Consider the following 115,343-nt stretch of genomic DNA (forward strand, 5'->3'; position numbering starts at 1 on the left):
AAAAGGCCGTGATCGTGCATTTTTTTGTCGATGTACAAGTACGTCGCGGGCGGAGCGTCGAAACCAGTGAGCAACTTGTCCACCACGATCAGCAACTTCATCTGGCCAGGTTCGTCGATGAACCGCTTCTTCACTTCCTGCTCGAACGTCTCGACCTTGTGCATCGCCGCATCTTCCGGCTCGTTAAAATGAGCGGCAAGCATCTTCCGGTAGATGTCGTATTGCCTGAGCCTCTCTGTAAGTCCTTCGCCCGTCTCTTCGCCTTTAATGTCAGCCGGCGAAGGCTTGTAGGACGTGACAATTGCGCACTTTCCGCCGAGGCCCTTGTTTTGAAACATCTCGAAAAATCGGCAGGCGGAATAGATGCTTCCTGAAACCAAGAGTGCGTTTCCGTATCCGCTCTTGAGCCGGTCGCGCGTCTCCATGTCGAGCAAGATGTCCGCGACAATTTTTTCCAGACGGTCCTGCGAGCTGAGCACTTTCTGCATCGTGCCCCAGCGCTGTTTGAGCTGCGCCTTGGCCAAGTCGGAGAGCCCCCTGGTCTTGATCTCAAACCACTGATCGATCTTTGCCTGCGAGGTGATGTTCTGATCGATGTCGCGAGCTTCATACCTTAGATCGAGCACCACGCCGTCGCGAACCGCTTCGTGGTATTTGTAAGTATGGATATACGGGCCAAAGACCTCGATGCTCTTTTGCTTGTCCTTCTTCAAGAGTGGCGTGCCCGTGAAGCCGATCAGCATCGCCCCCGGCAACAGTGTCTTCATCGCCTCATGAAGTTTGCCAGATTGCGTGCGATGGCATTCGTCCACGAAGACGAAGACATCTCCCTTGGCGTGAAACCCTTTGGGCAGACTTTTCTTGATGTCTTCGACATAGGCCTCAATGTCCTTGTCACTGAGTTCCTCGCCGGCGCCGAACTTGTGGATAAGCGAGCAGATCAGCCATTCCTCGCTGGCGTTCAGTACACGTACTAGATCGCTTCCGCTTTTGGTCCGGTAGATGCTCTCACTGACACCCTTAAAGACCTTCTCGATCTGCTCGTCGAGTTCTGTCCGATCGGTAATCAGCAAGACTCGTGCATCCGCGACGTGTTCACGAATCCACTTCGCGAGCCAGACCATCGTCAGGCTTTTGCCGCTACCTTGCGTATGCCAGATAATTCCGCCTTCGCGCCGCCTAACATGATCCTGAGCTTCGCGGATGCCAAAGTATTGATTGTGCCGGCAGGTCTTTTTCGTCCCGGCGTCGAAAACAATGAAGTCGTGGACGATCTCCAGCAGGCGGTCCTTGCTGCAAACTTGTCCTAGCTCGCGTAATAGAGGATTGTCGCCGGCGCCCGGGTGGGCCACGTCCTCTCGCCAACGAAGATAATATTTTTCCGGCGTCTCAGTGACCCCATAACGAAGACCCTCGGTTTCGTTGCCGGCCAACACGAGCTGCACAGTCGCATAAAACGGCCGGATGAACTCTCTTTTCTGACTATCAAGGTTCTGCCGGATGCCTTCCGTGACTGACACGATGGAACGCTTCAGCTCCAGCACGCCCAGCGCAATGCCATTGACGTACAGCACGACGTCGGGCCGCTTGCTATGTTCGCCGGCGATGGTGACCTCTTCCGCCACGCCGAAGTCGTTGTTGCGGGTTGTCTTCCAGTCGACCAGCCAAACGGTGACGTTCTGCTCGCCGACATCCGGTTTCACCTTCACGCCGTAACGTAGCAGGCTGTGCATTTCGCGGTTGGCGTCGTAAAGCGTTTTGCTGCCCGCGAGCGTTTTTGCCTTGCTGATTTCATGCAGCACCTTGGCGATGACCTTTTCCGTGTGGCCCTGACGCTTCAGCCAATCGGAAAGTCGGCCTTCCTCTACATTGCAATTGCCATCGCGGTCCTTCCAGTAGCCCAAGTAGTCATATTTCAAGGCTTCGAGGAAGAAGTTAACCACTCGCTTGTGGGTCTTGGCTTCGCGCTCGCCGACGGTGCTCATAGTGCTCGCTCCGCATTAGCCGAACAGCTTCCGGCAGGTTTCGATCGCCGTGGCAATATTGGAATCTGCAAAGACGGTCCGGTCTAGCTTCGCCCGCCACTCGGCATTGCCCTGGATCACCTGTTTGACTCCGCTGACATCAATGGGCTTGCCGGCGACGCGCAGTTCTTCCGCGGCCATGTCCACTGTGGCCAGCAATTCCAGGTCATCGTTCTTCTTGTAGCGAAAGTTAGTCAACAACCACTGGAGCGCCGCCGAGCCGTACCACTTTTCAAAATACGCTTCTGCCTGGGTAATGTTCTCGCCAGCGACGAAACCGCCATGGACGCCTGATTGGTGCTCTCGCACGTAGCTGTTTTTCAGAGCAATCTTTTCCGCACCGCCGTATTTGGTCTGTGGGTTGTACGGACCGGCAGCCATTTTCAGATACCCCTCTACCTGCTGCTCGGAGTGGCGATGCAGCAAGTACGAGAGCTTCGTGTATCGCTTCCGCCCGAGCGGAAACTGCTCGCTGCCGAAGTGCTTAGCCAATACGGAGATGACGACGGCCTCGTTGATCTGCTTGTTGTGCCCCTTCGCGGTCTTGGCGTTGGTTGCCTGCTCTTTCCGCTTCATCAGGCGAATGCGGCCGGTTAGTAGCTGCTGCATCATGCCCTGCCTAATTCGCTTCGCCTTGTCGCTACGGCGCTCCAATGATTCGATCTCGGCTTCCATGTCGGATAGGACCACCGCGATGGCATCCTGCTCGTTAGTCGGAGGAAGTAGGACTTCTACTTGCGCTAAGTTTCGGGCACTGATATGCACCACTGCGTCGCCCTGCGCGAGTCGCGCCTTCTGTCGCGCAACCGACGGGTGATTCATCAGGTGGCCGAGATACAGTGAGTTGTGCCCCTGGGGCGATAGCACCACAATGTCGCCGCCGGCATAGGCCGTCTGTTCTCCGAGATAAGCTGCACAGCGTCCGATCTCTTCTGCCGTCTCGCCGGAGCCCGCAAACAGCAGATCTCCGGTTTTGATGGGCAGAGATTGTTGTGCGACTTGATTCGGGATTCTGGACGACGGCACAATCACATAGTCGCGGTAACGGGTGTAGAGTTCGCCATAGCGAACGCATGGAACGCCTTCATCGGTCACATCGTCTCGCTTAATTCCGCGCCCCTTCGAGAACTCACCTATCTCTCCAAGCTGCATCACTTCCCACTTGCCGATGAAGCCCGGCAGGCGGATTTTGCCGGTGAGGAGTTGCTGCATCGCGGCCAGCTTCATGTCGCGCTTCTTCCGAGTTAGCGCCTCCAACGCCCCGATCAACCGGTCGACATCCGCCAAAGCCTCCGCGATGGCGGGTTGCTCGTCGCTGCATGTCGGAATTGGCAGTTGCTGATTGAGAACGTCTGAGCGAGACAATCCAGGAATCAGCCCTGTCGCGGCGGCCTTGAACTGCGTAGCATTCTGCAATAACGAGTAGAACAAGAACACTGCATTCCAAGTCAACGGCCGAATGGCCATTAGCTGCCTGCTGATGCAATACTCCCTATCAGCGACAATAAGTGTACCTGCCCCCGAACCCTTTACCGTTACCAATATGTCGCCCGCCCGACATATCGTCGTTGGCTTCGTCGTGAACTTCGTCTGCTGAATCCGCCCGTCCGGAAAATCTGCCGGCCCCGTCAAATACGGAGTACCTACTCCATGCGTATTGCAATGGCGCGCCAAGACATGATGGCCCGAAAATAGCTCGATGTCGTCCCCGACTGGCCTAGACTCCCATTTGTCGAGACTTGTATTCGGTTTCATACCCACACCAATCCCATATTCGTTAGGTGGGTCTGAACTTTCCGACCGAAGTCTTTGGCCTCCATTTCTAAATCGGGCAGCCGTTTGGTATAGCGCGATTCCAGGTCCCGAACCCGACCAGTAAGCCTCTGCGTTAGCCGTTGAACCTCGTCGTTGATGGCCGCTTCGATGCTGACGAGCCATTTATCTTCGACGACCAACGCCTTGATCTCGGCTTCCGAGAGCTTTGCGTATTTCGCCAGCACCTGCTTGTCGAGTTTGTCCTGTGCTTCCTTGACCGCCTTTTTGATGAGCGACTCCGTATCGAGCAGCTTGCCGCACATTTCCAACGCCTTGTGTTCCTCAGCGAACTCCGGATCGTCGCCGATCGCCTTGAGCCGAGCGTTCACGTTCGTCTTGGTCGCCTTGCCCTTGTCGTTAACGGCGTCTTCAAGCAGGCCTTCCTCACCGGTGTGCTCTTCGACGAACTCTTCCAACATGCGGGTGGCTTCTTCGAGCTTCGATTGAGCGTCGTCGATCGCCGCCTGCTCCGCCGCAAAGTAGCGGGCGACGATGACCGCGGGCGGAATTAGATCCATCTTGTACTTCTTGCGTTTCTTCTGCGGACCGATGACCAAGTCAGGCGTCTCCGTGATCTTCCGTTCTTTGTCGTCAATGGCTGCCCGCGGCTGCGCGGCTTCCACCCAGCCGTCCGCGGCAATGAGGTAAACGTCGTCCTGCATCACTTCGGCCCAGTAATCCGTGAGCCGCTGATAGACGTCGTACCGACTCAGCAGCGGCACATCGGCGAAGCGTGCGAGCAAATCTTCCGACAGCGTATGAATCACCTGCTTGGGAAGATCGTCGATCTTGATGCTCTTGAGCAACGGCTGATGGGCTTTCCGCCACTTGCGAACAATCTCGGTGATCGTGCCGGAATACTCTTGGAACTCTTCGTGAGCGAGTATTGCCGCCTTCACTTGCTGCGTTTCGACGCGAGGCTCGCTGTAGCCTTTGCGACCGTTGGTCTTAAACAACGCCTTGCGGAGCGAGGGGAAGTTTTTCCAGTAGGCCTCCAGGCCGTCGATATCGCGGTTGGGGATTCCGCCATTGAGGTGGGCATCGAGGTCGTGCAGGTCTTCCTGTTCGGTCGAGTCGATGTAGCGGGGAATGTTGAGGTTGTACTCGTTGGCAGGATTGGCGATCTCGCTCACCGGCACCATGCGAGCGTAGTTCGGCAGTTCGCGCTGGTGGTTGAACACGTCCACGATCTTATGGATGTCCTGGGCGCGGAGGCGGTTCTTGTTGCCCTCTTTGATGTAGCCCTTGGACGCATCGATCATGAAAATGCCGGTGCGGGCGTTAGCGTGCTCCTTGTCGATTACGATGATGCAGGCCGGGATGCCGGTGCCGTAAAACAGGTTCGGCGGCATGCCGATGACGCCCTTGATCAAACCGCGCTGGATGAGGTTGCGGCGAATGTCGGCTTCCTTGTTGCCGCGGAACAGCACGCCGTGCGGCAGAATGATCGCACCTTTGCCCTTGCTCTTGAGCGACTTGATCAGGTGCAGCAGAAAGGCGTAGTCGCCGTTCTTGATTGGCGGCATGCCGTACTCGAAGCGTTCGAACTCATCGTTTGCCGGGTTGAGTCCGTTGGACCAAGCCTTGGATGAGAAAGGTGGATTGCTTACGGCAAAATCGAATGACTTCAGACTGCCGTCTTTGTTCTTGAAGTGTGGATCAGCAAGTGTGTTGCCGCGCCACAAATCGGCCGTAGGATGGCCATGCAAGTGCATGTTCATCCTGGCGAGCGACCATGTGGCGTTATCCATTTCCTGGCCATAGATCGCCAAGTTGCTCGCGCCCGACTCGTCTGCGGCTTTGATAAGCAGGGACCCCGATCCGCAGGTCGGGTCGTATGCTGTTGGGTCCCTAAGCTTCGAAGCATGTTCGATGCCGATGACCTTCGCCATAATTCGAGAGACTTCGGCAGGGGTATAGAACTGCCCCTTGCTTTTGCCCGATTCGGTAGCGAAGTGACGCATCAGGTATTCATAGGCATCGCCGAGTAGATCATCGCCCTCGGCACGGTTGGCGCGAAAGTCGAGCCCGTCGAAAATTGCGACCAGCTTCGACAGCTTATCTTGCATGTCCTTGCCGCGGCCGAGCTTATCTTCGTCGTTGAAGTCGGGGGCCCGGCCGGGCATCAGGAAGTCCAGATCGTTCGCCTTGGCAAGGGCGCCAATGACCTTGTTGATCTTGTCGCCAATCTCTTTATCGCCCTTGAGCTTCACCATGTCGGCGAAGCTGCCGCCGCGTGGCACCTCGATCACGGCGTCCTTCTTGCCGGCGTATTTGTCCGACACGTATTTCATGAACAGCAGCGTGAGGACGTAGTCTTTGTACTGCGAGGCATCCATGCCACCGCGGAGTTCATCGCAGCTTTGCCAGAGCGAGCTATAGAGTTGCGTCTTCTTTAGAGCCATTGAACCGCTTACCTGCTCGACCTGGGTTTTACCGCCCGCCGATGCCGCCGTCGGATGCGCTGCAAACAAAAGTTCGGCATTCTAGCGAATGTCAGCCGGTTAAAACAGCTTGCCGATCATGACCGGCGGTTGCGGATCAGATTAATCAGACTTCGCGCCGCATCGAGCGTCTCGCCGATCTCGCCACAGACACGATCCCGCTCAGATGGCCAACAAGGCGATTAACGCCGACGTTGAACAGCTCCCTGGGAGCGGCACCAGCTGGAGGTTCCATGTACGTTTTCCGATGCCATTGAAGAGAGCGTGCCCAGCCTTTGATGGGCTCTTCATCGAAGGACGCAATCAGATCATGGGCGAATCGGTTTCTGATCTTGCCCACCAGCCGCAAATCGTCGCGCACCATTTTGCCGATGAGGCCAAGGCAGTAAAGCGTTCGGATCCGATTCCCATACGACCCCAGGGGTTGGTCGTACTGGAGCAGCGCGTCAACCTCTTTCTCATCGTCAACCAGGAAGTTACGGACGATGTGCTCGAGCTGCGTATCCAAAAACGAGGCACCGACGATGACCATCGCGCGATCATTCGATTCTTGTGCGAACAGTCTCGAAAATTCGACCAGTGCCATTTCGAGGTTGAAGTGACGATCAAGATCTTTCCCGACGATTAGCGGAAAAATTGAATTGTCCTGGTCTCGATCGAACTCGCTTGGAAGTGACATCGCGGATTTCTGACTGGGTTAGTTGGGCGTACGAATAACGATCGACCAGCGAGCCGCCAATGACTTCTCAAGATCGTCAAAGTAGCTGGTCAGCCTCGCGGCCAGAATGATTGGTCGAGGAGTGCTTTGGTAGACCGACAAGTTTTACCTGATGAAGATCGTGAGCGGCGGGCACTTGCCGCTCAGGTTGGAACAACGATTCGGCCACGGTTTAGACCGCTGACTTCCAAAGAGGAGAGGATTTTAACCTCGCACAGCGCGCTAACAAGCGCATTGCCGCCGACAATTTCGTCATCGGCATGTTTACTCATCTGTGACGAAAGGTGTCACTTCGCACCGCAGTCGCCGTGCGTTTGCGAGCAAGGCAAGGCCGGACTAGAATCCGGACCTAGGCAGCGCAACTGCCTGTAACTAACAGTTTGCCAGGAGATCGAAACAAACCACGCCGAACAATCGGCGAAATGACTACATCGAACGATGCGTGAGCATCGAGATCTGCTTCCCACAAATACCGCCAACTGAGCCTTCGGGCTCAGCATTAGACGAAGCAGCGCTTGTGCCACGCCCCGCGAGGGGCGCTGGCCTAGTGCTGTTCGTCTGGCCCCTTGGCGGGGGTCGTGGGAGCAGGCTGGGTTCAGCGTCCTTTTTCGTTGACTGGACGCGAACTCTACCTCCGCTTTCCCATTCCGCCCAAGGAGGCACTTCGCATGAAGAAATCGTATTATCGCCTGTTTGCAACCCTGTTCTTTTGCATTTCCGCTATGCACTCAGGGTGCAGTTGCACGTCAACCAATTCCCCATCCCCAAGCCAACCTTCCGCGTTGAGCAAGGAGGAATTAAAGAACCAAGCTCTCGTTGTGGGCACTCTGGAGCAATTCCGATCGCGGACCGCCGGCGTTCTCTTGACTGCTGTCGACGCCGTTCTAACATCACCGCCCAAGACTGATTGGAAGGAGCTCGTCGGTTCGATCGATGGTGCCAAGAAGCTCACCGAGTTGCCCAAACACGACATGGTAACTGTGACTTTCGTGTTACTCGCCGAAATCCGAGACATCAGAGCTGAGAGCAACGACCGTTACTCTAGCTCACAACTTGAAAAGCTATTTGATGATCTCTTGGTGCTGCGAACATTCCAAATCGGTAACGATGTTGCTGCGGATGAAAAGGATGCCAAACGCGAGGTTGAGCGGTTGCTTTACCGGGAGTTTCGCGACGTAGACTTCGAGATTCGGGAAGAATACGCTTGGTCATCATCAGTCCGAAAGATCGAGTTGAAACTTAGAATGATCTGTTACTTGGCCGAGGTCTCCGGCGCGAGCAAGGAGTTGCTCAAGACCCTAGTTACGGATGGCTACCGTGACTGCCAGAGCAAAGGGCTTTCCCCTGAGTTCGGGCTCGACGCAACAATCAGTGCCTTGATCTTCCGCGCGACAAAATGAGATCACCCGTGCTGGTAATGTCGCTTTTCCTGACGCTGGAACAGATTAACCTGCTTCCGCGTCCCCGCCTTACCCTTCGAGAGCAATCTCACTATTCATTACTTACAGGAGGATTCTTCACAAGGAACATGAAATGTCAGACAGTTTGTTGACGCTGCCCGAGCAGCTGCGGTTCATCCACGAGCAGATCACGGCGGGGAGGCTCGCAGCTGATTCACTCATCCCGGCGATCAACTCCGAGTTGAGCCGGATGCACGAGGCCGGCATCGTGGCGCCGGCAATTTTTGTCGGCAACGTTGTTCTCCGCCGCAGCTATTATCCGAACCAGGGACCGGACGATTCCGGCCAACTCGTCGTCGCCGTTCTCAATATCCCCGGTGGCCTGGGTGCCTGCTATTTCGACTGCGACGAGTTTCTGCACGTCGAATCGGACATTCGTGAGCTCTCGAATGTCGCCAGCGCCAAGGTGATTTCCTACGCTGATCTGGATTCCCATGCGAAGGCATGCCTGCTGAACCAAGTCGGTCCGCTAATTTCAGCGTTCATCGCCACCATCGACATTGCCCTGAGATGAGCAAACTCAAGTCGAAGGGCAAAATTAAGGCAGAGTCGGTTGCGTCTGACGTGGCCGGCTCCGCTCCTTCCCATCCAGATTCCGCAAATGTTACTCCTGTAGAGCAGCAAGCAATTGACGGTTTTCTGGATCTTCTTGCGCGGCTGATCGCCAAAGCGCACTTCACTCGCGAGCTAAATCTAGCGAACAGCCCGGAAGTGGGCACTACTGGTAAGGAAATTAAGGAGATAAAGGGAAATGAAGGAATTGCGCAGTGACGCCGCCATCGAACGGCTTGATAGCTTGGTGCGGCGGCTCCGGGGCCATGTTTGCGAGTCATTCGTGATCCTCGAAGAACTCGAGCACTTTCGTGAAACGCAGGCAGCATTGCCATCGGAACACCAGCAGGTTCACGGGCGTACCTTCCCAGGGGAGGCGTCGAATGGGTGGATTGCCGCTGGCTTCTGAGTGACGCCGTGCTCGGCGTCCACAACTAGCGGGCAGGATGCGAACCCTGCCCGGTTCGTCGCACGCCCGGTTTCCCGTGCGTGTGACGATGTACATTACCATTCTCCACACAAGCAAGAGATCTGAAAATGGCCACGGATTACTACAACCTGCTGATCATCAACGAGCGCACGCAGGCAGATTTGCGAAAACTACGCTATTGCATTGAGCACCGTCTGGTTCCGGAGACAATCGAGTCGCGTGTAGTCGATGATGCACGGGGTCAGCCCCGTGAGTTCGACCTGCTGACGTCCACGCTTCTGGTCGCCGTCGTGCGATTGATCGAGGCGGGAGTCAAACGGGATCATGTTGCTTGGATCATGAACCACATTCGGTCGAACCCCGGCCCGCGGAAAAGTAAGTTGCATACCTCGCTTGCAGCGGACGCAACGATTCACGGCAAGGGCGGTAAGGTACTGACGGGCGACGGCAGCCACATGAGGTGGATTATCGGCGATTACGACTCAGGATGGATGAAGTTCAAAAGCAAAGCCGTCCCTGCATCCGAGTTTCAGCCGCTGATCGAGATTTCGATCGATCTCGGTCGTATCTGCAAGCAGATATTGGGGCAGTAACCCCGGGTAGCATCGCAAGGTTTGTTCCTACTTGTAGGAAAAAACCACTGGATCCGTTACTACTTGTAGGTATAATGCTCGTGTGAGAGCTGTTATTCCGGAAGCAGTGGAGATCGAAATGAAGCGAAAGCGGAACCGCAAGCCGATGCCGAAGTTGACTCAGGACGAAATCAATTCGACATTTGGTTCAGCTCGTGGAATACTCCAGACGCATGAACTGGCCGAATTGCTCGGCCTGAAAGTGCGTACCATCTACGAGTGGGTAGCGCGTGATTATCTCGAAGGCACCTACCAAACTCGCGGCAAGTACCATTTTTTCTGGCGCGATCGCGTCATCAAGAAGCTCTTCAACGGTACGGAATGGCAGACGCCATCCTAGAGCTTGTTTACTCGCAGCTGCGCAGCGGCTCCCTTAATTACTGCAAAGGTGAGAACGATGAACGCAAATGTCCAACAAAGGAGACCGGCTGCTAGTCGGTGAACGGGTCAAGATCTACAAGCGGGGCCGCAAGCAAACATGGACGGCCTGCTTCTACTGGGGCGGAAAACACCACCGGGTGTCGCTCAGGACAAGGAACGAGAAAGCTGCTCGCAGACAAGCAGTCGCCCTCGAAGCCGAACTCATCGAAGGTGAATACAGGCCTTCTCGCCAGGTTACGAAAGAGGCTTTGCCGCTCGTAACGGTTGCGCAAGCCAAGGATGAATATCTTGCATTCAAGCGGAGCGGGAAGTTCCGGAAGAAGTCACAGGACAAGTACACCTCCGCCATCCGCGAGTTTCAGATGTTCTGCGACGGAATCGGGACGAAGCACATCGCGGATGTCACCCTTCGGATCTTTGATCGCTATCGGGCTAAACGATCGGCGGAGCGAGCTGAAAAGACGGTTCATACCGAGCTCGTAATCCTCAAGGGCTTTTTCAAATGGTGCGCCGAGCGCAAGTTGGTCACCGAGGATCCGCTTGCCAACGAAACATTTGTAAAGCCGAGGTCTAAGCCAAAGGGCTCGCCTGACTTGATGCAAGTGAATCAAGTCCTTAGCCAGTTCACCGGTCCGCGACTCGTCGCGTTGAGCATCTTGGCATTCACAGGAATGCGGGCCGGCGAGTGCCAGCGTCTCCGATATGACCTCGGCGACGTTGATCTCGATGGCAACTGGATACACATTGTTTCTCGCGAGGGCGAGGACAAGACGAAGTCCGGCGATTCGTGGAAAGTGCCGATCCATCCGCGACTCAAAAAGTTGCTTGAAATAATTCCGAAGAGCAAACGGACTTGGTTTCTAAACGCGCCGCCGAGTCGGCAGTACCCAAATGGCGATCACCGCCACAACATGAAGCACCTGACCGAAGCGTTTGAGGAAGCACTCGGGAAACTCGATATCCCGGCGGGCCGCAAGAACAACGGGTTTGTGCTGCACAGTCTTCGTGCGTTTTTCAAGACGCACTGTGTGAACGAAGGAATCCCAAGAGAAGTCGTTGACGCGTGGCAGAACCACAAGGACGGACGCCGGGAAACGGCGAGCGACCGCTACTACCGCTTAAGCGATGAAGAATCTCAGAAGCAAATGAAGAAAGTCCCCTTCGGGGACGGCTAAGCCGGCGGCCAAAGTGCCGGCATTTTTCGTTTGGAGAAGTTAGATGGTAATTCGTTTCTGGGCGAGCGGCCTAATTGCCGCCGCCCTTGTTGTCGGCATAGTATCGCCGACTCGCAGCGCAAGTAACCGTGGCGCTAATCATCCCGAGGTCAGCGACCGGGACAAAACCGGGACAAGTCAGTGGTCCCAAAACAGCCGAAGCTCGCAAGGCGTTGCTTCACAACACGTTGCGAGCTTCAACAAGTCGCTAGCGGAGAGGACAGGATTCGAACCTGCGGTACGGTTTGACCCGTACACCGGTTTAGCAAACCGGCGCTTTCGACCACTCAGCCACCTCTCCAGGTGGGTATCTGTCTATAACGCCCGACAAACGAACTCAGACGGTTAGACTCTACTCTATCGGCATCGCAACTCGGCTTCCCAAATCGTTTTGGGAATTGAACCCACTCTAATCAGTGCTGCACCCGGTTGCGTTTGCCTGCTGGGTAATTTTTACTGAACTTGCCGTCGACTGCAAGCCGTGCGGGTTACTCCAGCGGTGCGGAATTTGTCATTCTCTGCTCACGGCGGTTCCGAAAATTCGACGAGCAACGGTTGTTCCGCACCACATTCCGCTTGTTGGCCCGGCTCAACCTCCGTTCCCCCACGGCAAAGGCCCCGCGATGAAGTTCCTCACTAGCTCGAAGACACTCCGTGGCTGGCAAAGGTTCGCCGTGGGCGCTCTCGCATGCAGCGCGCTCGGATTTGTGCCGTCGCTCGCCTCCAAAGCCGAAGAAGTCACCGCCAAGGCCGCGGCTCTGGCAGCGGCCGACACCATCACCAAGGATGAGCTCAAGGGCTTTGTCGATGTCCTCGCCGACGACACCTTTGAAGGCCGCGAAGCCGGCAGCCGTGGCGGCCAGGCAGCGGGAAATTATCTCGCCAAAGAATTGAGCGAGTTGAAACTGTCGCCGGCCGGCGATCGGGGGAGCTTCTTTCAAGGCTTTCAAGGAAGCTCACGCAACATTCTGGGAATGATGGAAGGGAGCGACGAAAAGCTGAAGAATGAAGTCATCATCTTCGGCGCTCACTACGACCATGTCGGTTACGGCCGGCCCGGCAATAGCTACGGTCCGTTTGGATACATCCACAACGGCGCCGATGACAACGCCAGCGGCGTGTCGGGGTTGCTCGAAGTCGCCGAAGGAGTGAATCATCTGCCTGTGCGGCCGCGGCGCAGCATTCTGTTTGCGCTGTGGGACGGCGAAGAAGCTGGGCTGATTGGATCGCGGTTTTGGCTCTCCACGCCGACCATCGATCTGCAGCGCGTAAAGCTCAAGATCAATGCCGACATGATCGGCCGGCTGCGAAACAACACGGTCGAGATCTACGGCTCGCGCACTTCGCCTGGCTTGCGGCGGATCATCAGCGAGCAGAATCAGCACGTCGGGCTGAACGTCGATTTCACCTGGAAAATGAAGGAAGACAGCGACCACTGGCCCTTCTTTGCCCGCAGCATTCCGGCCCTCATGTTCCACACCGGTTTGCACGACAACTATCACCGCCCCAGCGACGACGCCCATCTGATCAACGTCGAAGGGATCCGCGAAGTCAGCCGGCTGATGACCCTCACGCTCATCGAGCTCGCCAATGCCGATACCATCGCGCCGTTTCGTGAAGCTTCGAAGCGTGAATCGCCCGAAGTGCAAACGCAGCGAGAACGCCCCGTGCAGCCAAGCCCGCCGCGGTTCGGCGTGAGCTGGCGAATCGTCGAAGGAAGCGCGCCGGTCGTGACCTCGATCACCGCCGGTTCGCAAGCCGATCGGGCTGGTCTGAAAATGGGCGACAAGCTTCATTCGTTCCAAGGCCAGCCGATTCCCGAAGAAAAGCTCTTCCGTCAGCAAATGCTGGCTGCCGAAGGGGAATGCACGTTCGAAATCACTCGCGCCGGAACAGCCGAGCCGCTGACGATCAAAGTCACGCCCATCGGCAACCCGATTCGCGTCGGCATGACCTGGCGTGAAGACGACGGCGAACCCGGCGTGATGCTGGTGACGCAAATCATCCCCGGCTCGGCCGCGGATGTCGGCGGCTTGAAACTCCGCGACCGCGTCTACTCACTGAACGATCACACGTTCGAAACCGGCAAGGATTTTTCCGGACTGCTGTCGACCGCCGAAGCGCCGCTGACGTTCCTCATCGAACGCGCCGGCAAGTTGCAAACGCTCAAGGTGCAGCCCCTCGCCAGCAATCCTCCACCGGCACAGTAGGCTTTCACAACAGTTGTTGCGCCGCCGAAAACAACCGCAACCTGTTTCGGCGAAACGCCTTGCGCCAAACACGTCCAAAAAGCTCACAACAGTCGTCTGTGCTTCGGGTGATCCGGATTTCGTGGCAAAGCCTTGCCAGCCAACAACTTCCGCGCAACATCCGGGAAATTGCACAACAACAACTAACAATAGACTTACAACAACACCCATAAATCATCCACAACTAATCGGTAACTAGTCTCTAAAATCCGAAAATTTCTGGATTATCTCGGAAGCATTCTCACGCCGGGCAAGCGCTAACTGACTTCCGCCTCAAACGGCAGGACCGCCTGAATTTTAGGAACAATCCGGACAACTCCGGTCATCGCCTCAAACTAGCTGCTGACCGGAAATCGTTGCCGCCCAATCCTTTCCATTGACCTGCGCCGATGGGCCGCTGATAATGGGGCCATTGTTGCGGGCTCCGCCAGATCACCGCGGTCTTCGTTCGCGCACTAGGAGATGGTTCTCATGGGATTGTCGCGTGTTTCTCGCCGACAGGTGCTGGCTGGTGCATCGGGGTTGGCGGGTCTGTCGTTGCTGAGTGGTCATCGGTTGTTGAGCCAGGAACAGGCCAAGCCGGAAGAGAAGCCGGCCGAAGAGGTCAAGTCGTTCAACGAGTTCACTCCGCAGAGCGAAAAAGCCGTTCGCCGCGGTGAAGAGTTTCTGATGAAGACCATGCACCGCGATGGCGGTTGCGGTGTCGATGTTGGCCAACCGCAAGACATCGGCTGCTCGGCGATGGTCGGCCTGGCACTCATGGCCCAAGGCAACACGCCAGTCGAAGGCCCGCGCAGTCGCGAAGTGCAACGGCTGGTCTCGTACATTCTCCGCGCCGCCGAGGTGATGCCGAACGACGACATCACTTCGCAAAACGGCACGCAGTTGCAAAATAAAATCGGCCGTCACGCGCACAGCTTTTTCGCCGCTCTCTTCCTGGCCGAAGTCATCGGTGAAGGTTGGGACACCGAACCCGTGCGCGATGGCTTGAAGAAGATCATCACGGCCATCATCGGCACGCAAACTCCGGAAGGTCACTGGGGCAATCAATCGTGGGCGCCAACGCTCGGCACGGTGATGGGCTGGGTCGCGCTGCGGGCCTCGCACTACGCGGGCATGAAGGTCGGCAGTTCGCCCGAGCTCACGGCCAAGCACTTGGTTCAACAGATGAGCACCTCGCTCAATCAGAACCAAGGCAGCTGGATGCACACGCTCTATAAAAATGCGACCGGCATTCGCGTGTTGTACGCCCTCGGCATGGAAAACGAAGACGTTGCCAAGAAAGCGTTCAAGGACGTTGAACAGCTAGTGAACAAAGACAACACGGCGTTCTCGCAAGCCGGCGGCGAAGAGTACCTCGCCTTTCATCTCATCACCGAGACGATGCTGCAAAAGGGCGGCAAAGACTGGGCGACCTGGTTCCCCACCATTCGCGAAAAGATCCTGGCCGTGCAAAACGCCGACGGAAGCTGGACGGGCCATCACTGCATCACCAGTCGCACCTTCTGCACGGCAGCGGCGATCTTGGTGCTGACGTCGCCCAATCGATACCTGCCAATCTCGCAGGCCTAATTAGCCGATAGATGTAGGCCGGAACAAGTGTACTCACGCAGTTCCGGCAGAACTGCAGACCAATGTCGCGCGGCAAATCATGCCGGAATAGCGCGGAGTACCGCCTGTTACGGCCTACTTGAAGCTACCAAAGAAAACGCTCTTGAACCAAATTTCCGCCGATCGAACTGCCGCCATCGACCGCGGTCTGGCCTGGCTGCTCAAGCAACAAGCAGCCGATGGCGGCTGGCACTCGCAAGCCTACGGCCAGCTCAAAGGTGGCGCTGCGGTTACGTCACTCGTGCTCGAGTTGCTTAGTCAGTTTCCCGTTGCCACGGCCAAGATGCACGAGCCGGTCATCGAGCGCGCGTTCCGCTTCTTGGGAACCGGCCTAGAGAAAAAGAAGACCATCGCCGCACCCGATGGCTCACTCGATTTTCCGACCTACGGCTGCGCGCTAATCCTAACTGCCTCGGCGCAATTGGCCGAGAAGATCGGCTTCAAGTTCAAATCGCCGCAACTTCTGCGCGACTATCTATTCGGCGCGCAGCTGCTCGAGCCCCGCGGTTTCACGCCCGATCAAGCCAGCTACGGCGGCTGGGATTTTCTCGGCGCGGGCGATGCGATGGGCATCACTACCGGCACGAACGTATCCGTGGTCGCGCACATTCTGGAAGCGCTGAGCCTCGACAGATCGGCCGCCGCCGACAAGGCTCGCGCCGCGGCCAAAGGTTGGGTTGCTCGTTGCCAACAACCCGACGGCGGCTTTGCTTTCACGCCCGAGCCGATGTCGCTCAACAACAAAGCCGAGTTCGCCGACGAAGCCCGCGCGCGGCCGCGCTCCTACGGCAGTGCGACCGTCGACGGAGTGCGCTGCTTACTGGCATTGGGACAAACTGCCGAAAACGACGACGTCAAACAGGCCGTCGCCTGGCTCAGCAAACGGCCCGTTCTCGATGTGGTCCCCGGCTTTGAAGACCTGCCTGCCGAAACCGATTGGCGTCGCGGTCTGCGGTTTTACTACTACTCCGGCCTGTCTGCGATTTTGCCGCAACTGCCCCAAGCCGATCGTCCCGGCCGGCAGCAAGGGATCGAAAAAATACTCCTGAAAGAACAGCAAGCCGACGGCCGCTGGCAAAACGAATCCGACCGGATGCGCGAAAACGATCCGCTGATCGCCACGGCATTTGCTTTGAGCGCTTTGCTCCGCAACGTCTAGCACTCGATTAATCCCTCTCCTCGGTACGCCAGGGAAAGGGCCGGGGGGCTAACTTGCAACCTCGCCCAATTCTGCGTCAATCCCGCTTCACCCCTCACCCTAACCCTCTCCCCGGAGTACCGAGGAGAGGGAACAGGCATCATTTGGCGGGACGGCCTTACGAAAGGGGGGCTGCAACGTCATATTAAATGCGTACTTCCCTCTCGATCGCTAACTCAAAGATTTGCCGCGTGACTGACGAGCCCATTCCAGATACCAGCGCCCCTGCCGAACCCGCGCCGAAGACGCCGCCGTTCGATCCCTATCCCAACGACACGCTGCCGGCTGCGCTCGCTCGTCACAAAATCGAGCTCCCCGCCGATCGGGTCGAAGTGCTCGATCGCTACTGCAAGTTGCTCTGGGATTGGAATGAGAAGATCAATCTGACGCGGCACACGACGTACGAAAAGTTCGTCACGCGCGACCTGGTCGACACGCTGCAGCTCGCCAGCCTCGTTCATCCCCAGGAAGAAATTCTCGACGTCGGCAGCGGTGGCGGTGTGCCGGGCCTGACGCTCGCAATCATTCGCCCCGACCTGGAAGTGACGCTGAGCGATACTGTCGGCAAGAAGGCGCGCGTACTCGAAGACCTGGTGAAGAAACTGAAGCTTCACGTGCCGGTTTTCAATGCTCGCACCGAAACACTGCTCGACGATACGCGTTGGGACGCGCTCACGATTCGCGCCGTCGGCCCGCTCGCCGAGCTGCTCACTTGGTTCCGGCCGCACTGGGCTTCGATCAATCGGCTGCTGGTGATCAAAGGGCCGAAGTGGAAAGAAGAACAAGCCGAAGCCAGCCGTCGCGCGCTCTTGCGCGAATTGGAATTGAAAGTCGGCGCCGAGTATCCGCTGGCCGGCACGGAATCGAACAGCGTGATTCTGAAGATCTGGCATCAAGGCAATCGCGAACGCTAGTCGTAGGCGAGTCACTCCGTGACTCGCAACACACGTTTGGCAAGTGCAGGCAGCACTGCGCAATCACCTTCGCAAAATTAATGTTCCGAGTCACAGCGAGGCGTGCCTCCTCAGATTGTTGCGCGCTGCTGCAAGTCCTAGACTGAACTAATCGCGCACGGATTAGCGCCTCTCCATCCCGGGCAGCAACGGAGCTACCTCTCATGGCCGGTTCATTCTCGCGTCGTAACTTCTTGCAATCGGCCTCCGCCGCTGGCTCCTTCGGTTTGCTCGGCAGCAGTTGGCTCGCTCAACTTCCGGCGGTTTCCGCAGAAGAAACCAAGCCCAATCCCCATTCGGTGCAGTTCACTTCCGACATCGAACCGATCGTGCAGCTGCTCGAGAACACTTCGCAGGACAAGGTTCTGGAAGAAGTTGCCAGCCGCATCAAAAAGGGTACGGTCAACTATCAACAGGTGGTGACCGCGCTGCAGCTCGCCGGCATTCGCAATGTGCAGCCACGACCCGCGGTTGGTTTCAAGTTTCATGCAGTGCTCGTCGTCAACAGCGCGCACCTGGCCAGCCTGGCATCGCCCGATGAGCATCGCTGGCTGCCGATTTTCTGGGCCATCGATTCCTTCAAGTCGTCGCAAGCCAAGGACGTGACCGAAGGGAACTGGACCATGCCGCCAGTGAAGGACGGCAAGCTTCCGGCGCCGCACGAAGCTCGCGAACAGCTGGTGCAGTCGCTCGACAAATGGGACGAAGAACCCGCCGATATCGCCGCCGCCGTCTTTGCCCGCACGGCGAGTGCTGGTGAGATTTTTGAAGTGCTGAGCCGATATGCTTCGCGCGATTTTCGGGCGATCGGCCACAAGATTATTTATGTCGCGAACGCCTTTCGCGCGCTCGAAGTAATGGGCTGGCAACACGCCGAGCCGGTGGTTCGCTCGCTGGTCTACGCGATGCTGAATTTCGAAGGAGATAAGAATCCTGCCGAGAACGACTACGATGCCGATCGGCCTTATCGCGAGAATCAAAAACGGATCGGAGCGATTCGGATGGATTGGCAGGATGGCAAAGTCGACGAAGGCGCAACCAAGGAACTGCTCGCGACGTTCCGCAAAGCGAAGCCGGGCGAATGTTGCGAAGTGGTCGTACAGATGCTCAATCAAGGCGTCAGCCCACAATCGATTTGGGACGGCATGTTTGTGTGCGGCGGCGAACTGCTGATGCGGCAGCCCGGCATCGTCGGATTGCACACACTCACGACCAGCAACGCCATGCATTACGCCTACCAGCGGGCTCAGCTCGACGAAACGCGTCGGCTGCTCCTGCTGCAGAACGCCGCTTTTCTGCCGATGTTTCGCGATGCGATGGTTCGCCGCGGCAAGCTTTCGGATGCCGAGCTTCTCAAGCTCGAGCCAGCCGAAAAAAGCTCGGCCAATCTGGATGACATTTTCGCCAAGGTCAGCAGCGATCGCGACGCCGCGGCGCGAGCGACACTCGCCTACGCACAAGACTCCAGCAACGCTGACGAGTTCATTCGCCGGGCTCGGCTGCTCGTTTTCCTCAAGGGGCGCGACGCGCACGATTACAAATTCAGCTCGGCCGTCATCGAAGACTATCGTCACATCTCACCTGCCTGGCGGGATCACTTCCTGGCCGCGAGCGTCTACAATCTGCGCGGCAGCAGCGATCGCGACAGTGGCGTGCTGAAGCGAACACAACAAGCGCTGTCGTGATGTTTCGATCGTAGTAGGGTGGGTCGAACGGTACTCCGTAAGGCCCACCACATTCACGGTGGGCCTCGCGAGTACGCTCGACCCATCCTACCTTTCACAGGAATTTTCCATGCATCCCGAAATCATCAACTTCCTCCCCAAGCTCGACTTCACCCGCCGCGGCTTTGTGGTGACATCGCTCGCAACCGGTTTCGCACTCGCCGTGCAACCGGTTTCGGCAGAAACCATCACCACGAACACCGATGGCCTCGAAGCGGGCGAAGTGAAAATCACAACCGCCGATGGCGAAATGCCCGCCTATCGCGCGATGCCAGCGAAGGGTGAAAACTTTCCGGTCGTCCTCGTCGTGCAAGAAATCTTCGGCGTGCATGAGCACATCAAGGACATTTGCCGCCGCTTCGCCAAGCTCGGCTATCTGGCCATCGCGCCGGAACTTTACGCGCGGCAAGGCGATGTTTCGAAGCTGACCGATTTTCAGGAGATCTTGAAGATCGTTCGCACCGTGCCCGATTCGCAAGTGATGAGCGATCTCGATGCGACCGTTGCCTGGGCAAAAAAGTCGGGCAAGGGAAACACCGACAAGCTCGCCGTCACCGGCTTTTGCTGGGGCGGCCGCATCGTGTGGCTGTATTCGGCGCACAACAAAAACCTGAAGGCCGGCGTGGCCTGGTACGGTCGCATCGTCGGCGACAAGAGCGACCTGCAGCCGAAGTACCCGCTCGACATCGTGGCCGATCTGAACGCGCCGGTCCTCGGCCTGTACGGCGGCGATGACATGGGCATTCCGAACGACACCGTCGAAAAGATGCAAGCCGCGCTGAAGGAAGCCAAGAAGCCGTCGGAAATTCATCTCTATCCGAAGACGCCGCACGGCTTCCACGCTGACTATCGCCCCAGCTATCGCAAGGAAGAAGCCGAAGACGGCTGGAAGCGGCTGCAGGCTTGGTTCAAGCAGCACGGGGTAGCCCCCGCAACAAACTAGTCGCTCCGTAGCACTCATGTCGGATACGTTTGCCATCATTGGCGCCGGGCCTGCGGGCCTGGCGACCGCGAAACAGTTTCGCGCTGCCGGCTTCGGCGTGGAAATCTTCGAGCGCGAAGACGACGTCGGCGGCAACTGGTACTTCGGCAGACCGTCGAGCAGCGTCTGCCATTCGACGCACATGATTTCGTCGAAGCGAATGAGTCAGTTCGCGGACTTTCCCATGCCGAAGGAATATCCGCCGTACCCGCGTCACGACCAGGTGCTGACTTACCTGCGAAATTATGCGCGACACTTTGGTTTGTACGACGTCACGCGGTTCGGCACGACCGTTGAACGTGTGGAACTCGCAGCAGGCGAAACCGAGCAATGGAAAATACGTTTTGCCGGTGGTGACGAAAAACTCTTCGCCGGTGTGGTGATCGCCAGCGGCCATCATCACGATCCGCTCTGGCCGGAGTTCAGCGGCGAATTCAGTGGCGAGATCATTCATGCCAAGGACTACAAAACACCCGAGCAGATTCGTGGCAAGCGCGTGCTCGTCATCGGCGGCGGCAACAGCGGCTGCGACTTGGCCGTCGAAGCAGCCGCGCACGGCAGCGCGGCGTTTCTGAGTTTGCGTCGCGGCTACCATTTCCTGCCGAAGTTTCTCTTCGGCGGGCCGCTCGATGCCGGTGGTGAGTTGTTTCAGAAATGGCGAATCCCGGTTTGGCTGCAGCAGCGAATCACCGCGTGGCTTGTCAGCATCGCCGTCGGTCGGCCGGAGCGCTACGGCCTGCCGAAGCCGATGCACCGGTTGTTCGAAACACATCCAATCGTCAATTCACAGCTGCTCTACGCAGTCGGCCACGGCCATGTGCAAGTTCGTCCGGCGGTGAAGTCGCTAGCGGGTGACAAAGTTGTCTTCGCCGATGGTCGCGAGGAAAAGATAGACATCATCGTTTCTGCGACGGGTTACAAGACGACGCTCCCCTTTGCCGATCCTGCGCTGCTAAGCAACGACAACGGCTCGTCGCGGCTGTTCCTCAACGCGTTCCATCCGCAGCATCATCGTCTATTCGTCGCCGGCTGGATTCAACCGAACGGCGCCATTTGGCCGCTCGTCGATTGTCAGGCGAAGTTGATGACGGCGTTTCTGAACGCGGAGAAAACTGACTCGGCCAAGGCAAAATGGTTCCGCCAACTGAAGTCGCGCGGCCACGACGATCTTGGCGGCGGGTTGCACTACGACCGCTCGCCGCGGCATCGGCTGGAGGTGGAGTTTTTTGCTTATCGCGAGCGATTAAAAAAACTCATCGCGCGTTTTTGACGAACTCAATCCATTCCTTGGTCGGCAAACCATACGGCCGGAATTTTTCGGCAAAGCCTTGCTCTTCGCTGTGATAGAGCGCGAGATGCGGACCAAGCTTGCTCGCGGCGGGGCTGTCCATGAGCTGACTCGAGTCACTCGCCGACATTTGAAACAGCACGCGGTATTCCAGATCGCGAAGCGTTTGGCGATCGAGCCATCGGGTGACGTTGGTGCAGTTGTCGCTCCAAATGATCGTGTGAATGCCGACGGCGGGACCTTCGCGGAGAAGCGTGACGAATTGCTTGTCGATGCTGCCGCCGCCATCGTCATCCGAGAAGCTGTAGTCGTCCGATTTTTTCAAACGGCGGAAGCGGGCGAGGTCATAGACGAAAATAAACTTCGGCGGCGCCGATTGCTCGCCGGCATTCATGCGACGATCGACTTCGGCGGCTAGATCCTGCACGACTTTGTCGCTCTCGCGAATGCCGGCAACGACGCCGGGAACTTTTAACTCTGCGACGAGCTTCGGCCAAAAGCCCGCTTCGGGAGCATCGCCTCGCATGCCGTCGAGCACGTAGAAACTCGGGCCATCGTCAGACTTCGGCACGGCGGCGGCGAGCGCGATGAAGCTGTTCGCGACCACACCGAGCGAAAGTTCTTCCTGCTGACCGACGATCAGCATGTTCGCGCCGGCCTGACGGCGGAAAACGACTTCGGTCGGATCTTTGATAGCTACTGCAGCACCCAGCCAGGCGCGCGGCGCGGTCGGCATCGCAGTCGGTGGCGTTTGTACGAGCTGGACTAGTTGCCGGTTTTCGCGTGGATCAGCCGCTTCGTTCCCTTCGAAGACCGTGAGCGTTCCTGCCGATTTTCCCTGCTCTTCGGCAAGTTGGTGCAGCTGTTTTAGATAGCCTTCGCGCTCGTGGTCCGAGAGCCAGACGACTTGGAACGGATGATTTCCTTCGAGTAAACCATTCGCATCGTTGTAAATGGCTTCGCCGGGCCGATTGAGCAAGCGGGCCGCGGAGTTGTCTTCGCTGAGGATGAGATGCGCGTCGGATTCACTGCACTGCAGCGCGATGCGGACGGCCATCTGACCAATCGTGCTGCGGGCGAGCGAGTAAGCACCGGCGAGGGTTTGCGAACCGAGCAACACGTGAATGCCGAACGCGCGGCCTTGGCGAACAAGACGATCGAGCAACAATCCTGCGTTGTGCGAGATCTTGTCGTCGGTGGTAAAGAACTCCTGAAATTCGTCGATCACCAGCAAGATCCGCGGCATGACCGCCGTCGGGTTCGCATTGCGATAGCCCTTCAAATCCTGCACCGTGTGTTTGCGGAACAAGTCGCCGCGCTCGCGCAGCTCCTGATCGAGTCGCTCCAGCACACTCATGCCAAACTCGCGTTCGCTTTCGATGGCGATGACGCGAGCATGCGGCAGCCGCTGCGCCGCGTAGGCTTTGAATTCGACACCTTTCTTGAAGTCGATCAGATAGAACTGCAACTCGTGCGGCGAGTAATGAATCGCCAGGTTGGTGATCAGAGCGTTGAGGAGCGTTGATTTACCCGAGCCCGTTTTGCCGGCGATCAGCACGTGCTGCGAGGTTCCCTTGCCGAGGCGCATCATCTGCATCTTCTTCGCGCCGGCCCTGCCCAGCGGCACTTCGATTTCGGCGCGGCTGTCAGCCGTCCACCAGCGATCGAGCGATGGCAGCGCGCTGCCGAACGGCACTTCGACACGGGCATTGGCTTTCGCCGTCGAACCGATCGTGCGGATCATGTCGGTCAGGTGATCGTCGTCCGGCGGTTGCTCCATCACCAGCGGCAACGGAGAAAGATCCGTTTGCTGCCAGCGAAATGCTTTCGCCGTTTCATCCCACTGCAACGTGGCGGCGGGCCCTTCGAGATCGGCCAAATTAAAATTTGGCGGCAACTTCATTTTGCGATCGGTGCTAATCAGCGTATACACGCCGCAGCGAGCGCCGCTGCTGGCGATGCTCACCAGTCGGCGGGCGGCTTCTTCGGAAAAGTTCGAGGGGAAGTTCGCAATCACCAGCACTTGATACGGCTCGGCCACTTCGCCGGCCTGCGCGTTGTATTCCTGAATCGAGGCAAACTCGTTCCGCAGATACTTCTGAATCACCTTTTCCATGTGCTCGGTCAGATCGACCAGCCGCTGCGTGATGTGCTGCGATTCGGTCCAAATGCGATTGGCCACGAGTCGTTCGTCATAGTCGGCCAGGTGCATGAAGGCCGAGAAGTTCTGACCGAGTCCTACCGGATCGATGACCGTGAATCGCACTTTGCCGGGCGGCAGCGACGTGAGCATCCGCAGCATCACGTTGCGGAGAACACTCGCCGCGGCGTCGCGACCTTCGCCGTCGGCTTCGAGCAGAAGCGAGGGAACCGCGGGATAGGAGAGGACGGCCGGAAATTCGCAAACGGTTTGCGGCAGTTTGAATTCCTCGCTCGGCGCTTGCCCTGCGAGCGCAGCGGGGTCGAAGTGATAATGGCCGAAGCGCAACGCAGCGAGATCGGGCGAGAGCTTGCTCATCTCTTGCGCCGAACGCTTCGTTACCGAATCCCACGAGGGGAAGTGTTGATTGCAATACTCGTTCATCGCGCCGAGAACGGCTTCAAACTCGGCCAAGCCGTTTTGCCAACGGGCTTTCAACTCTTGCCATTGCTGCTGAAAGTTTTGCAGCTCTGCCGAACGTTCGGCGCGAAACGACGAACTGGCCTGCAGCAGTTGCCGTTGAAAATCTTCCTCCAGCCGTTCGATTTCGGGCGGCGATTGCTGTTCGATGGTGAGCAAGGCCCCTTCGTGCGATTCTTCGATGGTCGAGCGCTGGCGCAGATACTCGGCCGTGGCTTGCTGGGTCACCTGATTGTGTCGAGTCTTCTCGGTTTCGTCGGTTCGTTCCCATTCGGCATAGGCCGCTTCCATATTGTCATCGCGACGCTCGGCAAGTTGCCGTTGCTGACGATCGGCTTCGGCTTGAGCCGAACGCAAGGCAGCGGCTGCAAGTGCTCGCGCCTCGGCAATCGCTTGCTGAAACTCGCCGACGATCCGCAGCGCATGTCGCTGCGCCAGCGGCCGCAAAATCTGCCGCGTGCCGAGGGCGAATACGATCGGCAACACGATTGACGCGCTCAACGCATACAGCCAGGTGATGCCCGGCAAATAGGACCACATAAACGCCGCGAGCGTCAGCACGAGAAACGCGAACAGCGAGAAAATGAAAATCAAAAACGGCCAACCGTCCTCAAGGAACCGGGCGACCTTTTCCTGCCGCAGTTCGTACAGCTTGGTGCCGGCGTACGACAGACTCCCGGCGATCCGTTCGAAGTAACTGTTCTTCGGCAGACTTTCCGGCACACCGGGCGGCGGCTGACTATTCTCAGGCCACGGCGCACGCGGCCGCATCACCGCTTGAGCGTCAACATCGACGGCAGCGATCTGCGTTTCGCATTGCACAATCTGCTGCTTGAACTTGGCCAACTCGACGCGCGGAATGACTTCCGCCTCTTTGTAGTTGGCTTGGATCTGCTCGCGGCGATGAGCGAGAAGATTGCGTGCATCCTCGATCGATTCGGTGTGCTGTTCTTTTTCGCGAGTATCGAAACGAACTTCTTCGACAAGGACTTTTTGCCCCGCCGTTTCGTACTTCACGAGAACTGCATCGCGAGAAACGCGAAAATCGTTGATCCGCGTGCCGTGGCGATTTTCGAACTGCGCGAGGATTTGATTGCGCAACAGCTCATACCGGCTTTGAATGCCAGCGAGACGCTGAGCGTGCTTTTCGCGAATCTGAACTTCCTCGCCAGCGCGGTCGGTGACCAGCTTCGCCAGGCGGGCGATCAGCTGCTGCTGTTCTTCGGTTGTAATCGCCGTGGTCACCGCTGGTCGTTCCTGGTGCTGAATTCGAGGAGTCGTTTCAAAGTGCTCATTCTAATGCAGGACGAATCGGTTTAGCTTTCGTCACGCGGCTCGCCACATTCGCGCTCAGCCCGATCGACCACTTCGATCAGGGCATTCACGGCCGCCGTGAGTCGTTGCAGCCGCGCGGGGATTTCATTCAGCCGATCGCGATCAAATTGCTCGAAGGCGGCGTCCTTCCAAACCTCGCGAGTTTCCACGAGTCGCTCGCGGAGCTTTCCATAGGCCTGACTCAATTGCCCCATACCTGAGTTGAGATCGCAAACTCTCATGGGTTGGTCTCCGGCGGCGTGATTGACGTTGTCGGTGGAATGGCAGAAGACGTAGAGCGTTCGCCGAAGCTTTGCGTATACGCTTCCAGGGCTTGAATCATCCGCAGCAATTCAGCGCCGGCGATGGGAATGTCGTTTTCCAGGTAGCGCTGCACGCGGGCCAGCTGCACCTGGAAATCCTCGACCGCCTTTTTCATTTCGATCTTCCAGCGGCGGACGGTGCGAATCCGCTCTTCCGTCAGTTCCAGCCGCGCCTTGGCTTTTTGCAGCAGTTTCTTTTCTTGGATGCAAGCCCGGCGGTCTTCACCGCTGATTGTCATTTCGCAACGTTGCAATTCCAGGCGGGCTTCGGCGACGCGGTCCGAGGCCTTCCGCATTTCTCGCGGCCAATAGAGCGTGCGGTCGTGGTCGATCCACTCGATGGGCCGTTGGCCTTCGATCTGTAGTGCGGTCAGGGCGTGCTGAGCCTCTTCTGCAAATTGCAGGAGTGAAGCCCGCAGCGCGGTGACTGCTTCTGTCGAGGTTAGGTTCGCCGATTTCGCCATCGTGTGTTGGAGGACGGACCATTGGTCCGTCTGTGCGCGGGTTTAACTGTAGATCGAAATTTGCTCGCTGATAGGGACGGACCATTGGTCCGGTCTACGAAGCACCACACGGAGCGTGATGACTACACGTCACGAGCGGAGGTAGTCTTCGATGTGCTCTGCCTTGCGGAGCAGATAGGGCACGTACTGATCGGCTGATTCGGTAAACCGCAGCAGCACTTTCATATTCTGCTCAAACTCTTCGGAGAACTTCTTGTGCTCCTGATCCCGCCAGGTGGCGCTGAGCGTGGCGAGTTGATTGCCGAGGGCGCTCGCACGATCGCGCAGCTGGGCGTTGAATTTTTTCAAACTCTGGGCGAACTGCCGGAGTTCTTCCGGATCGACAACGGCTTGAGGCATGGCGACGACCTTCGCTGCAGGAACCTGCGAATAGAGGAGACCCTGTTATTGTACCCGGCAGCGAGCAAAAGAGCTCGAAATGTTCGCTGAAAATCGCACAGGTGAGGCGATCAGGCTGGCGATTCCGATAGTTGTTCCAGGCGGGCGATTGGCAAGGTTTGCCGACTGGACGGAGTTCGCCGTTCCGGTCGCAACGGATTTAAGATGGCTCGCGGCGGGATTGCAATGTGCCGCCGCGCGCACCCGATGATAGCTGTCAGGATTCACCCAAAAGCGCCGATCCAACAGCCTGACCAAGCGTCGTCAGGCTGTGGCATCGGCGACAAGTCAATAGGTTTCGGCAGAAACCATTTCGCCACGTGGTCGTCAGGAAGGATGCTGCAATGCGCCATTGGATACTGCGCCGAACCTTGTTGGCCAGCTCGCTCGGTTTAGCTTTCGCGGCCGGCAGCGCGCTGTTTCCCGCGACCGCCGCGGCTCAACAACCGCAACAGCAAGGTCAACAGCTGACCTTCTGGCAAAGCGTACATCGCGACTTTCATCGCAATAATGCTTGGCCCGAGCCGTTCCAGTCGGCCGATCGCGCGGTGACCCGCGAGTACTTCTGCATCCAGGTCAACAACGGCTGGAAGATGCAGAACACCGTCGGCACGTTCCTCTTCAACCCCGAAACGCAAGAGCTGAACCGCGCTGGCGAACTGCAAGTGAAGTGGATCGTCACTCAAGCCCCCATCCATCGCCGGGCCGTGTTTGTGCTCGTCGGCGACACGCCGGAAGACACGCAGCGCCGCGTCCTCTCGGTGCAGAATTACATCTCGCGCATCGTGCCGGGGGGCCAACTGCCGCCGGTCATGATCACTTACACGCAACCGGAAGGCGCTTCGGGCGCGTACTTCGATGCCATCAACAACGCGATGATGCAATCGATTCCGGCTCCGCGCTTGCCCGGTGGCGCCGGCAGCGGCGGAGCGAGTGGCGGCAGCGGCACGGGCAACTAAGTCGGCCGTCGCGGTTCGTACTTGCAACAATCGACCGGGCACACATCGTGGCTCGGTCCGAAGGTACCGAGCGCGGGCTTCTCTGCTCCGCTCATTCGCTCGGTGACCAATTCACGAATCATCCGCACAAACCGCGGATGCACACCGACAGTGCCAGCGCGCACAAAATTCACCCCCAGTTCGCCGGCCAGGTCGTGAGCTTCGTGATCAAGGTCGTACAGCACTTCCATGTGGTCGGAAATAAAACCGACTGGCACGAGGACGATATCTTTCGTCCCCGCCGCGGCTAATTCTTTCACCACGTCACCCACATCCGGTTCCAGCCACGGCTGCGTCGGCGGGCCGCTGCGGCTTTGAAATACCAGCCGATGTTCGGGATGGCCGATCCCTTCGGCAATCAGCCGGGCTGCTTCGCGCAGCTGAGCTTCGTACCGGCAGTTCCCCGCCATCGACATGGGAATGCTATGCGCTGAAAAGAGCAACGGCGTGCTCGTCTGTCGCTCAGCAGGAATCTGTGCAAACGCCGCCTGTGTGCGCTCGATCATCGGCTCGATGAAACCCGGATGGTTGTAGAACATCCGCAGCTTGTCGACCTCCGGCGCACCTTCGCCGACCACTTGCTGAGCGGCTGCAATATTCTCGCGATACTGCCGGCAGCCGCTGTACGAACTGAACGCCGAAGTAAAAAATCCCAGCGCTCGCTGCACGCCATCGCGTTTCATCTGCGCGAGCGTGTCGGGCAACAGCGGATGCCAATTGCGATTTCCCCAATACACGGGAAGCGAAATTCCGTTTGCACGAAACTCATTCTCGATCGCGGCCAGCAGCTCTCGATTCTGCTGATTGATCGGGCTCACGCCGCCGAAGTTCTGATAATGCTCGGCCACGGCCAGCATTCGCTCCCGCGGCACATTCTTGCCCCGCAGCACGTTCTCGAGAAACGGAAGGACATCGTCGGGGCCTTCGGGACCGCCAAAGGAAACGAGGAGAAACGCGTCGTACATGAATGAGCTGAGCTGCCGAAATTAAGGGAGCGAGAAGTGGTTGATTATACTCGATCCCGCCGAGTTCACGGACTCATCAGGCCTAGTCGCTGATTGAAGTAGTGGACGGCTAATCCGCTGACGAAGGCTGGTCGGCAGAAAAGAAAGGATCTGTCGCCAAGAAGACCTGCATATCGGGGCGTCGAGTTTGCATCGCGGCAATCGCTTCTTTGTTGATGGTGACATTCCAGAGCACTAAGTGGTTGAGCCCAGGCATCGACTCGAAGACTGGTGTTACGTCGCTGGTAATGGCGGGGCCCATCGATAGCATCTCGAGCCGACCAATAGCTGGCAGGTGCTTTGCTCCTGCATCAGTGAGGTTGCGGCAGTGTCGAAGGTGCAGCCCTTTTAAGCCTTTTAATTTTTTGAGTGCCGCGATTCCAGCATCGGTCACGTCGAGGCCATTCAACCAGAGATATTCGAGGCTGGCTATTTGAGCGACGTGCTGCAATCCTTCATCAGTCACCCCTGTGCTGGATAAATCTAAGGATACGAGATTTGGGAAGGCGGTGAGCGGTTTCAAGAAATCGTCCTGCAGAGGAGTTCCTTTGAAAGAAACAATCCTCAAACGCTGGCAAGTTGCCAGATTCTTCAGGACGGCACTGTCGATTTCGCCGTACCTGATAGTGAGAGATTCCAAGCGCGGTGAACGACTTAGGTTGCGCAAGCGCTCAGCAGTGGCGGGCCCGGTAAGTTCGAACTCCTTCAAGTTCGCAAGAGTTGGCACTATCAAGTGGGGCCTTGGGGCTTGCCAAATTAAATGAAGCGACTCGAGCTGCGGCGACTCGGCTAGTGCGTCGAACTGCGCTTCGACGTCACCCTCGTGGATGTGAACGTCAACTACTTCACCAGGCATCTCGTCGCCGAGCCAACGATAAAACCCTTCGAAATTACAGATCGCGGTTCTGACGCTTCCTCGATTGCTCGCAATCACCTGAATGACATGCGACTTGGTCCGGATTTTGGCGAGTTCATAACTCAGCCAAGTGCAAAGAACGGCAGCAGTCGTCATCAACAGCAATAAGGTTCGCAAACTCAAACGCAACCGAAATGCCGTTGTTTTCACCATGGTTTTTCTTTGTGGCCAACGGAATTCTATTTCCGCTGGCGGTCATGAATTACTTCGCTTTCGGTCGGGCGCTGCGAATCTGCTCCACGCCGCCGACAAAAGGAAAGCGAATTCGCCGGGGCAGCACGTCTTCGTCGTCCGACGCGGGATAACCAACGTAGTGAATGCGAAAACCTCTCTCTGCTCGATTCAAAACTTTCGCGGCATACCAGGCGCCGTTCCACTCGACCTCGATCGGCGGATAATCGCCGGGGAAGTCAACTCGCTCTAGCGGCACCATTTCATCGGCGAAGTGAAAGCCACCTTTGCGATTGGCGTAGTCGTAGCCCAGGTAGCGAACCTTCACCTTGCCATCGTGCCGCTCAAGGATCGTCGCGCCGTACCATTTGTTTTCGTAGACCACGGCAACGTGCGAATCGTTGGTCTTGGTCAGGACGCGATCGAGCACCGCTCGCTCGCCATGGCCGACGACTGGTTGCAGATCGGCTGACTCGGTGTCGCGAGTGATTCGGGTGTAACGCGCTGGTACGTAATCGAGCGCTTCCTGGAGCGTCACCTGTCCATCGTCGTTGGCATCGCCAAAGCCGGCGAGGGCTTCGAGAAGCGACACATCGAGTTCATTGTTCGTGGTCTGCTTTCGCCGACAAGCACAGAGCGCGACGACGTTCGCCGGCAGATCGACGCCCTGCCCTGGATGACGAATGAAACCTCCGGACCCGCAAGTGCTGATCGCCACCAACGCAGGACAGGGAAGCAATCGCAACGCATCTTTGATCTCCGAGCCGAGTATCTGGCCGTCGCCGGGAAGATTCGCCGACCAGCCTTGCTTGTCGCTGCCGCCGTGAGTGCCCCAGTAAACGAAGACGAGATCTTCCTTGCGCGCGATTTGCTTTAGACCACGCAACTTGGCCGCGACGGATATGCGCGTCGCCGCGCCCCCTTTCAACGTGTCGAACTTCAATTCCTGAAACTGGCCCTTGGCTTGAGCCTGCAACAGCCGCGTGAAGTTATCCGGCGCGTAATTGAAGTGATCGGCCGTCTGCCCTTTCGGCGGCCCTTCGTCGTAAGCGACGCCGAGAAACAGCAACCGCCCTTGAGGCTCAGCGGCAGTTACCGTCGCAGCGCGCAAAACCGCAAACGTGACAATGATCGCGAACCAAGGCAGGGTTTTCATGGTCGTTATTTGACTGGCCGCAGCGAAGAATAGCTACCTCTGGTTGCCCGGATGACGCTGGCGGGTGGTGCGACATTTCGCCGCAGTCGTTGGCGATGCGCTAAAGCGCAATCTCTTTTGCCTTTTTATCGATTATCGATAATATAGAACCGGGCAAGGTGAGGAAGGACTGATGACTGCAGATCTGCGACTTTCGATGAGCGACCGGATTCGAGCGGTGCTGGAACAACGCATCGTCGACGGAACGCTGCAGCCTGGCGATCGCCTGGTGGAATTGAATCTGGCCAAGGAGTTCGGCGCCAGCCAGACTCCAGTTCGCGAAGCTCTCAAGGCTTTGGAAAACCAGCGGCTGATCGAAACAGGCCCCTATCGTGGCACGTACGTGCGCGGGATTAGCGATCGCGAGATGGAAGAGGCCTACCATGTTCGCGGCGCGCTCGAGCAGTTGGCTGCCGAACTGGCTGCTCCCAAGTTGAAAAATAACGTCGCGCCGCTGCGAGCGATTCTCGCCGATTTGTACAAGGCTGCGCGGCAAGGCGATCCCGCCGCCTACTCCAAACACAACCTGGCTTTCCATTTGGAAATCGTACGAGCTTCGGGCAATCAGTTGCTCGTCGAATCGTGGGAAGCACTCAATTTCGAAACACGTGTTCGCATCCTGTTGTCGCGCAGTCCCAAGCCTGATTTTGTCGAACGGGCGCGCGAGCACGATCCGATTGTCGATGCCCTGGAAAAAGGTGACGGCAAGGCTGCGGGCAAGCTGCTAAAGGAACACGGCTTGGCTTGTCTCGAACGTTGGTGCAGCCGTGACAAAGACAAGCCCGCCGAAAAGGCTGGCAAGAAGATCGACGCCGCGGCCAATTGCCTCTCCTGAGATTGCAGCATGCCCACCCAATTTGAGCTCACCGTAAGAAAGTAGCCTGCCATGTGGATCGTGAAACTGGCGTTGCGCCGGCCCTACACGTTTGTCGTGATGGCGATGCTGATCGCCATCGCAGGCGTGACGGCGATCTTCCGCATGCCGACCGATATCTTTCCGGAAATCGAAATCCCGGTCGTCGCGGTCATCTGGACGTACTCAGGAATCTCGCCGGATGAAATGGAGACTCGCGTCGTCGGCAATTTCGAGCGCGTGTTGGTCTCGACGGTCAACAACATCGAACACATCGAGAGTCAATCGCTGAACGGTATCAGCGTCGTCAAAATCTTCATGCAGGAAGGGACCAATCTCGACGGCGCCATCTCGCAGGTCGTCGCGACTTCGCAGCAAGTCACCCGTTCGATGCCGCCAGGCATCTTTCCGCCGCTGGTAATGCGTTACAACGCGGCCAACGTGCCAATCTTGCAGGTTTCGCTCGACAGCGACGAACTCAACGAACAGCAACTCTTCGACAACGCCACCACCGGCATTCGTCCCGGCATGGCCACCGTCCCTGGCGCACAGCTGCCGTATCCCTACGGCGGCAAGGTGCGGCAAATCATGGTCGATATCGATCCGGAACGGCTGCATGCTTGGAATCTGTCGCCGGTCGATATCTCAAACGCGGTGAACGCGCAGAATCTAATCGCTCCGTCGGGATCAGCCAAAGTTGGTGCGCAGGAATACAACGTCCGCCTGAATAGCAGTCCTGATGTAGTCGCTGCCCTGGCCGAGATCCCGGTGAAGTCGGTCGGCTCGCGGACGATCTATTTGAAAGACATCGCCACGGTCCGTGATGGTTTTGCGCCACAGACGAATATCGTGCGCGTCGACGGCAAGCGGGGCGTGATGCAGCCGATTTTGAAATCGGGTGCGTCAACGCTGGCAATTGTCGATGGCATTAAGGAAAAGTTGCCAGCCGTGATGGCGACGCTGCCTGAGTCGTTGCGCGTGACGCTGCTCTCGGACCAATCGATCTTTGTTCGTCACTCGATTCACGGCGTGGTATTTGAAGCCGCGATCGCCGCCGGCCTGACGGGGTTGATGATTCTGCTCTTCCTGGGCTCGTGGCGCAGCACGCTGATCGTGGTGATCTCGATTCCGCTGTCGATCCTCGTAGCGATCATCATTCTCGCTTGCCTTGGGCAAACCCTGAACGTCATGACGCTCGGCGGGTTGGCGCTCGCGGTGGGAATTCTGGTCGACGATGCAACAGTGGAGATCGAAAATATCCACCGCAACCTGCATCTCGGCAAACCGCTGGTTCCGGCGATTCTCGATGGTGCACAGCAAATCGCCATGCCGGCCTTTGTGGCAACGCTCTGTATCTGCATCGTGTTCGTGCCGGTGGCGTTCATCACGGGTGCTGCTCGTTCGCTGTTCGTGCCGCTGGGCATGAGCGTGGTGTTTGCAATGATGACGAGCTACTTCCTCAGCCGCACCCTGGTACCCACGATGGTGCATTACCTGCTGGCCGCCGAAGTCGATTTGTATCGCGGCCACGGCGACGAAGCGGCCGGCAAATACAACTTGATCTGGCGCGTTCACCAAGCCTTCAATCGCCAATTCGATCGGCTGCGCAACGCTTATGGCTTGGCCTTGGCATGGGTGCTCGCTCATCGTGGCGTGGTGCTGACCGGGTTTGCCGGCCTGACGGTGCTGTCGCTGGCGATTTATCCGCTGATCGGCCGCGACTTTTTTCCCAGCGTCGACTCGGGACAAATTCGGTTGCACGTCCGAGCGCCGGCTGGCACGCGGATCGAAGAGACCGAGCGTTATTTTGCCGAGATCAACTCGGTTGTTCGCGACGTGATCCCTGAGCACGACATCGAAAAGGTGATCGATAACATCGGCATCCCAAACAGCGGTATCAATCTGGCCCTCAGCGATGGCTCGATGATGTCGTCGGCCGACGGCGAACTGTTCGTGACACTTGCGCACGATCATCAGCCGGCGGAGGAATACATCGCCAAGTTGCGCACCGCGCTCAACGATCGCTTTCCCGATCTGGTGTTTTATTTCCAACCGCCGGACATCGTCACGCAGGTGCTCAACTTCGGCCTGGCAGCGCCCATTGATGTGCAAATCGTCGGTCCGCGGCGAAACTACGAACAGAATTACGCGCTGGCCAAGCAGTTGTCGCAGCAGATCGCCGAAATCCCGGGGATTGTCGATGCCCACGTACAACAAGTGCCGCGGACTCCCGAACTACAACTCACCGCCGACCGCACAATCATGAGTCAGCTGGGTTTGTCGCAACGCGACGTGTCGAGCGACTTGCTCGTGTCGCTCGCCAGCAGTTCGCAGACGGCGCCAAACTATTGGCTTGATCCGAAATCGGGCGTGCAGTATCCGCTGGTGGTGCAAGCGCCGCAGTACAAGATCGATTCCATCGAAGCCATCAAGGCGTTGCCGGTCTCGCAGCGCATCACTTCGGCAGATCCGCAATTGCTGGGGAACTTGATCGACGTGCAACATCGCGTCGGCCCGACGAATGTGACGCATTACAACATTGCCCAAAGCTTCGACGTGCTCGCGAGCGTGCAAGGGAGCGACCTCGGTTCGGTCTCGGCCAATATCGATAAGATTGTCGCCAAGATGCGGCCTGACCTGCCGCGCGGTACGACGATCGCCGTGCGTGGTCAGGTGCAAAGCATGAACACTTCGTTCCGCGGTTTGAGCTTCGGTTTGATCTTCGCGGTTGTCCTCGTGTACCTGCTGATGGTGGTTAATTTTCAATCGTGGCTCGACCCGTTCATCATTCTCACGGCTCTTCCCGGCGCTCTTTGTGGCATCTTGTGGATGCTGTTTGTGACGCAGACCACGGTGAGCGTGCCGTCGCTAATGGGCGCGATCATGTGCATCGGCGTGGCCACGGCAAACTCGATTTTGCTCGTGACCTTTGCCAACGATCAGCGCAAACAAGGCCGCAGTGCTCACGATGCCGCGTGGGCAGCCGGTGTGACTCGCTTGCGGCCGGTCATCATGACGGCGCTGGCGATGATTCTTGGCATGTTGCCGATGTCGATCGGGCTCGGCGAAGGTGGTGAGCAAAATGCCCCGCTGGGCCGAGCAGTGATTGGTGGCTTGGCCGTCGCTACTTTCGCAACGTTGTTCATTGTTCCTGTGATCTACAGCTTGATGCGATCGCGCACCCCCAGTGTCGCCGTCGATCCTGATTTGGCTTGAGTGAAAGAACTCGTATATGTCAACAACTGAAATCGAAACCCCGGTGGCTTCGCACGATCCTGACGAAGTCGGCGAAGTGCCTGCCGCGCCGCGCACGCAGTTTAGCGTCGTGGCGCTCGTGTCATTTTTCGGCGTGGCGATCCTGGCTGGACTGTTCTTGCTGGGTTGGTTGCCGCGCGTGCGGCAGTCGGCTGCGCTCGCGCACGAAGTGCAGCGCGTGCACACCGCGTTGCCGCGCGTGACGGTCGAACGGCCTCGCTTGTCCGATCGGTTCAGCGAGACGCTGTTGCCTGGCGACATCGAAGCCATGCAAGAAACTGCCGTCTACGCGCGAACGACTGGCTACATTCGCACACTGAAAGTCGATATCGGCCAGTCGGTGAAGGCTGGCGAAACGCTCGCCCTGCTCGACACACCCGAAATCGACGCTCAGGTTCAGCAGATGCAGGCATCGCTCGTCGAATCGCAAGCCGCGCTCGAAAGTGCTAAGGCAACTGCTCGCTTAAGTGAAACCAAGCTCGTGCGGGCAGCGGCGCTCGTGGCCAAGGCTGCCGCGTCGCAACAAGAACTGGATGATGCCGAAGCAGCCGAAGCCGTCGCCAAGGCCCGCGTGAAGCTGGCCGAAGCCACAATCGATGTGAATCGTGCGAACTTGGAACGCACGACTCAGCTGCAATCCTTCAGCACCATCACGGCGCCTTTCGCCGGCACCATCACAACTCGCACCGCCGAGGTTGGCCAACTCGTTACGGCTGGCAACGGCGACACCCAATCGCTGTTTCGCCTGGCGAGCACCAACCCTGTGCGCGTCTTCGTGAATGTGCCGCAGATTTATGCCTCCGGCGTGGCCATCGGCTTGAAAGCCGAGATCCTCGTACGCGAACAGCCCGGCCGCAAATTCACTGGCGAAGTCGTCCGCACGGCCCGAGCGATTGATCCGCGAACTCGCACGCTGCTCACCGAAATTCACATTCCCAACGAAGATCAGGCCTTACTGACGGGATCGTACGTCCAGGTGCTCATGACCCTCGAGCGCGCCAATCCGCCGCTGATGGTGGCTGCCTCGGCGCTGATCGTGAACGCCAAGGGAACTCATGTCGCCGTTGTGGGTCCGGATCAACTCATACAACTACGGGCCGTGAAAATTGAAGGGGACACCGGCTCGGAAGTTGGCATTGCGACTGGATTGGGGCCGCAGGATCTCGTGGTAATCAACCCCGGCGATCGCCTGAGCCAAGGGACGAAGGTCGATGTCGAAGTGCTCCCAGCGGCCAAGACCGCGGCAGTCTCGAAGTAAATGTATCGCACCGTTTGTGAGGCTGACGTAGACTTTCACGTCAGCCGATGTGACACACGAGTGCGCGGACAATGCTCGTCTGAATTCCGCGCGATTGGCGCCCGCAAAACCAGCCTGACTGATTCATTTTATTTGCTAGCCCGCGCGTAGCGCCGGCGTATCTTGCCAAGCGCGTCTGCGCAATTTCTTGCTCGTGCTTTTCTCGCACGCTATCGCCATTCGATGCCGATGTTGATCGATGTATTCGTCGGTTGAATTTTGAACACACCGAATTGCTGGCCTAGATCCAGCCTTCGAACTATCCCAGGTGGCATTGTCATGCATCAATCCGTTCAGCGCTGGCTCCAGTCCGTGAAGGAAACGCTCCTGGGGAAATCGCTGAAGCGATCGAATCGCGCGTCACGTTGTACGACGAAGAGCAAGCTCGCAGTAGAGTCGCTCGAAGGTCGCTCGATGATGGCCATTACAGCCGTCATTACCGGCAATGTCATTGATCTGGATACCGACGCCAACGACGATCTGCAAGTAACCGCTTCGGGCGGGAACGTCACGTTCTCGTCTCTCACCGGCCTGGTGAACGGCAATGCCGCGGTGGGTGGCATTTCGAGCGAAACCTTCTCACTGGGTGACTTCGATACGATTCAGATCAACGGCAGCAGCCCTCAAACGATCTTCTCCGCCGTGGAGATTCAGGGAAGCGCCGACTTTGCCAGCGAGAGCATGAGCGTCACGGGCGACACCGTCGACATCACGACTGGTCCGCTCAGCGTGAATGGGCTAACCATACACACGCAAACGATCAGTTCGCCTTTGACGATCAATCAGGAAATCGATTCGACAGGTGACGTCACGCTCGAGACGCTCGCCGCCGACATTAGCGTGAATGCGCCGATCAACGCCTCGGGCCAAGTCGTCGTGCTGAATGCGGCAACGTACGGCGGCCAGAACCGGTCGATTTCACAGAGCGCTACGGGCGTGATCACGGCGGACTCGGTGGAGGCTCAGGCGAATCTGGGCATCGATCTTTCGACAGCTGACAACGCAGTTTCCACCATTGCCGGTGCGTCGTTAGTCAGCGGCGACTTTAAGTTTCGCTCGACGCAGGATCTGACGATTGGCACGGTCGCCACGGCCAGCGGAATCTCGACGGCAGCGGGCGATGTTTCTCTCGCCGTGGGAACTGGCCAAGTCCTGACGTTTAACCAAGCCGTCACGGCCGGCGGAGCAGGAAAAACACTGACTCTGTCAGCCGATGCTTTTGACCTCGATCCCACGATGGGGCTGACGGCGGATAACGTCGTTTTGCAAACCGTGGGTAACAGCGCCAACCTGACCTTCGGTGGCGCTGGGCTAACCAATAGCGAACTCGACGCGGTCAATGCCACGAACCTGACCGTGCGAGCAGGCGGCACGCTCACCGTTTCGGGCGCGATTGCGCTGGGCGATAACGTCGCTCAGTTGATTACCGTTCAAGCTGCGGGCGTGAATATCGCCAACAGCTTGAGTGCGAACTCCTCGACCGGCACACTCCGCTTCGAGACCGATTCGCTGGCCCTCAACGGGGCGATATCGCAATCGGTTTCGGCGCAGGCCGTCGAAATCGTTACCAATTCGGATATCGTCTTTAGTAGCAACTTCAGTTTCGGCGGCATGGACTTCACGTCGACCGAACTGGCCGCGTTCGACGAGACGACGGTAACCGCTTTACGATTTATCACGACCGACAGCATCACCTTTGCGGATGTGGCAACCGATTTTGGCAATGGATCCATCTTGCAAGCCGGCGCTGCGGTGGCCCTGCAGGCAGGGACCACTGTCTCGCAATTCAACAACGGCTCGGTCGCGGCAGAAAACCTGGCGATCGTCGCGGAATCTGTGGCTCTCGCCGCCAACAGTAACAGCGTGCAGGTCCTCGCGGGCTCGGCTTCGACGGGTGACTTCGAGTTCCTGAACAGCGGCGCGCTGACGATCAATACGGTCGATGTCGGTGGCCGAGGCGTAGGAGCCGCGGGCATCAATGTTGTCACGGCGACGAAGGCAATTGAAGTGACCACTAGCGGCACGCTGACAATCAACAGAGCAGTAAGGGCTCCCGGTAATGTGACGCTGACGACGACCGGAGCCACCTCGGATCTGATTGCGCAGCACAATGTATCCGGCGGCATTGCTTCGTTCACTGGCACCACGACGCTCGACTCGGGACGCCACATCAATCTGGGAACCGTCACTGGCTACGGTGATGTTCAGGGCCAAGGGCTCGTACTGAATGCCGCTGGCAATTTGGTGATCAATGCCGCCACCTACGCACAGTCTAATGGCGCGGCAGGATTGACGGTGACGGTTGGGGGCGATGTGCAAATTCTACAATCGTTCGGCAGCGGATCGATTCTCAACAGCAACGGTGGTGCCGCAGCGGTTTCGATCACAACTGGCGTGGGTGGAGCGTTCCTGCTCGATCAGGGATCTACAGGTGGCGTTGCCTCCAACGGCGGCAGCATCACAATCAACGCCGACGTTACCACTTTGACCAGCGGGGCCGTTTCGACAACTGGCACGGTCACGATCAAGCCAGTAACGGCCAGTCGCACCATCACTCTCGGAACGGAAGTCGCCGGCAGCACCAGCCTGACCGATGCGGAACTCGATCTGGTGAGCGCTGGAACGCTCGTCATCGGCTCAGCAACTGCGGGTACGATCACCGCCACGGCTGACATCACACGGGCAACCAGCACGACGGTTCAACTGGTTTCCAGCGGCGACATTGTGCAGAACAGCGCAGGTGGCTCGATCAGTACCGGTGGCGGCACGCTGCTGCTCACTCCGGGAAGCACGGCCAAGGTTCAGCCGAATCGCATCACGAACGACGTCACTGCGAGCTCCGCGAGCTTCGCCAACGGCAGCGACCTGGCCATCGCGATCGATGGCACGACGGTCGATACGCAATACACGCAATTAACCGTCGCAGGGACGGTTGATCTCACTGGCGTCGACCTCGTGCTGAGCGGGAGCTACACGCCGCTCTTCGGCAACGTCTTCACAATTGTCTCGGCGACAAGTCGGACTGGCACCTTCAACGGTCTGGCGAATAACAGCGAAATTACCTTCAACGGTGAAAAGCTACGGCTGAACTACAGCGCCACGGAAGTGACGCTGACCGCGCTCGGGAAGGCTCCGACGGTGGACACCGTGGGGCCGTTCTCGATTATCGAACGGAGCGCGAATGGGACTACCGTGGGGACGGTCACGGCAACCGATCCCGATGCCAATCCGACTTTTGCCTGGTCGATCACGGCGGGTAACACGGGTGGGGCTTTTGCGATTGCGAATACCGGTGTCATCACGGTGGCGGATAGTAGCGCGATCGTCTACACGACCACGCCCACGTTCACGCTGACGGTGCAAGTAAGCGACGGCATTTACAGCGACACCGAGACGATCACGATCAATCTGACGAACGTTGCCGAATACGACTTCGGCGATGCGCCACTAACGTACGGCATTGCTCAGCACTTCGAAGGGTCTGCTTCTGGTCCGCTGCTGGGAACTCGCGATTTTGAATCCGCGAGCCAGCCGAATGTGACGGCGACGGGTGACGATCTCGCGGGAAGCGATGACGATGACGGTGTGACGTTCAGCAGCACGACGCTGAAGCGGCGAACGACGACCATCGTCACGATGAATGCAACGGCGCCCGGCATCGTCGACGCTTGGATCGACTTCGACCGCAGTGGAACCTTTGACCCCACGGAAAAAATCGCGTCTGGAGTGAGTGTCGTCGCCGGGAACAATACGCTGTTGGTCGACATTCCCACGGGACTGACGTCGGGGATCACGTATGCCCGTTTCCGCATCAGCACGGCTGGTTCGACGTTGCCCACGGGGCTCGCCAACGACGGCGAAGTGGAAGATTATCAGCTGACGATTCAAGCGCTCGGCGGCGGATCGGCTCAGCTGATGGACGATCCCGATAACCCGGGACCGAGCAACCCCGATGTGCTGGTGATCAACGGCAAGGACAACGTGAACGACTCGATTTCCGTGAAGAGCACCGCGCCTGGCGTGGTAACTGTCTACACGGCTTTGGGCGTTTCGGCGGGCTCGTTTCCGCTGGCGTCCTTCAGCAAGATTCTGATCTACGGCGGTTCCGGCAACGATTCGATCGTCATCGACGCGGCCATCACCAAGCCCAGCACGATCTATGGTGACGCTGGCAACGACACGATCTCGGGTGGCAGCGGCAACGACTGGATCGATGGCGGTTCTGGCGCTGACGTGCTGACAGGCAACTCTGGTGACGACATCTTGATCGGCGGCGCAGGGAACGACACCCTCAACGGCGGCGCGGGCTTCGACAGGGTCATCGAACTCCCCGGTGCGGCCAACATCACTGGCAGTGTGATTAAGGTTGGTTCCTCGAGCGACACCTTGAGCAAGGTGGAGCAGATTGAAATTACCGGCACGACCGGCGTCGACAATTTCGTCTTCAACAATCTGACGACCAATGTGCTGATTGATGGCAAAGGTGGCGCCGACACGGTCACCTATACCGGCGACGGCAACTTCCTGCTCACCGATTCACTCCTCACGCGCACCTCCGGCACACTGGCGGCGACGGTGAGCATGACCGGCATCACGAGTGCGACGCTGATTGGCGGTAAACAGAGCAACAAGTTTACGGTCAGCGATTGGACTCGGACACTGACGATCAAAGGTGGCGATGGCACCGATACGATTGAGGATGTGGGCAGCAACAACTACGTGCTGAACGCGACGCAACTGCAACGGACCGGCAAACCGACAATCACGCTCAATTCCATCGAAAATGCGGTTCTCACGTCGGCTGTCGGTATGGTCGACAGCAAGTTTACGATCGACAATTGGGTCGGCACGGCTACGCTGACCGGTGGCGCGGGCGTCGACACGTTGGCCGTTACCGACAATGCAAGTTGGATGACGCTCAACGACACGACCCTGTCGCGTGCCTCGCGTGGCGCGATCAAATTCACCGGCGTGGAAGCCGCGGAACTAACGGGCGGCTCCGGCGCTAATACGATCAACGCCTCGGCGTACAGCGGCAAGTTGCAGATTGATGGCAAGGGAGGCAACGACACGCTAACCTCAGGCTCGGGTACGGCGATCGTATTCGGCGGCGATGGCAATGACACACTCACAGCAGGGAGCGGGCCTGCGGTGCTGGTGGGCGGCAATGGCAGCGACACGCTCAAGGTATCTGGAACACCCGTTGGAGGTGCGAACGCCGGGCATGCAATCCTGATTGGCGGCGCTGGCGCGGATAAGTTGACGGGCGGCACGGGTCAGGATCTGTTGATCGACAGTTCCACCGACTTCGACCTGCTGGCCGCTGACCTGGCCAATTTGCTGCTGCACTGGACCGGCGCGGGGACTTACGCTGCAAGGGCCGCCCTGGTGGCGACGGATCTGGCCGGCGCGCTGAACCCCGACGGTGTTGCAGACACGCTTTCCGGCGGCACGGCGGCGCTCGACCTGTTCTTTGCCAACCTCACTGGTTCAGCTGCAGCCAAGGACAAGCTGCTCGACCTCAACCAGCCGGCGGGTGAAACTGCCACGAACAACAACTAGTTTTGTGGCAGCGACGCGAGCAGGGCTTTCGCTTCGGCGCCGGCTTCCGTCTCGGCAAATTTTTCGGCGAACTCTTTGAGCTTCGCCACCAGCCCGCGTTGGGCAGTCGGCGAGGCAGTTCGCGCCCGCTTCTTTAGCGAGTCGAGTTCGCGCTGCGCGTTCAGCTGATTGCGCACCGCTTCGTCGGCAGCGAGCGCCGTCTTGGCTTTGTTCACGGAATCGGGCAAATCGAGCCCGGCATATTGAACCGCCAGGGCGTTGAGCATCTTGAACGACTTCCATTTTTCGCCGGCAGCGTAGGCTGCTTTCGCGGCGTCCACGTCCGCAGTGATCTTGGCTTGCACCAAACCATTCAGATGTTCGGCGCTGGCTTTCACTGCCGCGTCCTTGGAAGTGAGTCCCGCTTTGAGCGGCCCCGGCACCGCGCTCATGATGTTGAATTCCAAGCCCCGATGCACGTACTGCAATTGCGGGGGAATGCCCGCCGGATCGATTTTCCACTTCGCGCCAATCAATGCCTTTTCGGCCGAAGCGGCGATGTCTTGCCAATCGCCGGGCCGCATCCTGCCGTCGGCGGTCACTAAGCGAACCTGGAAGATATTCTGCAAGCTGATTTCGTTGCTCAGCCCCGATGCCTTTTCGAACTGTCGCGACGAATCGACGATGATGGGCCAATTCAGTTTGACTTCTCTGGCATAGGCCGCGACGTCATCGCGACCGTTGCCCGAGTTCACTGCGATGAACACAATCGGTTTATCCTCGAACTGCTTGGCTGTTTCGAGCAAGCTGGGCCACCGCGCTCGGCACTTGGGACAAGTTTCTTCAAAGTAGTAGAGCAAAGCAGCTTTGCCCTGCAACATCTCGGCAGTGATCGGACAACTATTGAGCCAGGCGCCCGGATCCGCCGGCAGATTCAGCCCCGCGCCAGTTTCCTGGGCGATTGATAAACCGCCGCACGCCGACACAAGGAACATCATCAAAGCAATCCGCAAACTTCGAGCAGCCATGCGCTCACCGATCAAAAGGTTGAATGAGAAAGACGCAAGGCTATCGTACACTACTAGCTCGCGAGCCGCCAAGAAATCCCTACTACTTTAGGATGGCAAGATCGATCCATGAAAGCGGAATTGCTGCCTAAACCTGGCGATAATTCAAGCGAGCACGCGTAGTGCGGCAAGCAATTCCGCTGGCGAATGACAGACTCCAGCTAGCGAAGCTTTTTGAGCCCCGCGTAGAATGATGGCATGCGTTTCAGCCTGCGAACACTGCTCATCCTGTTAATCCTCGCGCCACCGTTGGCCGCAGCGATTTGGCGAGAAATCGACAAGCGGCGAATTGTCACCACGATCGAGGAAGATTCGTGGATGGATGTGGGCGGTCCGGAATTTATCAACGGGTTTTCTACGAATTGCGGACTCGGCGATGATCCCGCCGAAGAAATCGCAGAGACAACGGCGCCTCCCGCGTTCTTGGAAACAGTCGATCACACGGAAGCACCATGACCGCGACGCTCACAACTACCTTTAGCGTTCAACAACTGGCCGCCTATCAGCAGGACGGCTTCTATATCGCCCGCGGTTTGTTCGACGATGTCGAAATCAACAAGTTGCTGCAATTCGCCCAAGCCGATCCCAACTTTGCCTCGAGCCTGTACGGCCGTAAGGATTCGACAGGCAAAGAAACGAAGCTCGCGCTTTGGAATCAGGCCGGCGATGATCTCTACAGCATGTATGCCCGCTCGCCGCAAATCGCCGATCGGATGGAGCAATGCCTCGGCGGCGAAGTTTATCTCTATCACATGAAGATGATGCTCAAGGAACCGCACGTCGGCGGCGCTTGGGAATGGCATCAAGATTACGGCTATTGGTACAACAACGGTTGTTTGTTTCCGCTCCTCGCCAGCTGCCTGATCGCCGTGAACCAAGCCAACAAGGCCAACGGTTGCCTGCAAGTTCTGCGCGGTTCGCACCACCTCGGCAGGATCGATCACGGCAAGACCGGCGATCAAACGGGCGCCGATCTGGAGCGAGTTAATGCTGCACTGGAGCAGATGGAACTCGTCTACTGCGAGTGCGCTCCCGGCGATGCGATCTTCTTCGACAGCAACTTGCTCCACCGCAGCGACGCCAACAACAGCGACGATCCTCGCTGGTCACTCATCTGCTGCTACAACGCAGCGCGGAACAATCCGTACAAGGAATCAAAGCACCCTCGCTACACGCCGCTAGATAAAGTGGCCGTGAGTGCGATTCGAGAATGGCAAGCAAGTTCGTAGTGGTGACGTCGCGAGTGATTGCGTGTGCCACTGGCCTCCTTTGCCAGTGTCGAGCGGTGCGCCCCGTAGGCGAAGTCACTCCGTGACTCGCAACCGCTGTTTGGCGAGTAAAAAACGCCTTCGCTCATTGCCAAAAGCTGGTTCGTGCGCCATCGCTTGCTTCCTCTCAGCCTTTGCATTTTCGCGCAACTCAACCTCACTTTAAAGCAATTTTGTAATGCATTGACGATTGACCATCGCATCCTTAAAACGGGTGTCGCATCCCATGAATTGCCCCTAAGGAATTGGTCAATGTCCGAAGAAACGTTGGGCGTCACAACTTGTTCGCATTGTCAAAAGCGATATCGAATTCTGAAGAAGCAGGCAAAGTTTGTAGGCAAGGAAATCTCCTGCCCCAAGTGCCATCGCACCTTCGTTGTCGCGATTGAGACTCCCTCGCCGCTCGAGAATGCTGCTGTTCAACAAGCGGCCGATCAACAGCAGGCGTCTCCGAGTGCCGAAAGCAATCCTGCGACGTCAACGGAGGTCACGAAGACTCGCCGCAAGAAGCGAAAGAAAGCCGAGATTCGCCAAGAGTATTACGACCAAATTCGAGAAAACCTGCCCGTGTACATGTCTCGGCTGAAGGCAATGCAGGAGCAGGAATCGAGTTCCGAAGAACAAGTTCGGGTTTGGTGCATCGACGTTCTGCGGGCGGCACTTGGGCATGATGACGCCGACATCGATACAGAAATGTCCGCACTAGGACAGCGAATCGATATAGCGATCAAGCATGATGGCAAAGTCCTGATAGTGATCGAGTGCAAAAACATTCGCAACAAGTTGCCGAACTCAACCCGCGATCAAGCAGTCGCCTATGCGACGAGTAAATCTGCCGACTGGGCTGTGGTCACCAATGGCGTAATTTGGAAGCTCTTTCGCATCATTCCCATCAAAGGCCATGATCCCAAAGTCGTGCAGGTATTTGATGTTGCCTTGTTTGATGAGGACGGGCTGAGCGACTTCGATGTGCAGTGTCTCTACTTACTCACGCAGCGCGCCTTACTGAGCGGAGAGGCGGACAAGGAGTTTCATCTGCAAGAGTCGCTGAGTGATCGCCGCATGCTGGGAGCAATCAACGAAGAGAAATCGGTGCGGCTGTTAGCCAAGCTTCTATCACTAAGCTATCGCAAAGCCTTCGGTGTGACGGTGAAACTGGATGCGGAAGACGTGAAAGAACGGCTGGGACAATTGTTTCGACCAGCGGACTTGTAGTCGCAGTTGCTTGCCGTGCGCATCAAATCGCGAATTTTGAATTGACCTCGCTCACACTGTGCTGTCGCACGTTGCCAATGGTAAATTCGCGCGCGGTTCTCCCTTGCTCACGCGGCGGGCCTCCTAGCAAGGCAACACTTACCGAAACGTCCCACTGGCCAGCTTGGTGACTTTCCGCAGATCCACACGGCGTACTGCCGTCCAAGGAATGACTGAGAGCGAATACTCTTCGTCGTTATCCTTGTGAGCGAACACGCCGTATTCACCCGTGGAGAGGATTTCGGCGTAGTGGTCAGGCGAGATGATTTCGCCTTCTTGCAGGAAGATTTCGAGCTCGGTCGTGTCGTTTTTGTGATCCCACAGTCGGCCGACGATGTAGCCGAGGGCGTGTACGCCGGGCGGAATCGGCTCGGGGTCGGGCTCGATTTCTTCGACCGTGGCTTCAACGACTTCTTCCTCGGCAGTCTCAGGCCCGAGGGACATTTCGTCTTCGACCGGATCTCCCGAGGGAACGTCATCGTCCTCGACTTCACCGGTCGGAATGTCTTCTTCCGGCACGTCGTCTTCGGGGATCATGAACCGCGCGCCGCAGTGTGGGCATTGGCCGGCTTTGCCTTTGAGCGACGGTGGGCCGTTCAGCTTGTGCCCGTTCGGGCAGAGGAACACAAAGACGCCCGGCTTGACGGAACTCTTGGTGCTTTCGGTGCCGATCCGCGAACCGCCGACGACGCCCGACTTCCCAACATCCGACTGGCCGCCGTTGCCCGCATCGCTGGTTGGACCGGGCATGGGATCGAGCGGCGGCAATTTGCCGGGGGGCATGCGATCGGCTTCGTTCGGCTGCGATGCGTCGCCAGATTCAGGAGCCGGAGCACCTTCGTTCAGTTCCTCTAGCGTGGGAATCACGAACGCCGTTGCACACTTCGGGCATTTGCCACCCTTGCCGGCCATGTGATCCGGAGCGCTGAGCTGATGGCCGTTCGGACACAAAAACTTGATCATGCCTGGGAGCAATTCAAAAGGTGTGGGCGCAGGTCAGCAAAAACGGCAGGGCCGAAATGCGAAAACACTCGCGCCCGAAATCTAGCCTAATCGGGCGCACATGCCGGTTCAAATCGAGTAGCTGGAGCGGGGATCGAACCCGCACGGTGGATTACCCACCACAGGATTTTAAGTCCTGTGCGTCTGCCGATTTCGCCATCCAGCCGGGCAGGCAGGGAATTGTATCGTGGTTCGGCGACGATTGGCAGGCGCGAAGGCCAGCGGAAAAAAGAAGAGCCCGAATGCTGGAATCCGGACGACGAAACGCAAAAGGCGAGTTGGTTGGCCCAACTCGCCTTTTGGTAAATCTGATTTGCGGTTGCAGTCGATTCGTTAGCCGGCCATGCGGCGGATTTGATCGGCTTCGGCCATTTCGGCGGCGGCTGCCGTGTAACGGAACTGCATGAGGTAGGCGTCTTCGGTGGTGTCTTCGTAGAAGTCACGCAGCAGCGAGACAGCGCGGAAATTGAGATCGCGGAAGAAGAGTTGAGCGTCGAGATTGGTTTCGCGAACCTCGAGCATGATGCGACTGCGGCGCTGCGGCGACAACTTGGTCACCAGCTTGCGAACCATTTGCGTGCCGACGTTGCGGCGTCGGAAATCGGGATGCACGGCAAAGTTGAGCACGTGCAGCCGATTGCGGTGCAATTCGTAAATCATGAAACCGACGACGCGCTCGCTGTGTTCGGCAATCATGCCGATGCAGTTGCGCTGCCGCAGGCAACGGATGAAGTCTTCCTCGGACCAGGAAAACTCGAAGCTCAGATCTTCGATCCGCAAAACTTCGGCCATGTCGCGGCGAATCATCCAGCGAATGTGGACCGGCGCTTGAGTCTTGGCAGAAGTGGTCATCGGTGGGTTCCTTCCCAGATCGGCGAGTGCGTGGTTTTGGGGAGCTAATTGGCGGCCGCGGCAATTCATTTGTCGCGGGCAGGCTGTGTACTCGCAGCAGTGCTGGAAGTAGCAGGGTGTGCCGGATCAGCTAACGGGTAATTTAATTTGCCTCGCGAAAAACGGGAACACCAACTGTGAAGAATCGAACTTCATCTGCTAGCAACGCAAAAGCGAGCGATTTTGCTATGCTCGTTAGATCCCAGTTAAGGAAGGCTACTCCGTGGATTTCATTTCTTTCGTCGCATCGTCTGCGATTCCTCCCGCTCAGATCACGGCCCAGGCCGCACGGATTCATGCCGCGACTCTGCAGCAATCGAAGTGGCTCGACGGCGCAAATTTCACGCGGATTCATCCAGACGACCTGGCGTTTTTGTTCGCAGAGTACGACGCGGCGTACTTTGGCGGCCGGATCAAAAAAGCCCTCGGCAAGACGCCGCTGCAGTTCAGCCTGTCGAGCCGCATGACGAGCGCCGGCGGCAAGACCTATACGACCACCAATCGCAAGACGCGCGAACGGCGGTACGAGATCGGTATTTCGACGGCGATTCTGTATGGCTGTTTTCAGGATGACCATCGGCCGATGACCGCTTGCGGCTTGGCGTGCCGCGATCGGCTCGACGCGCTGCAGCGGATCATGGAACACGAGATCGTGCATCTCATCGAACAAATCGCCTGGGCCGAGTCGAGTTGTTCGCAGCCGCGGTTTCAATCGATCACCGGCCGATTCTTCGGTCACACGCAGCACAAGCACGACCTGATCACGCCGCGCGAACGGGCCCGTGTCAAATTCGGCATTCAAGCCGGCAGCAAAGTTCGCTTTCGCTTCGACGGCGTCGAACGCGTGGGCATCGTCAACCGCGTGAGCAAGCGGGTCACGGTGCTCGTCGAAGATCCGAACGGCCAACGTTACACCAACGGCAAGTTTTATTCGAAGTACTACATTCCCGTGCAGATGCTGCAAGCGGCGGAATAGTGCTGAGCCTTGAGAGAGAATCGATTGTGAAACCGCGAGTAAAAATCTGTTGCATCAGCAGTGTGGAAGAAGCCCGATTGGCCGTTCGCTACGGCGCGTCGGCGCTGGGCCTCGTGGCAAAAATGCCGAGCGGCCCCGGTGTGATTCCGGAACCGATCATCACCGAGATTGCAGCGACCATACCGCTGGCGATCGGATCATTTCTGCTGACGAGCGAACTCAACGTCACGGCGATCATCGCGCAGCAGCGCCGTTGCCGTGTGAACACGCTGCAACTCGTCGATCGTTTGGAAGAAGGTCAATACAGCGACCTGCGCGCAGCGCTGCCTGGCATTTCACTGGTGCAAGTCATTCACGTCACGGGCGAAGAGTCGCTTGAGGAAGCTTGCCGAGTCGCCGAGCAAGGCGTCGACGCGCTGCTGCTCGACTCGGGCGATCAACGCCTCGCCATCAAGCAACTCGGCGGCACGGGCCGCACGCACGATTGGTCGATCAGTCGCCGCATTGTCGAGGGAGTGAAAGTACCGGTGTTCCTCGCCGGCGGTCTGCGGCCCGACAACGTCGCCGAAGCCATCGCCGCGGTTCAGCCGTTCGGCCTCGATGTTTGCTCGAGTTTGCGTACCGATGGCAAACTCGACGAGAAAAAACTGGCAGCGTTTATGGCAGCCGTACACAATGCTGCCGGGAGTCAGGCGAACTGACATTAACATCGAACATTGTGCGAGCAGCCAGCTATGAGCGAGTCGGACGAAAACGAACTGGACGACAAGCCGAACACCAGCGGTTGGGACGCAATCGACCAAGCGCTGCAGCCACTCTACGGCGAGCAGGAACCTTTGCACTACGGAGCCGTTTTGCCGGCTTCGCTGGGCGGCGATGACCCGCTGCAAGGTATCAGCGTCTACTGCGTGAATGAGCCGGTTCCGCATTTTCACTACGTGACTTACGGCTTCACAGAACTCTACGACAAGGACTCGCCCGATCCACAGTTCAGCGGCTACGGCTTTGAGATGACATTTCGCCTGGCCCGCGGCGTCGAAGAGACGGACCCGCCGACATGGCCGCTGAACATGCTGCAGAATCTGGCCCGCTATGTCTTCCGCACCGGCAACTTCTTTGACGAGCGACATCATCTGCCAGCCAACGGTCCCATCGCGATCGGTGAACCGACCGACATGACCGCGCTGCTCTTCATTCGCGACCCGCAGCTGCCCGAAGTGAACTCGCCGAACGGGTACTTCAAATTCATCCAACTCGTCGGACTGTGCACCGCGGAGTACGCCCTCCTCAAGGAAGGCTATTTCGATGAAGTGCTCGAACGGATTCTCACGATTGCCCCGCTCGGCGTGACGAATATCTATCGCGATTCGATTCTGAGCGATCCCGCGGTCGAAGCGGCCATTCGCAGTGCCCCGCCGACGGTCAAACAGTCCGAGCTCTTTGGCACGATTGTCGAATGGCGGATCGACGCAGACACGCTCCAGGTTCGCCTGGGAGCCAACTTGATTGCCGACGTCAGCAAGTTGCTGGTCGCTCGCCTGGGAGAGGGCGAGCGACTGTCTCTGTACGGCAAGGGGACCGCGGTTGTCTTCGAGCCGGGCGAAGAAACAGGCTGGCAAACAGAAGAAGGAGCCGTGGTGATTCAGCTCACTCCAGCCACCGTGGCGGAAATCGGCAGCACCCTCGAGGAACGCCGCGGCGAGTATCGCCTAGCAGCGTTTCCAGAATTGCACATCGAAGTCGTCCCCGTCGAAATCAAAGACGGCAACGGCGATGTCATTCGCACGATTGGATAATCTGCTTACCGGTCAATCTCGCCCATCACGATGTCGAGCGAACCGACGATGGCTGGCACGTCGGCGATGAGGCAGCCTTTGCAGAGCTCGTGGGTGACGCTCAGGTTGCAGAAGCAACTGCTGCGAGCGCGGACGCGCCACGGAATCGCACTGCCGTCGCTGACGATGTAGAAGCCCATCTGGCCGCGAGGGGCTTCGGTTTCGAGATAAGCATCGCCCTTCGGCAACTTGGTGCTGAGCTTGATCGGGGTGCCCCAGTCTCCGGTCGAGTTGTTGTACTTGTCGAAGGCCTGGCGAACGATGTCGATCGATTGCACCACTTCCAGCATGCGGACGTAGAACCGGTGCCAGCAGTCACCGAGGACCGCTTCCTTGGGCACGGCGGGATAGTCGTGATCCTTCGGATAATGGCCGTTCTTTTGCACGATCACTTCAAAGGCGTAACCGTCGTACATTTCGGTGTAACGCTCTTCGCCGTCGCGGCGGAGATCGTAATCGATGCCGCTGCCGCGAAGCACTGGGCCGGTGCAGCCGTAATCGAGGGCCATCTGCGGCGGCAGGATGCCGATGTTGGCCGTTCGCTTCACGAAGATCGAGTTGGTCGTGAGGAGGGCGTGATATTCCTGAATGATCGGTTCAAACTGCGTGAGAAAATCTTCGCACTTCTGAATCCAACCACGGGGCAGATCAGCCGTCACGCCGCCGGGCGTGATGTAACTGTAAGTAAGCCGCGCGCCGCAGGCTTCTTCGAACAGATCGAGAATTCGTTCGCGCTCGCGGAAGGCGTACAAAAACGGGCTGAAAGTACCAAGGTCGAGGCCGTAAGCACCCATGCCGACGAGGTGGCTGGCGATGCGGCCCATCTCCGCGATGATCACGCGCAGGTGGCGGGCTTTCTCGGGCAGCTGATAGTTCATCAACTTTTCGACGGCCAGCGACCAGCCGAGATTCATGTTCATCGCGGCCAGATAGTCCATCCGGTCGGTGTACGGAATCCATTGCCGCGGCGTGAGGTTCTCGCCGATCTTTTCCGCGCAGCGATGCAGATAACCGAGGTGCGGCTCGGTCTGCGACACGATTTCGCCGTCGGTGCGTAGCACGAGACGCAACACGCCGTGCGTGCTGGGGTGCTGCGGACCCATGTTGACGAGCATCTCGTCCGTGCGAACGTCGAACTCAACAACACGGGGATCGTCTAGGTAGGTGGACATGGGAAAAGGGGCTGGGGGCTAGGAGCTAGGAACTGGGGAAGGAGACTAGCGTCCCCGCATGCCGTGGTATTCGAGCGGCATTTCATAATCGCGACGCAGGCCGTAACCGACCCAATCTTCCGGGCAGAGAATGCGACGCAAATCGGGATGGCCGACGAAATTCACGCCCGACAGATCAAACACTTCGCGCTCGTGCCAGTTAGCAGCTGGCCAAACGGAGCAAACCGTCGGCACATCGGGCAGATTGCCGGCGACGTCATCCTTCCAGCGCGGCAGCTTCACCTTGATGACGATCGAATGCTTCTTGCTGATGCTCGAGAGGTGATAAACCAGCTCGGTGTGCGGCTCGAAGGTTACCTTAGCGGCCTTCTTAGGATCGGGCTCGAACCAATCGATGGCGGTGATGCAATTCAGCATCTCAAACTTGCCATCGGGATCGGCTTTCAGGTGTTCGCACACGGCCACGAGGGCCTCGGGAGCGACTTCGATCCAAGGATCGAGAGCCGTCAGGTTGGTGCCGGTGATCTGCGCGCCGAACTTCTTCTTCAAACGATCGATCAGAGTCATGTCTTGCTTTCCAGTGCGTGTCGCACCGATTGTTCAGCTGCCCGGCCTCAACTGCCTTGCAGGAGAGACGCACTATGCCGAAAGGACCGGAGCATCGTCGAGCGGGTCGCCCGCCGGCGAGCGAACGGACGTTTGCCGTTCGCGGCTGACCGCGCGGACCCAGTCGAGATCGCCACGCTTCCAAACGTAAGCAAAGCCGATCATCAGGATCGCGAAGAACGCGATGATGTCGACGATCGTCACCAGGGCCAACTGACCCATGCCGGCATGCACGATTTGCTCAGCACGTTCGATGGGATCGGTCGCCGTCACCTGGCCAGCCAATGTGGCGGGAACTTCCGTCGGAGCGACAGGATTGCGAACGCCCATTTCGCGATACAGCAGCGTGGCGGGTTCCGTCAGTTGGATTTTGCCATCGACACGTTCGATCGATGTGAATTCGGGACGCATCGCATTGGTCGACTTGCCGAAGGCCGCAGCCCAGGGAAAGAAGAACGCCACTTCCACATCGAAAATGATGAACAGCAGCGCGACCACATAGAACCGCAGATCGAACTGCACGAAGCTGGAGCCGATGGTCGGTTCGCCGCACTCGTAGATCTCAAGCTTTTCCGGATGCGGATTGTGGGGCCGCAGGAACCAACCGAGCAGCAAGTTCACGAACAAAAAGATAATCCCCGCGCCGGAAAACAGCGCGAGGTAAAGGACGATGTGAATTGATTCGCCAATGGCGGACATGGGGCATCCAATATTTGTTAGTCGTGCTCAGCTGGCGAATCAAAATCTTGTTCACCGTCGGCGGCCACTCCGGCCACCAGCGATTGGCGACCGGCAAAACCGGCGTCGAGTTCATGCCAATGGGTCACTTCGGCTTCGCCCAGTTTCCAGCACAGATAGACCGGTCGGCCATCGACGTTCGACGGAAAATCAACGAGGCCGTCGAGTGCACCCTTCGGCTCCAAACCAAGTCGCCGCAACTCAGCGATATACTCTTGCAACCGCTCGGTGTCATCAGCAACAGCTTGCTGCATGCTGGCGAGTTCTTCGGCGTAGGGGTCGCCGGCGCTCGTGGCTTTCCGCTTCGCAAACGAAGCGAGCCGTTGCCGACGTTCGACCACGTCGCGGGCCAGCGTGACCAGATCAGCAGTGATCGCACGCACGAGCGGAAGCATGGCATTGGCCTGCTCGATCGTGAACACTCGCACTGATGATTCGTTGTTGGTCATCTGGCAACAAAACTCTACTGGTTCGGCCCACCGTGAACAGGCTCGGCAATTACCTTCGACTCCGAAACCGCCGTGGGATTCAGAGTTGCGCGGCCCCAGGCAACATCGAGGGGCAACCGCGAGAAGTCGACGATGCATCCGTCACGGCTGTAGCAGCTCAGGTCGTGCGTGGCACCCATGAAAATGCAATCGACCGGGCAGGGCTCGACGCAAAGCGCACAAAACATGCACTTCGAATAGTCGATCGTGAAGCCGGTGATCTTAAAGCCCTTGCTCCCTTCGACCCGCTCTTTACCGATGTAAATGCAGTCGACCGGACAGGCCTTGGCGCACTGATCGCACGAAATGCAGGTCGTCAGGTCGTAGCGGTGAAAACCGCGGTACCGATTGGCGACCGGCACTGGCTTTTCCGGGTATTCGTATTTCTCGGTAAAGGCCCCGCGCTCTGGCTTGTAAGTGATCAGCCAGTTGCGAAGTGTGACACCCAGACCCTGGGCAACGGTGTAAACCGCCAGGTAGATGTTGCGGAACCAATCGATCATGGCCAATGGCTTTCCCGGAAGCAGCGAAAGGATCGAGTCGGCCACGAAAACGATGGCGGGCCGAGGTACTTGCGCTGATTTTTCTCGAATTATAGAGAGCCGCCGCAGGCCCGCAAGCGTAGGTAGCAGCGGAATCCTTACCCGATTCAAGTTGTAATGCCAGTTGCACTTGCCGCGCCAGCACCAAAACCGCTGGCGACGTAACCTGACACCTGGTGGCCAGCCCGGTTCTTTCGCCGGCGGGCCAAAAACCGTCCCAGCCCGAAAAGGGGGCAGGTGGGGAGGGTTTTGCCGGTTTTGAATGGTATTTTCGCGTTAAAAACCGAAAAGAATTTAGCTAAAACCGAGGACACCCTCTTGCGAAAGCTTGACTCATGCAAATCCCAATCCACAATAAAGAGAAGGATTTTCGCGCACGCAGGTGGTGAAACGATTGCGAACACACCAAGGTGACTGCCTGCCGGAAGCCCGCGCGGCGAAATTGGACCGCGCTCATTGCGAAGGAATCGAACATGCTGGTGTTGTCACGCAAGAAGAACGAAAGCATCGTCATCAACAACGACATTACGATTGTCGTCGTTGAAATCCGCGGGGATAAGGTCCGCCTCGGCGTCGAAGCGCCGAAGGAAGTACCGGTTCATCGCCGCGAAGTTTACGACGCTATCAAGCGTAACGAAGCTGCCGCCCATCAGGAACAACCCGGCCCGAACGGCGCCGGCTCTGAGGGGTAGTCTCGCACGGCGAAATGCGGCTGATTTTTCAGAGCGATTTCGTCGGGCCTTTTCGTTGCCACGATTATCTCGTGATTGAGTACGAAAGCGAAGTATTTCTCCCGGCAACTGAAAAACTTTCTCAGGACGGACCAGCCGGTTCGTCTTTTTTTATTGGCCATTTCCTTGCGAATTGCAGCCCTGTTTCGCCGATAGAAATCACTCACACGCTGCTTGCATGTTCCAGCGGCAACCGGGCACCCTATTGAAGCCTGCTGCCGGCTGCCGGTATACTCTGGTGCTTCCACAGGAGTGAACCCGTTTCACCAGCGGTTGTCTGTTCTGGTGTGGAAGACAAAACTGAAGTGACCTGGCCCCATCGTCTAGCGGTCTAGGACACCGCCCTTTCACGGCGGTAACACGGGTTCGAGTCCCGTTGGGGTCATTTCTTCTTTCTGCAGTGATCGGCACTCTGCCGCACTGCTTCGCCAGACGCTGTGAACTTTAGCGTTGTGCGTTCCGCCTTCCGGTATCCATTTGGCAAGCGGCAACCATTCGTAGCCATCTGTCGGCAGGGCTGAGTGCCGACCACGACATTCGCTAGCCTGAGTCAGATTGCTTCCCGCCCAGTGCTTCTATAAGCTAAGGGAGTTCAGTCGACCTTTTGTCCTCGCAGGAATCGAGCGCCGCAATGGCTCCGGAGCAAGCAGCCGAAAATACCAGCGAACCCGTCAAGAAGCGGATTCTGCTGGTCGACGACGATGCCGAAATCATCGATGCGATGCGGTACGCGCTGGAATCGAAGGGTTACACGATTCTCGTCGCTCGCGACGGCAACCAAGGGTTGGCCATTGCCGAAAGCGATCAGCCGAACCTGGTCATTCTCGACATGATGATGCCGAAGCGGAGCGGCTTTCTCGTGCTGGAAAAACTCCGCCGCATTCCCGAAGCGTCGACCAAGGTGATCATGATCACCGCCAACGAAGGCAGCCGTCACAAAGCCTACGCCGAAATGCTCGGCGTGAATGAGTATCTCCGCAAGCCGTTTGCGATGGATAAATTGATCGATGCGGTGCAGCGGCAGATTGGCTAGTCGGCGAAGATTCTGGCCGACTTACGGGACGATCTCGGCGTTTTCAAAGATCACCGCCGTGTAGCCATCGGGCGATGGATACGCGCCGCGGCAGTCACCCTTCAGCGTGACGAACTGGCCGACCCAGAGGGCCGAGATGCCGCAACGGGCCGAGGGCTTGTCTTTGAGCTGGTCGATCGGGAAGCGAAATTCCAGGCCGATCATTTCCTTGATCTCGCCGGTCGGGGCGACCGGAGGCATCGGGAATTTGCCATCGGGCGTGACCAGCGCGACGAACACATCGCGCTCGATCAGCGAGTATTTTCCATCTTCGTCGCGAATCGCTTTTTTCGTCGTCGGATCGATGGCGACATACGGCACGGCGAGACGCTTCTTCACACTCACCAAACGGCCGGCAATCTGCAGCCGCTTGTCTTCGAAGTGGTGATAGGCGAAGGCTTCATTGTCGCGATAAGCCCGCACGACCTTGAGCGCCGGAAAGAGCGTGCCGCGGTAGCACGGATCGTTCTTATTGATGAGCGTAAAGGTCATGTCGCCGCCATAGCCGTCACCATCGTGCGGGGCGCAGTTGGGGCAGCCAAATTCGGCGGAGCAAAGGCAGAGGGCGAGCAACAGCTGATTCATCGAACAAACTCCAATCCAAGCAGGCGCACGACGCTACCAGTCTCGGTTCGTCCAGGCCGTCGCCAATTCTTGGATTTTTCTGCCAGCGTGCCGAATATGCTATCTGCTGGCGAGGCAGCAGGCAGAGCAATCGATAAGGGCGGCAAGGTTGATGAACGGAAAATGCCGCGCCCTCTCACAATGTGAAAGGCGACTTAACCCTGATCTTTGCGCCGCGACTTGCGATTCGAGGGGCGCGTCGGCGACTGCGCGACAGGCCGATAAAGGCTCAGGTCGATCGAACGCCGTTTGCGACCACTGCCCAAATAGATCCGCCGCCAGTTGACCACAATCATCTCATCGCCGCCGGCAAACTCGCGGATGTAGCGGCCGCGGACGGTGGCCGGCGTACCAGACGGCGGATTCCGCGTCGCGTACTCAACCTCCGCCGGCCCGAGAATCGCGGCGGGAATGCCGGTGCTTTGCAAACGATCGAAGTAACCTTCGTCCGACAGTTCGTGATAACGCAGATCGATTTTCTTCCGCACTTCCCAGGCCGCGCTCTGCCCGGCCTTCTCCAGCAGGAACTGCTTCGTGATCCAATCGAGCGAACCGACGAGTTCGCTGGGATCGTGCTCGAGCGTATCAAGCGTTTCTTCCCACAAGCCCAGAATCTGCCAGGCTTCGTTCGGCGGATTGCCGTGCTGATGCAGAAACGCGCGGCAGGCTTCTAGATACGAGCGCTGCAATTCGAGTGCGGTGCAGTTGCCGCCACTGGTGAGTGGAATTTGAGCTTTCAGCGACGGGTCCGCACAAATCTGTCGCAACGCCGCGATCGGCCGTCGCGGCTGCACAGGTTGCGGCAGGCAACCGGCTTCGATGGCATCGATCACGAGCAGGGTCGTGCCGATCCGCAAGTACTCCGCAACCTCGGCTCGATTCGAATCGCCAATTGCAATCTGCAATCGCTGCTTGCCCGAGAACAACTGCAGATACTCCGCGGGGTTCCACCACGAATCAGCATGCGCGACTTTGAAAAAATGGCCAAAGCTATAGATCGGCCGATCGCCGAGCAGTCCGCCGTAGCCCGTCAAGCAATTCATCGCCGGCGCTTTGTCAGCCAGATGAAATTGGCCGTCGTCATCAATCATTCCCGCGCCTACCATGATCGGCCGCGAGATCAAAAACGGCGTGAGTTGTCGTCGCAGTTTGCGAAAGGCAAAGGCCACGAGCAGGCCGTACAAAATCGCGGCAAGCGGGAACGTCAAAACACGCGTGAGAAACGAGAGAAACGCTTCGAGCCAACGCGGTCCCGTTGGACAAGCATTCTCGAGTTGATCGAACTCGCAGCCGAAGAGAAAACGAGCGAGAGCCTTCGGCTTGGCAACTCGCTTTTCTAGCGCGAGATAAGTGAGCGAAGCGGCCACGCTGTAAAGAAAGATGCCGAGGAACATCGCCCACAGCGACATCCAGGTCACCGCGACCAGCGGCAGCAACAGAACCAGCGAAATTCGCCAGGCCGTCAGTTGCCAACCCGTCGCAAAGTCGACTTCATAGTTTTCTTGCGCGCCGTAGATGTTGCCTTGCGCGTCGCGATCATTTTTCAGCAACCGCACATCGCCGCCAAACGCGGCTTCGGCAGCACCGGACAAGAGATGGTCCTGGGCTCTTTGCCAGGCGAGTAACTGCCGCGGACTGCGGCATTCGGGCGAAGCCCCTTCGACGAGGCCGCCACCTTCTGCGGGGCGTTCGGTTTCGAACCAAACTGCGCCGCCGCCGGCATGAAAAACACCTTCCTTCAGATGACGGGCATCCACCGTGGGGATGCGCCGCCGTAACTGGGCGATCAGCTCGCGGAAGATTCGATACTTCCCGCCGGGCAAGCTACCTTCTGGCAGCTGCCGCGAAACGGCGAGGGCATATTCCGTTTCGAGCCCGATCAGTCGTTCAAAAACCCCGGGCCTATTCGCCACCGTACGGGACTTCCGTCTCTTTCAAGTACTGAGGAGCGCTGTTGCCCGCGTCGACGCGAATGCTGTTCAGCACTTCAGCCAGATCGCGAACGGGAGCGGCTTCAACAGCCTGCTCGTTCTCGCGAACCAAGGAGTTGACGGTTACTTCGATGCGAGCCATCTCATCACCTGCAGAAATTAGGCAAACGAACTCAGGCCGCGGCCTCCGCGCCACGACCCAATCCATCCTAACCACGCTTTTTGGCAGCAGCAAGCGCGCGGGAATTTCGCGGTGGCTCTTTTTGCGCCTTTTTAATCCAAGCCTGCAATCGCAGCACCGCCAGCTCTTTGGCCTTAGCTTCGATGTCGAGAGTAATCGGGAGTTGCAGCCAACCGGGCGGCAGATCGCCAGGCTCGATGTAATCGTGATGAAGTTGCGGTTGCGGTTTTTCCCACCCCTGTAGCGGACTGGAAATGTGGAACAGCGGTTCGCGCCCCTGCCACGTTTGAACGGCCGCCGCTGTCGCTTCTTCGATCGTCAATCCGTCCGCCAGGCAGCGATGATGATGCACGTCGTAGCAAAGCGGAATATGCTCCGCCCTGCAGATCGGCAGCAGATCGCTGGGCGTGTAAACCTTGTCGTCGTTCTCCAGCGTCAATAGTTTGCGGGCCCGCGGCGACAGTCGGGGAAGGTTTTCGCGGAAGCGCGCGAGCGCAGTGACTTTGTCGCCATACGCGCCGCCGCCATGGATGTTGACGACATCTGCGCCGATCAACTCCGCCGCTTCGGCCTGGTACTCGAGTTCGGCAAGCGAGCTTTCGACGACTTCGGCGCGCGGCGAATTGAGCACCACAAATTGATCGGGATGAAACGACAGCCGCACATTACTGCTGGCTGCCATGTTTCGGCAGACGGCAAGCTGCGCGGTGATGTTGGCCGCGGCAGGAAGATCGCTGAGTTGATAGCCGCAAGTCGGATGCGTCTTCAGCGGCCAGAACTGACTCATCACACGGTAGGCGCCAACTTCGTTCGCCGCACACCATTCAATGGCTTGCTGCAAAGCGCCGGCGTTGTGCAGACACAGCTCCGAGAGTTTTTGCAGTTGCGCAGGCCGCGCTAGTTTTAAAACGGCAGTCGCCGTGGTGATTCGAAACTTGATCGCTTGCTCAGCGAACTGACAGCACAATCCTACTCGCATAGCCGATCATTCTACGCGAGCGATCACGCGGCGGGTTTGGTCAGTTGAATCTTCAAACCACCCTTGGGCCGCAGCGATAAATTTTGCGAGAGTTCGATTGGCTTTTGGCCGGGAGTAACCGCCATGTCGAACCGCCGCGCGCTCAAACTGGTGGCCAGAATCATTTCCATCATCGCGAAGTGCTGGCCGATGCAAACTCTGGGGCCGCCGCCGAACGGGCAGTAAGCAAACTGCGGCCTCGTTGCTTCTTGTTCCGGCAGAAAACGCTCGGGATCGAACCGCTCGGGATCGGGGAACCACCGCGGATCGTGATGCGTGGCATAAATGAACGGCCTGCAGAGCGAGTTTTTCGGCAGCGTGTAGCCGCCGATCTGAACTTCGTGAATCGCTCGTCTTGTGAACGTGCCGATGGCGGGCGGAAAGATCCGCAGCGATTCTTTTACCACCCGCGTCGTGTAATCAAGTTGCGTCACATCGGCGTGCGTCGGCTGGCGATCTCCATACACTCGCTGCGCTTCGGCCCGCACGCGTTGCAGCACGTCCGGAAAGCGCGAGAGATTGTAGAAGCACCACAACATGCCCGCCGCCGTTGTATCGTGGCCGGCGAGAAGGAGCGTCATCGCTTCATCGCGGACTTGCTCGTCGTTGAGCGTCCCTTGGTCACCTTCTTCATCAACGGCCAGCAGCAGCATCGAGAGCAGGTCGCCGCGGTCTTCGTGTTTCTGCCGCCAGTCGCGAATGAAACCGCGCACCACGCCATCGAGATACTTCATCGACCACTTTTTCTGCCGTTTCTCTTCGAGCGGCAACCAGTCGGGAAGATTTACGGTGGCCATGAATTCTTTGACGGCGAGTTCCGAAAGAATCGACACGGCCCGGCCGATTTCTTTCGACTGGTCGCGCAAATCGACGCCAAATAGTGTGCGGCCGATGATGTGCAACGTCAGGTCGGTCATCGACTGATTGAGTTCGAGCTCGGTCGCTTTTCCGGGCTCGATCCGGCGCGACCATTCGTCCAGTTGCTGTTCGATCATCGACGCCATCGACGCTGCATAGCCCGCGAATCGCCGCGGATGAAACGCCGGCTGCACCATTCGCCGTTGGCGGATCCAGGCGTCTCCTTCGGCAATGATCACGCTGTTGCGATTCCACTGCGCCATCACGCGAATGGGGACTTCGAAGCGCACGAAATGCTTCGCCTGCGTCACCAGCAACTCTTTGACTTGATCGGGGTGCAGAAAGGTGTAGTCGTGATATGGACCGATCCGCATGCAAATGATGTCGCCGTGCTCGGCTTGCATGTCGGCGTAGAACTTGATGAAGTCCTTTTTGAGTCGCGGCAAGATCGACATTCCCCAGCACCAATCGCGCGGGCCGGGGGGATAAATCACGGAAGACATGGCAGGTTCCAGATTGGTCGGACACGTTCACACGGGTGTTTGGTCACAACCGTAAGGGCCGCCACCAACTTAACTCTGCGAACTGGTTTCCGGGAAGAAGATTTTCGCAAAGCGAAAGTAAGTCGTCACTGGTACGAGCAGCAAACAACCGATGCCAAAAATCGAGTTGGCGGTGTCGGCGTCGAGCGGCGAACCAGCGAGACCGCCAATGATGCGGGCAGCACCCGAAATCGCCAGCGAAAACAGCACTCCGTAACCGGCCGACGACAACAGGATGAGTTGATTTTTGGTAAGGCTTTTCACGACGTTCGCTCCAGAACTAAGGACTAAAGAGACTTGGGTCCTCTGAGAAGCGTGAAGAGCCGCGAAATGTTACACGCGGTGAAAAAGTTTCCGCAGTGCGGCCAATAGCGAGGGTTCGCGAGTTTGATGATAGAGCGAATCGGCCGGCAACTCGGCCTGCAGCCGGCGATGCGCTTCGGGCAAATTGTGATAGGGAATGGCCGGAAAGAGGTGATGCGTCGCGTGATAACGCAAGCCGACTGGCGCGACCGCCATGTCCCACGGCCAACGACTGTCGATGTTCACGCTGTCGAGCAACTGTTCGACAAAGGTGCTCTCGTCCCCCGCGCCGCGAAAGCGGTGAGCGCCGAGCGTGCGGAGGCAGTTCAGCAAAATGATGACGACGCCCATCAAGTAAGCCTGCGCGACAAACGAGATGAGTCGCGACCAACCCAACTGCGAGCCGATCACCACGACGCCGACAATCCAGGCAAAGCACAGGCCTTCTTGCCAGCGTATGGCGCGGAGCTTTGTCGGGCTGGGCAACGGCCGTTGATAGCGCGGATCCATCACGAGCGAAGAGAATCGCGCGTGAACCCAATCGCGAATCCGCGGACTGAGCCACGACAATGGAGTGAGCACGCCGAAGCGGAGAATCGCCAGCGGCGGCGCCCACAAGGCTTGCGATAAGTAGACCGCAATCCACCAGCGGCTGAGCCTGCCGAGGGCCAGATACTCGCCATCAGCCGTCGTGCCGAAGATGCGGCGGCGGTGATGATCGAGATGCCCTTCGTGCGTGAACGACGGCGTGAGAAATGGAATGCCGCAGAGCAAATTCCAGGTCGCGTTGAAGAGCCAAAACTTGCGAGCCGGCAGATGCACCACTTCGTGAATGAAATTCACCGCGCGAAAGTTGAACAAGCAAGCGCAGGCGAAAAAGAAAACACGGGCCGTAATCGAAAGCCAGGCGGGCACAGCCGTGGCAGAAATCATCGGCAGCAGTTCATCCCAGCGACGAACGAGTCCAAAACAAACCATGCCGCTGAAAAGCGTCGCCAGAAAATCAGCCCAATAAATGGCAGGCCGATGCGTATAAAGATCGCGCACGATGTGCCGAGCGGCAGCGAGCGAGAATTGCTCGTGCGGCAATTCAGCGAGGGTTTCGTCGACTTCCTGTTCGGCGGTAAGCATACCGCTTTAGTCTATCGATTCATTCCCATTCTTGGCGAGAGCGATGCAAGCCGCCGCCAGCGCAATGGCTGCAGTTTCGATTCGCAAAATGCTCTTTCCGACCGAGACCGACTCCCAGCCGGCATTTTTCGCGGCAGTTACTTCCGCCTCGGTGAAACCACCCTCCGGTCCGACCGCAAAATAAACGGGCCCTGCGCCGCTGCGAAAGTTGCTGACCGTCAGCGGTTCGCCAGCCGGGTCGGCTAGAAAGCGGCGATTCGCAGCCGGAACCGTAGCAAACCACTCGTTTGCAGCAACGGCAGCTCCGATTTCCATCAGCACATTGCGGCCGCATTGCTTGCTGGCCTCGATCACGCCCCGCCGCAATCGACTGGCCGCATTCTCGCCCGGCTGTACGACTCCGCGCGTCGTCAGCAACGGCACGAGCTCTGTCACTCCGAGTTCGGTTAGTTTTTCCACGAGCCATTTCTGGCGATCACCTTTCGGCAGCGCCACGCCAGCGACGATTGCTAGCTGCGGCTCGCGTGAAAACTCGCGCCGCTCCAGAATGGTCAGTTCGCAGCGATCTTTTTTCAACGAGGCAATCTGCCCGGTGAACTCACAGCCGCTGCCATCGAAGAGCGTGATCTCGTCACCGATTTTGGCCCGCATAACTCCGGCCAAGTGATGGACTTCGCTGCCGCTGAGAATAGCCCGTTCGCCGGAGATCGGTGGCTCGATAAAGAAACGCTCGGACATGCATTCGCTCTTGCTAGCAGACAAATCGGTCAAGACAGCGTGCAGATTGTACCGATTTTGAGTGAGTTACGCGCAGTGTCTTTGCTGCGAGTACGCAGTGGAGTTTTCGTTGCGAGTACGCAGTGAAGCTGCTGCGAGCAGAGTGTTGTTGGGAGAACGAGCCATGTATCACGCCCATTGGGGTTTGCAAACTTCTCCCTTCGGAAATGAAGCGGCAGCGTCGCCAGCGCCCGCGAGCGCCGGTTTCGACGAAGCCCTCGCGCGCCTGCAATACTTGCTCGAACAGCGCGGCCGCGCCGGTCTGCTGCTGGGAAGCTCCGGCACCGGCAAGACCACGCTGCTGCGGCGGTTCTGCGATGTCTCGCGTCGGCACGGATTGGCTGCGGCCCTCGTCGGCGGCAAAGGGGCTTCGGAAAGTTCGTTCCTGCAGCAACTCTCGCGCGGCTGGCAGTTGCCGCCCGTGAACGACCGCGAACTCTGCTGGGAACAATTTGCCGATCGCCTGGTCGAGTTGCGATTCGAACAAACAGCAGCCGTCGTCGCGCTCGACGATGCCGATCAAACGCCAGCGGCGATTCGTTGCCAGTTCGAACGCCTGCAGCACCTGGCCGATCAAGCGCAGACGCAACTCACCATCGTCCTCGCCAGTGAACTCGAAACGGCAGGCAGCATTGGAGCGGCGCTGCTCGACCAAATTGAGCTGCGCATCGATCTCACTCCGTGGACGGAAGAAGAAACTGCCGAGCATGTCGCGCTGCGGTTGCTGCACAGCGGCAGCGAATTGCCGATCTTCACCGACGAAGCCATCGCCGCGCTCCACGAACTGTCGGGAGGCATTCCGCGCAAGGTCGATCAGATTGCTCAGCTCGCCCTCCTCGCGGGCGCTGGTCAGCAGCTAGTCGAGATCGATGCCGTCACGCTGACCGAGGCGTATCAAGAGTTGGGCCCCGGCGGACTTTAATCGCCCGGAGTTGCGAGCGCCGGCGCCGAGAGTTCTGGAGCAAAGAGATTGTCCTGCTGTGTGTGCGCCAGGCGAATGAAAAGCAGCGACCGCGATGGTATGCCCGCGACCGGCTCGACGAAGAAGTTCTCTCCAAGTCCCTTTGGCGGCGCGGTGGCGGAAGCAACGATCATCTGCCCCGGCGCGAGCGAAAGCGAAACCCGCATCGCTTCGAAAGTGACTTTGTCACGTCCCACACGCTGCATGAGCGAGCCTTCGCCGCCCACCCATTGCCGTTGCATCTCGCCGTGCTCCACTTCGGGAAGCAAGTCGATCTTCACGCGGCCGTCGCCGTGGGGATATGGTTTGAGTCCAAACAGGCATTGCGCTTGCTGCAGCTGGCGGCCGCGGACAGCGCCGTTTTCGCGCATCAGCAGCGAGAGTTGATCGTAGCGCTTCGAGCAGAGAATCATCGCACGACGAGCGGCGCGGCATTGCAGGCGGCGCGTCTGCCGATCGACTTGTACTTCGCCGACGTTGAGATCCTCACTGCGGCTGTCGAGGTCCTGGCGCTGGCTATCCATGATCGCGCGGACCTTCTCGGGAATTTGCTTGCCGAGAATGCCGAAGCGCAGCCCGTTACGTTCGAGTTCTTGTCGCAGCTCCAACGCGAGCGACTGTTCGTCGGCCAGCTTCCAGACTTCGTCGTAGGTGGCGGAGTCGACGAGCGGCACTTGGGCGTAGCCGATTTCGAGAATCACGCTATCGGGAGCGAGTCGCGGCTTGGGAAGGAGTTTGCTCTGCAGATCGTCCGGCGTTTTGAACGGCGCGCAGCCGCTCAAGCCCGCGACCGCGAGAGCGGCTGCGAGAAAGTCACGGCGCGAAAGGTACTCCGCCTGAGACATTCGCTGGAAATCAAAAAGGGAATGGCAACCTCCGCGCGCAATGAGCGCGCAGCAAGTCGAGCGGGATGTTAGGGATCGACTTTCAAGAGCACAACAGCAATTCGCGCGGACCCGTGCACAGTGTCGCGGCGAGCGCTCGGCAGGCAGCATCCTTTCTGCTCCCTCGCCCCGCTTCGGGGAGAGGGGCTGGGGTGAGGGGTGAACCGAAGCGAGGTGTGCTAATGAGCACGCACTATGGATTGCCGCCCAGTTCGCCAGAAAATTGAGTCAAACTCTCGCATTATCCCTCACTTCGACCCTCTCCCCGAAACGGGGCGAGGGAGAGAGAAAGGCGATGACAGCGTCGGTGGCGTGAACGGTTACATGGCGGATCTACGCCGGACCGGAGTTGTCAACGCTGCTGTGTCTCTGTGGAACCGGATGGTCGTGTTTTGTCCTTCACAACCCCATTTCAAGCCACCCGAATTAGCGAGAATAAAGTGCAATATCTGGAACGCGATATTGCAGTCGTTTATTGCCTCTAAGTCTTTCCCAGAAACGACTTGCGGAAGAAAATGGCTTTTGCATTGCCTGTTATAATCTGGGAGTATGAAAGGGGGGTGGCCGGCTCGTCGCTTACATTCGCGTGGAATTCGCTGGGCACGGCGGATATGCTGAACCGCCCCGATCAACCCCGCCGTTTCATACGCTCCTTCACTCGGTGCTCTATGTCGTCTCGCTCTTGGCTGCTGGCTCTCTTGGTCTTTGGATGCGTTCCGTTTGCCGCTGCCGAAACAACGGCTCCGCGCGTCGAAGGGTTCACTCCCGCCGCAACCGATTGGCCTTGGTGGCGGGGACCAAGCAACAACGGAATTGCGGTGGCCGATCAGGATCCGCCGGTGACTTGGAGCGAGACGGAAAACGTCATTTGGAAAACGCCGATCCCAGGCCGCGGCCATAGCTGCGCGACAGTGGTTGGCGACCGAGTGTTTCTGACGACCGCCGACGAAGAGAAAGAGTTACTCGCCGTCGTTTGCTTGAGTCGCAAGACCGGCGAACTGCTGTGGCGGAGCGATGTGCATCAAGGCGGCATGGAGAAGAAGGGTCACAAGAAGTCATCGCAAGCTTCGTCGACCGTGGCCTGCGACGGTCAGCAGGTGTATTTCAATTTTCTGCACCAAGGAAACATGGTGACGACGGCCCTCGATCTGGAAGGGAAACAAGTCTGGCAGACGAAGGTCGTGGGGTTTGCCACGCATCAGGGTTTCGGTTCATCGCCGGCGTTGTTTGGTTCGCTCGTCTATGTCACTGCCGATAGCAAGACTGGCGGCGTGCTCGCCGCGCTGTCGCGCGAGCGCGGCGAGATCATCTGGCAGGCCCATCGGCCTGAGAAACCGAACTACGCTTCGCCCATCGTGCTGCATGTCGCCGGCAAGGATCAATTGCTGGTTTCGGGCTGCGATCTGGCCAGTGGCTTTCATCCCAAAACGGGCGAGAAGTTTTGGGAGATCGAAGGAGCCACGACGGAGTGCGTGACGACAATGGTCACCGACGGCTCGCGAGTCTTTGTCAGTGGCGGCTATCCGCGCAAGCACGTGCAAGCGATCGAAGCCGACGGCAGCGGCAAGACGGCGTGGGAGAACAACGTGCAGGTCTACGTGCCGTCGATGATCGTCAAGGATGGCTATCTGTACGCGATTCAAGACGGCGGCGTGGCCAGTTGCTGGAAGAGCAGTGATGGCGAAGAGAAGTGGAAGGAACGGGTCGGTGGCACCTTCAGTGCGTCGCTCACGCTCGTCGGCGATAAGCTCTACGGCATTAACGAAGCGGGCACTTCGTTTGTCTTTCGGGCGAATCCCGAGAAGTTCGAAAAGCTCGCCGAGAACAAGCTCCCCGGCGAAGCCTTTGCCACACCAACGATTTGCGGCGGCCAGATCTTCCTGCGGATTGCCGAGCACAAAGAGGGCAAGCGGCAGGAAATGGTTTACTGCCTGGGGAAGAAGAACTGACGAAGAACGGCGAACGTTACTTCAAGAACTTGAGGAAGTCATCCAATCCGTCGTCTTCCTCTTCAGCATGTCCTTCTTCATCGGCTCCCGCCATCGCCTCATCAAAGTTGAAAGCTGGCGCGGCTGGTGCCGGCTTCGCCGCGCCCGGCTTGGCGGGTTCGGCTGGTTTCGCTGGTGCTGCGGCAGGCTTGGCTGGGGCAGCGGCCGGTTTCGCCGGAGCAGCCGCAGCTGGTTTGGCTGGTGCCGGAGCTGGAGCTGCTGGCTTCGCCGGAGCCGCTGGTTGGGCGGCAGCAGGCTTGGCTGGAGCAGCCGGTTGGGCCGCGGCTGGTTTTGCCGGAGCGGCAGCCGGTTGTGGCTTGTTCTTGCCTGCCGCAAAGACTGTCTCGGCGGCGCCACCACTCTTCACGCCACCGTTCTTGCGCAGATCTTCCGAAGTCTTTTCTTCTTCAAAAGCGGCGAACAGCGGCTTGGCATCGTCGAGGTCAAAATCCTCTTCGACGTCAACCGGTTCCGTTGGCGGAGTCGCACTAGGCGGCGGAGAATTACGAATCGTCGGGCGGGCGGCCAAAGTGCCATCTGCATCGGTTTCGCTCGACCGACCAGATTTCATTTGCGGCGCCGGCGAGTCGGGCGGCGAAACGGCCGAGTCGTCGAATTCGTACATGGCCCGGAAGGTGACCGTGCCGATCGTCAGGAGTTGGCCGGGTTGCAGCGGCGCATCCCCTTCGATGCGTTGGTTATTCACAAACGTGCCGTTCAGCGAGCCTAGATCGCGGACCAGCAGGGCGCCGCCGGCTTCAAAAATCTCGCAGTGCTGGCGGCTGACAAGCGGATGGCGCAGCATGATCGAGCAATCGCGGCCACGACCTACGGTTGAGGGTAAGCGCAGCTTCACCTCGGGCGTTTTGACATCGCCACCGACCACCACCAACGTCACATTCAAGGCCATCGCCAACTCCGCAAACGCTAGCGTTCCACGGCCGAACGGCACGGTGGGAAAACGGCAGCGCAGAATCCTCAAAAGGAAGGAAGGTTGCCAACCTTTGTTTCAAGTTTACCTAGCGGGGCCGGTTATCACAACTATTTGCATTATTGCGGCCGAGGAGTGCGTTTTCCGCGGCCCCGATCAGCCCCGTTAAAACCGCACCCGTCCAGCGTTTCCGGTCCCTAAAGAACCCTTAAGGGTTGACGGTGATCGACCAACCGAGGGGCCAATTCGAAGCGGGCTGCGGGGCCGGAGGATTGGTAAGCATCTCGAGCGTCCGCTCGGCGTGCACGTTGCCCGGGTTCAGCCGCAAAATATCCCGCTGCACGGCGATGCAGGCTTCGCGGTCACTGCCGTCCTTCAGCAAAATGTCGCTGAGCACAATCCGCGACCAGGCCAACTGCGGCGCGCGGGCGATTGCCTGGTCGACCAATTCCCTTGCCGCTCGCAAATCACCTCGAGTCGCCTTGGCTTCGGCTCGCAGCGTGAGGGCGTAGGGTTCGCCCGTTTCACATTTCTCGATCTGCTTGGCCACGTACTCGACATCGCCCCAGCGCTCTTGCATCAAATACGTGTAACCCAGGTTCACCCACGGCGGAATCCATGCCGGCTGTTCGGCAATGAGTTCCTGAAAGACTTGCTCGGCGGAGTCGAAATTCTGTGTCTCGCGATAAATGCGCCCGAGCAGCGCGCGAGCTTCGCGTCCATCGTGATACGAACTCGCGCCGTGTACCAAATGACGCGCCGGCGGCGCTTGCAGCAGTTCGCGCAGCGAACGTTCGGCGCTGCCCAAGTCGTTGAACTCGCACAGCAGTTCGGCGCGACGAGTCGTCAGTTCGACATCGAGCGGAAATCGCTGCAGCGCTTCGTTCGCCATGCCGAAGGCTTCTTCACGTCGGCCGAGTCGCAGCAGGGCGTCGACAATCAGCGCGTACAACCGACGCATCCAATCGCCGTAGGCCGGCGCTAGTTGCAAACTCTTCAGCAAATGGGTGAGTGCTTGATACGGCTGGCCCGTGCGCATGTAGGTCGTGCCGAGCAGAAACAGCGTGATCGGATTTTCGGGATCGGTTGCGTAATCGAGCCGCAGCAGTCGCAAATCGCGGTTGGCCTTACGCTGACAGAACGCCGGGTCGAGATAGCCCACGTGTTCGATGCGCACATCCGAGAAAATCAGTTGATCACCGAGAGCTTCGAGCGCGGGGACAATCTGCTCATGCACGCGGCCGTTCCAGCGGGCCTGCGGATGGCGCTGAAAGAGTCGGGCATGCGAGATCAACGTCGCCGGTTCGGAACTGTGCCGACTGGGCGAAACCGTGGTCATGATGTAGACCCGCCGCTGCTCGGTTTCGCGCGGTTCACGGACGCGGTCGAACACGTCCTTCAGCTTGGCGCGGTTTATCGAATCCACCCGATCATCGGCGTCGAGCCAAAAGATCCATTCGCCCGTGGCGTGTTCGACCGCTGCATTTCGAGCCGCCGAAAAATCATCGCACCATTCAAAATCGATAACCTTCACCCCGAGTTCTTCCGCGACCTGCCTCGTCTCATCCAGCGAACCGGTATCGACCAAGATCACTTCATCAAACAACGGCAGCACCGGTTGCAAACAGGCCCGCAGATTGGCTTCTTCGTTGCGAACGATCATGCACAACGAAATACGAGGGGGGTGACTCACGCAGCGGTCCTTCCGGGCAATCCAAGATGAGAGGCAAAGAGGAGAAGAGGTCAGCGCGGAGCGAGGCAGCCGCGCGCGACCGGCCCCTTAAAGCACGTGTCGTACCAAGCCCTCCGCCCCTTCTGCTGAGCGCCTCGTGCCTTCGCTGCCGAGCCTCAGCCGTCCGGCTCGCAAATCGACGTAAGTATTTGATCTCTAGACAACTTACGTGAACGGGCGTTTGCGAGTTGGAATGACTACATCGGAACATTAGCAGTAGTCGGCGCTCATCAATCCATTCTTTGCGATACGACGAAATGGCGGCTTTACCCCTCCGGAGTGCGACACGCTGTCGCAGACGTTCAAGGCGGTTCAATGCTCGGCAGTCACCGGCCAATTTGATATTCGCGCCGCACGCGGAGTTGGCAGCCGCCTGGCCGGAATGCGGCGAGGCGCGATTCCCGTTGGAACATCGTTTGCCAGGGAAAGCCGTTTTACCCTTAGGCGAATCGAACGGACCGCATGACTCAAAAGAACATTCTGGTACTGGCTCCTCATCCTGATGATGAAAGTTTGGGTTGCGGTGGAACGATCAAATTGCTGACGCTGGCCGGAATGCAAGTCGATGTGATCTTGATGACGCGCGGCGAGAACGGCATGGACGCCCCGGGCCATCAGTCGGCCGTGGTGCACGACCAGTTGGCCATCACTCGCGAAGCCGAAGCCCGCGCTGCCTGCGAAGTGCTGGGCGTGCGCGACGTGCAGTTTCTGCTGGGGATCGACGGCGGGCTGATGCATCAGCCTCACCTGGTCAAACAACTTGTCACTCACGTGCAGACCGGCAACTATCAGCGAGTCTTTTGCCCCTGGTATGGCGAAGCCCACTCCGATCACGTCGCCACGTTTCGCCTACTGCAACGAGCCCTCGCCGAAGCGGCGATCCGCCCCGCGATCTGGCTGTATGAAGTTTGGACGCCCCTCGTGCCGACCGATCACGTCCCCATCGATGCCACGATGTCCGCCAAGCGCGCAGCAATTCAAAAGCATCAGAGCCAGCTCGATTGCCTCGACTATCTGAGTGCCTTCGTGGGACTCGCGGCCTATCGCGCGCTGGCTTGCCCGCCGTCGAAATACGCCGAAGCGTTCATCACCATGGATACGTCCACGCTGCTCAATCTCAAGTTCAACTAACCACCTGCAAGATGCCTGCCATGCAACGCTTGAACTGGGGCTGCGGCCCCCTCACTCCCTTCGGCTGGATCAACTCCGATATCGCCGCCGGCCCCGGGGTCGATGTCGTTGCCGACATCCTCCAAGGCCTGCCGTTCCCCGATAACCACTTCGACTACATCGTCAGCATTCACGTGCTACCCGAGCTCGCCTATCGCGAGCTCGATCCCGCGCTACACGAGCTCCGCCGCGTCCTCAAACCCGGCGGCATCCTTCGGCTGTCGCTCCCCGACCTCGATCTCGCGATCAACGCCTATCGCAACAAAGACATCGACTACTTCCTGATCGGCGACGACGAAGTCAAAAGCCTCTCCGGCAAAATGATCGTGCAACTCCTCTGGTACGGCCGTTCGCGCAGCATGTTCACCTGGGAATTCACGAAGGAACTGCTCGAGCGCGCCGGCTACAGCGAAGTAACTCGCTGTGCTCACGAAAAATCGGCCAGCGGCTTGACCGGTATCACCGACCTCGACAACCGCGCGCTGGAAAGCTTGTTTGTGGAAGCGAGGAAGTGAAAGCAGCATTCCGCAACCGAGCGCCAGCGAGGAAGGCTCCCTCGCCCCGGTACTCCGGGGAGAGGGTTGGGGTGAGGGGAAGAAGCGGAGTGTGGTGGCTACACTGAGCGGATGGCAGAATTCTCCTCTCAGTCGAGTTGGTATCCAACCAGTTCCACCGTTGAGTTGGCGGATTTTGAGTTGCCGATCCTCGTCGTTCATTACTGGGCAGTTTGGAATCTGCACGATCGAGAAATGGATCGACGGCTCAGCGCTCTGTGCAACGAATACTCCGACCGCATCTGCTTTCGATCGTGCAACGTTGACGGTGCTGAGAATCAACGCTTCATTCCAGACATTGCGAACATTCCGGCGCTGGGTTGCTTCATCCACGGCGAGTTGCTCGAGAGTTCAATTGGCCTGAGGTCGGTTGATGAATTACGCACGGAATTCGGTGGTTGGCTTGCGCGATTCATGGTTGAAGTTGCGCAGATCGAGAAACGCTACTGGCGTGTCGAGTGGACTCTCAAAGTTGCAGTTCACTAACCGAATCCTTACCATACCGGCATCCATCCAGTTCCACTGCTGTTCCTGCCGAGGCCCCGATGATCTCTGCCGATCATGGAACGACGCTGCGGTATCGCTTCGCGGGGCGGCGTGGTTTCTTGCAAGCGACGACGTTGGCTGCTGTTGCCGGTGGGCTCATTCCGGCAGCACAGGCGGGGCTGAACCAACGGCCAAGGTCAGCGATTCTGTTTTTCCTCGCAGGCGGGCCGAGTCATATCGATACGTTCGATATGAAGCCCGATCAAACTGAGGAAGTTCGCGGGCCGTTTCGGCCGTGTGAGACAACGCTCCCTGGCCTGCTGTTGCCGGAATTGCTGCCGCAGCATCACGCGCTGGCCAAAGACCTCGCCATCGTCCGCTCGATCACCCACAATTTAGGCGTACACGATGACGCGACGCACTGGGTGCAAACGGGCTATCCGTTGTTGAATGCCCGACAGCGCGGCCAACAGAATCCGTCGCAAGGCGCCGTTGTTTCGAAGTTGCAAGGGCCGCGGCAACGCGGCATGCCTGCCTACGTGTGCGTTCCCGAGGACTATCGAACGCACATGGGATTTTATTTGGGTTCGAGTTTTCTCCAAGGTCGGCATCTGGCTCTCAACTCCGGCGGCGATCCCACGCTCGGCAACTATCGACTCCCTGAATTCGCTCTTCCGAAAGATGTCTCACTGCCACGGCTCGACGATCGCCGCAACTTGCTCCGGTCGCTCGATCGGCTCGCGGCGCACAACGAAGCCACGGCTGCTTTTCGCGACAGCGACGATGCGCTCGAGCAAGCCGTCGAACTCTCCACCGGCTCGCGAGTTCGCCAAGCCTTTGACGTTGCTCAAGAAACCGCACAGACTCGCGAAATGTACGGCGCGCATGCTTACGGCCACGGCGCGCTCCTCGCGCGGCGATTGATCGAAGCGGGCACGTCACTGGTGGTCATCAATCTGTATGAGAAGGAAGTCGACTGGTGGGACGACCATTCGACGATCGAGAAAAATCTGCGTGCACGGCTGCCACACTACGATCGTGCTTTTTGTGCGCTGGTGAACGACCTACGGCTGCGCGGTTTGCTCGACAACACACTCGTCGCCTCCTTCGGCGAGTTCGGCCGCGGCCCGCGCATCGACAAATTGGCCGGTCGCGGCCATTGGCCCTTGGCGATGTCAGCCGTGCTCACGGGGGGAGGATTACGAACCGGACAGATCGTCGGCTCGACCACTGCCGATGGCGGCCAACCGAAGGATCGCCCGCTTGGGCCCGGCGATCTGCTGGCATCGATCTACCAGACCATCGGCATCGATCCGCGCGCCACCGTTCCCGATCTGCAAGGTCGCCCGATTCCGATCCTGCCCACAGGCGAACCGATTCGGGAACTGTTTTGATTGCTTGTTCTTCGGCTGCGCTCCAAGCATTGCATTCGGTGCGCACTCTTTTGTTCTTACTCCGTTCATCTTGAACGCAGGGCGGGCAGTGAAACGCATCCGCCGGCAAGCGTGACTTCTGTGTTCCTGGCTAACGAGAAGCGGTTTTCGCCGGCATTTTCGTGTTTTTTGCCCATTCACGCGGTTTTCATCTGATTCAACTCGTAAGGCATTCACTTTGCGACGCAGTGCGTCAGAGGAGCAGGCTCAAGCTATCGAATTACCAGGAACTCAAATCATGACCAGCTACGTAAGTGCAATCGTTGGCGTCTTCGAAAGTCGTAGCGACGCAGAAGCGGCGATCCGCGAAATGAAAACCTATGGCGTGAATGAAAACGACATCGGCATGGTGGTGCGTCACCCCAGCGGTCGCGAATACAGCGATCCGCCGGCCAGCGACCAAGGTACGAAAGCGGTCGAGGGTGCCGCAGTTGGTGCGGCAGCAGGCGCTGGCGTTGGAGCGCTGTGGGCTCTCGGCATTGCGGCCAATGTGCTGCCGGTTATTGGCCCTGTTGTCTCCGGCGGAATCCTCGCAGCCGTTGTCGCGAGTGCTGCGGGTGGCGCTGCAACGGCAGGACTTGTCGGCGCACTAATCGGCCTCGGCATTCCCGAAGACGACGCCAATTTCTATGAGAGCGAGCTCATGGCGGGGCGCACCATCGTGACCGTGCATCCGGCCGAACATTCCGCAGAAGTTTACGACATCATTCACCGCCACAACGGCGTGACGACGCATGCTACGGCAGCGGTCGAATAGTTAGTCCTTCACAAATCTGTTTCAACTCTCGCGGACAGGGCGGCTGCGAGAGTTTTTTTGTATTTCCCCATTTGTGTCTGTTTTAAGGAGAGTTGCGATGCGCAACGCAGGATGGTTGATTGTGGTTATGTGTTTGGTGGGTGGCAGCTCGATGGTCCATGGCCAAACGGCGCCCCCGCGTTCAGGCGTTCAGCCTGCTGTGCAACTTGGCGCCGTTCGCCCCGGCCAGCCAGTGCAAAACGCTGCTGGCCAACAGCAGCATGGCGATCAAGAAATCGCGCACATGATTGTGGGCGGCAATCGAAACGAGATTGAGATCGCGAAGTTTGCAATGGATCGGCTGAAGTCAAACGATGCCAAGGAAATCGCGACCACGATGATCAAGGATCACACCGAGGCCCTCAATAAGTTTTCGAAGTTCGCCGGCCAGCAACCAGCGCACGTGCGAAACAACGGCAACCCTCGTACGGACGATGATCGCGCTGATGCAGCCCCGCCTGCCGGTTCGGCGCCAACAGCTGCCCGTCCGGGAGTGGGCACCTTAAATTGGTCGGCCATTGGTCAAGAAATTTGCGACCAGGGTTTGGAAGACTGCAAGAAGGAACTCTCGCGCTACGAAGGGGCCGATTTCGATAAGGCCTACTTGGGTAGTCAGCTCGGCGCGCATCATATGATGTGCACGAAGCTGAAGGTTCTCAAGAAGCATGCGTCGAGCCAACTGGCCACGGAAATCGATGAGGCGATCGAAACGACCGAGACGCACATCAAGCATCTTCGCAAGGCGATGGACGAAGTCAAGGACAAGTAGCTTCACATCCGTAACCGTTCTCGGTTACTCAATACCCAGCGCGCCGGCGGGCGGAATTTGCACGCCGCCGACGCGGCCCAAGCGGCTGCTGGGGAGGAACCGCGGCTCGATGCCGAAGTTCACGCCGAAGTTGTCGCGACTGGCATCGTAGTTAAAGCCGACCTTGATAAGGAACGATTCACCGACCCGCGTGAACGCCACATTCTGGCCCAGGTTGCCGGCCTTCGAGAAGTCGACCGTGGCCCCTGCCGTGGCTATCCACTTCTCACTCATGCGGTAGCTCGTCGAAGCGGCGAGGACGTTGCTGCTGATCGGCCCTTCGGTCGAACGCAAGCCGATGTACAAGTTGCCCGCTTCCGGACGGCTGAGCAGCGCACCAACGGTGACTTGCTTCAGACCTTGATCGAACAGATCGAAGAAGCCGTCGGAGAGAAACGTCAGGCGATCGCCAACATGCCATTGGAAGTCGTAGTCGATCAAGCCCAGCGGCTCGCCGAAGTTGTCGCGATCGGCTTGCGGGAAGAGCACCGCGTCGATGTCGAGCACGATCCAATCGATGATCCGTTCCTGGCCCGGCAAGCCACGCTTCGTCTGCCAACGCTGCTTCACGCCCAGCTTCAGCTCCGTCAGATCATCGGCGATTTCGGTGACAGGCGAAGCCACACTGCCTTGCAGGTTTCGCCGTAGAGCGAAGTAGCGAGCGTCGAATTGTTGCGGGATCTGATCGCCAAACGTCAGGCCGAAGGTATTGAACAACATGCGGCGGCGGAACCACTCGGTGGAGTCATCATCCAGCGGATCGTAGCCGGGAAGCTGATCGACGTCGGCGCTCGACTTGCCATAGAAGTAGTCCGCTTCCCAGGTCACCTTGTGCGCCAGGCCGTTCAAATTCAACAGTTCGCTCTGGACGGTTGAATCGGCAGTCCACATCGGCAAGCTCGCGCGAACGCCACCTTGGCCATAAACGCGCGACAGCGGATCGCCATTGAGATCGGCACCCCAATACGCGGCTTCACCGAGCAAGTACGGAACAACTTTCAGTGGTCCGAGTTCCAGCGGGATATCGAGTTCCTGCCGCGAAAAGGCTCTCAATCCTTGCTCATCGGCGGTTTCCCACGGCAACAACTGGAACTTCGCCAGATCGACCGGATTCGTCGGCGTGCTGGCCACCTGCAAATCGGCATAGCCGACACTGCTGTGTTCGTGCCAGGTCAGCCAATCGAACAGCACCGTTTGACCCAGCGTGTAGTGATCAGCGCGCAAGCCCTGGGTTTGCGTAAAGAACGGATTCACCTGCACGTCGCCCGAAATGCTCCACGAGCTGTTGGCGTTGTACTGCTTCAATTCGAAGCCGGTGTTCTGATCCTTCATCGTGTCCCACTCGAGCTCGTAGTACTGCTCGAGGAAGTTGCGGTCGCTGATCAAGCCGATCTCTGCAGTCAGCTGAAAATCATTCGGTAAGTATTGACGGTGATTGCCGAGAACTCGGTAGCGGAAATCTTTTTCCGGAACGATCGCGCGACGATCGCGACCGAGATTGTCGATGCCATCGTCTTTCAAACCCCAGGCATCGATGAAGCCGCGGTAAGCGCCCGGTGCACCCCACAGGTTTTGTCCCTCGTAGCGGTAGTTCGTGCCGAGGGCGAGGCCGCGCTCGCTTAGGTAATCGGTCGAGAGGGTCCACTTCGTACCCTGGGCAGGATCTTGGATGCCAAGCAACTGATAGAGGTCGTAGTCGAGCAGCAACTGCTGGCCGAAGACCTGGTCGCTCTTGATCCGCACATTGTCGATGTAATAGGTCGGGCTCGTCAGGTCGGTGGCGATCACCGGCCAGTAGAAGATCGGATTCTCGAACAGGTAGATCGAATTGTTTCGCGCAGTGGCCAGGAAGCGGTGGTCGACTTGAGCTTCGCCGTTGGCGGGATTCACTGCAGGCTGGCCCGTGATGGGATCGACGGCTTGCCGCTGCACGTCGATGACGTTGATGTTTTCGGATTGAATCCAGTACCGCGGCACGCCGATGCGGCTCGAAGTCATCGCGGCGTTGTAGGCTTGGAACTGCTGCCGGTTGACCTGCTGCAGTACATCGGCCTTAACGCGCAACAAGCCTTGATAGCTCGGCACCGGCGTGAGCATTTCGGCCCGCAGCACGATACCCGCTTCGGTGCGAACGTTGTAATACAACCGATCGGCATAGATCACGCGATCGCCTTGGCGGAATACGATGTTCCCTTCGAGATACAACTCGAGCGGACGATCCTTCAGGTCCATCGCCTGGCCTTGCACGCCAGGCAAGCCTGCCTTTGCCGTCCAGATCACAAAGCGGTCGGTCTCGACCGAAACCGTGCCGAGTTCCTCGACACCATCGATCACGATCTGCATTCCCGAGGTCCCCGAAACCACGAGTTCATCAGAATTGGGATCGGGCGTGGCATTGAGATTCCACCGTCCGCCGCTGCGCGGGAAAAACTTGACGCTGCGTCCTCGCGTTTGCACGGGCTGACCGGCCGGTGCGACGAGTTCTTCCTGACGCACCATTTGCGCGGGCTTCACATCGAACTGCGCCGGATCGCGAGCTCCCAAGCCGCGCTCGAAGATCGCCGGTTTCACCTGCGGTTCTTCTGTCGGCACGGGCACGGAAAGTTCGATGCCGGCCTGGGTATAGAACCAGCCGAGCCAACTGCGATCGACGAGCGACTGCGCCGCGCGACCACCGAACGAATGCGGATCGCCCTTGCGGCCGTAGTCGACGCGAACGCTCCCTTGCGGCCCTTCGAGATAGGCAATCACCTTGCTCGCGCGGCCGGTGTAGGGTTCGGCGCGATCAAGCCACAGCACGGCTTCGGGCGCGGTCGCCACTGTGTCGCCTTGCTTGATCTGCAGATCACCGCGAAGCACGTAGACGTCGTACTGCCCTTGCTTCCAGTGCGTGGCCGAAGCCGCGCGAATGCTGACCGGAACGTTGGTTTCTTCTTGCGGCAACTCGATGCCGCCGGCTGCGAAGGCATTCGCGGCGAAGAGCAAAGTGCAGAGAACAGCCGCAGTATGTTTCCAGCTGTTCGCCAATAAGTGCTGAAGATAACGAAATATTTTGCTCAAGAACACATGAGCAAAATGCCGATAAACGCGCGCGAACATTCCACCCAGGCGCGTCATAAGAGACGCGCCGCTCAACGAGCAACGAGGTGGAGTGATGATCGTTTTCAGCGGCAGGCTTCCTTGCCAGGCACGGTGACAACTTTCGCGGGCGTGAGTTCGAGAATAAGGTCCGTCGCGGAAAGACCTTACGACAAGCGGGGCGGATTCTAGTGAGCAGCCGCAGCCAGGACAAGGCGAATGCGGCGGAACGTTTTTCGTGGTGCTAGCGACCATGCGCTGCGGGCCGATGCTGGCAACTTTTCTGCGCGCACTCGTAACAGCAATTCATTGTCTGGAATCAGGTTGCGACCGGTGCTGCGGCTGGATTACGATACGTTGATGCATCCGGCCCCCGCAGATGCTCCCACCTTCCTCCCCCACCAAGGCCTGCATGATGCGATTGCTTGCATTTCAGCTCTGGCCAGTTTGCCTCCTTTCTTTCGCTGCCTGTCTGGCGCGAGGGGAAGAGACTGCTATCAAGGAACTGCGCGCTGATCGGCCACAAGTTGTTCTGCAAGGTGCGGAAGCCAACTGGCAATTGTTGGTCGAAGGGATCGGCGCAGATAAGTTGATGCGCGATGCGACGCACGGCGTGGAATATCTCGCTGCCGATCCGCACGTTGCGACTGTTAGCGCGACAGGCATGATCACCGCCAAGCGAGACGGCACGACCACGATCGAAATCAGTGCGGGTGGCGTGAAGACTTCGGTCGCAGTTACTGTGAGCGGCACGCAAGAGCCGCGGCAGTTGAACTTCGAAAACGACATCGTGCCGATTCTGGGCAAGTTTGCTTGCAACGCCTCGGGCTGCCACGGCAAAGCCGAAGGGCAGAACGGCTTTAAGTTGTCGGTGTTTGGTTTTGATCCACCAGCCGATTATCGCGCGCTGACGCAGGAATCGCGCGGCCGCCGAGTCTTTCCCGCTGCTCCCGAACGGAGCTTGCTCCTTCGCAAAGCGAGCGGCAGCGCTCCTCACGGCGGCGGCGTGCGGATCACAACCGATCGGCCTGAATACGAAACGCTCCGCCGCTGGATCGGCGAAGGTCTGCCGCTCGGTTCCAAGGACGATCCGACAGTCGCGAAAATCGAACTCACGCCCCACGAGCGAACCTTCGGCCTAGGCCAGACGCAACAACTGCGTGTCGTTGCCACCATGAGCGACGACCGGCAGATCGACGTTACTCGGCTGGCCCGATTTCAATCCAATCACGACGCACTCGCCGCAGTCACCGAAGAGGGCCTGGTCACTGCCGGTCAAACGCCGGGCGTGGTCGCGGTCATGGCGAGCTACATGGGCCAGGTCGACGTGCTGCACGTGATCGTGCCTCGGCCAGAGGCGATCGCCGATTATCCGGAGATCGCCGAGCACAACTTTATCGATGGCCCGGTCTATCGTCGGTTGAAGCAACTCAACATTATTCCTGCAGATCTTTGCAGCGATGCTGACTTTCTCCGCCGCGCGCAGATCGACCTCATCGGGACATTGCCAACCGCGGAAGAAGCCCGCCGCTTTTTGAATGACGCTCGGCCGAACAAACGAGAAGCCCTCGTCGATGAATTGCTGCAGCGGCCCGAGTTCGCTACTTATTGGGCGCTGAAGTGGGCCGATTTGCTACGCGTCGATCGGCAGGCGCTTGGCCACAAAGCGGCCTACGACGAGTATCGCTGGATTCGCACCGCCCTCGCGGCCAGCATGCCGCTCGATCAATTCGCCCGCGCGGTCGTTACCGCCGAAGGGCCATTGAGCGAAAACCCACAGGGCTATCTCTTCAAAGCCGTACCGCAGCCAGGGCCAGCCGCGAGCGCAGTGTCGCAAGTGTTTCTCGGCGTGCGGATCGAATGTGCCCAGTGCCACCATCATCCGTACGATCGCTGGAGCCAGACCGATTACTTCGGCATGACGGCCTACTTTGCGCAGTTGCAGAATAAAAAGAGTCCCTTCGGCGAAATCCTCGTGGCCGCGGGCGATCCGCAAACGAAGCATCCTCGCACCGGCGAGGTGGTCACCGCTCATCCGCTCGGCCAGCCGATGCCCGAAAAGAATGTCGCCGGCGATCGGCGCGTCGAACTCGCGGCCTGGATGACCTCGCCCGACAATCCGTTCTTCGCGCGCAACCTGGCCAACCGCCTGTGGGCTCACATGCTCGGCCGCGGCTTGGTCGAGCCTGTTGATGATGTGCGAGCAACAAACCCGCCAAGCAATCCAGAACTCCTCACCGCGCTCGCAAAGCACTTGACCGAACAGAAATATGATCTGCGAGCGGCGCTAAAATCGATCGCCATGTCGCGCACTTATCAACAGTCGACCGCGACGAATCCGACGAACCTCCGCGATGAGCAAAATTACTCGCGAGCTTTGCTCAAGCGAATGGATGCGGAAGTTCTGCTTGATGCCCTCTGTCAAGCGACGGGCGTGGCCGAGCGCTACGAGGGAACGCCGCCGAACACCCGCGCCATCGAACTATGGGACAGTCAGGTAGATCACTACTTTTTGAAACTCTTCGGCCGACCGGTGCGGGTCACGGCCTGCGAATGCGAACGCGTGAGCGAGCCCAGCGTTTCGCAGGTGCTCCATTTGCTCAACTCGCAGCGAGTGCAAGAAAAGCTCGCGCACGAAGGGGGTTTGATCGCCCGCCTGGCTCAGCAGCAACCAGCCGACGACCGCCTGACGGAAGAGTTGTATCTGACGATCTTCTGCCGCCTGCCAACCAACACCGAAACCCAAACTGCCGTCGAATACCTTCGTTCCGCCAGACCTGTGCCCGGCAAGACTCCGCTCGATGCTCGCCGCACTGCAGCCGAAGACCTGGCGTGGACGATGTTAAATTCGCTGGAGTTTGTATTTAATCACTAGGATTAAATTCCTCGCACTGCCCGAGAACTTCTCATGACCAACCGCACCTTTTGTGATGGATTGCCCCGGCGCGACTTGCTCAAGATCGGCCTGACCGGGCTATTCGGCAGTTCACTCTCGATCGGGAACATGCTGCAGGCGGAGAACATCGCCAAGGCCGCGAACGATCGCGGCTTGAGCGTGATCTATGTCTTTCTCAAGGGTGGTTTGAGCACAATCGATACGTTCGACATGAAGCCGAACGCACCGGCGGAGTTTCGCGGCGAGTTCAACCCGCGGTCGACGAATGTTCCTGGCCTGCAAATCGCCGATCTGCTGCCGAAGATGGCCCAGCAGATGGACAAGGTCGCGCTGCTGCGCGGCTTCGGTCATAAGAACAGCGACCACGGGCCGGCTGACCATTACATGCTGACTGGTTACTTTCCGCAGGCAGGTTTTAATCCGAGTTTGCTGCCGAACAACCAACGACCATCGCTCGGTTCGATCATGGCGAAGACGCTCGGCCCGCAAAAGGCATCGGCCCGCGCGGCGAGCCCGGTGCCGACGTATGTTTGCTTGCCGCAAATGCATAATAGCGCCGGCGCGGCCTATCTCGGCGCAACGTGCGCTCCGCTCAGCGTCGATGCCGATCCGGCTGCTCCGGATTTTGCGGTTCCTGATCTCGCGCCGCCGCTGACGTTGTCGGCTGATCGTTTGAACGCGCGGCAGCAACTCCTATCTAAGGTCGATCAGTTTCAGCAGCGAGCCGAGCTCGAAGCTAATAGCCGGGCGAAGACCGTCGATGTCTTTCGGCAAAAGGCGTTCGATCTCATCGTCAGTCCGCAGGCCAAGCAGGCTTTCAATCTGCATGCGGAGAACGACAAGCTCCGCGATGAATACGGCCGCAATACGCTCGGCCAATCCTGCCTCATGGCCCGCCGCCTCGTTGAAGCCGGCGTTCGCTGCGTGACGATCGAGCACAGCAACTGGGATACACACGACGGTAACTTCAAAACGCTGCAGCGCGACCTGCTGCCGCAATTTGATCCCGCTGTCGCAACTCTGTTTCGCGATCTAACCGATCGCCGAATGCTCGAGAAAACGCTGGTGATCGTGACCGGCGAATTTGGCCGCACGCCGCGCATCAACAAGAACGCCGGCCGCGATCACTGGGGCCCCAGCTTCACCGTGCTGCTCGGTGGCGGCGGCGTGAAAGGCGGTCGAGTGATCGGCGCCAGCGACGACCGCGCCGAGCGCCCCGCCGATCAATCACACGGCCCGGAAGATCTCTTCGCCACCATCTCGCATCTCTGCGGCATCGATCCCGAGCAAGAGTTCCTCACACCCGAAGGCCGGCCGATCAAGATCGTGAACAGCGGCAAAGTGATTCGGTCGATCTTGTAGGATTTTCGATCAAGGGACGTCAAATGGTAGAGGCTTACATGATGGCCCAACGCGCCATCGCCGATCTAAAAGCAGCGGTTTACTTGCTTATGAAGAACGGCCCCGAGTCCGGCCTTCGCAACTCGGATATCGGTCGAGCCCTGGGAATCTACACAGGGCATGTGGAGCATGAAGGACACATTTCGCGCACGCTGCTAGCGATTATGGAGAAGGAAGGCGTGGTACTCCAAAACCCTGATACCAAGCTTTGGACGTTGAAGCCACATGTTGCGGCAGAATCGGAGTCGCCTCGAGGATAAGGCTTATTTCCCGCAGCTGGCATCACCGTTGAACCGGCAAAGGCGGTACAAGCTGGTCAGCGGCAAACGTAGCCATCAGCGTCCCATCAAGAGACAATTGCACCGTTTCAGAGCCGCGAATAATCCGCTTCGCGCCGTAAACCATCTGGCCCGCGGCATCTCGCTGCAACTGGTCGTAGATCTCAACGCACTGGTCAACTGCACTGATGATCCAATATTGAGGCACGCCTGCATCCGCGTAGATCTCTGCCTTTTGCCGATCCAACTTCAGCGTTGAATCGGAAATCTCGATGACGAGGCCTGTGTCACGACTGGTGGGACGCTGCACTAGGTAATCGTCGTGCGTACCACGCACCAAGGCAATGTCTGGTTCAGGAACGCCTCGATTCGTAACCATTGCCGACTGATTTCTGGCTTGCCAGGGCTTGCTGAGGAGAGCAGTGACAAGCAGTAAATGAACTCGTCCGAGCGTCGCATCGTGCCAGGAATTTCGCGTGATCTTTGGAACAACGATTCCGTCTAGGAGTTCGACGTCTGCGTGGGCGAGCAAGCCAGAATCGGCCATTTGCAGGTACTCGGCAATCGAGAACCGATAGACCGGATACGCGGGTGCCGGAAATTGCCCTTCGGTAGGCGAGAAGTTCGAAGTGGTGAGGTCGGTTGACATTAAGATGAATTTTACTCTACCCCCACCCATGAGTCACGCTGGCTGTTAACAGCCGCTCGAATTCGCGGTTGCCTTGATGTTGCTCTCGGATAGGATGAGGGTATTGTTCCTTCTCGGCGTCGGTAATTTCATGCACAACCGCATTCTCATGCTGCCTGCGAGCGTTATCGCCGTTTGCATCTTGATCGCCGGGAATTCAGCTGCCAAAGAACCGCAAACGGCTGCTGAGCGTGGTTACCAATTTCTGACGCAGAAGGTTTATCTGCCTGCGGACTTTACGCAGGAAGTTTTCGATGCCGCTTGGACGCAATGGCCCGAGCCGTTGCGGAGCGAGGCGGAAAAGGCCACGCCGGAAGAGCGGCGGAAGATGGCGTTCAGCCGCTATGGTCTCACGCCGCGGCCCGATGATCCGACGAAGCCGTTGCAGTATGTCGTGGATGCGAATGGCGTGTGGACCATGAACTGCTTTGCCTGTCACGGCGGGCAGGTGGAAGGAAAGGTCATTCCCGGACTGCCGAACTCGCGGTTCGCGCTGCAAACGCTGACCGACGATACACGGGCCGTGAAACTGCTGAATAACAAACCGCTCGGCCGGATGGATGTCGGCAGCCTGATCGTGCCACTGGGGAGTTCGAATGGCACGACGAACGCGGTGATGTTTGGCGTGGCGCTGATGAACTTTCGCGATGTGGAGCTGAACGTTCACAAGGACCGCCTGCCACCGAAAATGACGCATCATGATATGGACGCGCCGCCGTGGTGGCATTTCAAGAAAAAGGAGTTTCTCTACGCCGATGCCTTCGCAGCCAAGGGGCATCGCGGGCTGATGCAGTTCATGCTCGTGCCGCAAAATGGCCCGGAGAAGTTCAAAGAATGGGAAGCCGATTTCCGTGATGTGTTTGCCTACATCGAATCGGTCCAGGCGCCGAAGTATCCGCATGCAATCGACCAAAAATTGGCCGCGCAAGGACGCATCGCATTCAACCGCGTTTGTGCTGACTGCCACGGCAAGTATGGCGATGATGTTGCCGCCGCCGATCGCTGGCCGGCCCGCGTCGTGCCGCTGGATGAAGTGAAGACCGATCCGGTTCGCTTGAATGCGCTCAACGCTCAGAACCGCAATTCCTACGGCGGCAGTTGGTTCACCGACTTCGGCAAGTTACCGACCGTCGCCGAACCGAAGGGTTACCTCGCGCAGCCACTCGACGGCATCTGGGCCAGCGCGCCGTACCTGCACAACGGCAGCGTCCCCACACTCTGGCATTTGCTGCATCCGAGCCAGCGCCCCGTTGTCTGGAAGCGGAGCGAAACGGGCTATGATCAAAAACAAGTTGGCCTGGAGATTAAGACGTTCAAGAGCCTGCCGCGAGATTTGCCCGGTTGGGAACGGCGAGAGTATTTCAACTCACTGGAGTTCGGCAAGAGTCGCACGGGACATGATTTTCCCGACGAGCTGACCGAAGAAGAGAAGACCGCCGTGCTCGAATATCTGAAAACTCTGTAGTCGTCTTAGCCGCGTCGTCTTAACTGGCTTTCGTCGACTTTTCGCGTTCACGCTTGAGAGTCGGATTGCTGTTCGCGCCGGCCTGATCGATTTCTTCGAGCAAGCGGCCAGCCAATCGCTGCGAGTTTTGATCGTGCGAGGCTTCGGCATCGATCAGCTGAAAAAGGACGATCGCAATCTTTCCTTCGACGTTATCCTGACCGAAGACGCGAAGTGCCATATACATGGCGACCCGCGACGGCAGCTTCTTAATGGCAGTGACTTGTTCGACACCGTCGAATTTGAATTTCAGTTGATCTCCTTCGCGCGAGATGATTTCTAGATTGTGCCGTTTGAAGGAAATCGCTTGCCCTTTGGGGATCTTCTTATCGGCGCCTTCGCGAACCGCTTGCCAGAAATTGTTCAACTGCTTTTCGAGCTCGCGGAGGTGTGTTTCGTCAGCTTTCAGAGTTTCAACGTCGCGGGGCTTGTGCTTAGCAAGCAGAAACTCGGTTTGACTGATGTGCAGTCGAAAGCTGCCGTCGTCGCGCTGTTCGAGCGCATGGCGGGCGTTGGCGAGCTCGCGATGGGGATCTTGTTGCGCGGTGGTTGCCACATGTTGCGGCGATGGCTCCGGCGCTGGCGACGGTTTCTGCGAGTTAGTGACCGGCAGATTGGGCGTCCCTGGCTTCTTGGGCGTGGGCTTTTCAGCTGGCTTGGCGCCGGGCTTGTCCTTGTCGACCGGTTTGGGTGTCGTTTTTTCGGCGGGAGTCGTTGGTTTGGTCGGCGTCTTCAGCGCGGGTTCATTTTTCGAAATGAACATGCCCACTGCGACCGCCAGGCCAACGAGGACTACAAAGCCCAAGCCGAGAAGAACCGGCATCGCCGAACTCGGCTTGCGAGCGCGACCAGCCGTGGCGCCATAAGGGCCACGCCGGGCTTTGCCGCCCACTGGCGCGGTCGTGATTGGAGTCACGCCCGACGGCATGGGAATGGGAACTGGCGCTGGCCCCGGCCCGGGAAATTCGAACGCACCGTCGTCGTTGCTGGTTCGCCAACGCCCCTCCGAACGATACTCGGCGGGTGGCGGCTCAATTTCTTCCTGCTCATCAACGGCGGGTTCGAGGATGCCCGACGACGACAACTTGCCCGAGGCGATCATGTCGGCGCGCAAAGCAATATCGTAGGTCGCTTTTTTGGCCGGTTGCAGCAAGCACAATTTGGCCGCGGTCAACTCATTCAAAATGCGCTGAGAAAGCGCGCCGTTTTTGCCACCCTGATAGGTCCGCACGTGGGCCATCTGGCGGGTGGCAGCGTTTTCGATGACGTCGGGATCGTCTTCGAAGTGAGCGATCCCCAGCAAGCGATAATGGTTCGGCGGCTGATCCTTCGGCGGGATGCCGAGCCACTTGCGATACGGATCAAACACTTCCGCCATCGCGGTTCCGCCCTGAATGAGGGGATAGTTATACAGCTTCCTCTGGTCCGCCTGCTGCCCTCCTGAATTATCGTCCAAAATCAAAAAGGGGCTAGGGGCAGGAAGTGACGATGCGGGATTTTGCTTGAGATCAGCAAGTCTTTGCCTCACTGCCGAACGGTTATTCGGCTCGCGACGGTGCGAGGGCCAGTCGGTACCCACTGTGGGAGCCGACCAGTGGGCACCTACGGATAGTAAGACGGCGAAGTGAGCGTGGTGGATTTCTGCCTCGCGCATCCGCTAAAGTGTGGCCATGGTTCCCCGCTCTCCTCTCTGGAAAGGCTTCTCATGCTTGTCCCGTTGAACAAATTGCTGGTCTGCGGAATGATGTTTGGTTTCCTCTCTCTCCTCTCCGGTGCCGCTCGCGGCGCTGACGCCAAAGCTATGACCACGAAAAGCGAATACGGTAAGACCGCCGATGGCCAGATCGTTAATCAATATGTGCTGACGAACAAGAACGGCCTGCGCGTGAAGCTGATCACTTGGGGCGCGACGCTGACGAGTGTCGAAACGCCCGACAAGAACGGCAAGCTGGCCAACATCACGCTGGGCTTTGACAAGCTCGCGGGATACACGCAGCGGCATCCTTACTTCGGCAGCACCGTGGGCCGCTACGGCAACCGCATCGCCAAGGGTAAGTTCACGCTCGATGGCAAGGCCCACACGCTGGCCGTGAACAACGGCCCGAATCATCTGCACGGCGGCCTGGCCGGCTTTGACATGGTGAACTGGTCGGCCAAGGAAGTTGCCGTCGAAAACGGCCAAGCCGTGGAATTCTCTCGCGACAGCAAAGACGGCGAAGAAGGTTACCCCGGCAATCTGAAGACGACCGTCACGTTTACGTTGACGGACGCGAACGAACTGAAGTTCGACTACAAAGCCACGACTGACAAAGCGACCGTCATCAACATGACGAACCACACCTATTGGAACTTGGCCGGCGGGGGCAGTGGCGACATTCTGAAGCATCAGCTGATGCTGAATGCCGATCGCTGGATTCCGACCGACGACACGTCGATCCCCACTGGTGAGCTCGCACCCGTGAAGGGAACCGCGATGGACTTCACCACCATGCACGCCATCGGCGATCAGATTGCGGAACTCAAAAAGGCGCCGCACACCACCAAGGGTTATGACCATTGCTATGTGTTGCGTGGGCAGAGCGGCAAGCTGGAACTCGCTGCCAAAGTGAAGGAGCCGTCGAGCGGACGGACGATGGAGGTCTATACAACCGAGCCAGGCATTCAGCTGTACTGCGGCAACTTCCTCGACGGCAGCCCGGCTGGCAACAACCACAAACAGCACGAAGCCTTCTGCCTCGAGACTCAGCACTATCCTGACTCACCAAATCAACCGAGCTTTCCCAGCACAGTGCTCAAGCCGGGCGAGACCTACAAGTCGCAAACGGTGCATAAGTTTGGCGTGGAATAAATGCTCGCGCCGGATTTCCAACCGGGCTTTCGCATTTCTGCGTTTGATGGCGGCGTGCTCATGGCTGGAGCCGTCGCCAGTGCAATGATTTGGTCGTATTCGCCGTTGCTCGCGTTTCTGATTGCCTACGTCATCGGTCATTTCTTTTTATTCTGCAATGTACTTCGCGTGTCGCGTGCGAACGAACTGAAGTGGTCCGCACTGCTTCTGTTGTCTGGCTGCTGCTCTGCCCTGTTCGGGCTTCCCACGTGGCCAGCGACGATCAGCCTTTCGTTGGGAGCTACTGCGATCGTGATTGCAATAACGCTCGGTAAGCCGTCGTATCACGGCCTGGGTTGGCAGAGAATCAATCCGCGGTTACTGGAATGGTGGGAAAGGTCGCAAGTCAAACGCAACTAAACTTCCGGGCTCGCCGGCTTGCGATTTGTCGCCGTGGCGGGAACTTCGATTTTTCGTTCGGAGTCTTGTTTCGGTAGATCGACCTTTTCTTCAAACTCGCAGAGCAGTTGATGTCCATCGGGGCCCTGGCCGGTCACGCGGATGATGGTCGCGCCGCCGCCAACGCCTCTGCCTTCGGGCGCAGAAGTATCGTACCTGCCGTCCTTAATTGTCGCGATTCCCTGCGGGCCGGAGTTCCCCTTCGACGAATCAGGCGTAAAGATGATCTGGCCATTGGGAATCGGCTGGCCGGCAAAGGTGACTTCGCCAGAGAGCTTATAGCGCGGGGGGCCATTATTCTGGTTACAGCCGGTTACAAACAGGGCGAGCGATGCGAAAAGCGCGACGACTGCGACGTGAAGGCGGGACATTTATTCTCTCGCTTGTTTTTAGATTGCGTGCTGCGGGGTTAGTACTCGGGAATCACTTCGCCACCTAATCGGCTCGCGAGTGGTAGCAGCACTTTGTTGAGATCGATGCTTTCGGTGATAAAGCGGACGCTGCCGTCGCCAAGGGCAATGTTGCAGCCGGCCGGATGATTGCTGCCGATGCTCACGTTGTTGTAGTTGTTGCTTCCGTTGTACTTCACCAGTCGCATACCGTTCTGCAGGTTCTTGGAGCAGGTAGCGTCGTTGTTCCAGACAAAGCCGCGCACCCAGGACCGCAAGCTGTTTTCCATTCCTTGCCACCCCATTTCCATCAGCATGATCGTGTTGCTCGTGCCGTCGGTGATGTCCCCCATGCGAATTCCCTGCGGCGTTGGCACTGGGCTCGAAGTAGTCTGCACGCTTGGAATGAATGGCAAGATTCCGTCCGCCGCGAGGCCGCCTTGCGCCGCGCCCACCGTGTTCACCTGATATGCGGTTGTCGTCCCCGGCATGTTGCCCATCGGGCCGGCGTTGCCGACGTAGTGCGTGGTGTAGGCAAAACCAAAGCCCGTGATGTCGTCGATGGTGCTTGTCGAGCGATCTTTGGCAAAGCTAGGGCAAAGATACATGGGCATCTTGTACTGGCCCATCACACGATTCGCATTTTGGCCAGCGCTGTATGCACCGGCGGTCGGCAACACCTGATCACCTAGTGATCGCTGCTCGATGAACGGCAAAATCAAACACGTCCACCCAACGCTGCCGTCGGTGTACTTGGGAAAGGTGAGGTATGTGTCGTGAAAGTTGTGCAGCCCCAACGAGAGTTGCTTCAGATTATTGCCACACTTCATACGCCGCGCTGCTTCGCGAGCGGCCTGCACGGCAGGCAACAAGAGTGCGACCAGAACGCCGATGATCGCGATGACGACCAGCAACTCGACAAGTGTGAAACCAATTCGACGCCGCCGCGCAGCAACGACCATTGCGCACTTCCGATGCCAGAGAGGAGGAGAAGACTTCAGAAAAGCGAGCAGCGGCAGGCCTGTGAGAATGCTAGAAGTTTGGACCGTCAATTCAAGCTGAGTTGTACGCAAGGTTGCGCGAGATGCGGAAAACCGAATACAAGAGCGCGAGTTCTACGAAGCCAGTCAGCCAGATTGTCGCGGGCAGCGGTCGCAGCGCCTGTGACTCACCAGTCGCCCCACTTGCGGCAGGCCGTGGATACGATCATCATTCCGATCGCTTTGATAATGTCATTTCCCGCCACTTTCCTGCACGTTCTCTGTTCCTGCGTAGAGATTTCCGCCACATCGAGGTATTGAAATGAAGCGTTTTTGGACTACCGCAGCGTTGCTGCTCACTTCCACCTTGCCGGCACTCGCCGCCGACACGCCCAAGGCCATTGTCGAAGGCATGAAGATGCCTGAGTCGGTTTGCATCGGGCCGAAGGGGCTGCTGTACATCACCGAGATCGGCGAGCCCGGCAAAGATGGCGACGGCAAGGTCTCGGTCATCGAAAACGGCAAGGCGAAGACCTTTGCCGAAGGGCTTGATGATCCCAAGGGGATCGTCCTCTTCAAGGATGCGCTCTACACGACTGACAAAAACAAGATCGTGAAGATCGATGCCAACGGTAAGACTTCGGTCTATCAAGCGGCTGATAAGTTCCCGGTGAAGCCGATCTTTTTGAACGACATTTGCGTCGATCAAGGTGGCGGCATTTTCCTGGTGAGCGACAGCGGCGCCGACGGCAAGGGTGGCGCAGTTTTCCGCATCGATGTGCGACTGGACAAGATCGACCAGGTCGCCTCAGCCGACAATATCTCCGGCCTGACTAAGCCCAACGGTGTGGCCTTTGACGGCGGTTCGGCTTTCATCGTCGCCGATATGGCTCGCGGCCAGTTGTGGCGAGTGCGCTTCAGCGACAAAGTTGCGGAGATGATCGCCGAAGGAATGGAAGGGGCCGACGGCCTGGTGTGGGATTATTGGGGCCGGCTGTTCATCACGTCTTGGACGCAAGGCAAGATTTGGGCGATGCCTCGTCCGGATCAAAAGCCGATCTTGATTGGCGAAGGGCTGAAGACGGCTGCCGATTGCTGCCTCGATGCGTCGCAAAAGAAGCTCCTCATTCCGGACATGAAAGCCGGCACGCTGACGGAACTCTCGACGACGATTCCGGGCTGGGAAGTCGATACGACGGAAGTCGCGGGCGTGGAACTTGCGCCGGCCTTTCCGGGCATCAAGTGGGCCAGCTGGGATGACGGCAGCGAAAGTGGCAAGGGCGAAGCCTTCCGCGGCATTCTGCTGACGCACTTCGGCGACGGCAGCGGCCGGATCGTCGTGGGCGAACAACGTGGCACGATTCACATCGTCGATCCGAAGGACCCGAGCAAGTCGACGGTCTTCATGAACATCCGCGATCGCGTCCGCTATCTCGACAAGCAAAACGAAGAAGGTTTCCTCGGTCTCGCGTTCCATCCGAAGTTCAAGGAGAACGGCGAGTTCTTTGTGTTCTATACCGATGTCAAATCCGACATGGCCAACGTCCTGTCGCGGTTCAAGACCAAGCCCGGTAACAAGAACGAAGGTGATCCGGCCAGCGAAGAAGTGCTGATCCGTTTCGAAAAGCCGTTCTGGAATCACGACGGCGGCACGATCGCCTTCGGCAAGGATGGTTACCTCTACATCACGCACGGTGACGGTGGCAACGGCGGCGATCCCAAGGAAAACGGCCAAAAGCTGTCGACGCTGCTCGGCAAGATTCTCCGCATCGATGTGAACAAGAAGGAAGGCGGCAAGAACTACGCCATTCCTTCGGACAACCCGTTCGCGAAGAAGGAAGACGCCTCGCCGGAAATCTACGCCTACGGCATCCGCAATATTTGGCGGATGGCCTTCGATCGTCAGACCGGCGAACTGTGGGCTGGCGAAGTCGGCCAGAACATCTTCGAAGAAATCTTCATCGTCAAATCGGGCGGCAACTACGGTTGGAACCTGCGTGAAGCGATGCATCCCCACAGCCAAAAGGGCGTGGGCGTGAAGGCCGAATTGGCCGAACCGATCTGGGAATATCATCACGACATCGGCAAGAGCATCACCGGTGGCACGGTCTATCGCGGTAGCGCGGTGCCGTCGCTGGCCGGGCATTACCTGTATGCTGACTATGTGTCGAATATGTTCCGGGCTTTGAAGTACGACGAGAAGGCCGGCCGCGTGGTCGCCAATCGCGAATTGCCCAAGCCGCCGCTCGCGGTCATGTCGTTCGGCGAAGATGAAAGTGGCGAGGTCTACATCCTCGGCAGCAGCACGAACGGCCAGAGCGTGTTCAAGGTGTCGAAGAGCAAGTAGTCTTCGATCGCTGAACGGTTGTTGAAACACGAACGCCGGAACTTGCGAAAGCTCGTTCCGGCGTTTTTCGTTTCTTGCCTCTAACCAGCAAGCACTTGCTGCCGAAGCGATTCAAAATAGCTCACTGGCTGCGTAAAGAACGCTTCCGGCAACATCTGGTATTTTCTCAGCGCGGCTTCGACTCGCTCAAATCCGACGTCGGCTGCGACTTGAAAGGCCTGCAAACCGCGTTCTATTCTTTCCTCGCGGTTTGCGAAGTTGTGAAACCAGAAGGAAGTCCCTGCCGGAAAATACGCGAAGCGAATCAGCGGTTTGAGGGCGATAAATTTCACTAATGGCCATTGAAAATCATCGACTGCTTTTTGCAGCGCCGGGCCCACGACGGTTTTCTGTTCGTTGTAGAAATGCGCGCTGAAGATTGCCTGTTTCTGCGCGGTAGTCAGCTTCCTGCCGGCCCGTTCGGCAGCATGCATTGAATTCAGTTCGGCGAGCAACTCCGGCGCGACGAGTTCGGCTGCGGCTGGCTGTTCGCCGTGCTCAGCCGTGAAATGAAAATTGGCATAGGTGTCGGCACACACGCGGCGATTCACATCGCGAAAGGCATCGGCGAAACGATCGAGCGCGGCGAGTTGCTGCAGGCGATATTCGGGCTGCAGCGCGTACTGCCAGGAAAGCTTCTTGCCGAGCGCGAGCGCCCAGGTGAAATAACCGCGAGCCCACAGCGCACCATGCGCGGCGATGAGCGGAAAAATGTGATTGCCGCCCGAAGCCTGATAGATGTGCCGGTAAACCGACGCCCGCTGCGTGAGCTGCGTTAGCGAACCCGCCAGGATCTCCCCTTCGCGACGCCAATGTTCAAGCCGGGCCTGCAATGCTTCGAAAGAAAGTGGAGTAGCCATGGAACGAATCCTTGCCGCGAGTGAGAGCGTGTGGGGAACTGCCGGCTGATGGACGTCCCAGCTCTGACCGCAGGATTCAGGCGGCGTTAACTGCAGGGAAGCTAAGAAAGTTCCGCGTGGCGGAAACAGCTCGCGACGTGGTCGTTAACCATGCCGGTCGCCTGCATGAACGCGTAGCAGATGGTGCTACCAATGAACTTGAAGCCGCGTCGTTTCAGTTCCTTGCTCATCGCGTCGGACTCGGTGGTCTTGGCCGGCACGTCCTGAATCGATTTGCGGCCTGGCTGCAGCGGTTCTCCTTCGACGAATTGCCAGATGAATTTGTCGAAGGTGCCGAACTCGCTTTGCACTGCGAGAAAGGCTCGGGCGTTGATGGCAACCGAAGCGATCTTCAAACGGTTCCGCACCAGACCTTCGTTTTGCAAGCAGGCCGCTTCCTGCTTCGCCGTAAACTTGGCGCACTTCACCGGATCGAACTGTGCAAACGCCGCGCGATAGTTTTCGCGTTTGGCTAGAATCGTCGCCCAGCTCAAACCGGCCTGGGCTCCCTCGAGAATAAGAAACTCAAACAGGCCGTGCTCGTCATGCAACGGCACGCCCCATTCGGCGTCGTGATACGTCAACATCGGCTCGCAGCTGCCCCACAGGCAGCGCGAGCGTTCGTCGGGCGATGTGCTTTTCTTTTTGGCCACGCGGTTAGTTGATAAAGCCGAACAGTTTCATCGACGCGATCACCCCCAGGCCCGAGAAGTAAACGCCGGCCAGAATCAAACCGATGCGGACTAACCAGTTGGGCCGGAGTTGTTGCGGCAGCAGCGTGGTGTTAACGACCAGCGTATGCCAGGCGCTAAAGGCGAAGGCAAAGTTGTAAAACGTTGTCGACAACTGAAACACAAAGCCTGGTTTTTCGGTAGCCCACAGAATGAGTACGCCGAGGCAGGCGTAGACGCAGAGGACGATGAAGTAAACATACTTCACTGCGGTTCCAGGTAACTTGCGCAGCTGCGGACTCGCGGTCCAAAAAACATCGACCCAGCGACGGATGAAACCATCGGTCGTTGTCGTTTGGCTGGTGATCATCACCAGGAAGCCACAGAACAATGTCGCGCCCCACAGGAACGCCGCCAAACCGTGACCGCTGAGAACCGGCTTCAGGGTTGGAGTGTCGGCCAGGGTGCCAGGGATCGGTTCCATCACGCGGCCGAATACGCCGACCTTCGTCCCATCTTCCTTGATTTCGCCGGCAGTCATCGCCGCGCCGGTCCAGCCGCTGGCTTCGGTGCCGCGCGGCAAGAACTCGACCGACAAAATGCTCGGCAGCGAAACGCCGACGAGGCAGGCCACCATCCAGACCCACAACTGGTCGCGGGCGATGTGGTTGTACCAGCGTCGCCAGCGCGGCAACGTCTCTTCGTTGACGAGGAAGACGCTTCCTTCGTGCGACAAGCTGATGCCATGACCGCCGACGAGGCTCGGAATGGCTCCGACCTTGGAACCCATGCCCCAGCCTTGATCGCGGGTGAAGTTGCTGATCGGCGCGTTGGTCAAACCGCCGTTGCCGGCGATTGCGGCGAGGCTGCCGAGCGTGGCGATGAGGGCCAGATTTAGTTGCGGGAGTTTTCCTTTTTTATACAGCGAAACGAAAACGTTCTCGGTATTGTAGCCGTCGCGTTTGCCGTCGCCGTCGCGATCGACCCACTTGATCTCTTTTCCCTTGGAGTCCTTTTCCCACGCATCCGGCTTGCCGTCGCCGTTGGTGTCGATTGTCGGCGGCAGGCCTTCATCGACGTCCAAGTGGCCGTCGTTGTCGACGTCTTCACCCGGATCGAGCACACCGTTGCCGTTCTTATCTTCGCCGCACAATACCGGCACGGTGCCGATCTTGAAGAGACCGCTGACGATCTCCACCCAAGTGCTCGGCCGCGAAAAGAAGATGCCAAGGAAAAGGAGAAAGCTGATGACGACCACCAACTTCAAACTCATCACCACCTTCAGCGCGTTGTAAATCTTGCCGCCGAAAATCAGCGGCACGAGGATCATTAAATAGAGCGAGGTCGAAACAATTTTGTGGAGCAGCCAATGCTCGTTTTCAATGTCGGGAATCTTCTGCAAGAAGATCGCCTCCAGTGGCACGGCGGCGTTCACGGCCAAGTAAGGCGCGATCGAACCGAAATCGAGCAGCAAGTAAAACGCGACCCAGAACATCGGGTGCGGCCAGATGCGAAATTTGCCGCTGAAGATCGGCTCGCCACAGTAGAGCGTGTAGCGGCTAATCTCGATGTTGTAGATGACTTGAAAGATGATGCTGACCGTCGCGATCCAGAGGAGCGCGCCGCCGTACTTCGCGGTGACTTCCGGTCCCGCCAGCCATTCGCCGCCGCCGATCGCCGCGGCGCCCATGACGAGGCCGGGGCCCAGCATGCCGAGAATATTACGCCATTGAAAAACCGGCGCTTCGGTCAGTTCGTCGACATTCCACCGCGGCATTTCATGCGAGCCCGGCCAAGGGGCCAGCGGCTCGACGGCGGTGGCGGCTGTCTTCGATTTCGTTTCCAAACTCATCAGCAAACTCGGGCAAGCGGGAGAGGATTGAAGGCAGGTTGCCCATCATCGGCTGCGAGCTTACGCGGGTCAAGGAGAATGTAGTCCGATGCGCGCCGCGTGATGACGAATGCGTAATCGGGGCGAGGCGAGCGAAGCGGACTTACCGATTTTGATTGCCGTCTTTCCCTAGGCCGATGGTGGCGGCGTGCGCGGCGGCTCGGGAGTCGGCGCCACACTCGCCGAGGGAAGAACTTCCGCCAGCGGGATCGGGATGGGAATGGTCGCCGAAGGAGTTCCCTCGGGCTCGACAATGATCCGCGCGGTTCGCAGTACGGCCAGGCTGCGGGCCGGGATGTTCAGCTTGGCTTCTGTGGCCGATGCGGCGACGGCTTCGGGCGGCACGTTCGAGGTGTAGAGGATGATTTCCCACGGCGTGCTGTAGCTGGCTCGCGGCGGCAGCTGAAAACCAACCTCTTCCGAGTGGGCGTTGAAGAGGAGCAGCAGCGTATCGCCGTGAATCGGGTTTCCTTGCTCGTCGGTTTCGGGAATTGCATCGCCGGCTAGTCGCAGCGCGAGCGTACGTACGAAGCCGGCGTTCCAATCCTGATCGGACATTTCGTTGCCGAGCGTATCGAAGAAAGTGATGTCCTTGATCTCGGAACCGCGCAACGGCCGGCCGCGGAAAAAGGTTCGCCGCCGCAGCACTGGTTGCTCGGCATGCAAGCGCACCGCATGGCGCACGAGATCGAGAAACTTCTTCTTTTCGTCGTCGAGTTCCCAGTTCAGCCAGGTCAGTTCGTTGTCCTGGCAATACGTATTGTTATTGCCATTCTGCGTGTGGCTCAGTTCGTCACCGGCAAGAATCATCGGCACACCCTGCGACAGGAGCAGCGTGGCGATGAGATTTCGCTTTTGTTGCTCGCGCAGCGCAACGATATCGGCGTTGTCGGTTTCACCTTCGGCGCCGCAGTTCCAACTGTTGTTGTCGTTCGCGCCGTCGCGGCCTTCCTCGCCGTTGGCCTGGTTGTGCTTGTCGTTGTAGCTGACGAGATCGCGCAGCGTGAAACCATCGTGGCACGTGACGAAGTTAATGCTCGCGTACGGCTTGCGGCCGCTGTGACCATACAGATCGGAACTACCGGCGAGTCGCGTCGCGAACTCGTTCATCGTGCCGCCATCGCCGCGCCAAAATCGCCGCACGCAGTCGCGATATTTGCCGTTCCACTCGGTCCACAACGCCGGAAAATTGCCGACCTGATAACCGCCGTCGCCGAGATCCCACGGTTCGGCGATCAGCTTCACTTGCGACAAAATCGGGTCTTGGTGAATGATGTCGAAGAAGGCACCGAGCTTGTCGACTTCGTGCAGTTCGCGAGCGAGCGTGCTGGCGAGATCAAAACGAAAACCATCGACGTGCATCTCCAGCACCCAGTAGCGGAGGCTGTCCATGATGAGTTGCAGCACGCGTGGGTGCCGCATGTTCAGCGTGTTGCCGCAGCCGGTGTAATCCATGTAGTACCGCTGGTTGTCGGCCACCGTGCGATAGTACGCCGCGTTGTCGATGCCGCGCAGCGACAACGTCGGCCCCATCTGATTGCCTTCGGCCGTGTGGTTGTAAACCACGTCGATAATCACTTCGATGTCGGCAGCATGCAGCGCGCGAACCATCGACTTGAACTCGCGCACGGCGGATGCTCCGCGGCGCGAGGCAAACGAGGCTTCGGCGGCGAAAAAACCGAGCGTGTTGTAGCCCCAGTAATTCGACAGACCTTTCTCGAGCAAATGGCGATCTTCTAGGTGATGATGCACGGGCATCAACTCGATGGCCGTCACGCCGAGTTCTTTCAAGTGGCGAATGACGGGCTCGGTCGCCAGGCCCGCATAAGTGCCGCGGAGTTTCTCCGGCACGTGCGGATGGAGCTTGGTGAGCCCGGTCACGTGCGCTTCATAAATCACAGTTCGATGCCACGGCGTGCGCGGCGGCGCATCGGCGCCCCAGGTGAAGGCCGGATCGACAACGACCCCCAGCGGCGCATACTTCGCGTTGTCGCGGGTATCGAACGACAGGTCCGCGTCGGCGTGACCAATCTCATAGCCGAACAGCGAGTCGTGCCACTTCGTCACCCGGCCTAGCGCGCGAGCATAAGGATCGAGCACGACTTTGTTGGGATTAAAACGATGGCCATGCGCCGGATCGTACGGTCCATGCACGCGAAAGCCATAGAGTTGCCGCGGCTGAACTTCCGGCAGATAGCCATGCCAGGCCATGTCGGTCTGCTCGGGGAGCGTGATCCGGTGTGACTCCCCTTTTCCCTTGACCGACGAGAATAAACAGAGTTCCACTTTCGTGGCGTTTTCCGAAAAGATGGCGAAGTTGACTCCGCGCCCGTCCCAAGTCGCTCCCAAGGGATAAGGTTGTCCCGGCCAAACTCGCATGTTCGATCCTTGCAGTGAGCAAACTTACGTCAATGTGATTCTAAAAGGTGCTAGCGATTGTACCCGTTGCATCCCGCGAAACAGGGATGCCCCTCGCCAAAATTGCGGAAACGCCGAAAAAGAGCTCGGCCACTCACGGCAGCCAAACCGCCGCTGTATAGAATCCCTTACCTGCCTTCCGCAATCGGCACCCCACTAAGCATTTCTCATGCCCGATCGTCCGCAACCACTGCCGCTCGGTCCGCCGCAGTTCGGCTTGCGGGCCTTGCTGCTTGGCGTGAGTTGTCTCGCCGTGCTGCTGGGTTTGTGGAACTGGATGTCGCCGATCACATTCGCGGCGCTGCTGCTGTTGATTTTGTCAGTGCTTGCGCACGTTGCGGGCAACGTGATTGGCTCGCGATTGCGCGACGGCCAAGCCGGTCGGCGAGTCGAGCAAGAGAAACATGAACACATCACCGATCTGCACGAAGACCACTTCGCGCCGGTCACGAAATTGGGCCATCGTCATTCGCTGGGAATCATGCCGATCATCAGCGCGACCACCGGCGCAATCATCGGCGCTGCCGTCGGCGGCGGTTGGACCGCCGTGCTCATTCAACGATCCTTCGAATGGCTGCCGGTGATTATCGCCACGATTGCCTTCGGCGTGCTCGGCGGCCTGGGCGGTTTTCTGACCGTCGGTTTTATCAAAGCGCTGAACGACGCCTGGAGCGAAGCCGCAAACAAGGACTAACCATGACGAAACCCAAACCAGATCCCATCGATCCCGCTGCCGTTCCCGATCTCGCCCGCGCGATCGTCGCCGGAGATCGCTTTCCCATGCTCGCGACCATCGACGGCGATCAGCCGCGGCTGCGTCCTGTTTCGCCGGTGAAAACCGACGGCTTTACGATCTATGTAGCCAACCTGCGGGTCTATCACAAGACAGTCGAGATCGCAGCCAACCCGCGCGTCGAGCTCTGCTACATGAACGATGGCCACGATCAGGTTCGCATCACCGGCGTGGCCGAAGTCGTCACCGACCGCGAACAGCTCGAAGAAATCTGGTCGACAAACCCGCTGCTGCGGTTTTACCTGGGAACAATCGACAACCCCGCGCTGATCATCTATCGCATCGAGCCGGTGCAGGTGCGGTACATGCAGGAATGGGCCCTCGAATATATCCCCGTCAGTATTGGCTAAACCGAACTGAACCCACCCACAAGAGCGTCGTGCGGCGGGCATTTTGCAAACCTGCTACCAATTTTCCGCTGCTGGCGAACCACCTGCAGTCAGCCAGCGTAAACTGCTACCATAAGAACCCTTCCGGCGAAAACTGCGCGCACAGACTGTTCGCAAAATTGCCTGTTCGCAAGTCGCCCGTCTGAAAATCACCCGATCGCTAAGTCTGAGCCCGCACATGCTTTTCTCTCCCCTTCTCGCTAACTGGCTCGATTCGCTGCACGTCGAAATCTCAGACAAATTTGTCTGCGCCCTCACGCCGGTCTGGATCCTCGGGATCGGGGCGGCCGTGGGGCTAATTTTTTGTGCCGTGATTTGGGGGCTGATGTTCGGGCTGTCGCGTATTCCCGTGCTGGGGAACTTGGCTGCCAACAAGCAGAACGCCCGCGTCGTGGCTGCCGTGCTCGCGGTGCTGCTCTTCGTCGGCACGTTGGCCTGGTGGTTTCAAGCCGGTGGTCAGAAGGCTGGCTTGTCGATTTTCGACGGCATTTTGCTCCTCGGCGGTTTGGGCGTCGGCAGTTGGGTGGTCGCGATGGGCGTGGTGACGCTGCTGTCGCGCCGGGCCGCCGACGAAGCCTGGGAATCGGTCACCGAGGGTGTGCTCACACCGTTTGCGGTGGTGGTGTCGGTGGTTGCCCTGATCGGTATTTTCGGCACCCTGTTTGTCCGCAAGCCAAGCGAAATGTTCGAGAGCCTCGCCCGTTGGCCGGCGCTCGTTTCCAACGGCACGGTGACTCAGGTTCTCGACGTCGATCCACCAGCCGTTGATTTAAACTCCTCGTTCGAGCAAGCGATCAAAACCAATTTCCGCCGCGATGAAGTTCGGCAACTGCAGTTCACCGCGACTCAGCACTTGAAGGTCTCAAGCGCGCCATTCGACAAACCGGCAGCCAACTCCTTTACGCTCGATCTCACCCCCGGCGAAACAGTGACCTGGCGACGCGAAGGAACGGCGACCACGCCGTTTGCCAAACCAGTCGTTACCGAGCTGCATGTGAAGAACCTGGGGACTGGCGCTGCCAAGCTCACGATGACGCGCATCAGCACGGTGGCCAATCCCGAAATGACGGCGGCCCCGGTCGCGGCCCTTTGCGTCATCGGCGTGTTCCTGGTCTACCTGCTGCAACGAACCGCGATGCCAAAGATGACCGCCGTGACCCTCGCCACGGCTAAGACCGACTTCGCTCAGACTGTTTACTTGCTGGTGATGGCCGTCGGCGTCTTTCTGCTTCTCCTCTTCATCATCATGCCGATGAATACGTTCGGCCATGACATTAAGGGAATGAAGACGGCCGGCTTTGCGTTGATTCCGTTCCTTGGTTTGTTCGTCGCCATCTGGTCAGCGAGCACGTCGCTGTCGGAAGAGATCGATGGCAAGACTGCTCTGACCGTGCTCTCGAAACCGGTGAGCCGGCTCGATTTCATCCTCGGCAAATTCACGGGCATTGCCTGGTCGACCTTGTTCATGGTCACCGTGCTGGGCATCGTGTTGCTCGTCGGCGTGGCTTACAAGCCGGTTTACGACGAGCGAGAAGGGGCCGATTACACGCTCACGTGGCAGCTCTGCTATTTCGAAATGGCCCAGACGGTTCCTGGCCTCGTGCTCGTGTACTTGCAGGTGGTGGTGATGACTGCGATCAGCGTGGCCATCTCCACGCGGCTGCCATTCATTCCTAACTTGCTGATCTGCTTCACGATTTGGGCCCTCGGCCATCTCACGCCGCAGCTGGTTCAATCGCAAGTAGTCGCTGAGCAGTTACCGCCGATCGTGTTCTTCAGCCAGCTGATCGCAACCGTCTTTCCGGTGCTCGATCACTTCGACGTGCAAGCCAGCGTCGCCGGCAATCGCATCGTGCCGCTGGCCTACCTCGGCTGGTGCTTTGTGTATGCCACGATCTACAGCACGATTGCGATGCTGTTTGCCTTGACGATGTTCGAAGACCGCGATCTGGCGTAACAGCCGCGGTCTCCGCCTCGCCAAATAACCCGCTTGTTTGCCGCCGTCCTGCGACGTGAATATTTTACGCGCAAGCAGCCAAACCGCGCCTTTGCGAAGCTTTCCTGCTAAAACAAATCGCACGCGCAGACGATTACCTCTCCCCTGTCGAACGGTTTCTGGCTTTTCATCCGTGGGAGTTTGTATGTCGACGACTACACATGCCGGCGGCAGTGGCCGCTCGTTCTCGCTGAAGAATGTCCTGCTCGCGGGCATCCCCGCCGTGCTGATTGTGCTGGCGGTCTTTGCCTGGCAATACAACCAGGCCCAGCAATCGCCGCCGGTCGATTTTCTCGCTGGTGTGCAAAAGGCTCTGCAAACTCCCACCAAACTGGCCACGGGGTTCAACGACGCAGACGGCGATCTGGTTGCTGATCCCGCGCATGATCCAATGCAGCAGCTTCATCCGCAGACGCTGGTGTTCGAGGTCCTCGGCTCGAATCTCGAGCGCGAACAAGAACAGTGGGCCGACTTCGTCAAACATCTCGAACGCGTGACGGAGAAAAAAGTTCAACTGACGTTGCGCCCCGAGACGACGGGCATCTCACCCCAGCAAGCTGTTGCGCCAGCGGTGCAGTTGGCCCATGACATTCGCGCCGGAAAGGTCCATCTCGCCTGCATCAACACCGGCGCCGTTTCGCTGAGTGTCAAATGAAGGGGGCGCAATTCCCTTCTGCGTGATGGCGGGCGACGATGACAAGTTCGGCTATGAAATGGAGATCATCGTCCCCGCCAAAAGCAGCGTCAAACAACCGAGCGATTTGAAAGGGAGCGAGCGAGTCCTCTTCACATCTCTTTATTCACACTCCGGGTTCAAGGCGCCGCTATCGATCTTGTGGGATGAGTTCGATTTGCATCCCGAGCGCGACTACACGCCGGTCTTTACCGTCGGCCAGGAAAAGGCAATCGAAGAAATCATCGCCGGCCACGGTGACGCAGCGCCGGTGGCGAGCGACTTTCTGCAACGGACTTTGAGCCGCGCTGACGCGAACGCGAACGTGGTCCGTTCGATCTACAAATCAAAAACCTTCCCGCCCGCCTGCTTCGCCTTCGGCCATCAATTGCAGCCGGATCTCGCAGGGAAAATCAGGCAGGCCTTCTTAGAGTTCGACTGGAAAGGGAGCTCGCTGGAAAAAGCGTACGCTCCCGCGAAGCAGTCGAAGTTCGTCGCCGTGGCGTACAAAGAAACCTGGCAGCCGGTGCGCGAGGTCGAAGAGAAGATCGCGGCCTTGCTGAAGAAGTAATGTAGGCCGGAACATCGCGGATTACCGCTTGTTCCGGCCTACATCGTTACCGCATTAACCTGGCAGCGTCTGGATCCGTTTTACCGCTGCTGCCAGTCGTTCGATTTCGCCCTTCGTGTTGTAAAACGAGAACGAAGGCCGAACGGTGGTTTCGAGCCCAAAACGGCGGAGCGATGGCTGCGAGCAGTGATGGCCCGAGCGGACGGCAATCCCTTCCATATCGAGCAGCCGGCCGACTTCTTCGGTCCGCTTGTTCGGCAGAACGAATGAGAGCACGCCCACCTTTTCGCGGGCCGTGCCGACGATTCGCACGCCGTTGATCCGCGACATGCATTCGGTGGCGTATTGCAGCAGTTCGTGCTCATAAGCGCCGATGTTCGGCAAACCGAGGCGGCTGACGTAATCGAGCGCCGCGCCGAGGCCGACCGCATCGGCGATGTTTGGCGTGCCGGCTTCGAATTTGTTCGGCGCTTCGGCGTAAGTCGTTTCTTCGAAGCTGACGTTGCGAATCATGTTGCCGCCACCTTGCCAGGGCGGCATGATGTCGTGCAACTCTTCTTTGACGTAGACGGCGCCGATGCCGGTCGGACCGAAGATCTTATGCCCCGAGAAGACGAAGAAGTCGGCTCCCAGCGACTGCATGTTGACCGGAATGTGCGCGACCGACTGCGCTCCGTCGATCAGCACGCGAGCGTTGTAACGCTTGGCCATCTGCGTCATTTCGTGCACCGGCAGAATCGTGCCGAGGCTGTTCGAGGCCTGCGTCAGCGCGACGATCTTCGTGCGCGGGCCGAGCAGCCGCTGATATTCTTCCATGATCACTTCACCGTGATCATTGACCGGAATGACGCGGATATTCGCGCCCTTCTCCTTGGCGACCATCTGCCAGGGAACGATGTTGGCGTGATGTTCGAGTTGCGAGAGGACGATCTCGTCGCCCGGCTGCAGGAACTTATGTCCGAAGGTTTTGGCGATCAGGTTGATCCCTTCGGTCGTGCCGCGGACGAAGACGATTTCCTTGGGGCTCGCCGCGCCGAGGAACGACTGCACTTTCTGCCGAGCCTTTTCATAAGCATCGGTCGCGCGAGCGGCAAGCGAGTGGGCAGCGCGGTGAATGTTCGAATTGTCGTTCGCATAGAAGTGCGAGATCGCATCGATCACCGCTTGCGGCTTTTGTGTGGTCGCGGCGTTGTCGAACCACACGAGCGGCTTGCCGTGAACCTGCTGATGCAGAATTGGGAAGTCTCTGCGGACTGCGTTCACATCAAGAGGCCGAGCGCCGTGCGAGGGAATCGATTTGTTGACGTTCAGGCCTTCGCGCAAGTTCGTCGCCGGTGAACCGCCACCCGCGTGTAAACCACCGCCGACTTGCGAACCAACGCCGCCGAAATGTCCCTGACGAATCGAGCGGACAAAGGCAGACAAGCCATCGGGCGTGTTCGCTGGCGTCGCAGGAGCGCCGGCAAAAGTGGGCGTCGAAGGTGGGTCGGGCGAAAACGAATGGGGCACCGCAAACGGAAAACCGGGCGGCGTAGGTGGAGTCGGCATCGCCGGCGCAGGGGGCTTGGGCAGACCGCTTGCGAACGATGGTGCGGCAGCAACAGGCCCCTGCGGAGGCGGCAGACCAGGCTGGGCAGCGCGGGGATCGTGCTGCGGCGATACCGGAAAATGATTCGTGGGTACCGAGTGGCTGCCGTGCGAAGGTGCGCTCGGCGGATCGTGCGGCAAGTGCGACGACGTGCTGGGGCCAGGACTGCTATTCGGCTGTTGGTTGTACAGCCGCGAAGCAATCTGCGCCACGATATCGGGGGTGATCTCATCCATGACTATTTCACCTTATGCGGGCGGTGGTCGTAATCGTGATAGTAGCCGACTTCGACGTTTTCCAGCACGCCAAGCGCATCATCCGTCAGCACGGCGCACGAGGAGTAAAGCGTGAGCAAGTACGAAGCCACACCCAGGCTATCGAGCCCCATCAGCCGAGCCGACAGGCTGGGGCTGATCTCGCCGGGGATGCCGGCCTGGTGCAAGCCGACAACGCCTTGATCGGCTTCGCCGATGCGCATCAGCAGGATGCTCGTCGTGCCGTACCAACGGTTCGACAAGTAACGGCTCTTCATTTCGAGCTTATCGCACGGCACCAGCGGTACGCCGCGCCACATGATGACTGGAGTGCCGAAGAGATTCATGGTTACCGGCGGCACACCGCGCCAAGTGCATTCGCGCTCGAAGGCGGCAATCGCTTTCGGATGAGCGAGGAAGAAGGCCGGCTTCTTCCACACCAGGGCCAGCAATTCATCGAGATCGTCCGGAGTCGGCGCACCGTAGCGCGTGCTGATCCGCATCGCCGGATCGACCGAGTGCACCAAGCCGAACTTGTTGTTGTTGATCAGGTCCCATTCCTGGCGTTCTTTGATCCCTTCAATCGTCAGCCGCATTTGCTCTTCGAGCTGATCGTAAGGACCGTTGTAGAGATCGCTCACGCGGGTGTGAACGCGGACAACGGTTTGAATCGCCGACAGTGAGTATTCGCGCGGATGGGACGAGTAATCGACAAACGTTTCGGGAATCTGCACGTTCTCGGCAAAGCCCGAAACGAGGTCGATATTCCGTTCGCCGTAACGGTTGACCGTTGATTGCAGCGTCAGGTGCTCATCGATCGCGCGGCGGAAATCAGCCGTCAGATCGGGCACATCGGCGAGCGCGGCGTCGAGATCTTTGCGCGACAGCGTGAGGAGCACGCAGGGCGTGATGGTGCGCACGGTGATGTCCGAAGGTCGATCCGAAACGATGTCGGTTTCGCCGAAGAACTCACCTTCGGTCAGCAGGGCCATTCGCAGGTTGCTGCCGTGAATGCCCTTGCTGAGAACTTCAACTTGGCCTTGGCCAAGGATGAAAAACTTGCTGCGGTCTTCCCCTTCGACGATCAGCTTGTTGCCGAGCGAGACTTCTTCGGTCTTGAAGCTGTTCACCATGCGGCTGAGAACTGCTTCGGGCAATTTCGAAAACAACGGCACGCTGCGGAGACCTTCGGTGGTCAGCAGCGCCTTGCCATCGCGAACTTCCACGCCGATCCGTTCGGCTTTGCTCAGTTCTACCTTGGTGCGGTTGACGCGATAGGTGCCGCCGTCAACTTGCACCCAGGGCAACATGCTGAGCAAGTACCGCGGCGTGATCGACATCATCTTCGGTGATGTCTTGGTGGTATTCGCCAGATTGCGGGCGACCGACGTCGTCACGCTCCGTTGCAGCAAACTGTCGGACATGGTTAGTTCCCTCTAAATCAGAATCCAGGAAGAGTGCGTGTGTAGCCGCGCTCGCCAGAGCGCGGGTTTTGATCGTTACTTAAATGCCGCTGCCATCGACAAAGCCGCCCATCTCGCGGCTGGCGTAGTCGTGGTAGTAACCCACTTCGACGTTTTCCAGCACACCGAGGGCGTCGTCGGTCAGCACCGCACAAGACGAATAAAGCGTGAGCAAGTAAGAAGCAACGCCGAGGCTGTCGACGCCCATCAAGCGAGCGGACAAGCTCGGGCTCACTTCGCCGGGAATGCCGGCCTGGTGCAGACCGACAACACCCTGATCGGCTTCGCCGACGCGCATCAGCAGAATATCGGTCGTCCCGAGCCATTGATTCGATTTGTACCGGCTCTTCACTTCGAGCTTGTCGCACGGCACGATTGGCAAACCGCGCCACATGATGACCGACGTGCCGAAGAGATTCATCGTGACCGGCGGCACACCGCGCCAGGTGCATTCGCGCTCGAAGGCCGCGATCGCCTTGGGATGAGCGAGGAAATACGCCGGCTTCTTCCAAACCAGGGCCAGCAGTTCATCGAGATCATCGGGCGTCGGCGAACCATAGCGCGTGCTGATCCGCATCGAAGGATCGGCCGAGTGGAGCAACCCGAACTTCGTGTTGTTGATGAGATCCCATTCCTGGCGTTCTTTGATTCCTTCGATCGTCAGCCGCATTTGTTCTTCGAGCTGATCGTAGGGACCGTTGTAAAGATCGCTGACGCGGGTGTGTACGCGAACGATGGTTTGAATCGCCGAGAGGTTGTACTCGCGCGGATTGGCCGAGTAATCGACGAAAGTCTCGGGAATCTCGACATTTTCAGCAAAGCCCGAAACCAAGTCGATGTCGCGCTCGCCGTAGCGATTGACCATCGAAGCCCGCTCGAGGTGATCGGCCACGGCCTTGTGAAAGCCATCGCGCGAACTGCCGACGTCGTTCAGAATCGATTCAAGATCTTTGCGCGACAGCGTGAGGAGCACGCAGGGCGTGGTCGTTTGCACGGTCACATCCGACGGCTTGTCGGAAACCAGGTCTCCTTCGCCGAAGAATTCGCCTTCGGTAAGCAACGCAATCCGCAGGTCGCTGCCGTGCGCACCTTTGCTCAGCACTTCGACCTGGCCTTGCGCGATGATAAAGAACTTACTGAGTTCTTCTCCTTCGACACTCAGCTTATTACCAAGCGATACCTCTTCAGTCTTCATCCTCGCGACCATGGCCGCAAGGATCGGTTCCGGCACGCGAAAGAACAGGGGCACACTGCGCAATGCTTCAGGATGGAGCGTGGCCACGCCCCCCGACAGATCGACTTCGATCCGTTCGGCCCGGCTCAGTTCGCGCTTGGTGCGGTTGACGCGATACGTGCCACCCTCGACGTGGACCCACGGCAGCAGGTTAAGCAACCACCGCGGCGTGATCGACATCATTTTGGGTGATGTCTTGGTGGTGTTGGCCAGATTCCTGGCGACCGCGGTGGTCACGCTCCGCTGCAAGAGACCGTCAGACATGATTCCATTCCTGCTTGGTAAACGACGGAAATCGTTCGGCTGTGCGCTGTGGGGCATGCCCGGAATGAAGATTCCGCAAGGCAGTTCCGCAACACACAGGGAACGCCTCCGGTTTGTCCGGTTGGCACAATAGAGAGTCGATTGCGGTTAAAATCGACCCGCAAACCCGACCCAGTTTAGCCGTTTTCACACATTGGAAAAGTAGGCGGGATCGACGCGCGACAGATTCTTAGCAAACGGCACAATTGTCATGTCGGGATGTTCCGATATGATTGGGTAAGAGATCGACCATGGCTGCCGCGTTGAAACAACAAAAGCTCACCCCCCTTACCGCGCTGGAACAAGCGGCAGAGTGCCTGCGTGTGCTGGCCCATGCTCATCGGCTGCGGATGATTCAAATGCTGCTCCGCGGCCGATACTCTGTCGGCGAATTGGCCGACGCTTGCGAAATACCCAGCCACATGGCCTCGGAACATTTGCGATTGCTGCAGCGATGTGGTTTTCTCTCGGCGACCAAGGAAGGCCGCAGCGTTTTTTACCAGGTTACGGAAACGCATCTCGCGCAGATCATGCATTGCGTCGAGTCGCGCTTCGATAATGCGTCTTAAAAGGAGTCTGTGATGTCGACGATTACCGCCAATGAACTGCTCGCCAAACATCGCGCTGGCGAAAAGATCGAGCTCATCGATGTGCGCATGCCGACAGAATTTCGCGAGACGCATGTGACGTTTGCCCGCAATGTGCCGCTCGACAGCCTCGATCCACGGGCGCTGCAACATACCGAAGGGCCGCTGTACGTCGTTTGCCAGGGTGGCACACGCAGCAAAATGGCTTGCGATAAGTTGCGGTCGGCTGGCTTCACCAACATCGTCGATGTGCTCGGCGGCACGAAGGCCTGCGTTGCCGCAGGATTGCCGGTGGTGAAGGGCAAGAAAGCGATCTCGCTAGAACGGCAAGTTCGCATTGCCGCGGGATCGCTGGTGCTGACCGGCGTGATTTTGTCGCTCACGGTGCATCCGTGGCTGATCGGTATCTCGGCCTTCGTCGGCGCTGGTCTCGTTTTCGCCGGCATTACCGATACCTGCGGCATGGGAATGATGCTCTCCAAAATGCCTTGGAACCGCGTTGCCGACGATTCAGCTTCGTGCGCGGTCAAGCCGTCCTAATTTGCCGGCTGGTAGTTTGCTGCAGCGCAGAAACAATCTCTTTCCTTCTGCGCTCAGCCTCTTCTCCACATCCGCATTGCCCCCCTGGCGCGTTCCCTACACAATAGGGCCAGGGAATCGGTGCAGGCCCGTTTTGGCGCCTGAATCTGCGGAAAAATCTCCCACGCTGCAGGGATGACGAGCGACGATGAGCACACGCGACGACGGCAAGAAAAAAGGACCCGCCTGGCTCGGCAAACGCCAAGTCGCGGGCAAAGCCAAGACCGCTCGCGACTGGACCAAATCCCAGTCGCGCGACTCATCGGCCGCCTATCAATACAAGGTCAAACGAACGCTCCTGTGGATCGGCTGCCTGGTCCTGTTTGCGGCGTTCATTTTCTATCTCATCCCGCCGAAGAACACGCCGCTGGTCATCCTGCGGGCTTCGCGTTATCCGCTGCAAATGCCGCCGCTGGCTCTCGCTGCCGAAGATGAATACTTCTTGCAGCATGTGAGCCCGTCGAACTTGCCGCTGCGACAGAGCGCACTCTTCCGCTATCTCGGTTCGAGCGACAATCAAACCGACGAGGAAGGGACGCCGCAGCGCTTCCTCGCTCAACTAAAAACCGTCAAGCCGAGCGGCCCTGGTTGGTTCTCGCGCAACGATGCCGTCGTCATCTATATCAGTGCCCACGGTCTGGTGAACGAAGATGGCCAGGCCTGCCTCGTGCCGCCGAACGCCGATGCCTTCAATACCAGTCGTTGGTTGCCGCTGGTGAAGTTCCTCAAGGATGTGTGCGCACTGCCAAATCTAAAGCGGGCCCGCAAGCTCGTCATTCTTGATTGCAATCGCATTTCGATGAAATGGCGGAGCGGCGTGCTCGACAACCGCTTTGCCGATCAGCTGCCGTCGGTTGTCGATCAGGTCGATGATCCGAATTTGTATGTGCTCAACTCAACGAGTCCCGGTCAGACTGCCTGGGCTGCGCCGGAGATGCGCGGCTCCGTGTTCGGACACTTTGTGGGCCTCGGCCTGCGCGGCGATGCGAGTCGCGAATATCCGAAGGACTTGAGTCGCGGCACCGTTTCGCTGCTCGAGCTCCATGCCTATCTCACCGCCCGCGTCGACGACTACGTGCAACAGCGCCGCGGTGTGCGCCAAACACCGCTGCTCATCGGCGGCGCCGATGGCCAACCGGTGACGCGCGACGTGCCGATTGTTTCCGCCGATCTCTGGCGGTCGTGGCGCGGTCATGAACTGAAAAAATCGAGTTACGATGTTCTCGCTAAGGCCAAGGAGCTCATCGAACCCGCCAGCGACAAATCCTCGCCGTTGCAGCTCGCCTGGCGAGCCTATCAGCAACGAGCGACCGGCGAAGGTCTGTCGGAAAGCTTGCCGCTGCCGTGGCGGCGCGGCTTTGTGCAAGATCCAGTTCGCTGGTCGTCGCTTGAGCAGCGACTCCTCGCGCTCGAAGATCGCCTCTTCGCCGGCGAGGAATATCAGGAAGGCCTTGGCAATCAGTTCGCCGCGCTCAACGAAGAACTCGCGGCTGGCAACTGGCAGGAGTTTCCCGAAACGCAAAGCGCGACCAATCTCCGACTGAAAACGTGGCAGCAACTCGCGGTTGCTGCTCGCAACGCGCAAGCCGCCGAATCGCCAACACACTATGACGAACTCTACAACCGTTGGCTCAAAGCCATGCCGGAAGAGCAGGCCAAAATCATCGTTCCCGCCGCCGAGCGCCCGCGCGCCATCGGCGAGTTGCTCGCGCAGTTCGGCTTGAACGGTGAGCGCGGCGAAGTCGGTGAAAAGTTCGACCGCGATCGTTTGAGTTCCGTCCTCCACTTTCTCCGCCTGGCCGGCAACGCTCCCGCCGCTCCTTCTGCCGACTTGCTGCCGATCGAAGGACAATTCCTCAAGCTGCTGAACGGCAACACGAGCGCTGCTGCCGAACGCATGTTGCCCGAGATGATCCGCTCGCGCTCGCTCGCCGAGCAAGCCGCTACGCCCCTCGATGTCCGCATTCACTACGCGCTCGAAAAACTCGTCAACGTCGCCGACGCCGAACGTCGCGCCGCCGAAGACGCTTATTTCCTCGGCGATCAACTTTCGCTCGATGGCACCGGCCAGGCCGAGACCAACGAATCAGCCGTGCAAAAAAGTGCTGAGCAACGTTTGATTCGCGCCAACGGCGGCGCTGCCTCCGGCTACCTTGCCGCCCGCAAATGGGGCGAGCAACTCGAACACATGCATCTGCTCCGCGACGAAATCTGGTCGACGCTGCCGCATTTCGCCGAATGGTATTTCCGCCGCTGGCGTTTGGAACTCAATAACAGCGCCTCGCCGGCCACGACTGAATACGAAGCCAACATCACCGCGCTCAATGAGGTTCTCGACGACAACATCCGCTTCGCCGAACAGATCGATCGCGTGGTCAACCTCCGCGACAACAACACCGAGCTGCGTGAATCGCTGAAAGTTGCCAACGACACTTTCCTAGCGCTGCAGCAAAAATGGCAAGGGCTGCGGCGCCTGATCGCCACCGATGCCGAAGCTCTCGGCAATGCCGAAATCCGTTTTCAAACGGCGGACACGGTGCGCCACATCGAACAGATCATGCAATCGCCCCTCGTGAGCGAATCGCGCGTGAAGGGAATGCTCTCGAAGTATCACAACACCCTTGCCGAATGGGCCAAGCAAGAACTGCCGAAGCCAAAAACGGCAGCGACCGCGCCATCGTCGCCCAAAGCAGAAACGCCGTTCCTCACCGGCTATCGCGAGTTCCTCGTTCGCTACCACAAGGTCCTCACCCACGAATTTCGTTTGCCCTACGAACAGCACCGCGAGACGCTGAAGCTCGAACAGGAAGACGCCCTCGTCATCGATCAGCGAGTTCGCCAGGAAAAGGGAGCGAAGGATCGCACGCTGTGGCAGACACTGCAAAATGTCCTCGCCGATTACGACGTTGCCGTGCAAGGCAAGCCGATCAGCGTCGGCCCGACCACGCCGGCTGTGCGAGCTCGGCAGGAACTGGTGATTTGGGATCAGCGTGTCCGCGCGAGTGCCTTTTGGCTCGGCGGTTTTAATCAGAATCTCGTTCCCGATCCGATCGGCATTCCCACACCAACGGCTTGGCTGCGCGAAGTCGATCATTGGCATCTCTCCTGCTGGCACGGCTATCGCGCGCTGCAGGATTTTTGGGGAAACGGTTTGCCCTACGATCGCAGCGAGCAGTTTTTCGACCTCGCCACTCAGCAATGTGCGAAGGCCGCAACGGCCAAGCAGTTGCCGTGGCAGTACGACTTGCCCGGCGGTGATGTGGAGAACTTGAGCGCGCTCCGCACTGCGCGAGTTACGGCGCATCAATCGGGCCTCGATCTGGAAGTGCCGAACGTGCAACTGCCAGATTCTGCCGAAACGCTGCCGTTCACGGTGAAGACGCGGCAGCGGATCGAATCGGTCGATCATCAGCCGGCAAATTTTCCCGCGGGCGACGCGGGCTTCTTCATCAGTCGCGCCGGTGCGCTCGAACCGCTCGATGAAACGCTCATCACCTACGGCGATAGCAAATCACTGTCGCGCTTTCCCATCCAATTCGCCGAGCGCTTGCGGCAGCAGCCTGATTCTCGTTCGATCACTGCCACGATTGTGGCGGGCAAGCTCGGCAAACCGCCGGTCTCGCTCGAAGGGCGAGTCTGGTATCGCGGCCATCTCTGGTCGCAACCGTTCGAGCTCTATCACAGCGCGCCGGCGCAGGGCATTCGTTTTGTCCACCGCCGCGAACCTTACTCGGCGCCGACGGTGCAAGTCGGCGGCGACGATGCTCCCAGCGGCGCGGTGATGTTCGTCTTCGATTGCTCGTCGAGCATGACCAGTGGCGACGGCCGATTCGCCGCGGCGAAGCAAGCGTTGCAGGATATTCTCAAAGATCTCAAGACTGCGCCGGCCGGCGGTTTGCAGATCGGCCTCATCGCCTATGGCCATCGCACGGCACATCGCGCGGGTTACTTTCCGGCGCCGAACAACCTGATGTACTACAAAGCCGACAAGCTGTGGGACGACGGCGACAATCTCACCGCAGACGGAATCGCGGCCGCGAAGAAGGATCCCAAGTTCGCCGACAAGTTTCCGCATCCCGATCGCGATATTCAGGTCCTCCTCAAGCCAGGCCTCGGCTGGGCGGGCACGATCGATCCGCAGCTCGACTCGCTCGACGTCAACCGCTGCTTCGGCGTGACTCCGCTGTATGCGTCGATCACGCAAGCCATTCAGGAAGTGAACGCGGTCCGCGGCGTCGAGTCGCGGCAGGTCATCGTTCTTTCCGACGGTGTGAATATTCCCAACAACGTCGACCTCAGCCTCGACAAGATCTTGGTGAAAGGGCTGTCGCAGAACAACGAAGACCTCGACGAGCTGACGAAGCTCGTAAAAAACTCGCCGAAGGTGAACGTGCGCGTCGTGCTCTTCGGCGGCGTGAAGCCGGGGCTCGAGAAAGCACAGCTCGATGCGCTGGTGAATGTCGGCGCTAAGCCGCAGTTCTTTGTCGATGCGGTGCCCAGTCCCAAGGCCATCAAGAAGGCGATCGCTGCGGCGTTTGCGAAGCCCGATTTCGAAGTGGTCTCAGCCGATGCCGATGCGAAGCGCGTGGGCCGCCTGGCGTTCAATGAAACTTGGACGTATCCCGAATGGCCGATGGCTGGCGACCTAATCTCGCCAAGGCAGCACGCGGTGCTGGTACGCGGTCCGCGCTTGAGCGATCCCCTGTCACAAATCATTCGTCTCTCGGGCGGCGAAGCGCTGCGGCTCGAGTACGAAGCCTCGACGGCTTCGCTGCTGTTCGTTCCCGATCTGCTCGACTCATTCGATCAAGATGAATTAGCTGCGGTCGGCAATATCACGCCGCCGTCGCGCCCCATCGTCGCCGAAGCGGTGAAGCCGCTCGTCGGTTCGCAAGCCGGCGAAACACGGCCAACAACATTCCGCGTGCGGATGCGCAGCAAAGCCAACAGCGAGTTCGTCGCCTGGCCGCGGTATGTGTGGGCCGAAATTCGGCCGCGCAATCCGGATACCAAGTTCAAGGATACCGTTTTTCAAATCGCCGACGTGAAGTTCGACGACAAGACGCGCACGCCGATTCTGCAGTTCCCCGTCCCCGGTTGGCCGATTGCTGTCGAAGGAGCCACGATCGATTTGTGGGTTCGCTATGGCGCTCCGCCGCCCCTCTTTCCCACCGTGCGAATCGGCCCCGCCGATACCCAACTGCCGACCATCACCGGCAGCAAGTTCGGCTTGAATGGCGTTGAGTTCACCATCCGCCAGCAAATCGTAGAAGGAACGCTGCGCAAAGTCACGATCACCGAGAAACACCCGAACGACACGCCGCTCACGAAGCTCTATCGGACCCGCGTCCAGCTATCGCCGCCGGCAGACATGATCGAGCGGATGTACGTGCCGGCCAGCAGCACCTCGCCGAAGAGCGAAGTAACTCACACGTTTCACTACTCGTCGCCCGCTCAACTCGGCGCCGATTTGACGCTCGAGGTGAACTCAGCCGAGCAGATCAAAGACGGCTCGCTAAAAGCATCGCTCGATATTTCGAACTGGAACCGGTAAGTCGCGGCGAGAACTTCGCGGCGGTCACTTCCCAATCTGAACGATCGGGGGCGTGATCTTTTCATCGGTCCGCGTCCACTGCGCGATGGGCCTGCCATCGCGCCGCCACCAGGAACCCGCTTTTTGTTGTGGGCTGCCGGCGGGCGAATCTTCCCAGGTCTCTTGCCTGCCGAACGGCGTGAAGTCGAGCAACTGCAGCGTCGGGAGCATGGCTTCGATGCCTCGCCATTTCGTCTCGTAGGTTTGAAAGACATCGTTCCCCTCGCGCCGATAAACTCGCAGATCGCCGCCGTCGCGAGTTTTCATCACAGGTCCCGACTCGGCCGTCGAGTACCACGGATTGGTCCAACCCATGAAATCGCGATAGGCACTGATCTCACTGAACGGTCCACTGCAGAACACGGCATAGGTGACATCGCGAGCGGCAAGATAGGCACAGACTTGCTCGTGCATCGCCACTTGGCTGTGCGTGCAACCCTCGCACTGCTTGTTGTGTGGCTGACCTGGGTTCCACATGAAGTGATACACGATCAGCTGCCGCCGCCCGGCAAACACATCTTGCAATTGCACCGGCCCACTCGCGCCGACGATGGTGACCGGTTCCATTTGCGTCATCGGCAGCCGTCGCCGCGCCGCGGCCAGTTCGTCGCCGGCGTGCGTGTGAGCTTTCTCACGCAACAATAATTCTGCACGGGCTTGCTCCCATTCTTCGCGCGAAACGACATTGGGTTTGGGTGTTTCCGTCATGGCGGTGTGTTCCTGGTCTCGAGTTCAACTAACAATTGCGAGTTCACGACATGGGCGTACACAGCTCGACGAGATGCCCGTCGAGATCGCGAACATAAGCGACCACCTGACCCCACGGTTTCGTCTTCGGCGGCGTCAGAGCCTGCGCGCCGGCAGCTAACGCACGCTCGTACGCAGCGGGAACATCGTCCGTAGTGAAGCCAACTTCGGAAGCGCCCGGCAACCTGGTGCGATCAGTTGGCTCAAATCCTCCCGGCAGATTCGACCGCGCGAGTTCTACTTCGGCGAACGATAACGTCGTCGCCCCCGTTTCGAGCTCGCCGTACGTGCCGCTTTCATGGAGAAAACGGCGAGTAAGGCCGAACGCCGCTTCGTAGAAGGCTAACGACTTTGCGACGTCGCGCACGTAGAGAATGGTGTAGGCAAATTTCATGTGGATTGATCCGAGGGCAAATCAGGGAGAGTCCCGCTGCGATTATCGAAGACCGCGTAGCCGCGAGACCAGCGGACGTCCTGGAACCGTTCAATATCCCAGAAATCGATCTGTCGAAGGGAGTCGGGTATCGACCACTGCGCATCTTGTTTCCTGAGAAACTCACGCTGCAGGTAATCACACAGATCGGCTCCATAGTAAATGATGTCGGTCTGATGAACCGAGAAGACCGGATTGCCCGCCAGGTGCGGTCGCTCGGGCAACATGCGATGTTTGTAAACTGGTATCAACATCGGCGCAGCCGCGAGGATTGGGCGAATCATTTCCAGCGCCTGGTCAAGCGTGTTCGGTCGGGGTCCCCATTCGTCGAGCCAGAACGCGTTGTACTCGATATCAAACAGCACACCCTCGCGCGGCACGGCCAGCCATTTGCGCAGGGCGTCGCGAGAACCGCTGCGCCAGTTAGGAAAGCCATCGCTGACCGGCAGCGCCGTCTGCAGGAACTCGCGCAGATCTGGCGGAAAGCGAAAGCCGAATTCGGACTCAACGCTACTCACTTCGGCGTCGGTGAGGCCGGCAGCGAAGGCGATACCGCAGGCC

The 115,343-nt window shown here is 58.6% G+C and carries 95 protein-coding genes and 3 tRNA genes (2 of these 98 only partly in view); 51 read left to right on the top strand and 47 right to left on the bottom strand.

The window, feature by feature from the left end:
• From M9Q49_RS18405 to M9Q49_RS36125, 4 genes are all read right to left on the bottom strand, one after another.
• Window positions 1-1,985, bottom strand: the 5' portion of a protein-coding gene (locus M9Q49_RS18405) for a type I restriction endonuclease subunit R (RefSeq protein WP_254510289.1). It extends 1,102 nt beyond the left edge of the window; the window shows 1,985 of its 3,087 coding nt (coding positions 1-1,985); the start codon lies at window positions 1,983-1,985; its stop codon lies off the left edge, out of view.
• 15 nt (window positions 1,986-2,000) lie between these two features.
• Window positions 2,001-3,779 (bottom strand): restriction endonuclease subunit S, encoded by a 1,779-nt coding sequence (locus M9Q49_RS18410; protein WP_254510290.1) that lies wholly within the window; start codon window positions 3,777-3,779, stop codon window positions 2,001-2,003.
• The gene (locus M9Q49_RS18415; protein ID WP_254510291.1) at window positions 3,776-6,244 is read right to left on the bottom strand and encodes a type I restriction-modification system subunit M; all 2,469 of its coding nucleotides are present in this window, start codon (window positions 6,242-6,244) and stop codon (window positions 3,776-3,778) included. The genes M9Q49_RS18410 and M9Q49_RS18415 overlap by 4 nt, the downstream gene beginning before the upstream one ends.
• Before the next feature lie 145 nt (window positions 6,245-6,389).
• Window positions 6,390-6,962, bottom strand: coding sequence for an MltR family transcriptional regulator (locus tag M9Q49_RS36125; protein WP_390844328.1), 573 nt, complete (start codon window positions 6,960-6,962; stop codon window positions 6,390-6,392).
• A gap of 707 nt (window positions 6,963-7,669) precedes the next feature.
• On the opposite strand from M9Q49_RS36125, the gene M9Q49_RS18425 reads away from it, so the two are divergent.
• The 7 genes from M9Q49_RS18425 to M9Q49_RS18455 all read left to right on the top strand — a co-directional run bounded on the left by M9Q49_RS18425 (window position 7,670) and on the right by M9Q49_RS18455 (window position 11,631).
• The gene (locus tag M9Q49_RS18425) at window positions 7,670-8,401 is read left to right on the top strand and encodes a hypothetical protein (protein ID WP_254510293.1); all 732 of its coding nucleotides are present in this window, start codon (window positions 7,670-7,672) and stop codon (window positions 8,399-8,401) included.
• A 133-nt stretch (window positions 8,402-8,534) separates the two neighbouring features.
• A complete protein-coding gene (locus tag M9Q49_RS18430; protein ID WP_254510294.1) occupies window positions 8,535-8,975 on the top strand; it encodes a hypothetical protein in 441 nt (146 codons plus the stop codon).
• Complete coding sequence (locus M9Q49_RS18435; RefSeq protein WP_254510295.1) at window positions 8,972-9,232, top strand: hypothetical protein; 261 nt, start codon at window positions 8,972-8,974, stop codon at window positions 9,230-9,232. Before M9Q49_RS18430 ends, M9Q49_RS18435 begins: the two co-directional genes overlap by 4 nt.
• On the top strand, window positions 9,213-9,422 hold the full coding sequence (locus M9Q49_RS18440) for a hypothetical protein (RefSeq protein ID WP_254510296.1): 210 nt from the start codon (window positions 9,213-9,215) through the stop codon (window positions 9,420-9,422). Before M9Q49_RS18435 ends, M9Q49_RS18440 begins: the two co-directional genes overlap by 20 nt.
• 128 nt (window positions 9,423-9,550) lie before the next feature.
• Window positions 9,551-10,036, top strand: coding sequence for a hypothetical protein (locus M9Q49_RS18445; RefSeq protein ID WP_254510297.1), 486 nt, complete (start codon window positions 9,551-9,553; stop codon window positions 10,034-10,036).
• Window positions 10,037-10,118: 82 nt separating this feature from the next.
• Window positions 10,119-10,415 (top strand): hypothetical protein, encoded by a 297-nt coding sequence (locus M9Q49_RS18450; RefSeq protein ID WP_254510298.1) that lies wholly within the window; start codon window positions 10,119-10,121, stop codon window positions 10,413-10,415.
• A 67-nt stretch (window positions 10,416-10,482) separates the two neighbouring features.
• Complete coding sequence (locus tag M9Q49_RS18455; protein WP_254510299.1) at window positions 10,483-11,631, top strand: tyrosine-type recombinase/integrase; 1,149 nt, start codon at window positions 10,483-10,485, stop codon at window positions 11,629-11,631.
• A gap of 251 nt (window positions 11,632-11,882) precedes the next feature.
• Here M9Q49_RS18455 and M9Q49_RS18460 read toward each other — a convergent pair.
• Window positions 11,883-11,971: transfer RNA gene (locus M9Q49_RS18460), tRNA-Ser, on the bottom strand.
• Between the two features lie 322 nt (window positions 11,972-12,293).
• Between M9Q49_RS18460 and M9Q49_RS18465 the strand changes: the two genes are divergently transcribed.
• The 7 genes from M9Q49_RS18465 to M9Q49_RS18495 all read left to right on the top strand — a co-directional run bounded on the left by M9Q49_RS18465 (window position 12,294) and on the right by M9Q49_RS18495 (window position 21,657).
• Window positions 12,294-13,880 carry a M28 family peptidase gene (locus M9Q49_RS18465; protein ID WP_254510300.1) on the top strand — a complete coding sequence of 529 codons (1,587 nt, stop codon included), beginning with the start codon at window positions 12,294-12,296 and terminating at the stop codon, window positions 13,878-13,880.
• A gap of 510 nt (window positions 13,881-14,390) precedes the next feature.
• Window positions 14,391-15,491: a hypothetical protein gene (locus M9Q49_RS18470; protein WP_254510301.1), complete on the top strand. Its 1,101-nt coding sequence runs from the start codon at window positions 14,391-14,393 to the stop codon at window positions 15,489-15,491.
• Window positions 15,492-15,633: 142 nt separating this feature from the next.
• The gene (locus M9Q49_RS18475; protein ID WP_254510302.1) at window positions 15,634-16,689 is read left to right on the top strand and encodes a prenyltransferase/squalene oxidase repeat-containing protein; all 1,056 of its coding nucleotides are present in this window, start codon (window positions 15,634-15,636) and stop codon (window positions 16,687-16,689) included.
• Between the two features lie 230 nt (window positions 16,690-16,919).
• On the top strand, window positions 16,920-17,642 hold the full coding sequence (rsmG, locus tag M9Q49_RS18480) for a 16S rRNA (guanine(527)-N(7))-methyltransferase RsmG (RefSeq protein WP_254510303.1): 723 nt from the start codon (window positions 16,920-16,922) through the stop codon (window positions 17,640-17,642).
• Between the two features lie 203 nt (window positions 17,643-17,845).
• A complete protein-coding gene (locus M9Q49_RS18485; protein ID WP_254510304.1) occupies window positions 17,846-19,366 on the top strand; it encodes a hypothetical protein in 1,521 nt (506 codons plus the stop codon).
• Window positions 19,367-19,475: 109 nt separating this feature from the next.
• Window positions 19,476-20,348, top strand: coding sequence for a dienelactone hydrolase family protein (locus M9Q49_RS18490; RefSeq protein ID WP_254510305.1), 873 nt, complete (start codon window positions 19,476-19,478; stop codon window positions 20,346-20,348).
• 16 nt (window positions 20,349-20,364) lie between these two features.
• Entirely contained in the window at window positions 20,365-21,657 is a 1,293-nt protein-coding gene (locus M9Q49_RS18495; protein WP_254510306.1) for a flavin-containing monooxygenase, read from the top strand.
• Here M9Q49_RS18495 and M9Q49_RS18500 read toward each other — a convergent pair.
• From M9Q49_RS18500 to M9Q49_RS18515, 4 genes are all read right to left on the bottom strand, one after another.
• Window positions 21,641-25,540, bottom strand: a complete 3,900-nt coding sequence (locus M9Q49_RS18500; RefSeq protein WP_254510307.1) for an FtsK/SpoIIIE domain-containing protein — start codon at window positions 25,538-25,540, stop codon at window positions 21,641-21,643. The two genes, M9Q49_RS18495 and M9Q49_RS18500, sit on opposite strands and share 17 nt — an antisense overlap.
• Before the next feature lie 71 nt (window positions 25,541-25,611).
• Window positions 25,612-25,851 carry a hypothetical protein gene (locus tag M9Q49_RS18505; RefSeq protein ID WP_254510308.1) on the bottom strand — a complete coding sequence of 80 codons (240 nt, stop codon included), beginning with the start codon at window positions 25,849-25,851 and terminating at the stop codon, window positions 25,612-25,614.
• A complete protein-coding gene (locus M9Q49_RS18510; protein WP_254510309.1) occupies window positions 25,848-26,396 on the bottom strand; it encodes a hypothetical protein in 549 nt (182 codons plus the stop codon). Before M9Q49_RS18510 ends, M9Q49_RS18505 begins: the two co-directional genes overlap by 4 nt.
• Before the next feature lie 129 nt (window positions 26,397-26,525).
• Window positions 26,526-26,795, bottom strand: a complete 270-nt coding sequence (locus M9Q49_RS18515; protein WP_254510310.1) for a WXG100 family type VII secretion target — start codon at window positions 26,793-26,795, stop codon at window positions 26,526-26,528.
• A gap of 383 nt (window positions 26,796-27,178) precedes the next feature.
• Between M9Q49_RS18515 and M9Q49_RS18520 the strand changes: the two genes are divergently transcribed.
• Complete coding sequence (locus M9Q49_RS18520) at window positions 27,179-27,793, top strand: hypothetical protein (RefSeq protein WP_254510311.1); 615 nt, start codon at window positions 27,179-27,181, stop codon at window positions 27,791-27,793.
• Here the strand turns inward: M9Q49_RS18520 and M9Q49_RS18525 are convergent.
• The 3 genes from M9Q49_RS18525 to M9Q49_RS18535 all read right to left on the bottom strand — a co-directional run bounded on the left by M9Q49_RS18525 (window position 27,790) and on the right by M9Q49_RS18535 (window position 31,079).
• Window positions 27,790-28,797, bottom strand: a complete 1,008-nt coding sequence (locus tag M9Q49_RS18525; protein ID WP_254510312.1) for a ferrochelatase — start codon at window positions 28,795-28,797, stop codon at window positions 27,790-27,792. The two genes, M9Q49_RS18520 and M9Q49_RS18525, sit on opposite strands and share 4 nt — an antisense overlap.
• Before the next feature lie 109 nt (window positions 28,798-28,906).
• Window positions 28,907-29,905 carry a hypothetical protein gene (locus M9Q49_RS18530; RefSeq protein ID WP_254510313.1) on the bottom strand — a complete coding sequence of 333 codons (999 nt, stop codon included), beginning with the start codon at window positions 29,903-29,905 and terminating at the stop codon, window positions 28,907-28,909.
• Window positions 29,906-29,954: 49 nt separating this feature from the next.
• Complete coding sequence (locus M9Q49_RS18535) at window positions 29,955-31,079, bottom strand: hypothetical protein (RefSeq protein ID WP_254510314.1); 1,125 nt, start codon at window positions 31,077-31,079, stop codon at window positions 29,955-29,957.
• A gap of 172 nt (window positions 31,080-31,251) precedes the next feature.
• Here M9Q49_RS18535 and M9Q49_RS18540 point away from each other — a divergent pair, with 172 nt between their 5' ends.
• From M9Q49_RS18540 to M9Q49_RS35490, 4 genes are all read left to right on the top strand, one after another.
• Window positions 31,252-31,953 carry a GntR family transcriptional regulator gene (locus tag M9Q49_RS18540; protein WP_254510315.1) on the top strand — a complete coding sequence of 234 codons (702 nt, stop codon included), beginning with the start codon at window positions 31,252-31,254 and terminating at the stop codon, window positions 31,951-31,953.
• Window positions 31,954-32,004: 51 nt separating this feature from the next.
• Entirely contained in the window at window positions 32,005-35,187 is a 3,183-nt protein-coding gene (locus tag M9Q49_RS18545; RefSeq protein WP_254510316.1) for an efflux RND transporter permease subunit, read from the top strand.
• 16 nt (window positions 35,188-35,203) lie between these two features.
• A complete protein-coding gene (locus M9Q49_RS18550) occupies window positions 35,204-36,484 on the top strand; it encodes an efflux RND transporter periplasmic adaptor subunit (RefSeq protein ID WP_254510317.1) in 1,281 nt (426 codons plus the stop codon).
• A gap of 318 nt (window positions 36,485-36,802) precedes the next feature.
• Window positions 36,803-42,085, top strand: coding sequence for a beta strand repeat-containing protein (locus tag M9Q49_RS35490; RefSeq protein ID WP_261365074.1), 5,283 nt, complete (start codon window positions 36,803-36,805; stop codon window positions 42,083-42,085).
• Here the strand turns inward: M9Q49_RS35490 and M9Q49_RS18565 are convergent.
• On the bottom strand, window positions 42,082-43,092 hold the full coding sequence (locus M9Q49_RS18565; protein ID WP_254510318.1) for a TlpA family protein disulfide reductase: 1,011 nt from the start codon (window positions 43,090-43,092) through the stop codon (window positions 42,082-42,084). The genes M9Q49_RS35490 and M9Q49_RS18565 overlap by 4 nt on opposite strands.
• Before the next feature lie 237 nt (window positions 43,093-43,329).
• On the opposite strand from M9Q49_RS18565, the gene M9Q49_RS18570 reads away from it, so the two are divergent.
• The 3 genes from M9Q49_RS18570 to M9Q49_RS35785 all read left to right on the top strand — a co-directional run bounded on the left by M9Q49_RS18570 (window position 43,330) and on the right by M9Q49_RS35785 (window position 45,614).
• Entirely contained in the window at window positions 43,330-43,587 is a 258-nt protein-coding gene (locus tag M9Q49_RS18570; protein WP_254510319.1) for a hypothetical protein, read from the top strand.
• Window positions 43,584-44,360 carry a phytanoyl-CoA dioxygenase family protein gene (locus M9Q49_RS18575; RefSeq protein ID WP_254510320.1) on the top strand — a complete coding sequence of 259 codons (777 nt, stop codon included), beginning with the start codon at window positions 43,584-43,586 and terminating at the stop codon, window positions 44,358-44,360. The genes M9Q49_RS18570 and M9Q49_RS18575 overlap by 4 nt, the downstream gene beginning before the upstream one ends.
• A 144-nt stretch (window positions 44,361-44,504) precedes the next feature.
• Entirely contained in the window at window positions 44,505-45,614 is a 1,110-nt protein-coding gene (locus M9Q49_RS35785; RefSeq protein WP_254510321.1) for a type I restriction enzyme HsdR N-terminal domain-containing protein, read from the top strand.
• 138 nt (window positions 45,615-45,752) lie between these two features.
• Here the strand turns inward: M9Q49_RS35785 and M9Q49_RS18585 are convergent, their stop codons facing one another.
• The 3 genes from M9Q49_RS18585 to rimI form a co-directional block, all read right to left on the bottom strand.
• Complete coding sequence (locus M9Q49_RS18585) at window positions 45,753-46,616, bottom strand: hypothetical protein (protein ID WP_254510322.1); 864 nt, start codon at window positions 46,614-46,616, stop codon at window positions 45,753-45,755.
• 118 nt (window positions 46,617-46,734) lie between these two features.
• Window positions 46,735-46,821: transfer RNA gene (locus tag M9Q49_RS18590), tRNA-Leu, on the bottom strand.
• A 167-nt stretch (window positions 46,822-46,988) separates the two neighbouring features.
• Window positions 46,989-47,507 carry a ribosomal protein S18-alanine N-acetyltransferase gene (gene rimI / locus M9Q49_RS18595; RefSeq protein ID WP_254510323.1) on the bottom strand — a complete coding sequence of 173 codons (519 nt, stop codon included), beginning with the start codon at window positions 47,505-47,507 and terminating at the stop codon, window positions 46,989-46,991.
• 262 nt (window positions 47,508-47,769) lie between these two features.
• On the opposite strand from rimI, the gene M9Q49_RS35790 reads away from it, so the two are divergent.
• The 3 genes from M9Q49_RS35790 to M9Q49_RS18610 are packed head-to-tail and all read left to right on the top strand — an operon-like array spanning window position 47,770 to window position 50,318.
• Window positions 47,770-48,522, top strand: coding sequence for a hypothetical protein (locus M9Q49_RS35790; protein WP_254510324.1), 753 nt, complete (start codon window positions 47,770-47,772; stop codon window positions 48,520-48,522).
• Window positions 48,523-48,548: 26 nt separating this feature from the next.
• The gene (locus tag M9Q49_RS18605) at window positions 48,549-49,223 is read left to right on the top strand and encodes a phosphoribosylanthranilate isomerase (protein ID WP_254510325.1); all 675 of its coding nucleotides are present in this window, start codon (window positions 48,549-48,551) and stop codon (window positions 49,221-49,223) included.
• A 33-nt stretch (window positions 49,224-49,256) separates the two neighbouring features.
• Window positions 49,257-50,318: a suppressor of fused domain protein gene (locus M9Q49_RS18610; RefSeq protein ID WP_254510326.1), complete on the top strand. Its 1,062-nt coding sequence runs from the start codon at window positions 49,257-49,259 to the stop codon at window positions 50,316-50,318.
• A gap of 5 nt (window positions 50,319-50,323) precedes the next feature.
• Here the strand turns inward: M9Q49_RS18610 and M9Q49_RS18615 are convergent, their stop codons facing one another.
• From M9Q49_RS18615 to M9Q49_RS18635, 5 genes are all read right to left on the bottom strand, one after another.
• Window positions 50,324-51,529, bottom strand: a complete 1,206-nt coding sequence (locus tag M9Q49_RS18615) for an NADH-quinone oxidoreductase subunit D (RefSeq protein WP_254510327.1) — start codon at window positions 51,527-51,529, stop codon at window positions 50,324-50,326.
• 45 nt (window positions 51,530-51,574) lie between these two features.
• Entirely contained in the window at window positions 51,575-52,096 is a 522-nt protein-coding gene (locus M9Q49_RS18620; RefSeq protein WP_254510328.1) for an NADH-quinone oxidoreductase subunit C, read from the bottom strand.
• Between the two features lie 72 nt (window positions 52,097-52,168).
• Entirely contained in the window at window positions 52,169-52,834 is a 666-nt protein-coding gene (locus M9Q49_RS18625) for an NADH-quinone oxidoreductase subunit A (protein WP_254510329.1), read from the bottom strand.
• A 17-nt stretch (window positions 52,835-52,851) separates the two neighbouring features.
• Window positions 52,852-53,322, bottom strand: coding sequence for a DUF2203 domain-containing protein (locus tag M9Q49_RS18630; protein ID WP_254510330.1), 471 nt, complete (start codon window positions 53,320-53,322; stop codon window positions 52,852-52,854).
• 14 nt (window positions 53,323-53,336) lie between these two features.
• Window positions 53,337-53,864, bottom strand: a complete 528-nt coding sequence (locus M9Q49_RS18635; protein ID WP_254510331.1) for a 4Fe-4S binding protein — start codon at window positions 53,862-53,864, stop codon at window positions 53,337-53,339.
• 512 nt (window positions 53,865-54,376) lie between these two features.
• Between M9Q49_RS18635 and csrA the strand changes: the two genes are divergently transcribed.
• From csrA to M9Q49_RS18650, 3 genes are all read left to right on the top strand, one after another.
• Complete coding sequence (gene csrA / locus M9Q49_RS18640) at window positions 54,377-54,595, top strand: carbon storage regulator CsrA (protein ID WP_254510332.1); 219 nt, start codon at window positions 54,377-54,379, stop codon at window positions 54,593-54,595.
• 351 nt (window positions 54,596-54,946) lie between these two features.
• Window positions 54,947-55,019 (top strand) — tRNA-Glu (locus M9Q49_RS18645).
• A gap of 246 nt (window positions 55,020-55,265) precedes the next feature.
• Entirely contained in the window at window positions 55,266-55,667 is a 402-nt protein-coding gene (locus tag M9Q49_RS18650; RefSeq protein ID WP_254510333.1) for a response regulator transcription factor, read from the top strand.
• A gap of 21 nt (window positions 55,668-55,688) precedes the next feature.
• Here M9Q49_RS18650 and M9Q49_RS18655 read toward each other — a convergent pair whose 3' ends face one another.
• The 8 genes from M9Q49_RS18655 to M9Q49_RS18690 form a co-directional block, all read right to left on the bottom strand.
• Entirely contained in the window at window positions 55,689-56,291 is a 603-nt protein-coding gene (locus M9Q49_RS18655) for a hypothetical protein (protein ID WP_254510334.1), read from the bottom strand.
• A 194-nt stretch (window positions 56,292-56,485) separates the two neighbouring features.
• Window positions 56,486-58,243, bottom strand: a complete 1,758-nt coding sequence (locus M9Q49_RS18660) for a proteasome accessory factor PafA2 family protein (protein WP_254510335.1) — start codon at window positions 58,241-58,243, stop codon at window positions 56,486-56,488.
• Window positions 58,233-58,403 carry a hypothetical protein gene (locus M9Q49_RS18665; protein ID WP_254510336.1) on the bottom strand — a complete coding sequence of 57 codons (171 nt, stop codon included), beginning with the start codon at window positions 58,401-58,403 and terminating at the stop codon, window positions 58,233-58,235. The genes M9Q49_RS18660 and M9Q49_RS18665 overlap by 11 nt, the downstream gene beginning before the upstream one ends.
• A gap of 67 nt (window positions 58,404-58,470) precedes the next feature.
• Window positions 58,471-59,421: a UV DNA damage repair endonuclease UvsE gene (gene uvsE / locus M9Q49_RS18670; RefSeq protein WP_254510337.1), complete on the bottom strand. Its 951-nt coding sequence runs from the start codon at window positions 59,419-59,421 to the stop codon at window positions 58,471-58,473.
• Window positions 59,422-59,444: 23 nt separating this feature from the next.
• A complete protein-coding gene (locus M9Q49_RS18675) occupies window positions 59,445-60,821 on the bottom strand; it encodes a cytochrome P450 (protein WP_254510338.1) in 1,377 nt (458 codons plus the stop codon).
• A gap of 69 nt (window positions 60,822-60,890) precedes the next feature.
• Window positions 60,891-61,124, bottom strand: coding sequence for a hypothetical protein (locus M9Q49_RS18680; protein WP_254510339.1), 234 nt, complete (start codon window positions 61,122-61,124; stop codon window positions 60,891-60,893).
• A 69-nt stretch (window positions 61,125-61,193) separates the two neighbouring features.
• The gene (locus tag M9Q49_RS18685; RefSeq protein ID WP_254510340.1) at window positions 61,194-62,294 is read right to left on the bottom strand and encodes a fatty acid desaturase family protein; all 1,101 of its coding nucleotides are present in this window, start codon (window positions 62,292-62,294) and stop codon (window positions 61,194-61,196) included.
• Between the two features lie 6 nt (window positions 62,295-62,300).
• Window positions 62,301-63,032 (bottom strand): RsmE family RNA methyltransferase, encoded by a 732-nt coding sequence (locus tag M9Q49_RS18690; protein WP_254510341.1) that lies wholly within the window; start codon window positions 63,030-63,032, stop codon window positions 62,301-62,303.
• 163 nt (window positions 63,033-63,195) lie between these two features.
• Here M9Q49_RS18690 and M9Q49_RS18695 point away from each other — a divergent pair, with 163 nt between their 5' ends.
• Complete coding sequence (locus M9Q49_RS18695) at window positions 63,196-63,993, top strand: ExeA family protein (RefSeq protein ID WP_254510342.1); 798 nt, start codon at window positions 63,196-63,198, stop codon at window positions 63,991-63,993.
• On the opposite strand, the gene M9Q49_RS18700 is transcribed toward M9Q49_RS18695, so the two are convergent.
• Window positions 63,990-64,877: a twin-arginine translocation signal domain-containing protein gene (locus M9Q49_RS18700; RefSeq protein ID WP_254510343.1), complete on the bottom strand. Its 888-nt coding sequence runs from the start codon at window positions 64,875-64,877 to the stop codon at window positions 63,990-63,992. The genes M9Q49_RS18695 and M9Q49_RS18700 overlap by 4 nt on opposite strands.
• 707 nt (window positions 64,878-65,584) lie before the next feature.
• Between M9Q49_RS18700 and M9Q49_RS18705 the strand changes: the two genes are divergently transcribed.
• Window positions 65,585-66,865, top strand: coding sequence for an outer membrane protein assembly factor BamB family protein (locus tag M9Q49_RS18705; RefSeq protein ID WP_254510344.1), 1,281 nt, complete (start codon window positions 65,585-65,587; stop codon window positions 66,863-66,865).
• A 16-nt stretch (window positions 66,866-66,881) separates the two neighbouring features.
• Here M9Q49_RS18705 and M9Q49_RS18710 read toward each other — a convergent pair whose 3' ends face one another.
• Both M9Q49_RS18710 and M9Q49_RS18715 read right to left on the bottom strand, forming a co-directional pair.
• Window positions 66,882-67,814, bottom strand: coding sequence for an FHA domain-containing protein (locus tag M9Q49_RS18710; RefSeq protein ID WP_254510345.1), 933 nt, complete (start codon window positions 67,812-67,814; stop codon window positions 66,882-66,884).
• A 229-nt stretch (window positions 67,815-68,043) separates the two neighbouring features.
• A complete protein-coding gene (locus tag M9Q49_RS18715) occupies window positions 68,044-69,528 on the bottom strand; it encodes a TPR domain-containing glycosyltransferase (RefSeq protein WP_254510346.1) in 1,485 nt (494 codons plus the stop codon).
• Window positions 69,529-70,029: 501 nt separating this feature from the next.
• Between M9Q49_RS18715 and M9Q49_RS18720 the strand changes: the two genes are divergently transcribed.
• The 6 genes from M9Q49_RS18720 to M9Q49_RS18740 all read left to right on the top strand — a co-directional run bounded on the left by M9Q49_RS18720 (window position 70,030) and on the right by M9Q49_RS18740 (window position 74,775).
• Complete coding sequence (locus tag M9Q49_RS18720; protein ID WP_254510347.1) at window positions 70,030-70,698, top strand: PIG-L deacetylase family protein; 669 nt, start codon at window positions 70,030-70,032, stop codon at window positions 70,696-70,698.
• Window positions 70,699-70,718: 20 nt separating this feature from the next.
• Window positions 70,719-71,252: a class I SAM-dependent methyltransferase gene (locus M9Q49_RS18725; protein ID WP_254510348.1), complete on the top strand. Its 534-nt coding sequence runs from the start codon at window positions 70,719-70,721 to the stop codon at window positions 71,250-71,252.
• Between the two features lie 111 nt (window positions 71,253-71,363).
• Window positions 71,364-71,777 (top strand): thioredoxin domain-containing protein, encoded by a 414-nt coding sequence (locus M9Q49_RS36130; RefSeq protein WP_390844346.1) that lies wholly within the window; start codon window positions 71,364-71,366, stop codon window positions 71,775-71,777.
• Between the two features lie 59 nt (window positions 71,778-71,836).
• Entirely contained in the window at window positions 71,837-73,171 is a 1,335-nt protein-coding gene (locus M9Q49_RS18730) for a DUF1501 domain-containing protein (protein WP_254510349.1), read from the top strand.
• Between the two features lie 277 nt (window positions 73,172-73,448).
• Entirely contained in the window at window positions 73,449-73,967 is a 519-nt protein-coding gene (locus tag M9Q49_RS18735) for a hypothetical protein (protein ID WP_254510350.1), read from the top strand.
• Between the two features lie 97 nt (window positions 73,968-74,064).
• Complete coding sequence (locus tag M9Q49_RS18740) at window positions 74,065-74,775, top strand: DUF4142 domain-containing protein (RefSeq protein WP_254510351.1); 711 nt, start codon at window positions 74,065-74,067, stop codon at window positions 74,773-74,775.
• A gap of 24 nt (window positions 74,776-74,799) precedes the next feature.
• On the opposite strand, the gene M9Q49_RS18745 is transcribed toward M9Q49_RS18740, so the two are convergent.
• On the bottom strand, window positions 74,800-77,931 hold the full coding sequence (locus M9Q49_RS18745) for an organic solvent tolerance protein OstA (RefSeq protein ID WP_254510352.1): 3,132 nt from the start codon (window positions 77,929-77,931) through the stop codon (window positions 74,800-74,802).
• 376 nt (window positions 77,932-78,307) lie between these two features.
• Between M9Q49_RS18745 and M9Q49_RS18750 the strand changes: the two genes are divergently transcribed.
• The 3 genes from M9Q49_RS18750 to M9Q49_RS18760 are packed head-to-tail and all read left to right on the top strand — an operon-like array spanning window position 78,308 to window position 82,449.
• Window positions 78,308-80,767, top strand: coding sequence for a DUF1553 domain-containing protein (locus M9Q49_RS18750; RefSeq protein WP_254510353.1), 2,460 nt, complete (start codon window positions 78,308-78,310; stop codon window positions 80,765-80,767).
• Between the two features lie 33 nt (window positions 80,768-80,800).
• Window positions 80,801-82,150, top strand: coding sequence for a DUF1501 domain-containing protein (locus M9Q49_RS18755; protein ID WP_254510354.1), 1,350 nt, complete (start codon window positions 80,801-80,803; stop codon window positions 82,148-82,150).
• 23 nt (window positions 82,151-82,173) lie between these two features.
• Window positions 82,174-82,449 (top strand): hypothetical protein, encoded by a 276-nt coding sequence (locus M9Q49_RS18760; protein WP_254510355.1) that lies wholly within the window; start codon window positions 82,174-82,176, stop codon window positions 82,447-82,449.
• 22 nt (window positions 82,450-82,471) lie between these two features.
• On the opposite strand, the gene M9Q49_RS18765 is transcribed toward M9Q49_RS18760, so the two are convergent.
• Window positions 82,472-83,146, bottom strand: a complete 675-nt coding sequence (locus M9Q49_RS18765; RefSeq protein ID WP_390844350.1) for a Uma2 family endonuclease — start codon at window positions 83,144-83,146, stop codon at window positions 82,472-82,474.
• 100 nt (window positions 83,147-83,246) lie between these two features.
• Here M9Q49_RS18765 and M9Q49_RS18770 point away from each other — a divergent pair, with 100 nt between their 5' ends.
• Window positions 83,247-84,620, top strand: coding sequence for a c-type cytochrome (locus M9Q49_RS18770; protein ID WP_254510357.1), 1,374 nt, complete (start codon window positions 83,247-83,249; stop codon window positions 84,618-84,620).
• A gap of 19 nt (window positions 84,621-84,639) precedes the next feature.
• On the opposite strand, the gene M9Q49_RS18775 is transcribed toward M9Q49_RS18770, so the two are convergent.
• Window positions 84,640-86,037: a hypothetical protein gene (locus tag M9Q49_RS18775; protein ID WP_254510358.1), complete on the bottom strand. Its 1,398-nt coding sequence runs from the start codon at window positions 86,035-86,037 to the stop codon at window positions 84,640-84,642.
• 327 nt (window positions 86,038-86,364) lie between these two features.
• Here M9Q49_RS18775 and M9Q49_RS18780 point away from each other — a divergent pair, with 327 nt between their 5' ends.
• Both M9Q49_RS18780 and M9Q49_RS18785 read left to right on the top strand, forming a co-directional pair.
• The gene (locus tag M9Q49_RS18780; RefSeq protein WP_254510359.1) at window positions 86,365-87,507 is read left to right on the top strand and encodes an aldose epimerase family protein; all 1,143 of its coding nucleotides are present in this window, start codon (window positions 86,365-86,367) and stop codon (window positions 87,505-87,507) included.
• Window positions 87,508-87,906 carry a hypothetical protein gene (locus M9Q49_RS18785; RefSeq protein WP_254510360.1) on the top strand — a complete coding sequence of 133 codons (399 nt, stop codon included), beginning with the start codon at window positions 87,508-87,510 and terminating at the stop codon, window positions 87,904-87,906.
• On the opposite strand, the gene M9Q49_RS18790 is transcribed toward M9Q49_RS18785, so the two are convergent.
• Both M9Q49_RS18790 and M9Q49_RS18795 read right to left on the bottom strand, forming a co-directional pair.
• On the bottom strand, window positions 87,903-88,316 hold the full coding sequence (locus M9Q49_RS18790) for a hypothetical protein (protein ID WP_254510361.1): 414 nt from the start codon (window positions 88,314-88,316) through the stop codon (window positions 87,903-87,905). The two genes, M9Q49_RS18785 and M9Q49_RS18790, sit on opposite strands and share 4 nt — an antisense overlap.
• Before the next feature lie 38 nt (window positions 88,317-88,354).
• Window positions 88,355-89,296 carry a DUF1559 domain-containing protein gene (locus tag M9Q49_RS18795; protein WP_254510362.1) on the bottom strand — a complete coding sequence of 314 codons (942 nt, stop codon included), beginning with the start codon at window positions 89,294-89,296 and terminating at the stop codon, window positions 88,355-88,357.
• A 340-nt stretch (window positions 89,297-89,636) separates the two neighbouring features.
• Here M9Q49_RS18795 and M9Q49_RS18800 point away from each other — a divergent pair, with 340 nt between their 5' ends.
• Window positions 89,637-91,661, top strand: coding sequence for a PQQ-dependent sugar dehydrogenase (locus M9Q49_RS18800; protein ID WP_254510363.1), 2,025 nt, complete (start codon window positions 89,637-89,639; stop codon window positions 91,659-91,661).
• An 80-nt stretch (window positions 91,662-91,741) separates the two neighbouring features.
• Here the strand turns inward: M9Q49_RS18800 and M9Q49_RS18805 are convergent, their stop codons facing one another.
• The 4 genes from M9Q49_RS18805 to glgX form a co-directional block, all read right to left on the bottom strand.
• Window positions 91,742-92,560: a hypothetical protein gene (locus M9Q49_RS18805; protein WP_254510364.1), complete on the bottom strand. Its 819-nt coding sequence runs from the start codon at window positions 92,558-92,560 to the stop codon at window positions 91,742-91,744.
• A 101-nt stretch (window positions 92,561-92,661) separates the two neighbouring features.
• Window positions 92,662-93,252, bottom strand: coding sequence for a DNA-3-methyladenine glycosylase I (locus M9Q49_RS18810; RefSeq protein ID WP_254510365.1), 591 nt, complete (start codon window positions 93,250-93,252; stop codon window positions 92,662-92,664).
• 4 nt (window positions 93,253-93,256) lie between these two features.
• On the bottom strand, window positions 93,257-95,122 hold the full coding sequence (locus tag M9Q49_RS18815) for an Nramp family divalent metal transporter (RefSeq protein ID WP_254510366.1): 1,866 nt from the start codon (window positions 95,120-95,122) through the stop codon (window positions 93,257-93,259).
• A gap of 168 nt (window positions 95,123-95,290) precedes the next feature.
• Window positions 95,291-97,540 carry a glycogen debranching protein GlgX gene (glgX, locus tag M9Q49_RS18820; RefSeq protein WP_254510367.1) on the bottom strand — a complete coding sequence of 750 codons (2,250 nt, stop codon included), beginning with the start codon at window positions 97,538-97,540 and terminating at the stop codon, window positions 95,291-95,293.
• Window positions 97,541-97,748: 208 nt separating this feature from the next.
• Between glgX and M9Q49_RS18825 the strand changes: the two genes are divergently transcribed.
• From M9Q49_RS18825 to M9Q49_RS18845, 5 genes are all read left to right on the top strand, one after another.
• Complete coding sequence (locus M9Q49_RS18825) at window positions 97,749-98,273, top strand: hypothetical protein (RefSeq protein WP_254510368.1); 525 nt, start codon at window positions 97,749-97,751, stop codon at window positions 98,271-98,273.
• Window positions 98,274-98,275: 2 nt separating this feature from the next.
• The gene (locus tag M9Q49_RS18830; RefSeq protein ID WP_254510369.1) at window positions 98,276-98,722 is read left to right on the top strand and encodes a pyridoxamine 5'-phosphate oxidase family protein; all 447 of its coding nucleotides are present in this window, start codon (window positions 98,276-98,278) and stop codon (window positions 98,720-98,722) included.
• 217 nt (window positions 98,723-98,939) lie between these two features.
• Window positions 98,940-100,718 (top strand): ABC transporter permease, encoded by a 1,779-nt coding sequence (locus tag M9Q49_RS18835; protein WP_254510370.1) that lies wholly within the window; start codon window positions 98,940-98,942, stop codon window positions 100,716-100,718.
• 184 nt (window positions 100,719-100,902) lie between these two features.
• A complete protein-coding gene (locus M9Q49_RS18840; protein ID WP_254510371.1) occupies window positions 100,903-101,412 on the top strand; it encodes a hypothetical protein in 510 nt (169 codons plus the stop codon).
• On the top strand, window positions 101,402-102,001 hold the full coding sequence (locus M9Q49_RS18845; protein ID WP_254510372.1) for a PhnD/SsuA/transferrin family substrate-binding protein: 600 nt from the start codon (window positions 101,402-101,404) through the stop codon (window positions 101,999-102,001). The genes M9Q49_RS18840 and M9Q49_RS18845 overlap by 11 nt, the downstream gene beginning before the upstream one ends.
• Window positions 102,002-102,055: 54 nt before the next feature.
• Here the strand turns inward: M9Q49_RS18845 and M9Q49_RS18850 are convergent, their stop codons facing one another.
• The 3 genes from M9Q49_RS18850 to M9Q49_RS18860 all read right to left on the bottom strand — a co-directional run bounded on the left by M9Q49_RS18850 (window position 102,056) and on the right by M9Q49_RS18860 (window position 106,804).
• Window positions 102,056-103,825: a cysteine desulfurase gene (locus M9Q49_RS18850; protein WP_254510373.1), complete on the bottom strand. Its 1,770-nt coding sequence runs from the start codon at window positions 103,823-103,825 to the stop codon at window positions 102,056-102,058.
• A 2-nt stretch (window positions 103,826-103,827) separates the two neighbouring features.
• Window positions 103,828-105,267, bottom strand: coding sequence for a family 2B encapsulin nanocompartment shell protein (locus M9Q49_RS18855; protein WP_254510374.1), 1,440 nt, complete (start codon window positions 105,265-105,267; stop codon window positions 103,828-103,830).
• Window positions 105,268-105,346: 79 nt separating this feature from the next.
• Entirely contained in the window at window positions 105,347-106,804 is a 1,458-nt protein-coding gene (locus M9Q49_RS18860; protein ID WP_254510375.1) for a family 2B encapsulin nanocompartment shell protein, read from the bottom strand.
• Between the two features lie 290 nt (window positions 106,805-107,094).
• On the opposite strand from M9Q49_RS18860, the gene M9Q49_RS18865 reads away from it, so the two are divergent.
• From M9Q49_RS18865 to M9Q49_RS18875, 3 genes are all read left to right on the top strand, one after another.
• The gene (locus M9Q49_RS18865) at window positions 107,095-107,412 is read left to right on the top strand and encodes an ArsR/SmtB family transcription factor (protein ID WP_254510376.1); all 318 of its coding nucleotides are present in this window, start codon (window positions 107,095-107,097) and stop codon (window positions 107,410-107,412) included.
• Between the two features lie 12 nt (window positions 107,413-107,424).
• Window positions 107,425-107,970, top strand: a complete 546-nt coding sequence (locus M9Q49_RS18870) for a rhodanese-like domain-containing protein (protein WP_254510377.1) — start codon at window positions 107,425-107,427, stop codon at window positions 107,968-107,970.
• Window positions 107,971-108,157: 187 nt separating this feature from the next.
• Window positions 108,158-113,563 (top strand): hypothetical protein, encoded by a 5,406-nt coding sequence (locus tag M9Q49_RS18875; RefSeq protein WP_254510378.1) that lies wholly within the window; start codon window positions 108,158-108,160, stop codon window positions 113,561-113,563.
• A 24-nt stretch (window positions 113,564-113,587) separates the two neighbouring features.
• On the opposite strand, the gene M9Q49_RS18880 is transcribed toward M9Q49_RS18875, so the two are convergent.
• The 3 genes in view from M9Q49_RS18880 to M9Q49_RS18890 are tightly spaced (at most 43 nt apart) and all read right to left on the bottom strand, a layout consistent with a single transcriptional unit that may run on beyond the window.
• Window positions 113,588-114,310 carry a DUF899 family protein gene (locus tag M9Q49_RS18880; protein ID WP_254510379.1) on the bottom strand — a complete coding sequence of 241 codons (723 nt, stop codon included), beginning with the start codon at window positions 114,308-114,310 and terminating at the stop codon, window positions 113,588-113,590.
• A gap of 43 nt (window positions 114,311-114,353) precedes the next feature.
• Window positions 114,354-114,743 (bottom strand): VOC family protein, encoded by a 390-nt coding sequence (locus M9Q49_RS18885; protein WP_254510380.1) that lies wholly within the window; start codon window positions 114,741-114,743, stop codon window positions 114,354-114,356.
• Window positions 114,740-115,343: the 3' portion of an SMI1/KNR4 family protein gene (locus M9Q49_RS18890; RefSeq protein ID WP_254510381.1), read on the bottom strand. The gene runs 41 nt beyond the window's last position; the window shows 604 of its 645 coding nt (coding positions 42-645); the start codon falls outside the window, past its right edge; the stop codon is at window positions 114,740-114,742. Before M9Q49_RS18890 ends, M9Q49_RS18885 begins: the two co-directional genes overlap by 4 nt.

The organism is Anatilimnocola floriformis, assembly GCF_024256385.1.
Lineage (GTDB): Bacteria > Planctomycetota > Planctomycetia > Pirellulales > Pirellulaceae > Anatilimnocola > Anatilimnocola floriformis.

What these genes read in the sequence shown, in the direction of transcription:
- M9Q49_RS18615 (WP_254510327.1), bottom strand. Translation starts at nt 51,529, where the DNA reads ATGTCCACCTACCTAGACGATCCCCGTGTTGTTGAGTTCGACGTTCGC.
- M9Q49_RS18885 (WP_254510380.1), bottom strand. Translation starts at nt 114,743, where the DNA reads ATGAAATTTGCCTACACCATTCTCTACGTGCGCGACGTCGCAAAGTCG.
- M9Q49_RS18620 (WP_254510328.1), bottom strand. Translation starts at nt 52,096, where the DNA reads ATGACTCTGATCGATCGTTTGAAGAAGAAGTTCGGCGCGCAGATCACC.
- M9Q49_RS18735 (WP_254510350.1), top strand. Translation starts at nt 73,449, where the DNA reads ATGACCAGCTACGTAAGTGCAATCGTTGGCGTCTTCGAAAGTCGTAGC.
- uvsE (WP_254510337.1), bottom strand. Translation starts at nt 59,421, where the DNA reads ATGCGAGTAGGATTGTGCTGTCAGTTCGCTGAGCAAGCGATCAAGTTT.
- M9Q49_RS18435 (WP_254510295.1), top strand. Translation starts at nt 8,972, where the DNA reads ATGAGCAAACTCAAGTCGAAGGGCAAAATTAAGGCAGAGTCGGTTGCG.
- M9Q49_RS18860 (WP_254510375.1), bottom strand. Translation starts at nt 106,804, where the DNA reads ATGTCTGACGGTCTCTTGCAGCGGAGCGTGACCACCGCGGTCGCCAGG.
- M9Q49_RS18570 (WP_254510319.1), top strand. Translation starts at nt 43,330, where the DNA reads ATGCGTTTCAGCCTGCGAACACTGCTCATCCTGTTAATCCTCGCGCCA.
- M9Q49_RS18550 (WP_254510317.1), top strand. Translation starts at nt 35,204, where the DNA reads ATGTCAACAACTGAAATCGAAACCCCGGTGGCTTCGCACGATCCTGAC.
- M9Q49_RS18515 (WP_254510310.1), bottom strand. Translation starts at nt 26,795, where the DNA reads ATGCCTCAAGCCGTTGTCGATCCGGAAGAACTCCGGCAGTTCGCCCAG.
- M9Q49_RS18510 (WP_254510309.1), bottom strand. Translation starts at nt 26,396, where the DNA reads ATGGCGAAATCGGCGAACCTAACCTCGACAGAAGCAGTCACCGCGCTG.
- M9Q49_RS18425 (WP_254510293.1), top strand. Translation starts at nt 7,670, where the DNA reads ATGAAGAAATCGTATTATCGCCTGTTTGCAACCCTGTTCTTTTGCATT.
- M9Q49_RS18765 (WP_390844350.1), bottom strand. Translation starts at nt 83,146, where the DNA reads ATGGGTGGGGGTAGAGTAAAATTCATCTTAATGTCAACCGACCTCACC.
- M9Q49_RS18695 (WP_254510342.1), top strand. Translation starts at nt 63,196, where the DNA reads ATGTATCACGCCCATTGGGGTTTGCAAACTTCTCCCTTCGGAAATGAA.
- M9Q49_RS18465 (WP_254510300.1), top strand. Translation starts at nt 12,294, where the DNA reads ATGAAGTTCCTCACTAGCTCGAAGACACTCCGTGGCTGGCAAAGGTTC.
- M9Q49_RS18655 (WP_254510334.1), bottom strand. Translation starts at nt 56,291, where the DNA reads ATGAATCAGCTGTTGCTCGCCCTCTGCCTTTGCTCCGCCGAATTTGGC.
- M9Q49_RS18770 (WP_254510357.1), top strand. Translation starts at nt 83,247, where the DNA reads ATGCACAACCGCATTCTCATGCTGCCTGCGAGCGTTATCGCCGTTTGC.
- M9Q49_RS18880 (WP_254510379.1), bottom strand. Translation starts at nt 114,310, where the DNA reads ATGACGGAAACACCCAAACCCAATGTCGTTTCGCGCGAAGAATGGGAG.
- M9Q49_RS18575 (WP_254510320.1), top strand. Translation starts at nt 43,584, where the DNA reads ATGACCGCGACGCTCACAACTACCTTTAGCGTTCAACAACTGGCCGCC.
- M9Q49_RS18815 (WP_254510366.1), bottom strand. Translation starts at nt 95,122, where the DNA reads ATGAGTTTGGAAACGAAATCGAAGACAGCCGCCACCGCCGTCGAGCCG.
- M9Q49_RS18565 (WP_254510318.1), bottom strand. Translation starts at nt 43,092, where the DNA reads ATGGCTGCTCGAAGTTTGCGGATTGCTTTGATGATGTTCCTTGTGTCG.
- M9Q49_RS18795 (WP_254510362.1), bottom strand. Translation starts at nt 89,296, where the DNA reads ATGGTCGTTGCTGCGCGGCGGCGTCGAATTGGTTTCACACTTGTCGAG.
- M9Q49_RS18725 (WP_254510348.1), top strand. Translation starts at nt 70,719, where the DNA reads ATGCAACGCTTGAACTGGGGCTGCGGCCCCCTCACTCCCTTCGGCTGG.
- M9Q49_RS18830 (WP_254510369.1), top strand. Translation starts at nt 98,276, where the DNA reads ATGACGAAACCCAAACCAGATCCCATCGATCCCGCTGCCGTTCCCGAT.
- M9Q49_RS18520 (WP_254510311.1), top strand. Translation starts at nt 27,179, where the DNA reads ATGCGCCATTGGATACTGCGCCGAACCTTGTTGGCCAGCTCGCTCGGT.
- M9Q49_RS18875 (WP_254510378.1), top strand. Translation starts at nt 108,158, where the DNA reads ATGAGCACACGCGACGACGGCAAGAAAAAAGGACCCGCCTGGCTCGGC.
- M9Q49_RS18750 (WP_254510353.1), top strand. Translation starts at nt 78,308, where the DNA reads ATGCGATTGCTTGCATTTCAGCTCTGGCCAGTTTGCCTCCTTTCTTTC.
- M9Q49_RS18610 (WP_254510326.1), top strand. Translation starts at nt 49,257, where the DNA reads ATGAGCGAGTCGGACGAAAACGAACTGGACGACAAGCCGAACACCAGC.
- M9Q49_RS35490 (WP_261365074.1), top strand. Translation starts at nt 36,803, where the DNA reads ATGCATCAATCCGTTCAGCGCTGGCTCCAGTCCGTGAAGGAAACGCTC.
- M9Q49_RS18780 (WP_254510359.1), top strand. Translation starts at nt 86,365, where the DNA reads ATGCTTGTCCCGTTGAACAAATTGCTGGTCTGCGGAATGATGTTTGGT.
- M9Q49_RS36125 (WP_390844328.1), bottom strand. Translation starts at nt 6,962, where the DNA reads ATGTCACTTCCAAGCGAGTTCGATCGAGACCAGGACAATTCAATTTTT.
- M9Q49_RS18785 (WP_254510360.1), top strand. Translation starts at nt 87,508, where the DNA reads ATGCTCGCGCCGGATTTCCAACCGGGCTTTCGCATTTCTGCGTTTGAT.
- M9Q49_RS18530 (WP_254510313.1), bottom strand. Translation starts at nt 29,905, where the DNA reads ATGGTGAAAACAACGGCATTTCGGTTGCGTTTGAGTTTGCGAACCTTA.
- M9Q49_RS18525 (WP_254510312.1), bottom strand. Translation starts at nt 28,797, where the DNA reads ATGTACGACGCGTTTCTCCTCGTTTCCTTTGGCGGTCCCGAAGGCCCC.
- M9Q49_RS18730 (WP_254510349.1), top strand. Translation starts at nt 71,837, where the DNA reads ATGATCTCTGCCGATCATGGAACGACGCTGCGGTATCGCTTCGCGGGG.
- M9Q49_RS18805 (WP_254510364.1), bottom strand. Translation starts at nt 92,560, where the DNA reads ATGGCTACTCCACTTTCTTTCGAAGCATTGCAGGCCCGGCTTGAACAT.
- M9Q49_RS18840 (WP_254510371.1), top strand. Translation starts at nt 100,903, where the DNA reads ATGTCGACGACTACACATGCCGGCGGCAGTGGCCGCTCGTTCTCGCTG.
- M9Q49_RS18535 (WP_254510314.1), bottom strand. Translation starts at nt 31,079, where the DNA reads ATGAAAACCCTGCCTTGGTTCGCGATCATTGTCACGTTTGCGGTTTTG.
- M9Q49_RS18745 (WP_254510352.1), bottom strand. Translation starts at nt 77,931, where the DNA reads ATGACGCGCCTGGGTGGAATGTTCGCGCGCGTTTATCGGCATTTTGCT.
- glgX (WP_254510367.1), bottom strand. Translation starts at nt 97,540, where the DNA reads ATGCGAGTTTGGCCGGGACAACCTTATCCCTTGGGAGCGACTTGGGAC.
- M9Q49_RS18675 (WP_254510338.1), bottom strand. Translation starts at nt 60,821, where the DNA reads ATGTCTTCCGTGATTTATCCCCCCGGCCCGCGCGATTGGTGCTGGGGA.
- M9Q49_RS18495 (WP_254510306.1), top strand. Translation starts at nt 20,365, where the DNA reads ATGTCGGATACGTTTGCCATCATTGGCGCCGGGCCTGCGGGCCTGGCG.
- M9Q49_RS18415 (WP_254510291.1), bottom strand. Translation starts at nt 6,244, where the DNA reads ATGGCTCTAAAGAAGACGCAACTCTATAGCTCGCTCTGGCAAAGCTGC.
- M9Q49_RS18505 (WP_254510308.1), bottom strand. Translation starts at nt 25,851, where the DNA reads ATGAGAGTTTGCGATCTCAACTCAGGTATGGGGCAATTGAGTCAGGCC.
- M9Q49_RS18585 (WP_254510322.1), bottom strand. Translation starts at nt 46,616, where the DNA reads ATGATCAAGTTTTTGTGTCCGAACGGCCATCAGCTCAGCGCTCCGGAT.
- M9Q49_RS18870 (WP_254510377.1), top strand. Translation starts at nt 107,425, where the DNA reads ATGTCGACGATTACCGCCAATGAACTGCTCGCCAAACATCGCGCTGGC.
- M9Q49_RS18825 (WP_254510368.1), top strand. Translation starts at nt 97,749, where the DNA reads ATGCCCGATCGTCCGCAACCACTGCCGCTCGGTCCGCCGCAGTTCGGC.
- M9Q49_RS18790 (WP_254510361.1), bottom strand. Translation starts at nt 88,316, where the DNA reads ATGTCCCGCCTTCACGTCGCAGTCGTCGCGCTTTTCGCATCGCTCGCC.
- M9Q49_RS18720 (WP_254510347.1), top strand. Translation starts at nt 70,030, where the DNA reads ATGACTCAAAAGAACATTCTGGTACTGGCTCCTCATCCTGATGATGAA.
- M9Q49_RS18835 (WP_254510370.1), top strand. Translation starts at nt 98,940, where the DNA reads ATGCTTTTCTCTCCCCTTCTCGCTAACTGGCTCGATTCGCTGCACGTC.
- M9Q49_RS18545 (WP_254510316.1), top strand. Translation starts at nt 32,005, where the DNA reads ATGTGGATCGTGAAACTGGCGTTGCGCCGGCCCTACACGTTTGTCGTG.
- M9Q49_RS18755 (WP_254510354.1), top strand. Translation starts at nt 80,801, where the DNA reads ATGACCAACCGCACCTTTTGTGATGGATTGCCCCGGCGCGACTTGCTC.
- M9Q49_RS36130 (WP_390844346.1), top strand. Translation starts at nt 71,364, where the DNA reads ATGGCAGAATTCTCCTCTCAGTCGAGTTGGTATCCAACCAGTTCCACC.
- M9Q49_RS18865 (WP_254510376.1), top strand. Translation starts at nt 107,095, where the DNA reads ATGGCTGCCGCGTTGAAACAACAAAAGCTCACCCCCCTTACCGCGCTG.
- M9Q49_RS18775 (WP_254510358.1), bottom strand. Translation starts at nt 86,037, where the DNA reads ATGGCGGAAGTGTTTGATCCGTATCGCAAGTGGCTCGGCATCCCGCCG.
- M9Q49_RS18455 (WP_254510299.1), top strand. Translation starts at nt 10,483, where the DNA reads ATGTCCAACAAAGGAGACCGGCTGCTAGTCGGTGAACGGGTCAAGATC.
- M9Q49_RS18740 (WP_254510351.1), top strand. Translation starts at nt 74,065, where the DNA reads ATGCGCAACGCAGGATGGTTGATTGTGGTTATGTGTTTGGTGGGTGGC.
- M9Q49_RS18665 (WP_254510336.1), bottom strand. Translation starts at nt 58,403, where the DNA reads ATGGCTCGCATCGAAGTAACCGTCAACTCCTTGGTTCGCGAGAACGAG.
- M9Q49_RS18490 (WP_254510305.1), top strand. Translation starts at nt 19,476, where the DNA reads ATGCATCCCGAAATCATCAACTTCCTCCCCAAGCTCGACTTCACCCGC.
- M9Q49_RS18710 (WP_254510345.1), bottom strand. Translation starts at nt 67,814, where the DNA reads ATGGCCTTGAATGTGACGTTGGTGGTGGTCGGTGGCGATGTCAAAACG.
- M9Q49_RS18470 (WP_254510301.1), top strand. Translation starts at nt 14,391, where the DNA reads ATGGGATTGTCGCGTGTTTCTCGCCGACAGGTGCTGGCTGGTGCATCG.
- M9Q49_RS18440 (WP_254510296.1), top strand. Translation starts at nt 9,213, where the DNA reads ATGAAGGAATTGCGCAGTGACGCCGCCATCGAACGGCTTGATAGCTTG.
- M9Q49_RS18690 (WP_254510341.1), bottom strand. Translation starts at nt 63,032, where the DNA reads ATGTCCGAGCGTTTCTTTATCGAGCCACCGATCTCCGGCGAACGGGCT.
- M9Q49_RS18700 (WP_254510343.1), bottom strand. Translation starts at nt 64,877, where the DNA reads ATGTCTCAGGCGGAGTACCTTTCGCGCCGTGACTTTCTCGCAGCCGCT.
- M9Q49_RS18800 (WP_254510363.1), top strand. Translation starts at nt 89,637, where the DNA reads ATGAAGCGTTTTTGGACTACCGCAGCGTTGCTGCTCACTTCCACCTTG.
- M9Q49_RS18855 (WP_254510374.1), bottom strand. Translation starts at nt 105,267, where the DNA reads ATGTCCGACAGTTTGCTGCAACGGAGCGTGACGACGTCGGTCGCCCGC.
- M9Q49_RS18635 (WP_254510331.1), bottom strand. Translation starts at nt 53,864, where the DNA reads ATGATCGATTGGTTCCGCAACATCTACCTGGCGGTTTACACCGTTGCC.
- M9Q49_RS18685 (WP_254510340.1), bottom strand. Translation starts at nt 62,294, where the DNA reads ATGCTTACCGCCGAACAGGAAGTCGACGAAACCCTCGCTGAATTGCCG.
- M9Q49_RS18650 (WP_254510333.1), top strand. Translation starts at nt 55,266, where the DNA reads ATGGCTCCGGAGCAAGCAGCCGAAAATACCAGCGAACCCGTCAAGAAG.
- M9Q49_RS18540 (WP_254510315.1), top strand. Translation starts at nt 31,252, where the DNA reads ATGACTGCAGATCTGCGACTTTCGATGAGCGACCGGATTCGAGCGGTG.
- csrA (WP_254510332.1), top strand. Translation starts at nt 54,377, where the DNA reads ATGCTGGTGTTGTCACGCAAGAAGAACGAAAGCATCGTCATCAACAAC.
- rimI (WP_254510323.1), bottom strand. Translation starts at nt 47,507, where the DNA reads ATGACCACTTCTGCCAAGACTCAAGCGCCGGTCCACATTCGCTGGATG.
- M9Q49_RS18410 (WP_254510290.1), bottom strand. Translation starts at nt 3,779, where the DNA reads ATGAAACCGAATACAAGTCTCGACAAATGGGAGTCTAGGCCAGTCGGG.
- M9Q49_RS18625 (WP_254510329.1), bottom strand. Translation starts at nt 52,834, where the DNA reads ATGTCCGCCATTGGCGAATCAATTCACATCGTCCTTTACCTCGCGCTG.
- M9Q49_RS18485 (WP_254510304.1), top strand. Translation starts at nt 17,846, where the DNA reads ATGGCCGGTTCATTCTCGCGTCGTAACTTCTTGCAATCGGCCTCCGCC.
- M9Q49_RS18705 (WP_254510344.1), top strand. Translation starts at nt 65,585, where the DNA reads ATGTCGTCTCGCTCTTGGCTGCTGGCTCTCTTGGTCTTTGGATGCGTT.
- M9Q49_RS18630 (WP_254510330.1), bottom strand. Translation starts at nt 53,322, where the DNA reads ATGACCAACAACGAATCATCAGTGCGAGTGTTCACGATCGAGCAGGCC.
- M9Q49_RS18760 (WP_254510355.1), top strand. Translation starts at nt 82,174, where the DNA reads ATGGTAGAGGCTTACATGATGGCCCAACGCGCCATCGCCGATCTAAAA.
- M9Q49_RS18430 (WP_254510294.1), top strand. Translation starts at nt 8,535, where the DNA reads ATGTCAGACAGTTTGTTGACGCTGCCCGAGCAGCTGCGGTTCATCCAC.
- M9Q49_RS18850 (WP_254510373.1), bottom strand. Translation starts at nt 103,825, where the DNA reads ATGGATGAGATCACCCCCGATATCGTGGCGCAGATTGCTTCGCGGCTG.
- M9Q49_RS18445 (WP_254510297.1), top strand. Translation starts at nt 9,551, where the DNA reads ATGGCCACGGATTACTACAACCTGCTGATCATCAACGAGCGCACGCAG.